We start from the raw sequence: 87,835 nt of genomic DNA, 5'->3' as shown, positions 1-87,835 counted from the left end.
CCCCGATCTTCGACCTCGTCGACTACGGCGTGGTCGGCGACCTCTTCGACGTCGTCCCCGCCCTCACCGAAGAGGTCAACACCCGCAAGGGCTGAGCCTGTTCGGGGTACGGCCCGGCCGCGCGGCGTTCACACGCCGGGCCGCACCCCGGGGGGCCCGGGGTGCGGCGATAACCTCGCGATCATGACTCCGCCGAACAGCGACACCAGCGGTACCACCACAGACCAGGCCCCCGCCGACCCCGCCGCCACCGACGACATGCTCGCCAGTCAGCCCATCGGCTACTGGAGCGGTCTGGCCCATGACACGGTGACCCGGCATCTGCGTGACGTGCTGGCCCGGATCGACGTCACGCAGCCGCAGTACTGGGTACTCAACCGGGTCAACAGCGGTGCCACAAAGCCGAGTCGCGAAGAAGTGGTCGGCCAGCTGACCCCGATCGCGGACGGACCGTACGACATCGCGCGTGTCGTCGACCAGTTGCTGCACCGCGGCTGGCTCGAGGCCGACGACGAGCAGCGCCTGCGCCTCACCGACACGGGTGAGGCGGCCAGGGCCCGACTGCGCGAGATGATGACCGAGCTGCGCGCCGTGGTCCACAAGGGCATCAGCGACGAGGAGTACGTGGCCGCGCTCAAGGTACTGCGTGCCATCATCGCCAACGCGCAAAGTGCTTCCGCCTCCTGACGTGCCTTCACCGGGGGCGACGTAGAGCGGTGGCGAGGTCGTCGAGGTGTCGTGCGACCGGGCCCAGGGTCAGCAGTCCGCTGCCGGCTCCCGCCAACTCACCGGCTGCTGGGGCCAGTTCTGTGTGGGCGCGGCGCATCACCTCCCGGTCATCGACGGCGATCGCCGCACGCCCCGCCAGACACCACAGAGCTTCGAGCAAGAGGTCACGGGGCGGGTCCGGGATCAGACGCACCGCCTTCGCCGCCTCGTCGCGGCTCCCCTGGGACAGCAGCACGAGGGGGCGGGCCCAGGGTTCGTAGGGCCCCCAGTCCGTGCTGCCGTCCAGGTCTCGACTGATGTGTACGTCGGTGGAGGTCTGTCGCCCGCAGTGCAGGGACAGCAGGACGAGCGGCAGCAGTCCGCGCTCCAGGCCGGGCATGCCCGAGCCGTCCCATCGCGCCGCGGCCTCCCGGTAGGCGGCCTCGGCTGCCGGGATCCGGCCGGTCGCGGCGAGCCGCAGCGCCGCGTACCACTGGGTGAACACCCCTACCAGCGGCAGCTCATGACGCGCCGCCAGGAGATCCGCGGCCGCCGCGTGGCCGTCGGCGCCCGGGAAGTCGGCGAGCGCGCTGCGGGCCTGGAGACGGATGAGATGGCCGAGAACCTCGTAGGTGGCTAGCCCGTGCCGGGTGGACAGGGCGACGAGCTCGGCGCCGATCGCGTCCCGCCGCGCGGCGAGACCCGTGCGGTGGAAGGTCTGCATGAACAGCCCGTTGAGGGCGAACGCGAGGAGTCCGGGGTCCTCGGCGCGGCGGGCGATCTCCTCGGCCTGGCGGGCGGCCTGGGGCCCGCGCGCCGATCTGCTGCCGCGTGTCTCCAGGGCGATCGTGGCGAGCAGGCGGGCCCGCGCCGCCGGGTGCGTGTCGGGCCGGAGCGCGGACAGGGCGCGTTCGGCCGCCGCCACGACCTGCGTGGCCTGGCGCGGATCGTCGACACGGGTCCAGATCGCCGGGACGTCGTACGCGCCGATCACCCGGGCGGTGAGTTCCGCGTCGCCCAGTTCCTCCGCCGCCTCGATGGCCGCCACGCGGTGCTCGCGGGCCGCTTCGAGGCCGCCGCCTCCGGTCACCGCCAGGTTACGGAGCAGGCTCACCGTCGAGTCCAGCCTGGCGCGGGCGCCTGATGCCACCGTCCGGTCGTAGGCGGTGGCGGCCTGCGCCCACACTCGTTCCGCGGCGCCTTCGGCCCGGGGCGGCGTGGGGTCGAGGTGGCGCGCCTGGCCGAGGATGTCCGCTTCCAGTCGGCGCAGTGCGGGGCCGGGGTCCACGCCCAGCTGCTCGACCAGGAGCGCGCGGGCCCGGCGCAGGACCGCGAGCGCGTCGCCCTGGCGGCCGGTGCGGTAGAGCGCGAGGGCGAGGAGCCGCCAGGCGTCCTCGCGCCAGGGGTGCTCAGCCACGTGCGCGTCGAGATCGGGCACCGCGTCGGCGGCACGTCCCGAGCCGAGTCGTGCCTCGGCGCGGCGCTCGACCGCGTGCAGGCGCAGCTCGCCGAGGCGGGAGCGCTCGGCGCGGGCCCAGGGCTCCTCGGCGAACTCGGCGTAGGCCGGGCCACGCCACCGGCCGAGCGCCTCCTCCAGGCGGTCGAGGGCCTCCCGCGGCGGCAGGTTCGCGGCGTCGGTCACCGCCTGCTCGAAGCACCAGGCGTCCACCGTGCCATGCTCGGCGCGCAGGGCGTACCCCGGTCCCTCGGTGACGAGCAGCCGGGCGGGTGTGCGGGGTGGGCGCTCCGGTTCCAGGGCTCGGCGGAGCGCGGCGACGAAGGTGCGTACGGTCCCGATCGCGTCCTGGGGCGGGTCCACCCACAGGTCGTCGATCAGGCGGGCGACCGGGACGACACGGCGGCGGGCGACGATCAGCCGGGCGAGCACCGCGCGGTGCCGCGGCCCCTTCAGCGCGACGGCACTCCCCGCGCCGTCCCAGGCCGTCACCGGCCCGAGCACCCCGAACGTGACCCGCACGCCTGACCAGCCTTTCCGCCCGCTTCCGTCGGTATCTTCCCTGGTCACGGTAGCGCGCTCATCGGATGCTCATCGGCGCCCGGCAGGCTCGGCAGCATCTGATCCGCCACCGTGAAGGACGCGACCATGACCCCTGCCATCGAGAACTTCAGCTACCGGCGTGTGCCCGTCTCAGAGGGCGTCTGCCTGAACGTGGCCGTCGGCGGCTCGGGGCCGCCGCTGGTGCTGCTGCACGGCTTCCCGCAGACCCATCTGATGTGGCGGCACGTCGCCGCCGACCTCGCCGCGGAACACACGGTGATCTGCCCCGACCTGCGTGGATACGGGGCCAGCGACAAACCCGCGGAGACCGACGGCACCACGTACTCCAAGCGCACCATGGCGGCCGACGTCGTCGCCCTGGCCCGTGCGCTCGGCCACGACCGCTTCGCGCTGGCCGGGCACGACCGCGGCGCCTTGGTCGCCTTCCGGGCCGGGCTCGACCACCCCGGCGTGATCACACATCTGGCCTGCCTCGACGTGCTGCCCACGCTTGACATGTGGGACGTGATGCACGGCGTCACCGCCACCGTGGGCTTCCACCTCTACTTGATGGCCCAGCCCCCGGGCCTTCCCGAGCAGTTGATCGCCGCAGCCCCCGACGCGTTCTTCGGCCACTTCCTCGACCTCTGGACGAACGACCCGCGGGCGATCCCCGCCGACGTACGCGCCGCCTATCTGGACGCCTGCCGCGCGGCGGTGCCCTCGATCGTGGCCGACTACCGCGCTTCCGCCAGTATCGACGTGGACCACGACCGCGCCGACCGGGACACCGGCAGCACGCTGCGGATGCCGGTCACCGTGCTCCAGCAGGACTGGGGCGCCGCGCTCGGCTTCGACGCGGCGGCGCTGTGGCGCGCCTGGGCACCGGACCTGCGGCACTCCTCGGTCACCTGTGGCCACTTCATGGCGGAGGAAGCGCCCGCCGAGATCGCCGGGGCGCTTCGGGACCTCCTCACGCGCTGAGTCCTTGTCTCGCGCCGGCCGGGCGACAGCCGCGTTCAGCTCACCAACCGTGCGGAGGCGGCTGACGTCCGGTAAGCCGGACAGAAGGCCGTGCGCGCCTCCCCTCTGCCACCGGGTGCGTATGCTCACCGACTCGGCCCGGATATCTGTTCGCGGATTTCTGTTATCTCCGTACGCTCACGCGATCTCCCAGGTGTAGGGCGACAACGTGCCGACGAAGAAAGCGAGTGAGGCAGTCCATGATCGGTGAACACGATCCTCTGGTGACGGCGGCGCAGACCGGGGACCAGCGGGCGCAGGACGAGCTGGTGGCCGGATACCTGCCGCTGGTCTACAACATCGTCGGGCGGGCGCTCGACGGCCATGCCGACGTCGACGACGTCGTGCAGGAGACCATGCTGCGCGCACTCGCCGGCCTCGCGACGCTCCGCGATCCGGCGAGTTTCCGGTCCTGGCTGGTGGCCATCGCCATGAACGAGATCCGCAGGCACTGGCAGCAGCGCGCCTCCGGCCACAAGAGCCCGGACCCGCTTCACGAGGCGCACGACATCGCGGACCCGGGCGCCGACTTCGTCGACCTCACGATCATCCGTCTCGGTCTGGTGGGGCAGCGCAGGGAGGTGGCCGAGGCCACCCGGTGGCTGGACACCGACGACCGGGCGCTTCTTTCGCTGTGGTGGCTGGAGGTCTCCGGGGAGCTGACCCGGTCGGAGGTCGCCGCCGCGATGGAGCTGCCGACGCAGCACGCCGCGGTCCGGGTCCAGCGGATGAAGACGCAGCTGGAGACGGCCCGGATCGTGGTCCGCGCGCTGGCCGCGGCGCCTCGGTGCCCGTATCTGGCAGAGGTGGTGGCCCCGTGGGACGGCACGCCTTCCGCCCTCTGGCGCAAGCGCCTGGCCCGGCATGTCCGTGACTGCCCGATGTGCTCGGGTCACGGCGCGGGGCTTGTGCTCGCCGAGCGCCTGCTGGTGGGCCTCGCCCTGGTGCCACTGTCCGCCGCGCTCGCCGCCCCCGGCGCGATACGCGCGGTGAGCGCGGCCGACGCGCACCACCTGACGGCCGGCTCACCGCACATATCGCCCGGCGCGCACTCCACCGGCGCCGGCACGTACGAGATATCCGGCTCCCGGAGCGCCCAGGCGAGACACGCGGCCAAGCGCCACCGGACGCCGCGCAAGGGCCGGACCGTGGCCGCCGGGGTCGCCGTGCTCGTGGTCGCGACCGGGGTCATCTACTCGGCCACGCGCCCCTCGGGCGACGAGAAGACCGATGCCGAGCCCCTGACCGCGTCGCAGCCCTCCTCCTCGGCGGCCCCGTCCACCACGGCGGCCACGCCCAGCAAATCCGCCTCCGCCTCCCCCAGCCGGACGCGGAAGGCCTCCCCCAAGCCCACGCCGAAGAAGACCAAGGCGCCGAAGCCGAAGGCGACCACCCCGAAGCCCACCCGCACCAGCAGCGCCCCACAGGCCCCACAGGCCCCGCAGGCACCGGCAGGCAACTCGTACGGCGCGGAGGTCACCCGGCTCGCCAACGCCGAGCGCGCCAAAAGCGGCTGTGGCCCGCTGACGCTCAACAGCAAGCTGAACGACGCGGCGCAGGGCCACTCCGACGACATGGCGGAGCGCGACTTCTTCGACCACACGAACCCCGACGGCAAGGACCCCGGCGACCGGACCACGGCCGCCGGCTACAAGTGGACCACCTACGGCGAGAACATCGCCGCGGGCCAGCGCACCCCGGCCGCCGTGATGGACTCCTGGATGAACAGTTCCGGCCACCGCGCCAACATCCTCAACTGCTCCTTCAAGGAGATCGGCGTCGGCTACCGCCAGGGCGGCGGCGGCCCCTGGTGGACGCAGAACTTCGGCGCGCGGTGACCATGGCCCACGGGCGGCGGTCGCGGGGTTCGACGGGCGCGGGCGCCTTCGTTCCCATAGCGTGAATCCCAAGCGTGAATCCCACAGGAGAACGCCGGAACTGGAGGCCCTCGCGATGGCTGCGCACCCGAAAGGCACGCCCTGCTGGGCGGACGCGATATTCCCCGACGTGGAGGCCGCGAAGAGCTTCTACGGCGAACTGCTCGGCTGGACGTTCGACGCCGGTTCGGAGGAGTTCGGCGGCTACACCCAGGCACGCTCGGACGGCAAGGCCGTGGCCGCGGTCATGCCGCAGACGCAGGGCATGGAAGGGCCCGCCGCCTGGAACCTCTACTTCGCGTCGCCCGACGCCGCCGCGACCGCCGCGAAGATCCGTGACAACGGCGGGACCCTCGCCGTGGAGCCGATGCGAGTCGGCGAGTTCGGCACCATGGTGACGGCCCAGGAGCCCAGCGGCGCGTACTTCAGCGTCTGGCAGCCCGGCACGCACCAGGGCTTCGAGAAGGTCGGCGAGGCGGGCGCGTACTGCTGGGCGGAGCTGACCACGCGGGACCCCGCGGCGGCGGACGCGTTCCTGCCCTCCGTCTTCCCCTTCGAGGTGCGGAGGATGGACGTCGACGACGTCGACTTCAGCGTCTTCCAGGTGGACGGTCAGCCGGTGCTCGGCCGGCTCAAGATGACCGAGGACTTCCCGGCGGAGGCGCCGCCGTTCGTCAACGTGCACTTTGCCGTGGACAACTGTGACGCCGCGATCGTCACCATCACCAAGCTGGGCGGCCAGCTGCTCTTCGGCCCGATGGACAGCCCCTTCGGCCGCTTCGCCACGGTCGCCGACCAGCAGGGCGCCACTTTCAGCATCATCGACCTGACGACCACGGAGGGCGAGATGCCCTCGTTCAGCTAGGAGCCCGGCAGCCAGGGAGCCCCGCAGTCAGGGAGCCCGTAGCTACGGCGCCCGCGTGAACGCACGGCGGTAGGACCGCGGAGGCACGCCCCGGCGGCGTACGAACTGCTCGCGCAGGACGGCCGCACTGCCGTAGCCGACCCGGTGGGCGATCTCCTCCACCGGCAGGTCCGTGGTCTCCAGGAGCTCCTCGGCGCTGCTCAGCCGCAGGTTGACCAGCCAGGCGTGCGGGGTCGTGCCGGTCGCCGCGGTGAAGCGGCGCGCGAAGGAGCGCCTGCTCATCAAAGCCCGGCGGGCCAACTCCGCGACGGGCAGCGGCTCGTGCAGATGCGCGCGGGCCCAGTCGAGCGCCTCGGCGAGACGGTCGTCCCGGCAGTCCTCCGGTACGGGGGCGGCCAGGTACTGGGCCTGGCCGCCGTCGCGGTGGGAGGGCAGGACCAGGTCCCGGGCGATGGTGTTGGCCGTCGCCGCGCCGTACTCCCGTCTGAGCAGATGCAGGCTGAGGTCGAAGCCCGCCGCCGCTCCCGCGCCCGTGACGACCTGCCCTTCGTCGATGTACAGGGCCTCGGCCTCGACGGTGACGTCCGGGTATCGCCCCGCGAGGAGCCCCGCGAAACGCCAGTGGGTGGTGGCGCGCCGACCGTCGAGCAGCCCCGCCGCGGCCAGGGCGAACGCACCGACGCAGTGCCCCGCGACCAGGGCACCTCGCGCGTGGGCCGCGGTGAGCGCATCGAGCACGGCGGGCGCGGGCGGCGTACGGAAGTCGGCCCAGGGCAGGGCGATCACGAGGTCGGCGGCGGCGAGCCGGTCAAGGCCGTGCTCCACGGTGATCGGCACCCCCGCGTCGGTGCGGACCTGTCCCGGCCGGTCGGTGCACAGGCCGAAGTCGAAGCGGGGCAGTCCCGGGCCCCGCTCGTCGAACACCTCGGAGACGATGCCGGCGCCGAGGATGCCGACGCCCGGCGGGGCGTAGGCGGCGATGGACACGAAAGGCGGCATACGGAAGTGTGGCACGTTTCCTGCGATCAGTGGCAGATGGGCCACTCGTTGCCGGGCCGCCGGCCCGGAAGACTCATCGGCATGACCAACGCAACGACAGACGCCATGACAGACGCGACGGCAGACGCACCGCTCGGCCGCAGCGCCGTATTCACGATCCTGACCACCGGCTACACGGGCTCCACCGGCCCCGGAGTCGCCGCCACCGTCTCCTATGTCCACGACGGCGACCGGCACGTCATCGTCGACCCGGGCATGGTGGCGAGCCGGGACCGGATCCTGGGCCCCCTCGCCGAGTTGGGCCTTGGCCCCGACGACATCACGGACGTGGTGCTCAGCCACCACCACCCGGACAACACCATGAACGTGGGCCTGTTCGGCCGGGCCCGGGTCCATGACCACAAGGCGATCTACGAGAACGACCAGTGGACCGACCGGGACGCCGAGGGCCATGAACTCACCCCGTCCCTGCGGCTGATCCGCACTCCGGGACACAGCCGCGAGGACATCACGCTGCTCGCGGGCACCACCGAGGGCACCATCGCGTTCGTGGGCGACCTGTGGTGGCGGCCGAACGGCCCGGTGGACGACCCGGTGTCCCCGGACCGTGTGACGCTGCGTACGTCACGGCTGCGCGTCCTTGCCGCCGCGGATGTGATCGTGCCGGGCCACGGTGGCCCGTTCAAGGCTGACGAGACGGCGCCGGTCTAAAGCCTTCCGACGGATCTCCGCGGTGTGCTCACAACCGCCGCCAGCGCGCGGAGGCGAAGGAGAAGACGCCGAAGAGGATGAGCCCGGCCGCGACGGCGGCCAGCAGCCACGGGCCCGCGGGGGTGTGCGCGAAGCTGCGGAGGGTCGCGTCCACACCCTTGGCCTCGTCGGGGTCGAACTGGACGGCCGCCGTCACGATGAAGACGCCCGCGAGGGCGAACACGGCGCCGCGTGCGACACCGCCGGTCACGCCCAGGGCCGTGACGACCTGGCGGTTGCGGCCCTTGAGGGAGCCGAGGTCCAGCTGCCGCAGGAAGCGGCGCATCATCGCCCGTACGGCGAGCACGACCCCGACGCCGATCAGGACGCAGCCCCCGGCGCCCACCAGGTAGCGGCCGTAGGGGAGTTCCAGCGCGGACTTCGTCCAGTCCTGCGACTTGGCGTCGCCGCTGGAACCCTGGCTTCCGCCGGCCGCGTACATGGCGGTCGCCCAGCAGACGAAGGCGTAGAAGACCGCCCTGCCGCCGTCGAGCGCCCGGGACGCCGTCTTGTGGCGGGGCCCCCGCCTCCCCACCGCGCGGGCGCCCCGCCACAGAGCCATGCAACCGAACCCGACGACCAGCGCCCACAACATCACGTCGCCGAACGGCTGCTCGCGGACCTGGGCCAACGCGCCCTGACGATCGGCCTGTTCGCCGCCGCTGCCGAGAGCGATGCGAAGGGCCAGCGCACCGATGAGGACGTAGACGACACCCCGTGCGACGAACCCCGCACGGCCTGCCGCTGTCAGCGATTCGTTCTCCGCCGAGCGGCGGACCAAAGGCTTCTTGGTCCAGCCTCGTTTGTGCACTCGAGACAGCGTCATCGTGTCCTCCCAGGACCGTGGGCGCGCGGTGCGCGCCCGGTCACCGAGTGCCCCCGTCAGCGGCTGACCATGCCTGGCAGTCCTTGGCGCCGGGACGTCAACCGAGGCCGGTGAGCAGGAAGCCGGCCACCAGCAGGCCGAAGCTCAGCGGCGCGAACACCAGGAACGACAGCAGGGGTACCCAGCCGATGAGCCTCTCCGGGATGGTGCGTCCCGCCTTGAGGCGACCGTGCGAACGACGCACCTGCGTACGCAGGTCGAGGCGTTCGGCGGCCCGGTCCGACACGACGACGCCGGCGCCCGGCGGCCTGCTCAGCAGCGCCTCGCGCACCAGGGCGTCGACCGTCTCGTCGCTGCCCGCGAGCTTGTCGAGGACGATCCGCACGCCGTGGGCGTCGGTGAGGATCAGCCGGTCGTCGGTCCGGATCTCGCCAGGCACCTCCAGGAGGCCGACTTTCGTGAGCCGCGTGAGGTCGATGGTGTGCCGCCCGGTCAGGGTGCGGGCGGACAGCAGGTCACCGTCGTGCGGGCGCGCGCGCCATCCCATGTGGGCGTAGCAGGCCACCAGGGCGGCGATGAAGAGCGAGACCAGGTTGAGGAAGAGGAATCCGTCGTCGATCAGCCCGGCCCGGATCAGCGGCACGGGCACCACGAACAGCACGGGCGGCGCCAGGAGGACGACGGCGTCGGTGACGTACCGCGCGGTTCGCCCCTGCCCGGCGGTCACCTCCGCACGCCCGGCGGAGTCGGCTGTGGTCCCACGCGTGTTGATCGTCACGGCGGTGACGTTATCGCGTACGGATCATCGGTCGCCAAGCGCCTCAGAGCGGCGTTCCGCCGGTCCTTGACCTCGGTGAAGCGCTGATGTGAGGGCATCCCACGGCTCCCGGAACGAAGTCCGTGCCCATCTCCTCCGCCATCGCGGCAAAGAACTTCCGGCCGTCCGCGGACTGCCGGGAGGTGGTCCACGCGTAGCCGGGCCAGGGGTCCGTGGCGCGGTGGAGGGCCTCGCGGCCCAGGCCCATGCCCTGCCAGGGGCCCGCGATCGCGATGGTGTTGACGTGGGCGGCGGCGCACGGGTGGCACACCTGGTAGTCGAGGTGCCCGATGTCCCGGCCGTCGGCGTCGAGGAGGGTGATGACCTGGCAGCCCGCCGCCACCGCCGCCGGGGCGCATCGGTAGGTGACCGCCTGCGGGCAGGGACGAGGCGGCCTTCGGAACTTCACCGCGGTGCGGCCCTCACGCGGGCCGCCGGGTGGCGACGGATGGCTTCGTCGGCGCGGGACATTGCCAGCACACTAGCCATAGGGAACGACCCCCGTATATCCCCGTACGGGTGGCTTTTCCTGCCAGGAGGGGCGCATCGGGCGGGCCGGGAGGCGCGCGCGGGTGTGGCTCCGCGGTGCGGTTCCTCGACGGCGCCCCCGGCCAGGCACCGCGGGGGCGGGGGGCGCGTCGCGTCATACGTCCCTTCGGCGCAGGCGCCACCCGGCCGCCGCCAGGAGCAGCAGGGTGTAGGTGGCGACCAGGCCCAGCGAGGGCCAGGCGCCGAGGCTGCCGACGGCCTCCGGGCTCGCGTCCGAGGTCTGCGTGAGCTTCTCGAGGGCTGCCGTGGGCGTCGCCCCCGTGACCCAGCGCTGGAGGTCGCCGAGCAGCGGGCCGAACAGGGACGGCAGGAGCAGGACGCCGACCACCGTGACGACGGCTCCGGCCGAGTGCTTCAGGAGGGTGCCGACCGCGAGACCGATGAGGCCGACGAGCGCGAAGAGCCCGGCGATGCCGAGCAGCGCGGGCATCGCTTCCCCTTGGGCGTACCTGCCGTCCTCCAGGACCGCGCCGCCGATGAGATAGGCCGCCGTGCAGGAGGCGAGCCCTGTGGCGTACAGCAGGCCGGCCAGCAGCGTCGCCTTGGCGGCGAGCACCCGGCCGCGGCGCGGTACCGCGGTGAGGGTGGCGGTGATGGTGCCGCTCGCGTACTCGCCGCACATGGTCAGCGCGCCCACCGTGCCCGCGACCATCAGCGAGACGACGCTGAGGGTGAGGCTGCCGCCGAGCACCGTGTCGTCGGGCTGCAGACTGCCGCTCAGCCCGACGAACACCGCGCCGACGACGGTCAGCAGACCGGCCGTGAGGAGGGTCCAGCGTGTGGAGCGCAGGCCCGCGAACTTGGTCCACTCGAAGGCGATGGCCTCGCGGAAACCGGGAGGGGACGGGGTCATGGACTCTGTCGTCGTCATCGTGCCGGTTCCTTTTCCTCGGCTTCGTACGTCGTCGTCGCCGTGCCCCGGTACTCCACCGAGGTTCGCGTCATGTCGGTGTAGACCTCCTCCAAGGAGGAGAAGACCGGGGTGAGTTCGTGGATGGCCAGGCCTTGCGTGCGGGCCAGCTCGCCGATCTCGGCGGGCCTCAGGCCACCGACGCGCCAGCCGCCACGCGCGTCCAGGCATACGGAGGCGCCCGCCGTCTCCAGCAGGGCCCGCATGCGCTGCGCCTCGGAGTCGGGCGTACGCAGCAGGGTGGCGCCCTGGGAGTTGGTCTCGATGAAGTCCCTCATGTCCGTGTCCGCGAGGAGCTGCCCGCGGCCGATCACGATCAGGTGATCGGCGGTCAGTTCCATCTCGCTCATGAGGTGGCTGGAGAGGAACACCGTCCTCCCTTCCGCCGCAAGGGACTTGAGCAGATCGCGGATCCAGCGGATGCCCTCGGTGTCCAGGCCGTTCACCGGCTCGTCGAGGATGAGTACGCCGGGGTCGCCGAGCAGGGCGGCCGCGATGCCCAGACGCTGGCCCATGCCCAGGGAGAGCCCTTTGGCCCGCCGTCCCGCGACATCCGTGAGGCCCACCGCTTCGAGTACCTCGTCGGCCCGGCTTCGGCGGATGCCGTTGCTGCGGGCCAGGCCGAGCAGGTGCCGGCGCGTGGTGCGTCCGCCGTGCACCGACCTGGCGTCCAGGAGGGAGCCGACCTCGCGCAGAGGTGCGGTGAGGCGGTCGTAGCGCCGCCCGTTGACCGTGACCGTGCCGCCGCTCGGCGCGTCGAGGCCGAGGATCATGCGCATGGTGGTCGACTTTCCGGCGCCGTTCGGGCCGAGGAAGCCGGTCACGCGGCCGGGGCGGACGGTGAAGGTGAGCCGGTCGACCGCCGCCTTGTCGCCGTACCGTTTGGTGAGTTCGCGTGCTTCGATCATGCCGTCGACGCTACGGAAGGCGGGCGCCGCCGACATCTGCCGACGGGAGTCGGTGGCTACTCCCCGGGGAGTAGCCACCGCGGGGTCACCAGACCGGTGGCCGCCGGATCATGCTTCACCCGCGCGCACCAGGCCGGTCTCGTAGGCGAGCACCACCAACTGCGCCCTGTCCCGCGCCCCGAGCTTGGTCATCGCCCGGCTGACGTGTGTCTTCGCGGTGAGCGGCGACATCAGGAGCCGTGCGCCGATCTCGTCGTTCGACAGTCCGCGGCCGACCAGCGCGAGCACTTCGCGCTCCCGGTCGGTCAGCGGATCGAGGAGTCGCAGTGCCTGCGCCTCGGGCGCCTTGAGGCGGGCGAACTCCTCGATCACCCGGCGCGTGACCCCGGGCGCCAGGAGGCTCTGCCCGGCGGCGACGGTGCGGATCGCGGTGCGCAGGTCGTCCGGTTCGATGTCCTTGAGCAGGAAGCCCGCGGCTCCCGCGCGCAGCGCGTCGAAGACGTACTCGTCGGCCTCGAACGTGGTGAGGACCAGGACGCGTACGGCGTCCAGGGCGCGGTCGGCGACGATGCGGCGGGTGGCTTCGAGGCCGTCGGCCCGCGGCATGCGGATGTCCATCAGGACGATGTCGGGGCGGGTGGCGCGGGTCAGCTCCACAGCCGCGATGCCGTCCGCCGCCTCGCCGACCACGGCGAAGTCTTCGGTGAGGTCGAGCAGGGCTCGAAACCCGGCGCGGACGACGGTCTGATCGTCGACCACCAACACCCGAATCCGCTCACTCATCCCGCGCCTCCCTCCGATGGCACAGCCCCTCCCTGAACGGAGAGCACCGGCTCTCCCCCGACGCAAAGCGTCACTCCTTCGGCGACGGGAAGCAACGCCCGCACCAAGCGACCCGCCACCGGGTGACGGGGAGCAGTACCCGCACCCCAAGACCGCCGCCCACCGCGACACCCCACTCGCGCATGCCGACCCGAACCCCGACCACCTCCACCCCACCCCGGCCGCTCACACCCCTCCCCCCGCGACGGGAAGCAGCGCCCGCACCCGCCACCCGCCACCCCGCACCGGGCCCGCATCGAGGTCGCCGCCCATCGTGGTGGCCCGCTCGCGCATGCCGATCAGGCCGTAGCCCTCGCCCTCCCCCTCCCTCTCCCTCTCCGCCTCGGCGGTCGACCGCCCGTCGTCGGTGATCTCCACCGCCAGGCGGTCGTCCGCCACCGCCACCGATACCGCCACGTGCCGGGCCTCCGCATGCTTGATCACGTTGGTCAGGGCCTCCTGGACGATGCGGTACGCCGCCAACTCCACCAGCTGCGGCAGCTCCCGGCCACCGGTGTCGGCGTGCAGGGACACCCGCAGCCCGGTGCCCCGCACCCCCTCCACCAGCTCGTCCAGCTGTGCGAGGCGGGGAGCCGGGTCGGCGGAGGCCGTCCGCCGACCCTCGCGCAGCACCCCCACGGTGGTCCGCAGCTCGCGCACGGCTTCCTTGCCCGAGGTCCGCACCTGTCTCATCGCCGTCCGTGCCACCTCGGGTCTGCTGTCGAGCGCGTCCAGGGCGAGGCCCGCCTGCACGGTCATCGCCGACACGGTGTGGGCGACCACGTCGTGCAGTTCGCGCGCGATGCGCACCCTCTCCTGGTCGACCTTGCGCCGCGCCTCTCGCTCCCGGTCGGCCTCGGCGCGTTCGGCCCGGTCGGCGTACTCCTGCAGCAACTCCCGGCGCCCGCGCACCACTTCACCGAGCAGCAGCGGCACGAGGGGCCAGAGCATCTCCAGGAGCGGGGCGCCCTGGGGCTGCGCCACGTCTTTGCCCGCGATGACCGACACGACCCCCGACACCAGGGCGGCGACCACGGCGGTACGCAGCGTGCGACGCCGCCCGCCCCGCACGGCAAGGGCGTACAGCGCGACCATCACCGGCAGATTGAGCAGCTCCCCGATGTGCCCGTAGAGCGCCCAGCCCGCGCAGGCCGCCCCGGTGACTACGGTGACGGCGACCGGCCACCGGCTGCGCACCAGGAGAGCGGCGACGGACACGGCGAACAGCAGCCACGTCAGCCAGTCGGCCTGCCGGTGGCCGGGACCGTTGACCGCCGCGTCCAGGCCCGTGAGCAGCGCGACGACCGACGCCACTGCCAGGTCGGTGAGGTGCGGGGACAGGGGCCGTGGGAGGCGCCGCTGCCGGGGGCGGGAGGCGGTGGTCACGGAACTCACGATAGGAGCCGTGCGCGCGGAGTGCGTACGACACAGGAAGTAGCCCCGAGACGTACCCCTGCACAGACCCCGAGGCTTCTCCCAGCCGCGACCCCCATCTAACCCTGAGATGTGTCAGGAACCACGGAAGAGGCAAGGGCAGCGGGCCCCTCGGCCGTGTCCGAGCAGGCCCTCGGCGCCTCCGGCTGCGCGGCCTGCCGGAGGCCTTCGGCGTACACCGACCGCGAATCGTCCAGGGCGTGCGTCGAGGCACTCGTCGACGCCGGCCGCCACAGCAGGTGACCTACCAGCCCGTCGGCAATCTCTGCCCGCCCTCCAGAGGGCGGGGACCTTCATCCGCCTCGGCCTCAACAGCCGCTCTCGGTGCCCTGTACCTGTGCTGCACCTGTGGTGGACCCACCGCCGCCCGGCTCGACCAGCCGGTCGGCATCGATCGTCGACCCCTCCGCCTCTGCGGCGTCGCCCCGACCGCGCCGCAGATCCAGCGCCCCGAGAGCTGCCCGCTCCACCGCCAGCAGCAGTGCCAGCGCGATGGCGGTCACCAGGCCCCACCCCACGTCGGGGAGCCACAGCAGCGCCAAGGGCAGCGTGCCGCCGAGGGTCGAGGGCAGCCACCACAGGAGTGCCGCGACGGCCAGGGCGGTGGTGACCGACACGAGGGTGGTCACGGTGATCCTGCGCCGGGAGCGGGCGCGGAGTGCCGCGCGGCGGCCGGGCCTGCGGCGCAGGAGTGGGGCCGCCACTGCCAGCAGCAGCACTCCCGCGAGGGCGGCCACGGCCCAGGGCAGGGCGACGGCGAAACGGTCTACGGGCGTGGTGCGGGCATCCGTGCCCGAAAGGAGCTGCGCCGCCCCGAAGGCCGCGTCGGCGAACTCCTTGGCCCGCAGCTGGTGGTAGGCGTTCTGCAGGACGATCACGGCGCGGTCGCTGTCGGGCAGCATGACCAGCATCGCCTGGTGGCCGGGGAGCGCCCCGTCGTGCCAGATCATCCGTTCGCCCGTGCCCTTGAGCGTGCCGACCGACCAGCCGAGGCCATAGCGGTCGGTACTGCTCTTCACGTGGCCGCGCTGGGTGTAGGCGATCCCCTTCGCGGACAGCACCCGGTGTCCGTGCAGGTCGCCGCCGCCCAGTTCGGCGAGGGTGAAGCGGGCCAAGTCCTTTACGCTGCCGCCCACATGTCCGTACGGAACACCCGAGGTGTCATAGGGCGCGTCGAACGGGACGGCGTTGCCGAACACGGAGCGGTGACCGGGGGCCACCCGCTCGCGCGCGAAGTCCCGCTCGGTGGCGACGGCGTGCTCCATGCCGAGCGGGTCCAGGATCTTCTCGTGCAGGTAGGCGCCGAACGGCCGTCCGGACACCTCTTCGACCAGCGCACCGAGAACGGCGTACCCGGCACTCGAGTAGGCGAAGGAGCGGCCGGGCCGGTCGGCGGGTTCGACAGCCGCCAGATCGCGGGCCGCGCCGGCGAGAGCGCCCGGCGCGTTGTCATAACGGTCCCCGATCTCTGTGGATGCGGAGGTGGGGATGCCGCTGGTGTGGGTGAGCAGATGCCGGACGGTGACGCGGTCGGAGACGTCCCGGTCGGCGAGCTTGAACCATGGCAGATACGTGCGCACCGGCGAGTCGAGATCCACCCGCCCCGTCTCCACTTGCTGCATCACCGCCAGGCCGGTGACCGGCTTGGACAGTGATCCCCACAGGAAGGGGGTGTCGGGCGTGACCGCCCGGCCCCGGCCGTCCTCGCCGAAGCCCCGCTGGTGCACGACCCGGCCGTCCTCGATCACGGCGAGGGCGGCACCGGGCGTGCCCGTGGCGGCGAGCCGCCCGCGGACGAACGCGTCCACCTGCGACCAGTCCCCCACGTCGGCGGCCATGCCGCGCGAGAGGGCACCGCCCCTCGATCCCGCGTCCCCGACCGCCGAAGCGGGTGGGGCTGAGCCCGCCATCAAGCCCGCGACGAGCGCCACGCCCGTCACCTGCCTTAAGCGCGCGCCCCATTGGCGCCCTTCGGCCTTCACTGCCCTTGCCATGTCCGTGGCCACCCTTGGTTTACGTCCGACCGTTTTTACCATATGAGCATATGGTAAAAACCTTACGCAAGGGCTGCGACGGCTACCCTGGCGGCATGCCGAAGGTCGTCGATCACCAAGCCAGGCGCATCCAGGTCGCCGACGCCGTACAGAAATTGGTCACCGAAGAAGGGCTCGACCGGGTCACCGTGGCGCGGACCGCCGCGACGGCAGGATTCTCCGTCGGTCACGTGCAGCACTACTTCCCGACCAAGGACGAGATGCTGCTGTTCACGCACGAACGCGTCGTCCACAAGGTCCTCGACCGGGTCTCCGCCCTGGGGGAACGCGCCACGCGACAGAAACTCCCCATCCGTGACGTGGTCGTCGAAGGGCTGGGCGAATGGCTCCCGGTCGATCCGCGCCGCCGCTCGGCGCACCGCGTGGTGCTCGCCTTCCTCGGCCGCACCGTCGACAACCCACGCCTGGCCGGCTCCCACGCCGAGACGGGCCGGCTCATCCGCTCGATGCTCGCCACCGCCGTCCACAACGGCAAGGAGTGCGGCGAGGTCCCGGACGCCACCGACCCGGACCTCGCCGCACTCGAACTTCACTGTCTGACCGAAGGTCTGGCCCTCCAGCTCGGGTCCGAACCCGACGCCACCGGTTCCCGGGCCGCGCTCGATCTCCTCGCCGCACGCGTCCGGGCCGTCTTCCCCGGGCGCTGCCGCCAGTACGGCTGACCCTCGGCCGGCGTCAGTCGGTCAGTGTGCCGCAGGGCCCGCGTTCAGCAGGGCCTGCGCCACTCGTCCAGGTTCAGCTTCTTGCGCATGGACGACAGGCCGAGGCGCCGGGACTGGGCGCAGAACCTCTCGTTCGGCACCGCGTACTCGACGTGCAGTACCGCCTTGCCCGCCTTGACGAAGGGCGTGAGCGACGCGCACTCGTCGTACTGTGCGCACTCCTCGTTGACGGCGAAGTCGAAGTCCCGCACCAGACGCGGGATCTGCGGGAGGTCGCTCTTCAGGCCGACGGACAGGCCGCGGTCGTGGGCGAGGCGGGCGACCATGCGGTTGAAGGCCAGTTGGTGGCGCGCGGTCAGGGGGAAGCCCGTACGGTTGAGGTAGCCGTCGAGCAGGTCCGGCTCGACCGCGTCAAAACCCTTGCGGCGGCACATGTCGAAGCGCTTCGCGAGGAGCGGACGCAGCACGTCCAGGCGCCGGATGTCGAGCCAGCGCTCGCCCTTCCATCCGTTGGCGCGGCCGAGTACGGATGCGGGGTAGTCGTCGCTGTCGGGGCGGAAGGACTCCCAGGCACCGGCGTTGATGTAGCAGATGACGCGACGCCCGTCGCGGTGCAGCCGGGCCACGTCGGACGCGCGGTTCTCGAACCCGTCGATGTCGTAGACGGGGACGTCCACGCGCGGGTCGACGCGCCCGTCGAGCTGCCACTGCCAGGTGGTGCCGGGCCTCGGCCGCCACCGGTCCTGGGCGTCGCCGCCCCCGCCGCCCCGCTCCGCCGACGAACACCCGGCGAGCAGCAGGACGGCGACGAGGAGCGGGCCGAGCCACGTGCGGTGCCTCACGACGCACTACCGGCCGCGGGCAGCGGCGGCGGCTGCGTCCAGGGGTTGGGCCCGGCACCGGGCACCGCGCAGTGCACCCCCGCGCCCCGCTGCACGGCGGTGCGCCCCGCGAGGCGGGCCAGCGCGGGCGGGACTCCGTAGACGAGGTGGCAGAACTGCTCAGGGGGGTGCTTGGCCGTCCAGGACGGGGCGGCGAAGGAACGCAGATACGTCGTCCAGTGCCCCTCGAACGTGACGAGCAGGTCGGCGGCGCGGGCATAGCCGGGCGCCGGATGCACGCCCGGGTTGAGGACCACCGTGCCCGCGCCCCGCTCCCGCGCCGAGCGGACCATGCGCCGGCAGTGCCGCAATTCGCGGCGGCCGGACGCGACCTGGTCGAAGAAGCAGCCGTCGACGCCGTACCAGGCGCGGTACCTGTCCAGGTCGTCGGTGACTGCGGCGAGCGGCCGGTCCCCGTACGCCGTGTCCACGTACCCGAGCACCCGTACCCCCGCCTCGCGCAGGGCTCGCGAGGCGGCGGTGAAGGCGGGGTCGGGGGCCGTGCCCGGGCCGTCGGCGGCGTTCAGGACGACGCCGTACAGCTGAGGCGCCGCCGCCACGAGCGCCTGCCAGGCCGCGGGGTCCGCGGCCGGGTGGACGTACAGCGGCACCAGCAGCGTCATCGCGGGTCCCCCGCGGCGGACGCCGACCGCGTGTGCGGCATCCCGTCGGCGGCCCACAGCGCGGTCACGGAATCCCGCAGGGAGTGCACCGGCGTCCAGCCCAGGTCCCGTTCCGCGGCGCCGATGTCGGCGCACTGCCAGGGCACGGCCACCGACCGGCCCACCTTGCCGAGCGTCTCCTCCACGCGCCCCGTGAAGCCCGCGGCGCCGACCAGACCGTGCACCAGGTCGCGCACCGGGACGGCCCTGCCGCTGCCGATGTTGAGCAGGCGCGGCAGCCGCGACGGCAGGGTCACCGCGAGTGCGACGGCATGCGTCACATCGCGTACGTCGACGAAGTCCCGGTAGGCGGACAGGTCGCCGACGTGGACCGTGGCATGCGGCGTCCGGGCCACCGCGCGGCCGAGCTCGGCGGTGAGCCGCCCCGGGAGTCCGGCCCGGGACGCCCCGGGGCCCACCGGGTTCGTGACCCGCAGCACGAGCGAGTCGAGCCGCGTGTCGAGGACGGCCAGGGTGCCGGCCAGCTTGGTGGCTCCGTAGGGGGCGACCGGGCGGGCGCAGGCCTCCTCCGTCGTCCGCTCGCCGATGCCGGTCGGCCCGTACTCCGCCGCCGAACCGAGGTGCACCAGGCGCGCGTCGGGCACCGCCGACCGCATGGCCTCGCACAGGGCGGCGGGGCCACGGGAGTTGGCCTCGGCGAGGGCCAGCGCGCTGCCACCGACCGCGCCCACGCAGTTGACCACGGCGTCGGGCTCGGCCCGGGTCAGCTGCTCGGCCAGTGCGGCGGGCGTCATGTGGGCGAGGTCGACCCGGAGGTCGTCCGAGGGGGCACGGCCGCCGCGCAGCAGCCGCACGTCCGGCAGGGCGTGCAGCCGCTCGGCGATGTGCCGGCCCAGGTATCCGGTGGAGCCCAGGACGAGAATGCGCACGGCCTCCTCACGCTCCCTTGAGGAGCAGGGAGCGGTGCGTGGTGAACTCCGCGTTCGCCCGGTCGTAGTCGTCCGGGCGTCCGATGTCGAGCCAGTAGCCGTCGAACGCGTAGGCGTGCGGCGGGGTCTCGGTCTTCAGCAGGTCGAGGACCAGCTCGTCGAAGCCGAGCGGCAGGCCCGGCGTGTAGGAGGCGAGCGTGTCGCGCGACAGTCCGTACACCCCCATGGAGACGCGGTAGTCCACGCTCGGCTTCTCGGTGAAGGCGACCACACGATCCGACTCGGTGGTCAGCACCCCGAAGTCGATGCGTACCTGGCGTGCGTACGTGGCGATGGTCAGCGGCGCACCGGAGGTGCTGTGGCTGTTCAGGACGTCCGCGTAGTCGAGGTCGGTGAGGATGTCGCCGTTCATCACGAGGAAGTGCTCGGGCAGCCGGTCCATCATCGTCAGGAGGGGGCCCATGGTGCCGAGCGGGCTGTCCTCCGTGGAGTAGCCGACGCGCAGCCCCCAGCGGGCGCCGTTGCCGACGTAGGCGCGGATGATGTGGCCCAGGTGGCCGATCGCGATGGTGCAGCTGGTGAATCCGGCGCTCGCCAGCTGACGCAGGACGATCTCCAGGATGGCGTGCTGGTCGCCGATCGGGACCAGCGGCTTGGGCAGCGTGGTGGTGTACGGCCGGAGCCGGACGCCCTTTCCTCCGGCAAGAATCACTGCGTGCATGGTTGTCTCCCCTGTGAGTGACCAAAAGTGGTCAAGCGGCTGGATGCGCATGGCTGTTGACGGGCCGTCAAAGTCGCGCGGAGGGGCGGCTCAGATGTTGTAGATGTCGGTCTTGTAGCGGGCCAGATTGGCCGGGTCGCGGAAGAACTCGACGGTGCGGGCAAGGCCCTGCTCCAGGTCGTGTCCGGGCGCCCAGCCGGTGGCCGCGCGCAGCCGGCTCGCGTCGGCGACCAGGCGCATCACCTCGGAGGCCGCGGGCCGGATGCGCTGTTCGTCCTCGCGCACGTCGAGGTCGGCTTCCATCACCTTGCCGATGAGCCGCACCAGGTCACCGACGGAGATCTCACCGCCGGTGCCCGCGTTGAAGGTGCGGCCCACGACGGCGTCCGCGGGCGCGGTGCCGACGGCGATGAAGGCCTGCGCGGTGTCCGCGACGAAGGTGAAGTCACGGGTGGGCCGCAGGTCGCCGAGAGTGATCTCCCTCGAACCGGAGGCCACTTGTCCGATGACGGTCGGGATCACGGCGCGCATGGACTGGCGCGGCCCGAAGGTGTTGAAGGGGCGCAGGGTGACCACGGGCGTCTCGAAGCTCGCGTGGTAGCTGTCGGCGAGCCGATCGCCGCCGGCCTTCGAAGCGGCGTACGGGGACTGGGTGTTGATGGGGTGGTCCTCGGTGATCGGCACGGTCTGCGCGGTGCCGTAGGTCTCGCTGGTGGAGGTGTGCACCAGGCGGGGTGTCTGAAGGTGGCGCACGGCTTCGAGGACGTTGAGCGTGCCGGTCACGTTCGTGTCCACGTAGCTGTGCGGGGCCTGGTAGGAGTACGGGATCGCGATGAGGGCGGCCAGGTGGTAGACGGTCTCGGCGCCGGTGACCAGGCCACGGACGGAGCCCGGGTCGCGTACGTCACCGAGGACGATCTCGACCTCGGCGAGCACCTCGGGGGCGAGGGTCTCCAGCCAGCCGTAGGAGGAGAAGGAGTTGTACTGCGCCATCGCGCGGACCCGGTGGCCCGACGCGACAAGGGCCTCGGTGAGGTGCGAGCCGATGAAGCCTTCGGCTCCGGTGACGGCGACGAGGGGTGCTGCGGATGCCATGAGCGCTCCTGGTGCTGGGGACGGTGAGGAAGGTGGTGCGGCGGGCGGGGACAGGGCCCGGTGGGCGTGGCGCCGGACGGCGCGGGTCGGCTCAGGCGTGCGCCGTGGGCCTGCCCAAGTGGTGGACGGCGACGGCGAGGAGCGCCGACGCGGCGGCGGTACAGCCGATGAGTTGTGCGGTGGGCGTCGAGACGGTGCCGGTGAGCGGCAGCGCCGTCACGATGGCGGCGGCGGCCAGGCAAGGCGCCGCGGACGGCCAGGCGACGCCGAACGCCTGGAGGAGCAGAGCGGTCCACAGCACGACCCCGAGCAGGAGGAGCCGGCCCGCGCTCGCGCCGACGAGTACGGCGCCCAGGGCGAGCGGCACGAGATAGGCCGCGGCGCACACGACGAGCGCACGTGTGGAGCGCAGCCTGAAGCCTCTGGGAGTGGTGGAGGCGTGCAGGGCGGCCACGGCGAGCCCGCGATAGCGGTAGAGGAGCCACTCGGCGGGGCCCATGCTGAGCGTCAGCACGATGACGGCGTACGGCTCCTGGCTCCCCGCCACCGCGGTCAGCGCACCGGCCGCGAGGCCGAACAGGCCGTACGGAACCGAGTGCGCCAGGCCAGGTGCAGGGCCCGGCGCCGGGGGTGTCCGAAGCGCCGAGCGCAGTGCGTGCCCCGCGGCGGCCGTCGTGAGCAGGACGGTGAGCAACGGCAGTCCGACGCGCAGGAGTTCCGGCGGTTGCCACCACGGCGTGACGGCCGCGGCCGTCACGACCGGGAGGAGCGCCGCGGCAAGGATCTTCTCGTGGCCGAGCACGAGCAGCAGCCCGGCCGCGGCGAGATAACAGGACTGCCCGACGGCGAACAGCGCGGCGGCCCCCGGGCCCGCGACCAGCAGGCCGGCGAGCGACGCGGCCACGAAGCCGAGCGGCGCGCCGACCAGCAGGGTGCGCCCCGCCTCGTGCCGCCCCGTCGCGAGCCTGCTGTAGGCGCGGTGGCTCAGCGCCTGGGACCAGGCCCAGGACACCAGGGCCGCGGCTATGAGCCCGTGCAGCCCGGAGGCCGACCCCCAAGCGCCCTGCGCCAGTACGTATGCCGTACCGGGGAGCGCGAAGAGGAGCCCGCGCAGGGCGCAGCGCAGGTGGTCGGGGCGCCAGGGGTCGGGCGGCACAGGCGGCTTCGGATGGCTGCGCGGTACCCGCCTGAAGACGGCGTCGGCCAGCGAGAACAGATCGGGGTGCCCATAGGTCTCCTGGATCCTGTCGCCGGTCAGGCCCTGCGACTCCAGGAGCGCGGCGACTTCGTAGGCGTGCACGGCCGCGCCCGCGTCGTCGGCGAGTTCGGCGGCGAGGCGGTCCACGGGGTCGTCGACCCTGGCGGCCCGCAGCCCGACGCCGGGCCGCGGGCGGGGCCGGTCGTCGTAGGCGCCGGTGCGGGGCGGACGCGCCAGGCGCAGGGCGAGGGTGTCGTCCGCGCCCGAGGCGTCGCCTTGGTCCGCGCGACCGGCGTGCCTGCCGCGGGGTCTGAGAGGGAGGGGGCCGCTCATCCCGCCACCTCGCCCGGGGCCGAGGCGTGCTGACCGATGGACTCCGGCTGACGCTGGCCCTGTTGAGCGGTGCCGGCCAACTCCTCGTATATGGAACGGAACGCGTCGACCGTCTGGCGGAGCGTGAACTGCTCGATCACCCGAAGCCGGGCCGCCTCACCCATCGCGGCGCGGCGCGCGGGGTCGCGGAGCAGTTCGACGACGGCCCGCGCCATGGCCTCCGGCGCGCGCGGCGGCACCACGAGTCCGGTGGGGCCCACGGCCTCGCGCACCCCGCCGACATCCGTGGAGACCGTGGCCCGCCCGCAGGACATGGCCTCGATCAGGGTGAACGGAAAGCCCTCGCTGATGCTGGACAGCATCACCACGTTGCCCGCCGAGTAGGCGTCCTTGATGTGCTCGACGCGGCCCTCGAAGACCACCGCGTCACCGTGGCCGAGCTCGGCGGCAAGGGCTTGGCAGCGCTCGCGGTAGGCCTCGCCGCCGCGCGGGGTGCCGCCGAACAGGCGCAGCCTGGCGTCCGGGATCTCCTGCCTGACCAGGGCGAAGCTGCGGATCAGGGTCTCCAGGTCCTTGATCGGGTCGACCCGGCCCGCCCAGCTCAGGGTGGGGGTCAGCGGTTCGGGGCCCGCGGGCGGGAAGGCCTCGGGGTCCACGCCGTTGTAGACGGTGCGGATGAGGGCGGGCTCCGCGCCGCCGCGCTCCTCCCAGAGGCGGTTGTAGCGGTTGCCCGGGGTGATCAGGGAGGCCTGGCGGTACGTTTCCTCGGCGAGCAGCCGGAAGAACCCGAGCAGCACGGCCTTGACGGGCCAGCTGTACGGTCCCGTGCGGTAGCCGAGGTAGCGCTCGCGCAGGTACACGCCGTGCTCGGTCAACAGCAGGGGAACACCGTGGAGTTGGCGTCCCACCAGGCCCGGCATGGCCGCGATGCCGCCGCTCACCGCGTGTGCGACGCCGCTCTCGGGAGGCCGGGCGGCGAGCGGACGCAGCGTGTGTTCGAGCAGTCCGGTGGCGGTGACCGCGTCATGCAGCGTCGGCCGCGCCTCGGCGCTCGCGCGCCCGGGGGCGTTCCACACGGAGCTCAGGACGTGCACCGCGCGGTCGGTGCGCAGCGCGGGGGCCAGGGCGCCGTCGCGGGCGTGCCGGGCGAGGTCGTGGAGTGCGGGGGCGAAGCCGTCCTCGGCGGCAGGGTCGAGCAGCGCGGTGAGGAACTGTTCGTAGGCGCCGAAGAGTTGACGTCCGCGGCGGCCACGCGGGGCGCGTCCGGCGGGGGTCGGGCCCCACATGGGCAGGCAGACGGGCTCCTCGACGTGTGGCGGCAGCTCCCAGGCGAGGCTCTCGCGGCCGGTGCCGGTGACGGCGAGCACGCCGAAGTCGATGTCGGGCATCCCGCGGACGAGCTGGTCGCACCAGACGCTGACGCCACCGTGGCTGTGCGGGTAGGTGCCTTCGGTCAGCAGGGTGACGCGGGGCCGTGCGGGGTGGCGCGAAGAAGCGGGGAAGGGTGCCGGTATCGGCACGGGTGAGGGCGAGTCGGGCATGGTTGAGGCTCCGCGGGTGAGATACGAACGCGAGGGAGCCGACGGCAGCGCCCGCCCCGGGTGGGCCGGAGTAGGCGCGTTCCGTGAACGGCGGCATGCGGGTCGTACGGGCGCGGGGGGATGGTGGTGCGGTGTGGCCCCTGGCCGGGGGCCGTACGGGGTGGCGGGGGCGGGCGGCGTCTGCCGTGGGCCCGGTGACCGGCCGGGAGGGGCCGTCCGGTCACCGAGTGCGACCGTCGGGTCAGCGCCGGTCGGGCAGTGCGCTTGGCGTCCGGCCGTCGGTGCCGGGCTTCACGTACCTGGTGGCGCCGGGCGGGACGGGCAGCTTCTTGGCCGCCTTCACGATGTCGTGCTCCTCGGCCGCCGCCTTGCCCGGCGCGGGCGTGGACGGCAGGTTGAGCGTGACGCGGCTCTGGAGGAGGGCCGGGGACACCCAGCCGGAGGCTCTTCCCGCGTACGCGGTCCCGAACGGGTCGGTGCCTAGGAGGAGTTGCCGCACGGTGCCGGTGGGCATGGTGGCGCGGGCGGCCACGCCGGACGGGGCCTGGACGGTCACCGTGCCGCCGATCCGGTAGGCGGTGACGCGGCCCGCCTTGACGGCCGTGTCCCAGGCCGTGCGGGAGCGCAGTTCGCCTCCGATGTCGGCCATCCGCAGGTTGACCACGGGGGCGTTGTCCGCGAACAGCGCTTTGTACGCGTCGAGGACGGAGCCGAGCACGGGGTACGCGATGCGGTCCTCGGCGAGGTTCGACTGGTGGATGAAGTGCGGCCGGGGGTCGTTCGCCAGGACGTGCCCCATCGCTATCGTCGACTCCACCGGCACGATGTGGTCCTGGTAGCCGGTGGCGGGGTCGAGGGGGCGGTCCAGGCAGGTGGCGACGGAGGAGTTCTCACAGACACCGCTGCCGCCGTCCGCCTTGCGGGTGTAGATCCAGTTGTACTCGTCGATCTGCTCGCTGGTGCGGCCCGCGTTGTAGAAGACGTTCATCGGGAAGCGCGGCACGGTCAGGGCCGAGCCCACCGGGCGCTGTCCCCGGTCCCGGGAGTTGTCCGAGCCGAGCCAGGTCACACCGTTGTCCCGCAGGGCCGTGCTCAGGTTCGGGTTGTCGTCCGGCTGTTGGGGAAGGACCTTGAGCCCCGAGTGCTCGCCGGTCACCAACTCGTCGTTGTCGAGCGGCAGTCCGGCGCGCTGCCCCCAGTTGCGGTTGTCGGATATCTGTTGGGAGATCTCCTGACGCGAGACGTAGCGCGTGCTGCCGTCCGCGTTCTTCGCGCAGGTCCACGGCACGGCGCTGACGTCCTGGACGCAGCCGAGGAAGGGGTGGTTGTAGGTGTGGTTGATCCAGCGGTGCTCGCCCCGGTCGGCGATCAACCGGTCCGCCAGGGGGTCCGCGCCGCCGTTCTCCTCGCGGAAGAGTTCGCTGCCACCGCCGTTGTAGGCCATGTCGAGCGGGAACTTGCGGCCCTTGGACCACTGGGCCGCGTAGGCCGCGTCGTCCGCGGTCATGCGGATCGGGTCGGGTGTGCCCTGGCCCGGCGGGCAGTCGACGTCGCCCGGGGTGCAGTTGAGCTCGCTGTCCCAGCGGTCGTCGGCCCCGAAGACGTCGTCGACGTGCACGGCGAAGTAGTTGCGGGACGAGCCGAGCTGCACGCCCTGGGTCATCCAGTCCACGATGCCGCGGGCGAGGAGCCGGAACTGCTGCTGGTGCTGGTTGTAGACGAAGGTCACCACCAGCTCGCGCCGCCCGTCGTGGCGGTACTCGCCCACGAGTGAGCCGCGCCCCGAGGCGCCGGGGATCGGCGCGTCGACGTAACTCGTGAAGTCGGCGCCGGGCGCGGGCTTGGACAGGAAGCCGTAACTCTCGTTCGTGCCGGGAGCGTTGTCCTCGAAGGGCACCTGCCCGGCGAGGTAGCCGAAGGGTCCGCTCTTGCCCGACGCGGTCACCTCGGCCCGCACGCCGTCGAGCGAGCCACTGAACTCCGGTGTTTGCAGGCCCGCTTCGGGCCTGGCGTACGTGTAGGCGTCGACCTGCGGGATGGCGTAGGTCTGCTCGTAGGCGGCCAGGGCGGCCATCTCGGCCGTTTCGGTGCCGAACGGGTTGTCGTTGGGCAGCACGACGGCCTGGAACTTGGCGCGCGCCCTGCCGTCGACGGTGTCTGCGAGGAACGCGGCGTTGATCACCGGCCGCCCGCTCTGCCGCAGGTCGACGGTTGTGTACGGCGTGCCCTGGCCGTCGAGTTCGGCGGTGATCGCGGCGGTGGCGGGGCCTCCGTCGGTCACCACGAGGATGCGTAGGTCGATGCGTGGCAGCTCGGCCGCCGCTGCCGGAGTTCCGGGCAGCGAGAGCGCGAGAAGCAGAGCGGCGGCGCCGAGAGCCGCCGCTCGTGCGGTGTGATTCATGCGGTGCGTGGTCCCCTCCACGGTCGGACCGAGGGATGTCTCCACCCCCGTGGCCCGCCCCCCGATGACACGCCCACACGTCGCAGTGTGTGTCCGTGTCGCTCTGACGCGTCACATAGTGCGGCCCACCTGTGGGGTCTGTGCGGATTCTGTGAAACCTGGCGGAAAAAAGATGGCGAACCTCTGGGGGTACGAAATGAGCGGCATGTGGCGGGAGATGACTTGGCGGAGCCGGGCGCTTCGGGGCTCCGTGGCAGCTCAGGGGGGTCGCAGGTCCCCGAGCGCGTACAAGTGCCGAACACGCCGCGCCGGTTCCCGGCCCGCTCGGCGGGCACCGGAATCGGTGTCGCGCCGAACCGTGGCGAATCAGCCAAACGATCGAGCCCCGCATCTCAGTGCCTTCCACCGGGAAGCGCGTTCTGACCTGCGCAGCAAGCGCGTTCCATGAACATTCGGGGGCGCAATTCAGGGCGCGTTCGGGGGCGTGCAGGGGGCGCTCTTGCATTCTCGGCGCCCCCTGTGGAGGTGCTCAGGGTGGAGGCGCTCGCCCGTCGGCACCCGTCAGTGGGATCCCGCGTCCGGTATCCAGGAGCCGTGGATCATCGCCGGGACGCGGCGCGGGAGACGTACGGTCGCGACCGGCGGGACGGAGAGGTCGGAGGCGTCGAGGACGAGCAGCTTGGACGCGTCGGCGTTGAGATCGCTGACGACGGTCAGCAGGTAGCCGGCGTCCTCGTCGGTGGCGCCGTCGGCCCGCACGAAGACGGCCTCGCTGGGGAGTTGCCCGTTGCCGAAGGGCAGCAGCCGGCGACTTCCGGTGCGCCGGTCGTACTTGACCAGGGCGTGATTGCCGATTCCCAGGTCGTCGGGGAACGACAGGGCGTACTGGTAGCGGTGTTCGCGGCCGGTGAGGGCTTCGTTGATGGTCGGGAACTCCACGGTGAGGTCGTCGATCTGCTCCTCCCGCACCCGCCCCGCCGCCAGGTCGACCGTCCAACGCCTGGTGCGTGAGCCGGAGGTGGGCTCGGCGCCACGGTCGGGCGCTCCGACCCACCAGTTCCAGGAGCGCTGCCAGGCGCCGCGGCCGACGCTCGGGCCCTCGATGACGATCCGGCCGAGGGCGTCCTCGTACGCGTTGGCGAAGTGCATCGCGTACCCCTGCTCGATGCCGAACCAGCGGACCTTCGCCGCGCCGTCCGCCCCACGCGGCATGACACCGATCCGGGACTCCTGGGCATCGCTCCAGGCGTAGGGGATGCCCGAGTGCTCCGCCGCGTCGAAGGTGACGCTGCCCTCCAGGAACACGACGTAGTGCTCGGTGATGACGAAGTCGTGCTTGAGCGCGGCGCTCGCGCCCAGAACCTCCTGGCTCCGCAGGACCTCACCGCCCGGCGAGGAGACATGGTGGATCAGGTAGGGCGGGAAGGGCGAGGAGGCGAAGAAGTGGAGCTCGCCGGTGACCGGGTCCTCCTTGGGGTGGGCGGTCATCGCGGAGGTCAGCTTGCCGCCCCAGTCGAAGGCTCCGACGGTCTCCAGTTCCGCCGTCAGCTCGAAGGGGAGCGCGGACTCGCACAGGGCGAGCAGCCGGCCGCCGTGCTCGATGACGTGCGTGCCCGCGGTGGAGGCGGTCAGGTCGGGTCCGCGCTCGGTCATGTAGGGGGCGCCGTCCAGGGCCGGTGTGCGGACCCACCGGTTGCGGTACCACTCGGCGCGGCCGTCCCGCAGCCGGATGCCGTGCACCATGCCGCTGCCCTTGAACCAGTGGGTGGGGGTGATGCCGGGCTTGGGGTTGTGGCTGTTGCGGATCAGCCTGCCGGTCAACTCGGGCGGCAGAGTGCCTTCGACGGCCAGGCCGGTGGCGGCGATCTCGTCGGCGACCGGGGTGTAGTGGCCGGTCAGGTAGGGCTTGTTCATCGCGACTTCCTCTTCTGCTTTTCACCTATGTGTGGTCGACCACTCACAAGCCGCCCCGGAAAAAGGCGCGACCCGGACCGCAAGGCGGGCCCGCATCGCGCCGGACGGCACGCGGCCGCTTTCAGTAGTGCCGGATACCGGCGGTGAGGGTGCGCGTCCACGGGGCGTCGACCGCCGCGGCATCGATGGACGACACCAGATGGCACAGCATGCCCACCGCGAAGAACTCCTGGATCTGCGTCTCACTCGCCCCGGAGGCCCCCCGCACGTACTCCACGAGGCGCGCGTATCCCGCTCGGACCGCGTCCCGCACGGCGGGCTCCGAAACCGCTGCGGCCTGGGCGTGGATCTGGACGAGCAGGAGGTCGTTGTCGCTGATCAGACGGGCGTACGCATCACCCATCGCGGAGAGCACCACTTCGGGCGAGGTGCCGGAAGCCGCGGCCGCTCCCCCTTCCAGGCTCTCCCTGACGCGCACGAAGCAGCGCTCGACGACCGCGACAAACAGGCTCTCCTTGTTGGGAAAGAGCCGGTACACGTACGCCTGGGAGATGCCGGCCGCCTTCGCCACGGCCGTGGTCGTGGTGCCGAAGTATCCGCGCTCCGCGAAGGCTCCGATCGCGGTGCGCAGGACTGTCTCGCGACGCTCCTCCGCGGTGGAGAGCTGACGTCGGGGCTCGATCTTCATGTGAGTACTCAATCACTCACACCCTTGTCGGTCAAGGCTCGGCGCTCCTCAGAGCCCGTTGGGCCGGCCAGGCCGGGGCGGCCCTTCACCCCACTCGATGAGGGGGTCGAGCAATCCACAAGGACCTCGGTTCCGGATACCTCATGTGATGACAGAGCGAGAAGAACGGCGACGACCTGCCGGTTGGTGGCGCGTGTGGGCGGGCGGCCTGAGCGGCACGCTGGCGGGGTTCGCCGCGCTCGCAGTCGCGGAGCTGGTGTCCGCGGCGGTGCGGCCCGAGGCCGGCCCGGTGGTGGCGGTCGGTGGCGCGGCGATCGACCGGACTCCCGCGTCCGTCAAGGACTGGGCGATCAAGGAGTTCGGCACGGACGACAAACTCGTCCTGCAGGCGGGCATCCTCGCGGTACTGGCCCTGCTCGCGCTGGCGCTGGGGCTTCTCTCCCTGCGCCACCGCCTTCTCGGCACGGCGGGAGTGCTGCTCTTCGGGGTGACCGGTGCGTGGGCGGCCACCAGTCGCCCCGATTCCACCGGCATCACCGACGCGCTGCCCTCCGTGGCGGGGTCTTTCGTCGGTGCCGCGCTGCTGTACTGGTTGGCGGGCCGCCTCACTCTTCGCGCCGCACGTGCGACCTCTGAGCCGACGTCGGCGCCGGTCGAGGCCGATCGGCCGCAGTGGGACCGGCGGGGGTTCATCATCGCGGCCACCGCCGCTGCCGCCGCGTCAGCCGGCGCGGGCGTGCTCGGACGGTCGCTGAACGCCGCGGGCGGCCAGGACGCCGTCGCCTCACGCAACCAGGTCGAACTGCCGGCCCCGGCGTCGGCCGCGAAGCCGGTGCCCGACGGCGCCCGGCTCCGGGTGCCCGGCGTCAGTCCGTTCGTGACGCCCGGCAAGGACTTCTACCGGGTGGACACCGCGCTCGTGGTCCCGAAGGTGAACGCCGGCACCTGGCGCCTGCGCATCCACGGCAAGGGCGTCGGCCGGCCGACGACGTTCACCTTCGACGACCTGCTGCGGCGGGAGCTGATCGAACGTGACATCACCCTGACCTGCGTGTCGAACGAGGTCGGCGGCCCCTACGTGGGCAACGCCCGATGGATCGGCGTGCGCCTCGCGGACCTGTTGGCGGAGTGCGGGGTCCAACCCCCGTCGAGGGGCGGTCCCGCGGACCAACTGGTGGCCCGGTCGGTGGACGGCATGACCATCGGCACCCCGGTCGACGAAGTGATGGACGGCCGCGACGCGACGCTCGCCCTCGGCATGAACGGCGAGCCGCTGCCGTTCGTGCACGGTTTCCCCGTACGCATGCTGGTCCCCGGCCTCTACGGCTATGTGTCAGCCTGCAAGTGGATCAAGGACATCGAACTGACCACGTTCGACGACTACGACCCCTACTGGGTGCGGCGCGACTGGGCCCGCAGGGCACCCGTCAAGACCCAGTCCCGCATCGACACCCCGAAGCCCTTCGCCCGGCCGAGGGCGGGCACCGTGATGGTCGCCGGGGTCGCGTGGGCCCAGCATCGAGGCGTCGACAAGGTCGAGTTGCGCGTGGACGACGGCCCGTGGCGGCAGGCCGAGCTGGCCGCCGAGGACACCCGGGACACCTGGCGGCAGTGGTCCTACCCGTGGAGGGCGACCTCCGGGAACCACACGCTCACGGTGCGGGCGACCGACCGCACGGGCGAGGTCCAGACCGCGAAGCGCACCCGCACGATCCCCGACGGGGCCAGCGGCCGACACTCGGTGGTGGTCGACGTCGACTGACCCGTCGGGGTCGTCGCCCTCTGGTGTGCGGTGCTGCCGACGGCCCTTGGGGCATGCCCACGGGCGATCCCTCCCGCGCTGCAGCCGTAAGGCGGGCAAGGGAGCCTGCCGGTGCTGCGACTGCGATCCTCCGGTGCGGGCGCGCCTGACGGACGGTGAGAGGCTGGGCGAGGTCGGCTCGTGCCCCGGACGCCAGGCGTACCGGACCGAGCCGACGTGCGGCCACCGACAGTCGAGGAGTCCCTGTGCCCTTTCACGACGGCCACCGCCCGGCGCTGGTACTGAGCAGACCGGCCGAGAAGCCGCGTGCCGCCGTGCTTCTGCTGCACGGCGGCCAAGAACACGGGACCGACGCGCCCCCGTTGTGGAATCTGCCGGGCGCGCGGCTGCGTCTCTTCGAGGGCGCTGTCCGTCGGTCCACGTCACACGGCGCGGTGCTGATGGGGCGAGTGCGCTATCGCGTCCGGGGCTGGAACGGAGAACACGAGGACGCGGCGCGGGATGCCCGCCGGGCCCTGCGTGAGCTGGAACTGCTCGCCGGTGACGTGCCGACCGTCCTGGTGGGGCATTCGATGGGGGCCCGCGCCGCACTGCGCGCCGCCGGAAATCCACTGGTGCGAGGGGTGATCGGCCTGGCCCCTTGGTGCCCCGCCGGGGAGCCGGTGGCGCACCTGCGCGGTCGTCGCGTGGTGCTGCTGCACGGCGACAAGGACCGTACGACCGATCCGAGAGACTCCCGGGACTTCGCGTCGCGGGCCGCAGCCGCGGGCGCCGAGGCGGCCACGGTAGTGATGCACGGCAGCGATCACGCCATGCTCAGGAGCGCTCCCGCATGGCATGCCCTGACGGCGAGGACGGTGGCCGGGTTTCTGGGCCTCGCCGAGCTGCCCGCCGTGATCGCCGACCGGCTTCCCCCCGCCAACAGGGCCTCGTGACAAGCAGCGTGGCGTTCTTGACGTCGCCCCACGCCCGAAGAGACGACATGTCCGTGCGGTGCGAGGGCTTGAGGCCTCGACGAGCGCGTGTCTGCCATGAGACGACCATTGGCGGTAGCGTGGCAGGGGATCCCCTCACACCGTCCTCAAGGCAGCGAACCTCCGGCGTACGGCCGCCGGGGCCCTGGCGGTGTGTCCACGGAAGGGAGAGGCGGCATGACCGCCATGTCCGAGAGGCAGCGCGAGGAACGGCTGGCGTCCGCGTTCGTGAATCTCGCTGCCCCCTTGGTGCGTGAGGTCAGCGTGCCCGATGCCCTGCACACGCTGACCCAGCGCTGTGTGGATCTGCTGGACGTGTCGGCGGCCGGGGTCATGCTGGACGTTCCGCAGGGCCAGGTCGTGGAAGTGGTGGGCTCCGACGAGCACACCCGCTCGCTGGAACTGTTCGGCCTCGAATGGGACGAGGGTCCGCTCCTGGACTGCCGTCGCTCCCAGGCACACGTGGGCGAGTTCCGGCTGGACGCCGAGCCCGCCTGTACACGGTGGCCCCGGTTCACGCCGCGCGCCCTGCTGCTCGGCTTCACCTCGGTCGCGACGGTCCCGCTGCGCCACCAGGACACGGTGGTCGGCGCCCTGAGCCTCCTCCGCGACCGGCCGAAGCCGCTGGACGACACCCAACTGTGCCTGGCCCAGGCGCTGGCGGACACCGCCACCGTCTGCGTCATCGGCCAACAAGCGCTGCACGAGCAGCGGAAGCAGATCGCGCAGCTGCAGGACGCCCTGGAGTCCCGGATCATCATCGAGCAGGCCAAGGGGTTCCTCGCCAGCTCCCGCGGATGCAGCGCGGACCAGGCCTTCATCCGTATGCGGACGTACGCCCGCAACCGACGGCTCAAGCTCTCCGACGTGGCCCGCCAGGTTCTGAACGGCGGCGTCGCCGACACCTTGCGCAGCCCCGACCGCTGAACCCAGCGCCGCCGGAAGACCGCCGTACCGCCCTCGCGGGGCCCGCGGGGCGGCCGCCCGGTGGGTCCGATTACCGTGGCCGGATGCCCGAACGTATCGATGAGGACGAGCGAGTCACCGCCGCCTGGCGGCAGTTGACCGACTGGCTGCGCGTGCACGCCCCCGTGTCGTGGGCCTCCCTGCTGCCTCCTGCCACGGACGACGAGATACATGCCGCCGATGCCCTGTTGCAGCAAGACCTGGGATACGGGCTGCCCGCGGAGCTGGTCGCTCTGTGGCGGCTGTGCGGTGGTGTGGAGCACCAGTACATCGAGGAGAACGAGGACGAGGGTGAGGTCGGCTCCGGGGCGTTCCTGCCGCACGGGGTACTGCTCGCACCGGCCCAGGCGGTGTGGCCGCGGCTTCCCATGGGCGGTCAGCGCGACTACTGGGACGGAGCTCAAGTCGTTCCGTGGCTCACCGGGGATCAAGCCGGGCCCGAGTACGGGGAGTACGTGTCCACGGCCGGTGTCGGACACTGGTCGACGATGACCGGGCCAGAGGTGTACGAGCCGCGCCATCCCTCGTTGGCCGCGTACCTGGAGACCGTCCACCGCGCCCTGACCACGGGGCCGGCCGACCTGATGGGTTCCGACGTCCCCGGCATCGTGTGGGGCTGCCTGGTCTGGGACGACCTGGACGACCCGCGTCTCGACGACGCCCTCGAGCACTGGACGCCCGTCCACTCATGACACGGGCCCGTGGTGGTGCGGGCGGTGGCGATGACGCCGCGGTGCGGTCCGAGTCGGCTTGTAGTGCGTAGGCACCAGGACGGCTGAGGGCCTGGTCCGGGCGCACCAGGCCAGGACGGCCGCGGGGGACGATGCCCCCAGGGGCACCGGAGGGAAGTGTGGGAGGCGCGCGAGATCCCGCGCATTTCCCTTGCCCGACGGTGTCTGGAGTGATCAGCAGGTGGCGACTGTACGAAGAGGACCTCTCCCCTCCCGGGGCCGAGTCGCGGAAGGCGTTGGGCCCGCTGGACGAGCGCGGGTGAGAAGGATGCCCTCATCCGGGCCCGCGGACTCCCCGGCCCCCGTCGGGTGGCCGGCGATCGGTGCCCTCGGCATCTTGGCGCTGGCCCTCGGCACCCTGCAGTCAGTGGTGGAGCCCGCGCTGCCGCTGCTGCAACGTGAGTTGGGGGTCAGTCCTGCCGAAGGGGCCTTGATAGGCAACGCACTACTCGTGACCGGTGCGGTCATCACACCCATCGCGGGCAAACTCGGTGACCGCTACGGCGGGAAGCGGGTGCTGGTCCGGCTGATGGCCGTGGTGTCGGTGGGCGGTCTGCTGGCCGGCCTGGCGCCGAACCTGCCGGTGTTGTTGGCCGGTCAGGTGTTGCAGGGCGTGATGGTGGGAGCGCTGCCCCTCTCCTTCATCCTGGTGCGCAAGCACCTCACAACGGGAGAGTCGCAGGCGGCGATCGGGCTGGTCGTCGCGTTGTTCACGGGCGGCAGCATGGTGGGAATGCTGTTTGCCGGGCCGATCGCGGAGGGGCTGTCCTGGCAGTGGATGTTCATGCTGCCGACGATCGCGATCATGGCGACGACGTTGGTCGTGACTCGGGTGATGCCGCACGATCCGCCGATCCGATCGGACAGCGCAGTCGACTGGCCCGGCACGATCCTGCTGAGCGGCACGTTGCTCGCGTTCATGCTCGGGCTGGTGACGGTGACGAGGGACGGCGGCGTGCCGCCCTTCGCGGTCGGTGCCATCGCGGTGGTCGTGGTCGCCCTCGCGACCGGATGGGTCTCCGTCGAGCGCCGGGCAGCCTCGCCGATGGTCGATCTGCGCATGCTGGCGAAGCCCGCGATGTGGAGCGCGTGCGTGCTCACCTTCGTCATCACCGCCAGTTCCGGGATGGTGCTCTTTCTCCTCCCGCAGCTGTTCGCGGTACCGGCCGACGAGTACGGCTTCGGAGCCGGCACCACCGACATCGGGCTGTTCCTGCTGCCCGGCGCCATCGCCGGGGCGGTCAGCGATTCGGTGGGCGGGCTCGCGGCGCGGCGTTTCGGTCCGCGAGCCGTGGTCATCGTGGGCGCCGTCGTCACCGCGGCCACGATGATCGCCCTGGCGGCGCTGCACACCGCCGAGTGGCAGCTCGTCCTCGCGAAGGTGCTGACCGCGTTCGCCGCGGGCGTCGGCACCACGGCGTTGCTCGCCGGCACCGCCACCACCATCGAGACCAAGGACATCGGCATCGCCACCAGCCTGCTCGTGGTCACTCGCGTGATCGGCGTCGCCCTGGGCGCACAGATCGCCGGCGCGATCCTCGACGCCGGGGCCGAGCCGGGGACGGGCAGGCCGGCCGAGTCGGCCTTCGTCACAGGATTCGCCGTGGCCGGCCTGGTCGCCGCGTTGTCCCTGCTCGTTGTCCGCATCACGAAGAAGGGAGCCCAGGCATGACATCTACCGGTCTGTCGACGGACAGCGGTGCTGCCGCGAAGCGCAACGTCCTGATCTCCGGGGCCAGTATCGCCGGACCCGCGCTGGCGTACTGGCTGCACCGGTCCGGATGCGCGGTCACGGTGGTGGAGAAAGCAGACGCACCGCGCTACGGCGGTTATCCGATCGACGTCCGCGGAACCGCGACAGAGGTGGTCCGGCGGATGGGGTTGCTGCCGCGGTTGAAGGACGCGCACATCGACTCGCGTCGCGTCACCTTTCTCGACGCCGAGGGCGGTGAAGTGGCCTCGCTCGCCCCGCACGCCGTCGCGGGCGGTGTCGCGGGACAGGACCTGGAGGTGCGTCGAGGGGATCTGGCCGCGGCCCTCCACACGCTGGTCCGTGACGACGTGGAATTCCTGTTCGGCGACTCCATCGACACCTTCGACGAGTCCGCTTCAGGGGTCGACGTCACGTTCCGCGGTGGGCAACGGCGTACGTTCGATCTGGTGGTCGGCGCCGACGGCACGCACTCACACACCCGCACGTCCCTGTTCGGCCCCGAAGAACAGTTCCACCGCTATCTCGGCTACTGCTTCGCCATCTTCACCATGCCGAACACCCTCGGGCTCTCCCACGAGGTCAAGATGTGGAGCACCCCGGGTAAAGCAGCGGCTCTCTACGCCGTCGGGGAAAGCGACGAGCTGCACGCCTTCTTGAACTTCCACCGCCCAGAGCCACCGTTCGACGTCCTTCACAACCCGGACGCCCAGCGGGACTTGGTCGCCACGGTCTTCGCGGGCGCTGGATGGGAGGTCCCCGGCATGGTCGACGCCATGCGCCACGCGGATGACCTGTTCTTCGACACGGCCGGTCAGATCCGCATGCCTCGTTGGTCCAGCGGCCGCGTCGCGCTCGTCGGGGACGCCGCGTACGCACCCTCGTTCCTCACCGGGCAGGGCTCGAGCCTTGCACTGGTCGGTGCCTACATGCTCGCCAACGCCCTGGCCACGAACCGGGACCACACCGCGGCCTTCGCCGCCTACGAACGCGATGTCCGCGAGTTCGTCCACAGGAACCAGGCACTGGCCGACCACGGTGCGGCCACGCTCTTCCCCACCACGGCGCGGGCCCTGGAGCAACGCGACACCAGGCTGCGTGACCTCGTCACCCTGCCCTCCGCGCCGGCACGGCCGGCCCACTCGGCGCTCGCGCTCCCCGAGTTCGCCACGGTGCCGATGCCGTGACCTCGTACTCCAGCCGGACATCGCCCTTCCGCCGATCAACGGCCCGTGCCGCCATCGGGGGCGGCACGGGCCAGGCCCGTCCGGTAGGCGATGACGACGAGTTGGGCCCGGTCCCGGGCGTCCAGCTTCGTCATGGCGCGCTGTACGTGGGCGCGGACGGTGAAGGGGCTGAGGAACGTCCGCTCGGCGATCTCCTGGTTGGACAGGCCGGTCGCGACCAAGGCCACCATCTCGCGTTCGCGCGGGGTGAGCACGGCGAGCTGTTCGGGGCGGTGCGGCGTGGCGTCGTCCGGTGTGGCCAGGAATCGGGCGACCAAGGAGCGGGTCGCCGCGGGGGACAGCAGGGTGTCGCCGTCGGCGATCGTACGCACGGCGTCCGCCAGGTCCTCTGCCCCGATCCCCTTGCCGATGAAGCCGCCGGCCCCCGCGCGCAGCGCCTGGGCGACGTACTCGTCGGTCTCGTACGTGGTGAGGATCAGGATGCGGCTGGCCCGCAGCTCCGGGTCCGCGCAGATCTCCGACGTGGCGGTCAGACCGTCCACCTCGGGCATACGGATGTCCATGACGACCACGTCCGGGCGCAGCTCCCGGGTGAGTCTCACCGCCTCCCTGCCGTCGCCGGCCTCGCCGATCACGGTGATGTCGTCGGCACTGTCGAGAAGCATGCGGAAGGCGCCGCGGAGCAGCGCCTGATCGTCCGCGAGCAGCACCCTGAGCGTCACAGCGCGTCCCCTGCCTCTGCGCCGCCCGTCCGTCCGTCGTCCGTCGCTCTGTCGGCCATGCGTCCCTCATCGGTGGTTGTCGCCCCGTCAGTGCTCCGCGTCGTGTCCTTGACGGGCGGGAGGGGCAGCTGGGCGGAGACCAGGAAGCCGCCCTCCGGGCGTCTGCCCGCGGAGAGGTGCCCCCCGACCGCGGTGGCACGTTCACGCATCCCGATCAGGCCGTAACCGGGCTGCCGGTCCGGCAGGAAGGGCCCCCTCGGTCCCGGGGCCGCGGTCGGCACCGTACGGGCGCCCCCTCCGTCGTCGGCGACGGAGACGGTCAGGCGATCGCGGTCCCAGGCGAGGTGGACCCGGGCGCCACCCGTACCGGCGTGCTTGGTCACGTTGGTCAGGGCCTCCTGGACGATGCGGTACGCGGTGAGGTCCGCTCCCGGCGGCAGCGGCCTGGCCGCGCCCTCCTGGTGCAGCGAAACCTCCAGGCCCGCGCGGCGGAAGGAATCGAGGAGCGCGGGAAGCCGGGACAGCCCGGGCGCCGGTTCGGCGGGCGCGGGCGTGTCCCCGGACTGACGCAGCAGACCGACCGTGGCCCGCAGGTCGTCGAGCGCGTCGGCGGTGGTTGCGACGAGTTCCTCCAGGCTCTTGCGGGTCTGCTCGGGGCGGGCGTCGAAGAAGTGGGCGGCGACCGTGGCCTGCGCGTTGGCCAGGGTGATCTGATGGGCCACCAGATCGTGCAGTTCCCGGGCGATGCGCACCCGTTCCTCGGCGACTCTCCGGCGCGCCTCGCTGTCCCGGCTCTCCTCCGCCCGCCGGGCCCGCTCCTCCACGGCCGCCAGGTAAGCCCTCCGGTTGCGCACCGAGTGCCCGAGTACGCCGGCGACCAGCGGGAACACCGCCACCACCACCATCCTGCTCGCGTCCTTCCACGAGGAGTCCCCGGACAAGGCGATGGAGGCGACGACCGCCGCGGAAGTGAGCAACACCGCGCCCGCCGCGCGCCGTTCGGTGCGCGCGGCGAGCGCGTACGAGTAGGCGGCGATCACCGCGGGGGCCATGGTGAGCGGGGTGAGCAGGAGGCCCAGGGGCGGCACCAGCACGCCGACCGCGGTCGTGGCCGCCAGGGCGGCCAGGGGTGCCCGGTGCCGCACCGGCAGCACGGCACAGGACGCCACGGCGATGAGGTAGGCGGTGGCAGGCGGCGCCGACAGCGTGTCGTCGACCTGTATCACCCCGCCGAGCAGGCAGAGCGCGAACGCCGTCGCCGTGATCGCGGCCTCCCGCCACCACGCGCCGCGTGGCCGCGGATCACCGACTCCCTCTTTCGCCATGCCGGCTCAGTCCCGGCCGACGGGGGGCCGGGGCACCGCTGCGTCGGGCCCGGCGGCGGGGGCATGCCGGCTCAGGGCTTCACCCTCGACATCGACGTTCGGCAGCACACGGTTCAGGATACGAGGCAGCCACCAGGCCCGGTGGCCGAGCAGTGCGAGGACCGCGGGTGCGATCGCCATCCGGACCACGAAAGCGTCGAAGGCGACGGCGGCGGCCAGACCGACGCCCATCGTCTGGATGGTCGGGCTGCTCACCCCGATGAACCCGGCGAACACGCTGATCATGATGATCGCCGCCGCGGCCACGACCCGCCCGCTGTGCCGGAACCCGTTGACGATCGCCTCGTCGGGAGACGCGCCATGGACGTAGGCCTCCCGCATGCGGGTGAGGAGGAAGACCTCGTAGTCCATGGCGAGGCCGAAGACTATTCCGATGATGAGGATGGGCATCAGCGACATGACCGGTCCGGTCTGCTCGATGCCGACCAGGTCCGCCGCCCAGCCCCACTGGAAGACGGCGACGAGGACGCCGAAGGCGGCACCCACCGACAGCAGGAAGCCGAGCGCGGCCTTGACCGGGACCAGGACCGAGCGGAAGACCACCGTCAGCAGGAGCACCGCCAGGCCGATGACCACGCTCAGATAGGGAATGAGGGCGTCGGACATGGCTTCGGAGATGTCGATGTTCATCGCGGTCGTGCCGGTCACCAGGACGGCGGCGCCCGTGCCTGCCTCGACGCCCGGGACGGCGCCCCGGATCGCGTGGACGAGGTCCTTGGTCTCGCCGCTGTTCGGCGCGGTGTCGGGGACGGCCGTGAGGACGGCCGTGTCCTCGGCCCGGCCGAGAACCGGATCACCGACCGACGCGACCCCGTCCACTTCCCGTACGGTCTTGGCCACCAGCTCCGCGGTGGAGCGGGCGTCCCCGGATTCCGAGGCGTCCACGACCACGGTCAACGGGCCGTTGAAGCCGGGGCCGAAGCCTTCCGACAGCAAATCGTAGGCGCGGCGTTGAGTGGTCTCCACCGACTTGGACTCGTCACCGGGCAGGCCGAGTTCGAGGGTGAGCGCCGGTAGGGCGACGGCGCCGAGACCGAGTACGGCGGTCACCAGCACGGCCCCGGGCCTGCGCAGCACGAACCGCGCCCAGCGGGTGCCGAGCCCGGGCCGGCCGGCCGCGGTGGGCACCCGGTGCGGGTGCTCGCTTCCCGGCCGGGTGGCCTTGCGTGCGGAACGGGACAGTACCCGTCGGCCGAAGAAGCCGAACAGGGCGGGCACCAGGGTCAGCGCGACCAGTACGGCGAGGGCCACGGCGCCCGCGCCGCCCATGCCCATCTTGGTGAGTTCGGGGATTCCGACGACTCCAAGGCCGACCAGGGCGATGAAGACGGTGGTGCCGGCGAAGACGACGGCGGACCCGGCCGTGCCCACGGCCCGGCCCGCGGCCTCCTCCGGCTCGCTGCCCCGGGCGCGTTCGTCGCGGAAGCGGGAGGTGATGAAGAGTGCGTAGTCGATGCCGACCGCGAGCCCCAGCATCAGCGCCAGGATGGCGACGGTGGACGTCAGGCCCAGCGGAACGGCCAGCGCGGAGACCAGGCCGAAGGCGATGGCCACGCCCACGAAGGCGGTCAGCAGCGACAACCCGGCCGCGATGAGCGACCCGAGGGCGATGACCAGCACCACCGCCGCCACCCCCACGCCGATGATCTCCGTCGTACCGCCCGGCTCCTCCTCCGCGTCCAGGGCCGAGCCGCCGATCTCCACGGTCAGCCCCGCGTCCCTGGCCCGGTCCGCGGCGTCCTCGAGGGCGCTCTTCGTCGGCTCGGTCAGGTCGACGGCGTCCGCGGTGTAGGTGATCGTGGAGTAGGCGATGGTGCCGTCCTCGCTGACGGCTCCGGTCTCGTAGGGGTCGGTGGTGGACGCGACCTGATCGCCACCGTCCAGCGAGCCGAGCGTGTCCTCGACGGCCGCCTTGTGCTCCGTGGCCGTCACCCGCTGCCCGTCCGGGGCCTGGAACACCAAGCGGGCCTCGGCACCCTGGGAGTTGGCCTGGGGGAAGCGCTCGTCGAGCAGGTCGAACGCCTTCTGTGACTCGGTGCCGGGCATGGAGAGGTCTTCTTCCTCCCCGGCCGGTGCCATGGCGGCGGCGGCGACGGCCAGCAGCAGGACGCCCAGCCACAGACCGCCCACGAGCCGGCGCCGCCGGAAGGCCCACCGTCCGATCCGGTAAAGAAAAGTTGCCACCTGCTGATCACTCCAGACACCGTCGGGCAAGGGAATGCGCGGGATCTCGCGCGCTTCCCACACTTGCCTTTGGCGCCCCCGGCGGGCATCGTCCCCCGCAGCCGTCCTGGCCTGGTGCGCTTGGACCAGTCCCTCGCTCGTCCTGGTGCCTACGCACTACAAGTAGCCGCTCCCTGTACGAGGAGCCGCTCCCCGCTCCGATAGGGCTGCCCGATGAACCGTTCCGCCGCCGACCGACTCCTCGACGTCCTGGGCGCCTTCGACCAGGCGCATCCTGCCCTGCCCCTCACCCAGCTCGCCCAGCGCGCCGACCTGCCGCTGGCCACAGCGCACCGGCTCGTCGGCGCGCTGACGCGGTGGGGCGCCCTGGAACGGGACGACGCCGGGCTGTATCACGTGGGGCTGCGCCTGTGGGAGGTCGCCGCGCTCGCCCCGCGCGGCCTCGGGCTGCGGCAGGCGGCGCTGCCCTTCTTGGAGGACCTGTACGAGGCCACGCACGAGAACGTTCATCTCGCCGTGCGCGACGGCCTGGAGGTCATCTACATCGAGCGGCTCTCCGGACGTTCCGCGGTGGGCGTCCACTCGCAGGTCGGCGCACGCTGGCCACTGCACGCCACCGGAGTGGGACTTGTCCTGCTCGCCCATGGGGATCTCGACCTCCAGACGCGGTATCCCACCGACGCCCTGGCCGCGTTCACGCCGTACACGGTGACCGATCCGGACCGGCTGCGGCGGATACTGGCCGACGTGCGGCGCGGTGGGGTCGCGGTGAGTGACCGTCAGATCACCGACGACGCACTGTCGGTGGCCGCACCGGTGCGCGGGCCGCGCGGGGACGTGGTCGCCGCGGTCTCGGTCGTCGTACCGGTGACGGGCGCGCGGACACCTGCGCTGATTCCGGCGGTCCAATTGGCCGGGCGCGGCATTTCCCGTGCCCTGGGATGGCAACCCGTCTCGTCCGAGCCTCCGGCTTCCGCCTGACGGAAGTCGCGTTGTGCGGGTGTGGGCCAGGTCACCACTCTGTTCCACGACGCGGAGCGACGGCGCTACGCGCAGTGACAGGAGGGACGCCTGCCATGACCGACCACACCGCTTTCGCCCGTGACCAGTGGTACGTCGCCGCTTGGTCCTCCGAGGTCGGCCGCGAACTCCTCGGGCGCACCGTCCTCGGAGAGCCGCTGGCTCTCTACCGCACTCAGGCGGGGGAACCGGTCGTCCTCGCCGACCGCTGTGTGCACCGCCGCTACCCGCTCTCGGCGAGCGGTCTCGACGGTGACCGGGTGGTGTGCGGATACCACGGGTTCACCTACGACACGACCGGGACGTGCGTGTACGTGCCCGGGCAGAAACGCGTTCCGCGTACGGCGCGGGTGAGTTCCTACCCCGTCGCCGAGGTCGACGGGATGGTGTGGGTGTGGATCGGCGACCCGGAACTCGCCGACGCCGACAGGATTCCGCGCGCCCCGCATCTGGCCGAGGACGGCTGGGTGACCGTGCAAGGGATGGAGCCGATCGACGCCGACTACGGCCTCCTGGTCGACAACCTGATGGACCTCTCCCACGAGACGTATCTGCACGGCGGCTACATCGGCACCCCGGAGGTGGCCGAGACACCGATCACCACGGAGGTCGACGAGGCTGCCGGGATCGTACGGGTCTCGCGGCACATGACCGACGCCGAGTGCCCGCCCTTCTATGCCCGCTCCACCGGCATCGAGGGCCGCATTCGCCGGTTGCAGGACATCGAGTACCACGCGCCCTGCCTCTATCTGCTGCACAGCCGCATCAGCCCGTCGGGGGCCGAATCCCCGGTGTTCCGTACGGAGATCACGTATGCCATCACGCCGTCGGCGCCGGGCAAGGTCTACGACTTCTGGGCGGTCTCCCGGGACTTCGCCGTCGATGACGACGAAGTGACCGTCTTCCTGCGGGACTTCAACCACACAGTCGTCATGCAGGACGTGGACGCGCTCAACCTGCTGCAGCGCTCTTTGGACACCGAACCCGCCGGCTACCAGGAACTGAGCATCAACATCGACACCGGCGGCCTGGCCGCCCGCCGCATCCTCGCCAAGCTGGCCGCGGGATGAGCGGCGACATCTTCCGCGTCGACTGGCTCCCCGGCACCGATCTCCTCGACGGCTCCTGCCACTGCGGCGCGCGCCACACGTGCCAGGATCCCGTCGCCATGTGGGAGTGGATGCTCGCCCACCCCGATCACCCCGACCACCCCGCCACAACCGAGGAGGACCACACATCGTGAGCGAGCCGCTCGATCTCGTCGTCGCCGAACGCCGCCAGGAGACCGCCGACATCGTGTCCCTGGTCCTGCGCCGCTCCGACGGTGCGCCGCTGCCCGCGTGGGAGCCGGGCGCCCACGTTGATCTCATCCTGTCCGACAGCCTTGAGCGACAGTACTCACTGTGCGGCGGCGACGCCCGCTCATGGCGGATCGCCGTGCTGCGGGAGCAGGAGGGGCGCGGCGGATCCGCTCATGTGCACCGCGAGCTGGGGGTTGGCAGCCGGCTGCACGTCCGGGGGCCTCGCAACCGCTTCCGTCTCGAGCCGGCGCCCTCGTACCGGTTCGTGGCGGGTGGCATCGGCATCACCCCGATCCTGCCGATGCTGAAGGCCGCCACGTCGAAGGCCGCCACCGGCGATTGGTCGCTCTACTACGGTGGCCGCTCGCGGCAATCGATGGCGTTCACCGAGGAGTTGGCGGCCGACCACCCCGCCGACCGGATCCGGCTCTGTGAGGGCCCGCTCGACCTGCCGGAGTTCCTGTCCGGTCTGCGGCCGGGAGAACTCGTCTACGCCTGCGGTCCGGAATCCCTGCTCACCGCCGTCGCGGCCATCGTGCCGCCCGAGGCCCTGCGCACCGAACGCTTCAGCGCGCCGCAGGCCGGCACCACCGGGAACACCGTCGGCAACACCGCCGGGAACACGCCTTTCGAAGTCGAACTCGCCCGCTCCGGCCGTACGTTGACGGTCGCCGCCGACCAGTCCATCCTCGCCACCTTGCAGAGGGCCGGGGTCGAGGTTCTCTACTCCTGCACCGAGGGCACCTGCGGCACATGCGAGACGGACGTGCTGTCCGGGAAGGTCGACCACCGCGACAGCGTGCTCACCCCACAGGAGCGGGCCTGCGGCGACACGCTCATGGTGTGCGTGTCACGGGCGAAGGAGGGACGGCTCACGCTGGACCTGTGACGGGCGCGGGTCGGGGTGTGGGTCAGGTGACCAGCCCCTGGCGGTAGGCGTAGACGACGGCCTGGACGCGGTCACGGAGGCCGAGTTTGGTGAGGATGCGGGACACGAAGGTCTTGACGGTCTCCCGGCTGATCAGGAGCACCGCGGCGATCTCGGTGTTGGACAGGCCGTCCGCGATCAGCCGCAGCACCTCCAGCTCCCGGGGGGTGAGCGGGAGATCCCGCGCCGAGCCGTCCTCGGCGGGCCTGATCCGGGTGGCGTACCTGCCCACCAGCCGGCGTGTCACCTCGGGGTCCAGCAGCGCCGCGCCGGTGGCCACGGTCCGGATGCCGTGCAGCAGCCGGTCCGGCGGCGCGTCCTTGAGCAGGAAACCGCTGGCTCCCGCGCGCAGCGCCTCATAGACGTACTCGTCCAGGTTGAACGTCGTCACTACGAGCACCTTGACGGGACGGGGCACTGAGGCGCCGGCCAGCAGGCGGGTGGCTTCGATGCCGTCGAGCCCCGGCATGCGGATGTCCATCACCACGACGTCCGGGCGCAGCCGTCCGACGAGGTCGATGGCGCTCTGCCCGTCTCCGCACTCGCCCGTCACCTCCAGGTCGGGCTGGGCGCCGATGATCGTCACGAGGCCGGTGCGGACCAACACCTGGTCGTCACAGACCAGGACCCGGAGCGGCGCTGCCCCGCCGGACGTCGTCCCGCCGTTGTCGCCGACCACGACCGGATGCTCGGCGCGCACGAACGGCTGACCCGTGTTCACGACGGGCTCCCCGAAGGGATGCGTGCGCGTACGACGAACCCGCCGCCCGTGCTCGTGCCCGCGCTGAACTCGCCGCCCAGGACGTCCACCCGCTCCCGCAGACCGGCCAGGCCTCGCCCGCTGCCGCCGGGGGACACCGTCCGCGGCCCGAGCGCGTCGGTGCTGACCTCCACGGTTATCTCCTTCTCGCCGTGGCGGACCCGGACCGAGGTGTGGATGCCGTGGGCGTACTTGAGGGCGTTCGTCAGGGCCTCCTGCACCACCCGGTAAGCCACCAGGTCGGCACTGCCGGTCGACTCCGCCGGGCTGCCCTCCTCGGTGAACTCCACCGGCTGCCCCGCCCGGCGCGTCTGGTCCACCAGTGTGCCGACCCGCCCGAAGTGCGGCGCTCCGACCTCCGCCGTTCCTGTGTCACGCACGGTACCGCGCCCGGTGCCGTGGTCGGGATTGAGCAGGTCGAGCAGGTGCCGCAGGTCGCTGATGGCCTGCCGGCCGGTGTCCGACACGGCACTCAAGGTCTGGTCGAGGCGCTCGGGCGCGGCGGTCAGGTAACGGGCCGCCTCGGCCTGCACGACCATCGCCGTCACATGGTGGGTGACCACGTCGTGCAACTCGCGAGCGATACGCGTGCGTTCGGCGGTGCGGCTCTCCTCGGCGACGTGGCGCCGACGCTCGGCCTCCGCGAGCCGGACGGAGCGCAACCAGGTTCCCACGCCCCACACCAGGGCCGTCGCCGCGTAGAACAGCACGAACTCGCCCGCCGGTTCGCCCGATCCGACCCGGGACAGAGCGACGGCCAGCGGCACGTACGCCACCGAGAGGACCAGCGCGGTGACGCGCCGGTGGCGTTCCAGCCGGGACCCGGCGCCCAGCAGCGCGAGGGCTAGGCCGGTGCCCGCCAGTGAGTGGTAGCCGCGCAGTTGGTCGGCGGCGAAGCCCAGCGACACCAGGGCCAGACAGGCCGCGGGCCATTTTCGGCACACCATCAGGGGCAGGCACTGCAGCGCGATGGCCACGACCGCCAGCACGTCGAAGGAGCGGCCCGGCACGCCGCCGAGCTGCGTGCCGTGGTTCTGCATCGACGGTACGAAGGACGCGGCCATCATCAGCGGGCCGAGCGGGAGGTACCAGGCCGTCACATCGAACCGGTGCCACCCGCCCGGCCGTTGGCGCAGCCGGGCTCGGGCGGCTTTCCGGAGTTCGATCACCGGACGAGCGTAATGGGGGCGGCGACCCGGTCGGCACGTCGGCGGGGCACCAGGCGGCCGCGCCGGTGGGCCAGCCACATGAACGCGATCGTCACCAGCACGCCGAACAGCACCGAGTACACGCTCCCCTCCGGACCGAAGTCGCCCCCGGTGAGCAGCACCGGGCCCGACGTCGCGGAGTCAAGCAGGCCCTGCGGGGTGTCGTTGCCCGAGACTTCGGTGCTGAAGACGCCGGACGCGGCGAAGTTCCAGCCGAAGTGCACGCCGATCGGCACCCACAGCCTGCGGGTGGCGACGTAGGCGGCGGTGAGCATGCCGCCGGCCTCGATGGCGATGGCGAGCGCCCCCACCAGGCTGGCGTCCGGGTTGAACAGGTGCGACGCACCGAACACGAGCGCGGTGAGCGTCAGCGCGATCCAGGTGCCGGTGCGTTCCTCTACGAACCGGAACAGTACGCCGCGGTACAGCAGTTCCTCCGTCACGGCCGCGGCGGCCATGAAGCCGAACAGCCCTGCCGCGCCCGACGGCGACGCCAGGCCGTCGACCTCGTAGTACCCGGCGGCGAAGAGATTCACGACGACGGCGCTGAACATCGCGACACCGATCAGGAGTCCTCGTCCGAGCGCGGGGGCGGCACCCTCTCGGGACACCTCCGTGGACGGGCGGCGCTCGGTGCGGCGTACCACCCACCCGTAGGCGACCACCGCGAGTACGGCGGCCAGGGTGCCGACGGCCAGTTGCAGCCACGGGCTGTCCTCCACCGCGCCGACGCACTGACCGCCGATGAGGGAGACCGCCAGGACGGTCAGCAGCTGCCAGACGAACCTCATGTGTACTCGACTCCTCAAGAACCGTCCCCGCACCGGCCGGCAGCAGGACGACCGGCACGGTGATTCCAAGGCCCGCAGGCCATGGCTGAACGCTATGGAAACGGCGATCCGGAATCGTCACCCCCGGGAGCGCACTTGCGTGTGGCTCACGTGGGGGACAACGCTCAGCGGTGCGCCGCCCTGTCGGCGCCGCGTCGGCACTTCACCGGCCGTCGGGTTCGTGCAGTTCTGCCGCGACGCGCAGGGCGGCCTGCCTGAGCCAGATGTGGGTGGAGTCGTGGGTGTGGAGGGGATGCCACCACAGGGCTTCCCGCAGTGGCACGGCTTCGTAGGGCGGCGGCATCAGGCGCACGGCGGACAGGTTCTGCATCAGCTTGGCCAGGCGCTTCTGCACCAGGGCGATCCGGTTGGTACCGGCCACCATGAAGGGCAACATGGCGAAGCTGTCGACGGAGACTTCGACGCGGGGTTCGATGCCGAGCATCGCCAGTTGCCGTACGGCGGGCGCGTCGTACGTGCGCTGGTAGGTGACCCAGGGCAGCTCGGCCAGTTGGGCCCGGGTCAGGTGGTCGCCCACCTCGGTGTTGGACTCCGCCACCAGGAAGGCCCACTCGTCACGGAAGAGGTCGGTGCGGGGCATGTCACCGACCACGCCGTGGGGCATCAGCAGGCCGTCGGTGGTACTCAGCAGGACGCCGAGGTCTTCCACCACGGTCGTCGGTGTCTGGGTGAAGCGGAGCCTGACGTGGGGAGCCTCGGCGTGCACGAGACGGCCGAGCGCGGAGCCGAAGACGGCCACGGCGTAGTCGGAGGCGACCAGGGTGAAGGTTCGGCTCTCGGTGGCCGGATCGAAGTCGGCCTGACTGCTGAACAGGCGCTCCATGAGGTCGCAGGCGGTCGCGGTGCGCTCCAGCAGTACCTGCCCGAGGGCGGTGAGCTCATAGTGCCCGCCGGTGCGGGCCAGCAGGTCGTCGCCGAAGTGGCGGCGCAGCCGGGACAGTGCCGCGCTCATCGCGGGCTGGGACAGACCCACGCGCTGGCCGGCGCGGGTGACGTTGCGTTCCTCCAGGAGGGCGCGCAGGGCGACGACGAGATTGAGATCGAGGCTGGAAAGGTTCACGGAGTCTTCTTCGGGCGCGAGACCAGGAGTATTTGTCCGGTGGATAAAGCATATCCATAGAATCGATTTCCCTGATCAGGGATGTGGGGGCCAGATTAGTCACACCGCAATCAGGAGGACATGCTCGTGAAACCCGAAGCCGCCCCCGCGCTTTTCTCCGGCCTCTACGCCCTGGGGTCCCTCTCAGCCGCTGACCAGGACGCGTTTCCCGCGCTGATCCGGCGTGACGGCTCCGTGGTGGATCTGCGCCGTGCTCTCGACGACGCAACGCTGACGATGCTCGGCGTCATGGAGGACTGGGACCGCCTGTCCGCCACCTTCGCCGAACTGGCCGACCGCCCCGCCGGTGACAGCCCGTTCGTGGACGCGTTCCAGGTGCACGCGCCGATCGCCCCACGCCAGGTGCTGCAGTCCGGCGCCAACTACCGCCGGCACGTCATCGATCTGCATGTGGCCCACCGGGACGGCTCGGACGGGCTGAGCGCGGAAGAAGCACGCGCCGAGGCCGCCGAGATCATGGACCGGCGTGCCACCGAGGACCTGCCGTACGTCTTCATCGGACTGCCGAGCTCGATCACCGGCCCGTACGACGACGTCGTACTGCCCCGCTGGGCCGAGAAGCCCGACTGGGAGCTGGAGTTGGCGGCCGTCATCGGCCGGCCCGCGTTCCAGGTCCCGGTGGAGCAGGCGCTGGACCACGTGGCCGGCTATACGATCGCCAACGACCTCACCGACCGCGCCACCGTGTTCCGCCGCGACATGCCCCAGATCGGCACCGACTGGCTCCGCAGCAAGAACGCTCCCGGCTTCACCCCTCTGGGGCCCTGGATCGTTCCGGCGCAGTCCATCGCGTCGCCGGACGATCTCCAGGTCACGCTCGAGCTGAACGGCGAGACCATGCAGGACGAGTCGACCAAGGACATGATCTTCTCGGTCGCGCGCCTCGTCTCGTACATCTCCCAGAACGTGCGGCTGCTTCCCGGCGACCTGGTGCTGACCGGCAGCCCGGCAGGCAACGGCATGCACTGGGGCCGGCTGCTGCGCGACGGCGACGTGATGGACGCGACCATCACCGGTCTCGGCGCCCAGCGCACGCGATGCGTGGCCGAGGTGACGGCATGACGCTGGACCGTCCCGACCGTCTCGACCCGGAAGGCGCCGTCGCCGAGGCCGCCAAGGCCTACTCGAACTGGGGACGCTGGGGCGCGGACGACCGCCTGGGGACCCTGAACTTCCTCACCCGGGCCAAGCGCGTCCAGGGCGCGGCGCTCGTCCGCCGCGGTGTGTCCTTCTCGCTGGCCCAGCCCTTTGACATGAACGGCCCCCAGCGGGGCTGGCGTCGGCGCACGAACCCGGTGCACACCATGCTGGACACCGGTGCGGACGCCGCGCTGGGCACACAAGGTCTGCCGCACGGGATCGGTGGCGCGGACGATGTGGTGGCGATGCCGTTGCAGTGCTCCACCCAGTGGGACGGTCTGGGCCACATCTTCGACCACGGCAAGGCGTGGAACGGGCGCGACGCCGCGACCACGGTCACCTCCGACGGTGACCTCGTCACCGGTATCGAGCACATGGCCGCGCACATCGCCGGACGCGGCGTGCTGCTGGACGTGGGACGCGCGATCGGAGGCGCGGTCGGTGAACTCCCCGACGGGACCGCCATCACCGCCGACCACCTCGAAGAAACGGCGCGCGCTCAGGGGGTGCGTGTGGAGCGGGGTGACATCGTGCTCGTACGCACCGGTCAGCTGGCCCGGGTACGACGCGACGGCTGGGGCGAGTACGCCGGGGGGCCCGCCCCCGGGCTTTCCTTCACCACGGCCGGATGGCTGCACGGCAGCGAGATCGCCGCGATCGCCACGGACACCTGGGGGTTCGAGGTACGCCCGAACGAGTTCGAGGCCGCCTTCCAGCCCCTGCACCAGGTCGTCATCCCCAACATGGGCCTGCTCGTCGGTGAGATGTGGGACCTGGAGGCCCTGGCCGAGGACTGCGCCGACGACGGCGTCTACGAGTTCTTCCTGGCCGCGCCACCGCTGCCGATCACGGGAGCGGTCGGCTCCCCGATCAATCCGCTCGCCGTCAAGTAATCACCGGGACGAAGGAGTTCCTCATGGCCCTCTCTCGCAATGTCCTCGTGATCGGAGGCGGCGCGGCCGGTAACGCCCTGACGATCCTGCTGCGCCGGGCAGGCATCGCGGTCGACCTCGTCGAGGCGAAACAGGACTGGAACGCCACCGCCGGGTCCGGCATCACGCTGCAGGGCAACGCCCTGCGGGTGCTGCGCGATCTGGGTGTGTGGGAGCAGATCAGGGCGTCCGGCTACGGTTTCGGCTCGGTCGGCATCACCGCGCCGGACGGGACCGTGCTGCACGTCCAGGACGACCTGCGTACCGGCGGCGACGACTTGCCCGCCACCGTGGGCATGCAGCGCCCCCAGCTGCAGCAGATCCTCATGGACGCGGTCCGCGCCAGTGGCGCCACCGTCCGTCTGGGCAGTACCGCGACGATCGTCGAGCAGGATGACACTGGTGTGACGGTGCGGTTGACCGACGGCGAGGAGGCCAGGTACGACCTCGTCGTGGCTGCCGACGGCCTGGGCTCCGTCACGCGAGCGGCGATCGGCATCAGCGACAAGCCCGCGCCCACGGGCATGGCCATCTGGCGGGTGGCCGCACCGCGTCCCAAGGGCATGACACGCACCGACCTCGCGTACGGCGGGCCCGCCTACATCGCCGGTTACTGTCCCACCAGCGAGGACACGCTCTACGCGTACGTCGTGGAGGCCAACCGGGACCGGGCGACGATCTCGCCCGAAAGTTACGCCGACGAGATGGTCCGCCTGGCCTCGGCCTACGGCGGCTACTGGCCCGAGATCACCAAGACCATCACCGATCCCGCGCAGGTCAACTACACGTGGTTCGACCAGATGCTGGTGGAGGGCTCCTGGCACCGCGGTCGTGTCGTGCTCATCGGCGACGCCGCGCACTGCTGCCCACCGACTCTCGCCCAGGGCGCGGCGATGTCCCTTGAGGACGCCGTGGTCCTGTCCGAGCTCCTGACCGGCAGCGGCACCTGGGACGACACGCTGCTGAACGCTTACTACGAGCGGCGCATCGGGCGCGTGCGGGCAGTCGTCGAAGCGTCCGTACAGCTGGGCCAGTGGCAGCTCGACCAGGTCCGCGACGCCGATGTTCCCGGCCTGATGGTCCGCACCATGTCCCAGTTGCGGGAGCGCCCGTGACACACACCGTCGATGTCCACGCCCACCTGCTGCTGCCCGAGGTGGAGCAACTCGTCGCCGGGCAACCGGGACTTGAGGAGGCCAAGGCGCTGGACGCGCGCCGCAACGGGCCTGCCGCGCTCAAGGTGAGCGGCGAGATGATCAGGGAGCGCTTCGCGCGGCTGACCGATGTCCAGGCCCGGCTGCGGGCCATGGACGAACAACAAGTGGACATCCAGCTGATCAGCGCTTCCCCTTCGCACTACCACTACTGGGCCGACGAGGAGCTGGCGGAGAAGGTGTTCCGTCTGGCGCACGAGGCCGTCGCCGCGCACTGTGCGGCCGCTCCGACGCGGCTGCGCGGCCTGGGTCTGGTGCCGTTGCAGCATCCTCAGCTGGCCGTAGCGGCGCTGGACCACGCGCTGGAGGCGGGGCTGCTGGGGGTGGAGATCTCCAGCCATGCTCCCGGGCGCGAGCTGTCCGACCCCGCCCTTGAGCCTTTGTGGGCGCGGGCCGAGCAGACCGGGGCGCTGCTGTTCCTGCACCCCTTCGGCTGCACGCTGGATGAGCGCCTGGACCAGTGGTATCTGTCCAACTCGGTGGGGCAGCCCGCCGAGAACGCGGTCGCCCTGTCGCACCTGATCTTCTCCGGCGTCCTCGACCGTCACCCGGACCTGCGCGTCATCGCGGCGCACGGCGGCGGCTACCTGCCGACCCACATGGGCCGCGCCGACCACGCCTGGCAGGCCCGCTCGGACGCGGCCGTCAACTGCGAGCAGCTGCCCAGCAGTTACCTGAAGCGCCTGTACTTCGACTCCCTCGTCCACGACCCGCACGTACTGCGCGAACTCGTGCGCGTCGCGGGCGCCGACCGAGTCCTGCTCGGCTCCGACTTCCCCTTCGACATGGGCTCCTCGGACCCGCTCGGAGCACTGCGCGCCGCCCGCCTGGACGACGCCGACTTCGAAGCCGTCCGAGGTGCCACCGCCAGAGCGCTGCTCGATCTCTCCTGAAGGAGGACCACCATGACTTCACGCCTGCTGACCCACCTGCGGCACGTCGACCTCGCCGTGCCCGACTACGACAAGCAGCTCGACTTCTACTCCGGTGTGTGGGGCCTGACCAAGGTCGAAGAGGACTCAGGCATCTCGTTCCTGGCCGCCGAGGGCTCGCCCGAGCAGTACGTGGTGCGGCTGCGCAAGGCCGAGGAGAAGCGCCTGGACCTGGTCTCCTACGGCGCCGCGTCGGCGGCGGACGTCGACGCCCTGGCCGAGCAACTGATCGCCGGTGACGTGCAGTTGATATCCCGGCCGGGATCGGTCGACACCCCCGGCGGCGGCTACGGTTTCCGGTTCTTCGATGTCGACGGCCGCACCATCGAGGTGTCCGCCGACGTCGCGGTACGCAAGCACCGCAAGATCGAGGAGAAGGAGGCCATCCCGGTCAAGCTCTCCCACGTCGTCCTCAACTCCCCCGATCTGGACCGCACGCGCCAGTGGTACGAGCAGCACCTGGGCTTTCGTCTGTCGGACACGCTGTCGTCGCCGCACATGGGCGAGGTCATGCACTTCATGCGGATCTCCAACCAGCACCACTCCATGGCCCTGGCGAAGGGCCCGCACACCGCCCTGCACCACGTCTCCTTCGAGATGCGCGGCCTGGACGAGTACATGCGCGGCTCGGGCCGCGTGATGCGAGCCGGGTTCCAGAAGATCTGGGGTCCTGGCCGGCACATGGCCGGTGACAACACCTTCACGTACTTCCTCGACCCGCACGGCAACACCGTGGAGTACACCACCGAACTGGAGCTCCTGGACGAGGACACCTGGCACCCGCACGTCTACGACTTCTCCCGGCCCGAGGTCACCGACCAGTGGGGCACCGCCAATCCGATGAACGAACTCGTCGCCAAGGAGTCGTTCAACGACGTCGACCGCGGCGTGTTCATCGCTCCGCCGGTCTGACCGATCCGACTCCCGGGAGCGCGCCCGCTCCACCGGTGCCGTGCTCGGCGCCGGCGCGCTCTCGGGCCCCTGTGGAGGAAGCTGCCTCTCATGCGTTTTGTCACCTATCGACACCACCAGTCCGAGCGGGTCGCCGTCCTCGAAGCGGGCGGCACCTTGTTCCCGCTGCCTGGTGTGCGGTCCCTGACCGACGTCATCGCCGCCGGCGGCGGCCTTCGTGCCCTGCTCGAACTGGGCGCTCAGGCCCTGGATGTGCCGCCTGGCCCGACCGTGGGCGAGGTCCGTCTGCTGGCGCCGTTCCAGCCCGCGTCCCTGCGCGACTTCGTGACCTTCGAGGAACACGTCGAGGGCGTGCGCCGCTCCGTCAGCGGGGTCAGCGGCGTTCCCGAGCAGTGGTACGAGGCGCCGACGTTCTACTTCAGCAACCCCCACGCGGTGTACGGCCCCGCCGACGCCGTCCCCGTGCCGCCGGGCTCCTCCGCCCTGGACTTCGAACTGGAGGTGGCCGCCGTCATCGGCCGTGAAGGGCGTGACCTCACGCCCGAGCAGGCCCGCGAGCACATCATCGGCTACACGATCCTCAACGACTGGTCCGCCCGCGACCTGCAGTCCGCCGAGATGAACGTCGGCCTGGGGCCCTGCAAGGGCAAGGACACCGCCAACAGCATCGGCCCGTGCCTGGTCACCGCCGATGAGCTGGAGCCCCACCGCGACAGCGAGGGGTTCCTGCGGCTGGCCCTGACCGCGGAGGTCAACGGCGAGGTCGTCGGCCGCGATCTGCTGTCCAACATGAGCTGGACGTTCGAGGAGATGACCGCCTACGCCTCACGCGGCACCCGCGTCGTGCCCGGCGACCTCCTCGGCTCCGGCACCTGCGGAAACGGCGGCTGCCTCGCCGAACTGTGGGGCGTGCGCGGCGAGCAGACTCCCCCACCGCTCAAGCCCGGCGACACCGTCACGCTCACCGTCGAGGGCATCGGCACCCTGTCCGTGCCCGTGGTGCCCGGCGTCGCCCCCGTGCCGCTTCCCGCGGGCCGACGCCGCCTTCGGGAGCGGCCATGAACGTGTGAGGGAGGCGTGATACCTCACCTCAGGAGCCCGACCTAATCTTCATCGGTTTCGCGCTTCGATGAGGTATCTCTGCCTCATGTCCCAGCTCACCGAACTGCTCCCCGTCGAGGCCATTCGCCTCGACGCCCCCGCGCCCGACTGGCAGGGCGCCATCCGTGCCGCCGGCGACCTGCTGGTCTCGAACGGCGTCAGCACCGACGCGTACACCCAGGAGATGCTCCGCACGGTCGAGGAGAACGGGCCGTACATCGTCGTCGCGCCCGGCTTCGCCTTCGCCCACTCCCGGCCGTCGCCCGCCGTGCGTCACACCGGCATGTCCTGGGTTCGGCTGGTCGAGCCCGTCCCCTTCCATCACGAGACGAACGACCCGGTCCGCCTCGTCGTCGCCCTCGCCGCGACGGACGCCTCCGCGCACACCCAGGCGATGGGCGCACTCGCCCGGCTGCTCGCAGACTCCGAGACGGTGCAGGCCCTCGACCAGGCGCCGACCCCCGAGGCGGTGCGGCAGATCCTCATGAGGGCCGAGGAGCCCACCGAGGCCACGGGGTCCGCGGCGACCGCAGCGACCGCAGCGACCGCAGCGACTGCCGAGCCCACGGCCGCCAAGACGGCACGCGATTCCGGCGGTACGCACAAGATCCTCACCGTCTGCGGCAACGGTGTCGGAACGAGCCTGTTCCTCAAGTCGACGCTCGACAAGGTGCTCGACCGGTGGAAGTGGTCCCGCTACGTCGACACCGAGGCGACCGACACCATCTCCGCCAAGGGCAAGGCATCGGAGGCCGTCGCCATCCTGACCTCCCGCGAGATCGCCAGGGCCCTGGGCGACGTGGGCGTTCCGGTGCGGGTGATCGAGGACTTCACCAGCGCCAAGGAGGTGGACGCCGCGCTGCGCGACCTGTACGACGTCTGACCCCCTGCATCCCCTGCGCCCCGTGCTCCCCCGCCCCGCCCCCGCCCCGCCGAACCACCAGGAAATCCCGGGAACCCCATGAACGTCCTCGTCGACATCGCGAAGTTCATCGTCAACGAAATCCTCAGCGTCCCCGCCTATCTCATCGGCATCATCACCGCCGTTGGTCTCATCGCTCTCAAGAAGTCGACCGGTCAGGTCGTCGGCGGCGCCATCAAGGCGACCCTCGGCTTCCTGCTGATCGGCGCGGGCGCGACCCTTGTCACCGCCTCCCTCGAACCGCTCGGCGAGATGATCACCGGCTCCACCGGCTCGCACGGCGTCATCCCCACCAACGAGGCCATCGTCGGCATCGCCCAGGCCGAGTACGGCTCGCGGGTGGCGTGGCTGATGATCCTCGGGTTCCTCATCAGCCTGCTCCTGGCGCGCTTCACACCGCTCTCGTACGTGTTCCTGACCGGCCATCACATGCTGTTCATGGCGACCTTGCTGACGATGGTCCTCGCCACGGCAGGGGTCACCTCCTGGGTCGTGGTGGTGGTCGGCGGTGTGCTGCTCGGCATCATGCTGGTCGCGATGCCGGCCTTCGCGCACCCCTGGACCAAACGCGTCACCGGCAACAACACCGTCGCCGTGGGGCACTTCGGCGCGGCCGGCTACATCGTCTCCGGCGCGACCGGACAAGCCATCGGCAAGAAGAGCCGCTCCACGGAGGAGATGGACCTCCCCGAGGGCCTGCGCTTCCTGCGCGACTCGATGGTGGCGACGGCCCTGTCCATGGTCCTCATCTACATGATCATGGCCATTGTGTTCCTGGCCAAGGCCGGCAGGGCGGAAGCGTTCCAGGCGTTCTCGTCGGGGAAGGGAGACGCCGGCTCGACCGGCATCGGCAACTACCTGATGGCCTCCCTCGGCCAGGGCCTCCAGTTCGGCATCGCCGTCGCCGTCATCCTCTTCGGCGTCCGCACGATCCTCGGCGAGCTTGTCCCCGCTTTCCAGGGCATCGCGCAGAAGGTCGTGCCCGGTGCCATCCCCGCCCTGGACGCTCCCATCGTCTTCCCCTACGCGCAGAACGCCGTCCTCGTCGGCTTCCTCTGCTCCTTCACCGGTGGACTCGTGACCCTGGGACTGCTTGCCGGCGTCTTCAACCCGGCGTTCGGCACGGCCCTCGTCCTGCCGGGCCTGGTCCCGCACTTCTTCACCGGTGGCGCGGCGGGCGTCTTCGGCAACGCGACGGGCGGCCGCCGCGGCGCCGCCGTCGGCGCGTTCCTCAACGGCGTCCTGATCACCCTCCTGCCGGCGTTCCTGCTCGGGGTGCTCGGCTCGTTCGGCTCGGCCAACACCACGTTCGGGGACGCCGACTTCGGCTGGTTCGGCTTGATCATCGGCAACGCCGCGAAGGCGGGATCAGTGGCCGGCATCGTCCTCATGCTGCTGATCGGCCTGGCCGTCCTCGTCGCCGCGATCGTCTGGCAGAAGAAGGCCGTCGACACCGGCTGGGACCCGGGGGCCGGCCGCGACAAGCTGCTGCCGCGGCAGGCGGGGGAATCCCTCGGGACCCAGGAGACCTCGACCCCGGCCACGCCCCGGGCGTACGCGAAGATCGTCCCACCGGCAGGTGCGCCCAAGCCGCCCCCGCCGGAGGACTAGCAGGGCTGGACACGGCCGCCTCGCCGAGCACCTCGCCGACCAGGGACCCGGCGACGGCGGCCCGTTCACAGCCCGGACCACTGAGCGGCGCCTCGGGCGCGCCTCGCGTGTCAGCCGGTCGCCGTCGCCGCGACCCCGGCATTGGTGATGAGCATGTCCAGAAGCGAGAGCAGCGCACCGCGCGCGTCGTCTCGGGAGCGGGCATCGAGCATGCGAATGGGTGTGTTCGGGTCACGCAGATGCAGCGCCGCCCTGATCTCCTCGTCGGTGTAGGGCTGTTCGCCATGGAAGCAGTTCGCGGCGACCACGAACGGAAGCCCGCGGTTCTCGAAGAAGTCGACGGCCGGGAAACTGCGGTCGAGACGTCGTGTGTCGACGAGGACGATCGCCCCGAGCGCCCCGTTCAGCAGGTCGTCCCACATGAACCAGAAGCGCTCCTGGCCAGGCGTGCCGAACAGATAGAGCACGACCTGTGCGTCGGTGAGGGTGATGCGGCCGAAGTCCATCGCGACGGTGGTGGCCGTCTTGGACTCGATGCCGTCGAGGTCATCGACGCCGACGCCCGCGCTGGTCAACCGCTCCTCGGTGCGCAACGGCTCGATCTCGGAGACCGTCTCGACCAGGGTCGTCTTGCCGACGCCGAACCCCCCAGCGATGAGGATCTTGACGGGGGCTGCTTCCTGGGCAGGGGCAGGGGTGTCATATCCGGGCAAGGTTGTCCCTGATTCTCATGAGCAGGTGGACATTGGTGGTCTCGGTCTCTTCCAGGGGCGGCCGGTGCTCGATCAGCCCCCGATCGGCGAGTTCGCCGAGCAGCAGCGTCATGGGAGTGAGGCGGATGCGCATGCGCGCCGCGATCTCGGCGACCGCCCGGCCGCCCGGAGGCGCGCACATCGCGAGGATGGCCTGCCACTCGCTGGGCAGACCGGCATGGCCGTCCGCGACGGCCACCGCCGTGATCGTGGTGTCCATGGTGAGGGCGGTGTGTGCGGCCGCCGTACGCCCATCGGTCAGCGCGTACAGCCGCGTCCGGCGGTGGCCTCCCTCTCGCGGGCCGGGCTCGTCCGCCATTACGACGGCTGCGCCTGGCCGCGGTCAGGCGTGCTCAGCCACTCACCGAGCGCCTGGGCGGTGCGCACGGCTTCACCGCCCAGCTCCCCGAGCCGCGCCTTGCGCGAGGTCACCACGATGAGCGTGCTGCCCTCCCCGCACCCGACGATGCAGAGGTAGCAGTCGTCCATCTCGACCAGCTGGCGGATCACCCGGCCGCCGTCGACCTCCCGGGAGATCGCCTTCATCGTGGAAGCGATGCCGGAGGACGCGGCGGCGATGCGCTCGGCCTGGTCCCGTTCCAGCTCGTACGAGCTGAGCTTGATCCCGTCGTTGGACAGGAGTACGGCTCCCTGGATGCCGGCGATCCTGCTCAGGTTGTTGTCCAGGACGCTGTAGATCATGTCGTTCGGTGTCGTCGTCATGGCTGATCCTGTCGGAGTTCTGCTTCCACTGTCTGAGTCCCGTGTTCGTAGTCCGCCCAGGCGTCGGCCACTTCTTCGGGTGTCTCCGCGTCCTGATCCGCGGCGGTCGCCGGTGCCCGTGTCGGCGCGCGGAGCTGCTCGGCGATGTGAGCCTGCGGGATCCGCTCGGGGAGGGCCGGCTTCGCGTCACCGCCCCGTGCCACGGAAGGCGCCGCCGGCTTGCTCTCCGCGGGTCGCTCGGGCGAGCGCTGCGGCGTCCCAGGGCCGGCCGACCCGGTCTTCGCGTGCAGGACCAGCTCGGGCTTGCGCTCGTCGAGCGGGCCCGGTGCCGGGGCGGGCGCCGCCGCCGCACGCGGTGCTTCCCTTCCGGCCGGGGCCGGTTCGGTCGGCACGAGGAGTTCCCCGGGAAGGATCACCACGGCCGACGTCCCCCCGTACACCGAGCGGCGCAGCGTCACTGTGGCCCCGAGCTGTTCGGCGATGTGGCCGACCACGAAGAGCCCGAGCCGGTGCGCGTTCTGTGCCAGGACGGAGTACGGCGGGGCCGACCGCAGACGCCCGTTCATCTCCTCGTAGGTCGCGGCGGTCACCCGGGGCCCGCGGTCCTCGATGTCGACCAACAGCCCGTCTGTCACCAGTTCGGCACGGACGACCACCTTCGACTGCGGCGGGGAGAACCGGGTGGCGTTGTCGAGGAGCTCCGCCAGGAGGTGGCTGACCTCGCTGATCACCCGCGGTACCACGCTGATCTCGTCCAGGGCCTGGCGCTCGATCCGCCGGAAGTCCTCGACTTCCGCGGCGGCTTCGCGCAGCAGGTCGGCGACGCGCATGGGCTCGGTGTGCGGATCGGGGATCTCCCCGCCCGCCAGGATGAGCAGGTTCTCGATCTGCCGCCGCATGCCCACCGTCAACTGGTCGGATCGCATCAACCGGGCGAGGAGCTCCTCGTCGTGACCGAAGTCGTCCTGCAGTTCGTCGGTGAGGGTCAACTGGCGGCTGACCAGGTTTCCGGTGCGCGAGGCGATGCCCGCGGCGAACATGCCGAAGCCCTGACGCTCGGCCGCGAGCCGCGCATGCCCGTCGACGGATACGGAGACGACCCGGGCGAACGCGTCGCTGATACGTCCGACCTCGTCCTGGTCTCCGCTCACCGCGGGCAGCGCATCGTCGTCGACGGGCTGCCCGCGCTGGAGCCGGGCCACGACATCCGGCAGTGTGTCCTCGGCCACGGCCACCGTGCGTTGGTGCAGACCGCGCAGGCGGCGGAGCACGGAGCGCGTGGTGAGCACGATGACGGCCGCGACGGCGAGGACGGCTGCGCCGTTTCCGACGATCAGCCAGATGACCTCGTTCTCCAGCTGCGTGGCCTTGTCGTCGGCGCGCACGAGCAGTGCTCTCCCCTGTTTCGCGTCGAGTGCGGCGACGCGCGCCGCGAACTTGTCATACGCGCCGCGCCAGGCGTCGGCCTCCTTGGGCAGCGTGATGCCGGACGCGGTGTTCTGGTGGTCGGAGATGACCGCGTCCTCGATGCGGACCTTCGTCTTCCAGCCGTCCGAGGCGAAGACCTGGTCGTAGGCGGCTCTGTCCTCGGCCGTCAGATAGGGCGCGACCCACTCGTCGTACTGGTAGCGCTGAGATCCGACGGAGTTGACGAATTCGGCGAACGCGGAGGGGCTCAGACGCCTGGACGGCCCGGCCAGGGCGAGAATGGTGGTCTCGCGTGCCACCATCTCGGACACCGTGAACACCGTGACGACTACGCCGCTCTCCTGGATGAGCTCGGCGTCTTCCGCATGGCTGAACTCGTTCTGGTACACCCGGATGATGCGGTCGACGAGGTCGGAGTAGTAGCCGATCGTCCGATCCGCTCCCCCGCTGCGAGCGTCCGCGCGCTTTCTGTACGCGGCCAGGTCCGTGAGGCCGTCCTTCAGCTCGGCGACGTAATGTTCGCCCTCGCGCCCGTTCGCCGCCAGAGCTCCGTCCGCCGACCGGCGGAACTCGTCCGCGGCCCGGTCCGTGGCCGCGCGCCGCTCGCGCAGCTCTCTCTCGGACACGGAGCCGCCCGCCCACCGTGTGGCGGTCATCGTCCGCTCGGCCTGCACTCTGGTCATCAGCCCGGTCAGGGGCACGTCGATCCGCTCAGCAACTGCCACGTCAGCGCGCAGATGCTCCGACTGGTGCTTCAGCCGTTGTGCGGTCATGACCACTTGGGTGCTCATCGCCAGAATAGGGATGACTGCCAGCCAGATGAGCAGCGTACGCAGGCGCAGGGTACGCCGCCGACGAGTCGGCGAATGCTCTCGTGCGCCTTCGGGTTCTATGGGAGACATCGGTCCTCGGGGAGCGGGAAAACAGTGGGGACGGCTCAACAGCCGCGACCGGACGCAGCCCTGGGTTCAGGGCTGGGGGAAGTCCGGTCCGGCTGTGACGCGATGTGGGGGTGCCGATCATAACCAGCCACACCGGAGAAACGGCGGGGTAGCTTCCGTTGATCACGTGTGGTAAGGGCGACGGAGAAGTCGCGCACCGGGCGCTGGCGTTCGCCTGGCGCTTGGGCACAGGAGAGCTCGCACAGACAGGGCGACCCGCTCGCCCCAACGTACCCCTACTCCCTGAAGCTCAAGAGGAACAAGCGTTCCTGGAACGGCACTTGGCGAACTGTGAGTGCGCATCTCCCACCGAGTCGGCAGCAGGCCGACGCTTCTGAGACCGCGGTGACGACGAGGCTCGGCGACGGCTGTGCCGTCGGCTGCCTGCGCACCTGAGCGACAACTCCCTTCACGAACCCCACACGTGGGCGTAAGGATGCGGACGGGACCCGCCGAATAGCTCCATGTCCCTTCCCGTCAGAGCGTTCTCGCGGGCTTGAGTGGGAGGCGCGTGGCCAGGGCGGCGGCTGTCCGCGCGAAGGGTGTGGCCATGATCTCGGCGACGCTGGTGCGACCGGCGAGGTAGGCGTCGAGGTGGCGCCATGCCGGAGGCAGGCGGGTCAGTGCTGTGTGGACGAGACCGGGGTTGCGGGCGAAGAGGTTCATCAGCGAACGGCTGGCGCGCATCTCTCCGCCGAGGATGTCGTCGACCTGCCGTCCGTAGTGGCCGGCGACTGCGCTTGCTTTCTCTTCAGCGGCGGTGACGAGGTGGGCGGCGGCGCGACCCGCGAGGTCTCCTGAACGCAGGGCGTAGGAGATGCCTTCTCGTGACCAGTGGTCGACGAGAGCCGCGGCGTCACCGGCGACCAGTACGCGACCGCGGGCGAGTGGAGAGTCGGGGCGGCGGCACCGGGTGAGGTGGCCGGTGTCGTGCAGGGGCCGGGGGCCGAGAAGTCCCTGACGTTCGAGGAAGTCTTCCTTGTAGGCGCGCAGGGCGGCAGGGTTGCCACGGGCGGCCACCACTCCGGCGGTGCAGACATCGCCCTTGGGGAAGACCCAGCCGAAGGAGCCCGGCAGCGGTCCCCACTCCATGAGGGCACGGCCTCGCCAGCGGTCGGCTGTCCTGCCGTCGACCGGTACCTCGGCCTCCAGGGCGAGGTCGACCTGTGCGCACTGCACTCCTACGTACCGGGAGACTCTGCTGGCGCTGCCGTCGGCGCCGACGACGGCTCGGGCACGGAGAGTGTCGCCGCGGTTGGTTTTCACGGTCACCGTCGCGCCCTGTTGTTCCAGGGTGGTCAGCGTGGTGCTGTCGCGGACCTCCGCGCCTGATACGGCGGCGGCCTCGGTCAGTGCCGCGTCGAGCTCGCTGCGGTAGACCATGGCGCATGTCGGGGAACTGGAGTCGAGGGTGCGTTCTCTTCGGCCGTTGAGGGTGAACGTGAACTGGCCGGCCGTGTCGTGGACGTTCAGGGGCAGACCGGGAGGAAGGGCGGCGAGGGACGCTCCGATGAGTCCGCCGCCGCAGGTCTTGTACCGGGGGATGGCGGCGCGTTCCAGCAGCAGTGTCTCGCAGCCGTTCTCGGCGGCGACGCGGGCGGCGGTGGCGCCGGCCGGCCCGGCTCCGACGACGATCACGTCCCAGACGGCAGGTGCGCGGGCAGGGGTGGAGGGAGGGAGCATGCGGTGACCACCTAGGGGTTGGAGGAGGCGGACGGATGGGTGCTGCCAGCCGGGTGCGGCTGAGCAGTGCGGTGTCGGCCAGGGTTCCGCCCGTCGCGGTGTCCGGGTGCCGAGAAGCACCCACCGGACAGCGCCCCTGGACGGGCGGGGCCGTGGTGGAAGCCGGTCTAGGTGGCGGTGGGTTCTGTCCCGGAAGCGGCGTCGTCGGGTCCTTGTCCGGGGTGGAGGCGGCCCAGGAGGTAGCGAGTGAGAGCGGATGCCGTCGGGTGGGTCCACATCACGGTGGTGGGGATGTCCAGGGCCAGTTCGCGCTGCAGGCGGTTGCGCAGGGCGATGGCCATGAGCGAGTCGAGGCCGAGCGTGACCAGGGACGTGTTGGCATCGAACCGGTCCGTACCCAGCCGCAGAACCGCGGCGATGTGACCGAGGACCTCGGGCTGCAGCAACTGCTGGTGCTGCTGAGGGCTGTCCGTCTCCCGCAGGGCTTCCAACAGGACGCTCCGCGTACCGGCGGGATCCGAGCCCGCCGCCGGGGCGGCCAGTTCGGCGAAGAAGGCGGTGCGTGCGGTGGCTGGATAGGACTCCAGCCACCGGGGCAGGTCGACCGGCGTATAAGCGGTGCGGTCGCGGTCGTGGGAAAGGATCCGTTCCAGAGCGGCGATGCCCTCCCCGGGCGTGATCATGGCGTAGCCGCGGTCCTCCATCCCGGCGCCGCGGCCGACCTCCGCCCACGGCCCCCAGTTGACGCAGACAGCCGGCAGGCCCTGGGCCCGACGCCAGGAGGTGAATTCGTCCAGCCAGGCGTTGGCGGCCGCGTAGGCGCCCTGTCCGGGGTTGCCCAGGAGGGAGGCGGCGGACGAGAAGGTGACCCACCAGTCCAGGTCCTGACCGGCTACGGCGTGGTGGAGCAGCCAGGCTCCGGTCGCCTTGGGGCGCCAGACTCTCTCCAGGAGAGCGGAGGAGAGGTTGGCGACGGTGGCGTCCTCGACGACGGCCGCCGCGTGGACGACGCCGCGCAGTCGGTGGCCCGTGCCCAGGGCGGCCGTCACGAGCGAGTCGGCGACACCCGGCTCGGCGAGGTCCCCGCTCACGGCCTCGACGCGGGTGCCGAAGTCCTCGGTGATGGCGTCGAGGGCGGTGCGGGTGGCCGCCGTGGGGCTGCTTCGGGAGATGAGCACCACAGCTGCGGCCCCACGTTCGGCCAGCCACCGGGCGACCAGGAGTCCCAGTCCGCCGAGCCCGCCCGTGACCAGGTAGCTCCCGTCGGGCCGGACGACGGGGACGTCCTCGGGGCGTACGGGCAAGGTGTCGGTGCCCGAGGCGGGCCAGGCCAGGAGGAGTTTGCCCGTGTGCCGGGCGGAGGCCATGGTGTGGAACACCGACGCCGCCTCGGCGACGGGGTGCTCGGTGACGGGCAGCGGCGGCAGGGTGCCTTCCGTGAGCATGACGGTGAGTTCGCGGTAGCCCTCGGCGAGCAGGTCCGGGTCCTGTTGCATCATCATCAGCACGTCGACGCCGGTGAAGGTAACGTTGTGGCGGAAAGGCAGCAGCCCCAGCCGGGTGTTGGCGTAGATGTCCCGCTTGCCGAGTTCGACGAACCGGCCCCGGTGCGCGAGCAGACCGAGGCCGGCGGACTGCGCAGGGCCTGTGAGGGAGTTGAGTACGACGTCGACGCCGCGACCCCCGGTGAGGTCGCGCACCTGGTCGGCGAAGTCCAGGGAGCGGGAGTCCATCACGTGCGGGACGCCCAGGCCGCGCAGGTAGGTCCGCTTGGCATCGCTGCCCGCGGTGGCCAGGACCTCCGCGCCGCAGGCTCGCGCGAGGGACAGTGCGGCCAGGCCGGTGCCACCGCTGGCCGAGTGGATGAGCACCTTCTCTCCCGGCCGGAGCCGGGCCAGGTGCCGCAGGGCATACCAGGCGGTCAGGTACGCGCAGGGCAGGGCGGCGGCGTCCTGTGTGGTCATCGCGTCCGGCACCGGCAGGAGGCAGTCGGCGCGGACGGTGGCGAAGGAGGACATGAGCGCGGACTGGGATTCGTCCACGAACATGGCGGCCACGCGGTCGCCCTCCCGCACCTGCCGGACGCCGTCTCCGACGGCGGTGATGACGCCTGCGCCGTCGAAGGCACAAGGGGCCGGGCGCTCCTCGCCGGTGCTGAAGCTCTGGTAGACGCCCATGGCCTGGAGGACGTTGATGAAGTTGACGCTGGTGGCGTCCACCCGGATCTCGACCTCGCCGGGTCCGGGCAGACGGCGGGACTGGGCCACGAGCTCGAAGGAATCCAGGTCGCCGGGGCGGGTGAGGTGCAGGGCCACTCGGTCGCGCCCGTGGACGACCGTGCTGTGGCGGCGCTCCCGCTCGTCCAGCGGGGTGTTGCGCAGGCGCGCCAAGTGACGGGTCCCGTTCCGGTAGGCGACCTCATCCTGCTCGTCGGGGCAGGCCAGCAGTTCTGCGGCCACTTCCGTGACGGGCGTTCGCGGATCGAGGTCCAGGACGCCGGGGCGCAGTTCGGGGTGCTCGTAGCTCAGTACCCGCACGAGCCCGCGCAGACCGGCCTGCGCCAGATCAGGCCTGTCCTCGGGCGTGACCTGCTGCGCGGCGTGGGTGACGGTCCACAGGCGCGGCGGCACCCCACTGCCGGTGCTCTGCGCGAGTGCGCGGGCCGTCTCCACCAGGCGGGCGACCTGTTCCCGAGCTCGGCGGTCGGGTGTCACGCCGTCGGGCCGGGTGCCGGACGCGGGCAAATACACCACTGCCCGCGGGGCCGGTGCGTCGGGCTCGGACGGCGTCACCGCCGCGGTACCGCTCTCCGGGGTGTCATCAGCGGCGAGCGTCCGGATGTCCGCGTCGGCGCCTCGCTCCTTGAGGGCTTCACTCAGCTCCCTCGCGTACGGCTCGCGCCCGGCTTCCGCGAGGAGGGTCCAGCTGCCGGGCGCCGTGTCCGTCGACGGGCGCTCCGCGGGCTCCCATGACGTCTGGAGCAGGCGGTTGGCGAAGCGCTCCTGTGCGCTCTCGGCGGGTACGTGGCGAAACTCTACGCCGGTCGCGTCCGCAGCCACCGACCCGTCGTCGGCCCACAGCCGGAAGTCCGCCGTGTACCGGTCACCCTCCACCAGCCGGAGGGTGACCAGGCAGTAGCCGCTGAGCGGAACCGTCCCGTACAGCCGCAGCACTTCCACGCCCCGGGGCAGGATGCCGCCGACGGGCACACTGCCGGTGCGCAGTACGGCGCCCGCGACCGCCTGAAGGCACGTGTCCAGCACGATGGGATGGCAGTGAAGCGCCGGTGCGCCGGCCCGGCCCTCGTCGGGCACCCGAAGGCGCGCCAGAAGGCGGGCGCCCGCGCGGCCGGCCGGTGCCCCGTCCGTGTACAGGGCCTGCAGGCCGAGGAAGGGCGGGCCGTGGCGCACGCCGCGTTCCTCACGCATCTGCCGGTAGACGTCCGCGGTGTCCACGGCGTGCGGGAACTCCGCGAGCAGCCGCTGTGGGTCACAGCCCTCAGGCACGGGTTCGCCTTCGGGCGTGAGGTGCAGGGCTGCCTGGGCGTGCTGGACGGAAGTACCGTCGGCAGCCGTGCTGACCACCCGCCAGCGGGCGGCGTCCGGGCCGGACGTTTCGGCGGTGGCGGTGACTGACGTGCCGTCAGGCGACGGCAGCAGCAAGCGCTGCAGGTCGATGCCGGTGACGCACAGGCGTTCCGGGCCGGCGGTGTACAGGTCGGCGGCGGCGGCGACGGCCATCTCGCACAGGGCGGCACCGGGCACCACGGCGATGTCGTTGACGCGGTGCGCGTCCAGCCAGGGCAGTGTCGTGGGGGTGACACGGGTCTGCCACAAGTGGCGGCCCTCGCCGTCGGGATCCGCGGTGTGCGGTCCGGTGAGCGGGTGCGCGGAGGGGCCACAGTGGGCCACGGCCGACTGCCGCAGCGGGGAGGGGTCGACGACGTACCGCGTGCGCTCCCAGGTGGTCGTCGGTACGTCGACGAGGGCGCCGACGCCGTAGCGCTCTGCCCAGTCCAGCGGATGGCCCGCGCAGTGCAGTGCTCCCACATGGGTGTGGAACGCCAGCGCGTCGTCGGTGTCGCGCAGCAGGGAGGGCACGACCGCGGTGCCGGCGTGGCCGTGCGCGGTGAGCGTGGCCTGCACCGGGTGCATCAGCACGGGGTGGGGTCCGATCTCGACGAACAGCCGGTGCCCGTCCTCGGCTGCGGCCCGCACCGCGTCGGTGAAGCGCACCACCTGGCGGAGGTTGTCCGACCAGTAGCCGGCGTCGAAGACGCCGTGCTCGCGCGGGTCGTCGGTCACGGTGCTGTAGAAGGCCGTTTCCGGCGGCCTGCCGACGACGTCGGCGAGCGCGTCGGCGAGGTCGGGCAGGATGGGGTCCATGTGGGCGGTGTGGGAGGCGACGTCCACCTCGATCACGCGGACGCCCACACCGCGGGCGTCCCACTCCTCGGCGAGGCGGCGGATGCGGTCGGCGTCCCCGCCGACGACGGTGTTCTCCGGCGACGCGACGACCGCGACACTCACACCTTGCACGTCCTGTTCCGCCAGCAGACGTTCGACCTCGGCGCGTCCCAGCGCGACCGAAGCCATCAGGCCCTGCCCGGCGGTCCGCAGGATCAGCCGGGAGCGGCGGCAGATGACCCGTGCCCCGTCCCGGACGCTCAGTGCTCCCGCGGTCACCGCGGCGGCGACCTCCCCCATGGAGTGGCCGATCACGGCCGCGGGTTCGACACCGTGGGAGCGCCACATCGCCGCCAGAGCCAACTGGATGGCGAAGATCACTGGCTGAACCCGGTCGAACCCCCGCACCACCTCGGGGTGGTTCAGGGTCTGACGCAGGGAGAAGCCGGACTCCTCAGCCACGAGCGGTTCGAGTTCGTCGATGACCCGGGTGAACTCCGCGTGCTTGTCCAGGAGTTGCTGACACATGCCCGCCCACTGCGATCCGTGTCCCGAGAAGACCCACACCACGCCCTCTCCGGCGCCCGGCACCGCCCTGCCTGTCGCCGTCCCTGCGGAGAGCGCACCCCCGGCCGCCAATTCCTCCAGTCGCGCCACCAGTTCCGGCCGGCCGACAGCGGCCACGGCGGCTCGTTCCCGGGCGGGTGAGCGCCGCACGGCCAGCGTGTGCGCCACGTCGCCCAACGGAGTCCGCGCGCCCTCACCCCGCAGCCACTCGGCCAGCCGCCCGGCCGCGCTCCTCAGGGCCGCGGGCGTACCGGCGGAGAGCGGAAACACGCGCAGGGCTTCGTCGTCCCGGGCCAGGCCTCGCTCCGCCGCGCCGTCCTGGGCCGGACCGGAGTCACCGGACACGATCGGCCGGGTCACGCGCCGGGCCGGGGAGACAACGGGAGGCTGCTCCAGCACGACATGCGCATTGGTGCCGCTGATGCCGAAGGACGACACCGCGGCCAGTCGGGCACCGTTCCGCACCGGCCACTCGGTCGAGTCGGTGGGTACGAACAGCCGGGTACCACTGGGGTCGATCTGCGGATTCCAGCTGCTGAAGTGCAGACTGGCCGGCACCATGCCGTGCTGGAGGGACGCGACGGCCTTCAGCAGACCCGCCACGCCCGACACCGGTTCGGTGTGGCCGATGTTCGTTTTCACCGAGCCAAGCGCGCACCGGTCGCGGCCCTTGCCGTAGACCGCGGCCACCGCGGCGAACTCGATCGGGTCGCCCACCGCCGTGCCCGGACCGTGCGCCTCCACCATCCCGATGTCACCGGCCTCGACGCCCGAGCGCTCCAGCGCCAGGCGGTACAGATCGATCTGTGCCGGCTCCGAGGGCGCGCTCAGCCGCGTACCCCGGCCGTTCTGGTTGACCGCTGTGCCACGCACCACCGCGAGCACCCGGTCCTGGTCCCGTACCGCGTCCGACAAGCGCTTGAGTACGACCACGCCGCAGCCCTCTCCGCGGACGTAACCGTCGGCGTCGGCGTCGAAGGCGTGACAACGCCCGGTCGGGGAGAACACGCCCCACAGCGCGGGGGCGATGACCCCCTCGGGCCCGAGGGACAGCATGGCCGCCCCGGCCAGGGCGACGTCCGTCTCGCCGGCCCGCAGGCTCTGGCAGGCGGTGTGCACAGCGACCAGGCCGGACGCGCAGGCGCTCTCCACGACGACCTGCGGGCCCTTCAGGTTCAGCATGAACCCCACGCGTCCGGGTCCGATGCTGTCGAAACCGGTGTACATCGCATAGGCGTTGACCTCTTCCAGAGGCCGCTGCACGCGCAGCATGTAGTCCTTCTGATAAATACCGAAGAACATTCCCGTGGGCGTACCGGAAAGCCGTTGGGCGGGGATTCCCGCGTGTTCGATGGCCTCCCAGGTCACTTCGGACAGCAACCGGTGTTCCGGATCCACCCACGGCGCTTCCTGTGGGTTGATTCCGAAGAACTCCGGCTCGTAGGCGTAGACGTCGTCGTCCAAGAAGCAGCCGTAACGCAGCCGGTCCGCGACCTGAGCGGGGAGACCGGCCAGTTCGGCCTTCCCCCACCGCTCTTCCGGCACCTCCCGCACCGTCTCTCTGCGCGCCATCAAGAGACGCCACAGCGAGGTCAGGGAAGTGACCCGGCCCGGGAACCGGCACGCGGCCCCGACCATCGCGATCGGCTCGTCCTGATCCCTGCCGGGCTGTTCGATGCCGGGATGCGCGTGCATGGGCGGTCCGTCCTTCATCACGAGGAAGCTGGGAGGCAGTCGGGTTCCGGCCCGCTCACCGCCACGCCCTGGGATCGAACTCACAAGGCATTACCATTTCGGCACTTGGCAGGGCGGTGCGCCAAGGGCGTACAGGCTGTGGGCGGTAGCGCACTGTCGAGCGCCAATGCCTCAATGCGTTCAATTCAGCCGCCAAGGTGACCTCTTGAGCGGTCGGTCAGCGTCCTCCTGTCAGTCCCATCCGATAGGGAGACTTCGAGTCAGGACCATCGAATAACTGATTGTCCGATGAGATAGCTAGCCTTTTCACCTGTTAGATGGGTTTCCATTCAGGAACCCGTCCGGAAGGTGTGTCGGGTGCCAGCCTGGAGTGGCAGTACCTGCGCTCTACGGGAAGGGTCATCCGTGGTCGATTCTCTGGTCGCTGCCGAGTTGCCCCCCTACTTCTGTCCACTGGAGTCCCGCTGCCACCCCCGCGCCGTGTCGATCGAGCGGCGGGCCCTGGAATGGGTCCGCGCGTGCGGTATGTGCGTGACCGAAGACGAATACCGGCGGACCGCCGCTTCACGGAGCGTCGATTTCTACGGTCGGTTCGCTCCCGGGGCGGACGACGACCGCCTCTTGGCCGCGTCGCTGTGGGTCTACTGGGGTTTCGCCTTCGATGACGCCCGATGCGACAACGGACCACTGAGCAGGCGGCCCTCCGAGTTCAACGCGGTAGCCGGGCGTGTGCAACGAGCGCTGGAGGCGCCGACGGCCCACGACGACGGCGAGCGCTACACACCGCCGTTGCAGGACATCGCCACCCGCTTCCGCTCCCTGGGCACCTCGACGCAGTTCCACCGTTTCGCCGCGGCACACCGGGCATGGCTGGCGGGCGTGTGCTGGCAGGTCGGGAATTACACCCGTGGGCACATGCCGCGGCTGGACGAATACCTCGCCATGAGGCTGCTGTCCTCCGGCGGCGAACCGACGTTCGCCATGCTGGAATTGGCCACCGGTGTCCAGGTGGAGGCAGCGGAGATGCACCGACCCGCGGTGCGGGCCCTGACGGAGATGGCCATCGCCGTCGCAGCCCTCGACAACGACCGGCATTCGCTGCGCAAAGAGCACGCCAACGGCCAGGACATGAACGTCTACCGCGCTCTGACGCAAGGAACGGACATGACCTTGGCGGAGGCCGTCGGAGCGGCGACCAGCATGCGCGACCGCATTCTGACGCGCTTCCTTGAGCTTCAGGAGCAAGTACGGAAGTGGGCGAGTACGGAGCTGCGGTCCTACCTGCTCGGCTTGTGCCACGGCATCCGAGGGAATATCGAATGGGGGCTGCACGTGCCGCGCTATGTCGGTTCGGACGCGGGCCCCGCGCCTGCGGATGAAGCACCGCCGAGGTGGTCGGACGTGCCTGCGCACAGCGGCAGTGGCCCGGTGCCCATACCCTCCGTCGCCTGGTGGTGGGACGACCTTGCCTGACCCGGCAGCCGTGAGGCAGCCGCCCGGGCCGGCGGCGGCGCGAAACAGCCTTCCGGCGGGCGCTGGGTGCCGACGACGGAGCGGAACGCGGGGCAGGCCGAGGACGGCGCAGACCCGGACCACCCGTACCCCGAGGGATCAGGCAGCCGACGGCCGAGCGCCCCCTCCCCTCCTCGCAGGTGATGGCGCCCTCTCGTTCAGGCGCACCGAGACAAAGGATGTGAACGCATGACTTCCCTGTCCACGGTTCACGACGAACGCATCGACGACGTGATCGACCGTTGTCGCCATCTGGTCCATCCGGCGCTGCGGTCCGTCACGGACCGGCTCCATCCGCGGACCGGCCTGATGACGCGCTACTCCTTCGGATGGTGCGACGCGGACGGAGAATTCCACGCTGATGTCCGCGAAGGAACGGGCAAGGGAATTCGGCAAGTTCTGGCGGTCCTGGCCGCGGAGGCCGTCGGCGGCCGCGGCCAGGACGCCGTGCCGGCCGCGGTGACGGCGGAACTCGTACACGCCTTCAGCCTCGTGCACGACGACGTCATGGACCACGACGAACGGCGCCGGCACCGCCCCACCCTGTGGAAGACGTACGGCATCGGACCCGCTGTCCTGGCCGGTGACGTCCTGCTCACCCTCGCGATAGAGACCGCGGCCCACTCCACGGGGGAGCACGCCCCGCAGGCGCTGACTCTGCTGTGTGGCTGCCTGCGCGCACTGATGCACGGACAGACCGAGGACCTGGACTTCGAAGATCGCCCCTGGCGCGGCCCCGGCGCCGTGACCGCCGCGGAGTACCGGGCGATGGCGGTGAACAAGACAGGCGCTCTGCTCGGTATGTCCGCCGCGATGGGCGCGCTGCTCGCCGGTGGCAGCCCGCGACACGTCGAAGCTTTCGACACAGCCGGCCGCGAGGTGGGTCTGGCCTTTCAGATCATGGACGACGTCCTGGGAATCTGGGGCGACCCCGCCCGGACAGGAAAGCCCGTCGGCAGCGACCTGCGTCGGCGCAAGAAGACGCTACCCGTGCTCAGAGCCCTGGAGCGGGACGGTCCCGCGGCACGACGGCTGGCCGAGCTGCTCGCTGGTCCGGACGCCCTGACGAACACACAGGTGGCTCGGGCGACCGAGCTGATCGAGGACGGAGGCGGCCGCGCTCTCGTCACCGGAGAGGGACATGCCGCACTGCGGCGCGCGCGGGAAACGCTGGCGTCCTTGCCTCTTCACCCCCGCGCCGGAGCGGAACTGACTGCTCTCGCGCACTACTTGATCGAACGATCCCACTGAGTACGCCCGGTGCAAGCCCGGCCCCCGCTCTCCCCCGGCCGATATTACTTTCCTCGGATAATAAATCCAGAGGAAAGTGATCCGGCCCGCGAAAAATTAATCGCCGCTCCCTCCGGAATTTATCAGGACACAGTAGGGAATCCTTATCGCAACACCCGTCCAATCGACCCGAAGGCCCGCATGTACGCCCGGGTCTCGGCCGAAAAAAGGGAGTGTCATGGCCGACATCGAACAGATCGACATCGAAGTGCTGACCGGTGATGAACCGGACGCAGGCACGGACGCCCTGGTCTATCTGGGCCTGGGAGGGCGCGAATTCCTGCTCGACAACTACGACGAGGACGATTTCCGCCGCGGAGACAGGAACAACTTCAGGCTGGGGCGTGACAGCACGGTCACGCACCCGTCGGAGAACGACCCGTCGGCACCGCGGCTGACGCTCGACGACGTGACCCGCCACCCGGTGTACCTGCGACTCAACGCGCAGGTCGAGAGCGACCACTGGCTGCTGGACAACGTCTGGGTCACCGTTCGCACCGACGAGCGGGATCTCCGGTACGGCCGCTTCGCGCTCGACGGCTCGGGAAGTGACCACTCCATCTGGCTCGGTATCCGTGCCGGACTCGTCCTCCACCTGGAAGACGAGCGATAAACCACCTGCACCCAATAGGGCCGTCACCGAAAATCGATCGGCACCTCGGAAGAACTCCGAAAGGAAAAACGAATGGGTAAAAGCACCAGCGACACCTTCAGAGACCTCCTCGGTGGCCTCACGGACGACCTCAAAGAGGCATTCGATGACATCATCGACTACGACGAACTCGAAAGGCGCAGGGGTGGGCGACGACGAAGGAGGGATGAACACTGGCGGCAACGCGAGAACGACGGCCGTTGGCACGACCGGGACCACGATCACTGGCGCCAGCGCGAGGACGACGGCCGATGGTACGACCACGATCACTGGCGGCCACGCGAGGACGACGGCCGTTGGCACGACCGGGACCGCGATCGCTGGAGGGGCCGGGAAGGTGGCCGTCGATCCGTCGAGGACGACGGTTACGACTCCAGGGACCGTTCCCCCCGGGCCGCGGCAGCCACTGACTTCCCCCGTCAGAGCCGGCGCGACGAGAGGGCCGAGCAGGACGACCTCGCAGGAACCGTTCAGGCCCTGCGCTCCGAACTGTCCGACGTCGTCGAAGCGTTGCGGGAGGCGTCGGCCGCACGTGGCTCCGTGAGGGGTCAGGAGTCGAGGCGGACGTGACGTCCTGGCGTTGCCGGTAATCAGCTGCTGTCTATCGTCGAGGCGGTCCCATGGTGAGCAGCGGCCGTCTGAGCCAGGTGTCCCGTGTGTTCAGGCGGCTCGCGGCCGAGGAACTGTCCCGCTCCGTGCGCAACGGCCGTCCCGGGAGGCCGGGGACCTTCGACGGGCGGGCACAGCAGAGATCGGAGCGCGCTCAGAGTGTCCGCAGGGCGTTCGAGCAGCTCGGCCCCTTCTACATGAAGGTCGGTCAGATTCTCTCCACCCGCCCCGACATCGTGCCGGATTACGTGATTCCGGAGCTGGAGAAACTGCATGACAACGCGTGCGTACTGCCCTTCTCCGAGCTCCAGCCGGTGCTGCGTGAGGAGCTCGGCGCCAACTGGGCCAGGGAACTGAGGGACATCGACACCCAGCAACCCCTGGGTGCGGCATCCCTGGCCCAGGTCTACCGTGCCACCCTGGCCGACGGGCGACCCGCCGTGGTGAAGATTCAGCGTCCTGGAGTGCGGGAGACGGTCGTCCAGGACATGGCGATCCTGCGCCGGGGGGCCCGCCTGACCGGACGGCTGGCCCCCCGGTTCACCGCCGTGGTCGACGTAGAGGCCATGCTCGAAGTCCTCTTCGAGGCGATGAGACCCGAACTGGACTTCACCACAGAGGCACGCAACATGCGGCGAGCCGCCGAGCTCACCGCGTCTTTCAAGCACCTCGCGGTTCCGGAGGTGCTCCTCGCCACCCCGCGGGTTCTGGTGCAGAGTCTGGCGCCGGGCCGGTCCATCCGCCATGCCGACCAGGACGCCTTCTCCACGCACGAACGGATGGGCATCGGGGAGGACCTGCTGGCGTTCGTGTTTCGCGGCTTCTTCGTAGACCGCTTCTTCCACGCCGATCTCCATCCCGGGAACGTCTTCGTCGCCCCCGGGGAGAAGGCGACCCTGATCGACTGGGGCATGGTGGGGCGCACCGACCGGCGGACCGGCATGCTGCTCATGCTGATCCTCCTCACCCTGGCTCAGAACGACGGTCATGGGCTGGCCAAAGCGTGGGTGGAGCTGGGGCATGCCACGCCCTGGGCGAAGCTCGGTGCCTTCTCCTCCGACATGGCGGCCCTGGTGCCGCAGATCGCCGACGCCCCCCTCGAAGAGCTCAACTTCGGCCTGACCCTCACTCGCGTCCTGACGTGCTCCACCAAGCGGGGCATCAGGACCAGCCCCACGGTCGCCGTCCTCGGCAAGGCGTTCGCCAACGTCGAGGGGTCGGTGCGCTACCTGGCGCCGGAACTCTCCCTCATCGAGGTTTTCAAGGGGGAGATGCAGAACGCCATGCTGTCCCTGGCTGCCGAGACCGTCTCGAAGGAACAGATGGCCCGGACCGCCCTGGAGCTGATGCTCGGCATCGGCGCGGTGACCGACCAGGTGAGCGGTCTCGCGCGCGGTAGGCACTCCGCCAACCCCGCAGAGGGGTGACCCCGAGCGCCGGCGACCGGTGTGCCGGTGATGCTGACGGCTGTCCGCCGGGGCCCGGGGACGTGCTCTCCCGGGCCCCGGCGGAGTGCGATGCGCCTACAGCGCGGGGTAGGCGTTCTTCATGAGCTCCTGGAACTGGGCGGAGAACCAGTGGCCGGACAACGGCGCGTTGGGCAGCGCCCCGGACATGTTGTTGTTGTTGCGCGGGTTACCGGTGTACGTCGGGTCGCACATGCGGTCGAAGCCCTTGCCCTCGTCGTTGTCGATGGCGGTGCTCGAGCCGTCGGACTCACCCGGCGGCTTCATCCACACGTACGCGTCGATGCCGGTGGCCGGGTTGGCCTGCGGCCGCTCGCCGAGGCCGGCGCCGGACTGGTTGCACCAGTTGCCGAGGTGGATGCGTCGGTCGTAGCGTCCGCCGTTCACGTACGTGTCGACGTCCGTGGTGGCCCCGGGACCGGCAGGCCGAGCCGTGCCGCCCCAGCCGTTGCGGGAGGTGTCGATCAGCATGCCGAGGTTCTGGTCGAAGCCGAGCGAGACCAGCTTGGTGCGCATGGCCTGGGCGTACGACAGCTCGTCCGTGTAGCGGTTCCAGTCGACCCACTTGGACTCGCGCACCGACTTGCCCGCGACGGAGTCGCCGATGGCGAAGTTGTTCTCCTTGAGTGCGCTGTAGTTGGCCGTGTTCACGATGAAGCCGTGGACGTCGGACAGTTTCGCGCCGTTACCGGAGGCGGTCGACTTGAACAACTCGGCGGAGGCACCGAAGTTGTCGTCCCAGCCGAGCCAGCCGTGGTGGCCCGCGTCGATATAGTTGTAGACGTTCTTGATGTCACCGAGCTTGTCCAGGGCGTAGCCGACGCCCTTCTGGTAGTTGCCGTTGGCCTTCATCACGTCACAGTTGGGCGTGGCCGTGGGCCGGCCGGAGACGTTGGTGATGAGGTTGGGCAGCGAGTCGATCTCGATGGTGGTGACGATGCGCAGAGCCGCGTACTTGGGGTCGGCGAGGATCGTGGCGATCGGGTCGATGAAGTCCGTCTTGTACTTGTCGATCTCCGTCGGGCCGAGCTCACCATTGGAGGCCAGAGCGGCACAGTCACGGCCCGGCAGGTCGTACACGACGAGTTGGACGACTTGTTCGCCGCTGCCCTTCTGGGTGAGGGCCGCGTCGAGGTGGTCGCGCAGGCCCATGCCGTCGCCCACGCCGTTGATGGCGGCGATGCGGTCGAGCCAGACGCCGGTGGGTTGGCTCGCGATGCGGCTGCCGCCGGGTTCGGCCTTGGCCTTCGCGGCCCACTCCGGATTCACGTACACCTTGGCGCCGGCGTACGGATTGTCGACGCGCCCGGACGGATCACCCGGATCGCCTGGGTCTCCCGGGTCGGTGTCCTCGTTGCAGGTGACGCCGTTCAGCTTGAAGGTGGTGGGCATGGCGTTGCTGCCGCTGTAGGTGGCGTTGAAGCCGAAGGAGGCGGAGGCGCCGGTGCCGAGGGCGCCGTTGTAGGAGGCGTTCTTGGCGGTGACGGCGCTGCCGGACTGGGAGATGTCGGCGTTCCAGCCGTTGGTCACCTTCTGGTTGCCCGCGTAGGACCAGGTGAGGTCCCAACTGTTCACCGCGGCGCCGTTGTTGGTGACGGTGACGGCGGTGGTGAAGCCGCTGCCCCACTGGTTCTGCACCTTGTAGTCGACGCTGCAGGCGGCGGCCGTCGCCCCTATGTCGTCGGGCACCGCGACGGCGGTGCCGGCACAGGCGGCGCCGGTGAGGGCGAGGGTGGTGAGCACGGCGGTGCCGGCTCGGGATCTGATACGGCTCATGGTGTGCGAGGTCCCTTTCGTCATACGGATGGGGTGAGCGGGGTCGGGGGGTGAAGGGTGGTCATCCGTTCACGGTGCGCAGGTGATCGCGCAGGCCGATCCCGAATGCGGTCGGTGTGCCGTCGTACGAGCTGATCAGGGACGGCCCGGAGGAGCAGTCCCAGGTGTTCCAGGTCCAGCCGAGGTACGACAGCTTCCGGTCGTCGAACCACTTCATGACGCGGTCGACGAACGCGTGCGAGCAGGTGTTTTCGCCGATCTCGCCTGCCACCAGCGGCACTTGGGCCGCGACGGGCGCGAGTGTGGAGTCCCAGCAGCTCTCGGTGGAGCAGGTGTTGAAGTTGTAGACGTGCCAGGCCGCGGCGAGATTGCCGGCCGGGTCGGAGGGCCGGTGGGCGAGCCACTGGCCGAGGTCGTTGGAGTAGGCGAGGCCGCCCGCGAGGATCACGTTCTTGGCGCCCGTGGCACGGACCGAGTCGACGAGGTCCTGCATGCCGGCGACTTCGTAGCCGATGCCGGGGCAGCTGCCCCCGTCCTTCCAACAGGCCCACGCGGCTGAGAGGTTGGAGGTGGCGCGGTCCGGATACGGCTCGTTGAAGAGGTCGAAGACGACCGTCGGATCGTCCTTGTAGGTGCTCGCGACCGAGGACCAGAAACCGGGTGCGTACCGGGCGTCCGGCATCGGCTTCTGACAGGTGGCGTGGATGTCGGAGCAGCCCGCCGAGTTCCCGGTGTACTGGCCGTACGACCAGTGCATCTCCAGGATCGGCGTCATGCCGTGGGCCTTGACCTTGGTGACCAACTCCTTGATGGCGGACTGGTAGTTGAGGCCCGCGTACTCGGGCTTGATGTTGTCGAGGCCGAGCCAGCACTCCTCGTTGAGGGGGATCCGGACAGCGTTGGCTTTCCAGTCGGCGATGGCCGCGACGGACGCGTCGTCGACCGGACCGTCGAAGATCCCGTGGCCCTGTACGCACATGAACTCGGCGCCGGAGCGGTTCACGCCGAGGATCCGTCGGGTGGCCCCGGATCCATCGACGAGCTTGTTCCCGGAGACCTTGAGGGCCGGGGCTTCACCCTCGCCACCCGGATCCGTGGGGTCGGTCGGGTCCGTCGGGTCGGTCGGATCGGTGATGTCGGTGTTGCAAGTCGTGCCGTTCAGCTTGAAGGCTGTCGGCACGGTGTTGGCGCCGGACCGCGATCCGATGAACCCGGCGGAGACGCTTCCGCCGGAGGGAAGCGCACCGTTCCAGGACTCGTTGGTCGCGGTCACGGCCGTCCCGGCCTGGGACCACTTCGCGGCCCAGCCCTGAGTGACCTTCTGTCCGTCGGCGAAGGCGAAGGACAGGCTCCAACCATCCTTGGCCGCACCGTTGTTGGTGACCTTCACGGCGGCCTGGAAGCCGCTGCCCCACTGCCCGGTGACGGAGTACTCCACCGAGCAGGCGGGGGCAGCTGCGGACGCGGCGTCGGTCAGGGGGACGAGCGTGGCCGTCGAGACGACGCACGCCAGCAGGGTTGCTTGTAACGCATGACGCGGGAGGTGCCGCATGAGCGACTCCTTGCAGCTCGGGCGCGATCGGCACAAGGCCGGCGCGTCGACTGATGGAACCGCTCCCACTGGTTGCTGGTGGACTGTAGAGAAAGAATTGCCGTCAAGCAACAGAGGAGTTCCCAATCTCCACTGTCGAATTAATTCGACTCTTCAAGCCTCTTGCCCTTTATTTCCGCCGTCCCCATCCTTGGGAGCGCTCCCACTGGTTCACAGTTTGTGACGTCCGCATCACAACCCCACCTCTCGCTCCGTGATCCGCAAGGAGGAACCAGGGCATGCCACAAAGACCGGTCCCGGCAGCTGTGGACAACCGTCGTGGACGACTGTCGCGGCCACCGCGGCACTTGCGCCTGCCAAAAATGTCGTCCATGCAGCTCACGAGCGTGTTCGACGGTGCGGCAGGATGAGCTTTCGTGTTGCTTCGTCGCGTCTACCTGACCGTCATCGAGCACGCCACCCGCCGCGTCAGGATCCTCGGCACCACCGCCCACCCACCGCGGCCTGAATCAGCCAAGCCGCCCGCAACCTGGCCATGGACCTGGCAGACGCCGAAGCCACCGGCACATGCTTCGTCATACGACAGCGGACTTGCATGACCTGCAATATGCACTCAATCTTGTTCGCCCCAGTGCGCTTTGGAATGCGAGGAACGACGTTCGCTGCGCTTCGTCCACCCACTTGTCGTGATCAGCCTTGATCTGCGCATGGGCGATTTCGAGGGCCGTTCGGTGAGCGGCTTCAGTCTGTTGCAAGGCCGTCCGGTGCGCTGCCTCGGCGGTATCCATCACGGCCCGGTGGGCAAGTTGTGCTTGCTCGACGGCGGCCTGCTGCGCGGTGGGCTGGGAGAACAGGACGAAGCGGTTGCCGCGCGGGGCGAGCAGGCGGACGAAGGCCAGGCCATCAGGTTTGGAGGGCGGGCCGTGCTCAACGCGGGCTCCCGCGCCGGTGGCGGCGACCGTGGCGGCCACGTCGGTGACCAGGGTCGACAGCATCATGTAATCGCCGCGCCTCCGTGCTGAGCTGTGGTGCACAGTCCGCCCGCGCGCCACTGACCGCCGGTGAAGATGCCGAAGTACGGCTTGCCCCAGCCGTTTCGCCCTTCTCGAAGCGCCAGCCGAACGCCTTGCTGTAGACGACTGCGGGCAACTTCCACCGGCTCAACGCGGCCGAATCCGATTAGCACAGCTGCACACCCCTTGGCGTGATGCAACACGCCGGGCGAGCCTCGTGGGGGCGGTGAGACAATGACCCACGGTCCCGGCACGAGGGAGCAAAAAGGGGCGACGCGGGTGAAGGGCGCAAACGAGCATCGGAAATCGGCCGGCGCACGGCTGACGATTCTTCAAAGTACCGCTGTCGACGCCCGGTCCCTCACGTTGACCCTCACCGGCGAACTCGACTCCGGCACCGTCGCCGAGCTCTGCGAGATCACCGCCCAGGCTCTGGCTCGCGGCCAACACCACCTGGTGCTGGACCTCTCTCAGATCACCTGGTGCGACAACGCGAGCCTCCACACCATCCTCGGCATCCGCCATGCCGTCCACCACGCCGGGGGCAGCCTCACCCTGGCCAATCCCGCCACCCCGGTCCTCCACGCCCTGGATGGCAGCGCCCTGCGGCACGTCCTGCCCTTGACCGAGACAGAAGGCCAACTGCCCGTAGCCCAACGGGTTCCCGAAGAACCAGGTCCGACCGACGACCACCGGCACACCTGACTCGACCCTACGGTCGGTGGTCAGTGCAGGCCCGGTCCGGCATTGCTGTCCCGCTTCGCGTCCGACGCATCGGACAGGCCCTGCTCGCGCATGCGCTGCGCCGCTCAGCGGCAGGCTTCCGTACGGCGCGCGTCACGACCCTGCTTTCGCCTGGGTTCGGGCGATCTCCTTGAGGGCCACCCGTGCGGCTGGCGTTCCAGCAGGCGTCTGCCAGAAGGGGTGCCCCACGACGCGGCGGGAGAGTTCCAGCAGGCGACGACGTGCGGCGGTCTGCGCTCCGGCTGGGGCGACGGCCAGTTCGTCGTAGGTGAGGTACCAGGCGGTCTGATCCTTCAGAAGGTCAGTGGGGAAGCGGTCACGGTCCATGCCTCCGAATAGACCACATGTTCGATTTCTAGCGCAAAGGCGCAGCCATCCCGGCGCTCCGCACCCAAAGACAGATCATCCACGCCCCTCTGAATTCAGGCATTCGTGTACTGTCGTGGTGTGCTGACTGTTGCTCCCGACATCGAGGTGCTGGCCCGATTCGGCCGCGCGCTCGCCGACCCGATCCGCTGCCGCATCCTGCTCGCTCTGCGGGACGCGCCCGCCTACCCCGCCGAGCTCGCCGACGCGCTCGGCATCTCCCGCACCCGGCTGTCCAATCACCTCGCCTGCCTGCGCGACTGCGGCCTGGTCGTCACCGTGCCCGACGGTCGCCGCACCCGCTACGAGCTGGCCGACCCCCGCCTCGGCCACGCTCTGGACGACCTGCGCACCGCCGTGGTGGCCGTCGAGAGTGACCGCACCTGCGTCGACGCCGCCGAGAAGGGCTGCTGCTGACCACGACCGCCGAGAGGTCGACGTCCTTTGGGCCTCCCCGGCTCGCCGCGACGGGCTCACCTGCCGCATACGTCTGCTGGTCGCCGCGACCATCACCTACACCTCATCGAGGCGATCGTCGCCACTACGGCCGGCACCCTCGCTCCCTCCAGCCCTGATCGGCTTCGGCCTGGTCACTGTCATCGAGGTCTCCTCCGCTGCCGCGGTCGCCTGTCAGTTCTCGGCCCGTGAGCATCGTCATCGCCGTCATCGCCATCGCCATCGCCATCACGGAAGGCCGTGACGCCTGGCAGGGCAAAGGCTGCTGCGCACCCGGCAAAGCCCGACGGCGACTGGCCAACGTCGCCGAAAGCCTTCGGGGCGACGCCAGACCGGGCCATCCGGGAGAGAGGTCAGAAGCTTTTACTCGGCCGGGGCTCGGATGTGAGCAGAGTGCGCAGGTCGATGACACGGTAGCCGCGGGCGTTGAATGCTTTGAGGATGCGGGGCAGGGCCTGAGCGTCGATCACCTCGGTGCGGCCCTGTGATGCCCCGACGTGCATCTGTAGGACCGCTCCCGGACGCAGAGCGTCCAGTGCCCTGTCCACTGCACGGTCCACCGTCATGCCGCCGTCGGTCCCCTTCCATCCGTTGGTGTCGGTGGTGAACTCGATGTCCGCGAACCCGAGGGCGTTGACCTCCCCGATGTGAGCGGGACTGGTCTCGCTGTACGGGAACCGGAAGAACGGCGTCATCGCGCGGCCTGCCCCGCTCGCGGCCGCGCGAAGGGCGCGGTCCGCCGCCACCACTTCGTGCTGTCGTCCGGCCTTGGTCAGGTCCTTGAAGTGGGGGTGGCTGTAGGAGTGGTTACCCAGCCCGTGGCCCGCTGCCGCGATCTTCCTCACCACAGCGGGGTGGCGGTCGGCGAAGTCGCCGGTCAGGAAGAACGTAGCGGGTGTGCGACGGCGGGCGAGCTCACCGAGGATGCTGTCGAGGCCGGCATCGTTCCAGGCCGCGTTGAACGTCACGGCGATCACACGCTCGCGCGTACGGATCACCCGGTTCTCCGAACCGAACAACGCCCGCAGTCCCTTGCCGTCCACGGTCGCCGCCGGGTGCATCGCGACGGCCTCAGTCGGCTGGGTCACTGGACCCTGCGCGAGAGTCCACATCAGGACAGCGCACACGGGACCTGCTCTGAGCAGGCGCCTAGCAAGAGGGCGGCGGTTCGTGATCACAGAAAGTGAGGGCATGCTCCAGCCATCGGCCGACCGAGCCCCACCCTTGAGTACCTACCGCTCATACCTGCCGACGGCTCGGCCCGGGTTCGCGGATTCACCTGGCGTGCCTTGCGGACGGGATCCGCGCCTCGGCGCCGCGGCTCGGTGACCAGCTTGCCGAACTGCCGCGGGCTGAGCCCGGCGAACGGGGCTTTCCAAAACGGCTCGTACGCCGCCGTGATCACACCAGACACAGCGAGACCATCTCAACCGCCGGCCATTCGCGGTGCCTCTCGTGTCTGGTTTCGCGCGCTTCCAACAGCAGCGCTCGTCTGCTTACTTCAACAGCGGTGGCCCGTGTACCAGGAGTGGGGCAGAGGAAACGGCTTTGCGCCCTGTGTGATCGGCGTGGATGCTGGCTCGCCGGAGGTACTGAAGGTGATCAAGGTTGTGTTGAAGTTGTCAGCCCGCGATTTGGTGCATGCGGACTTGGCGTCGTGCGGGTGGGCAGGGTCTGACCACCATCTGGCGAGCGTCGCCAAGCAGTTGGAACGTGCCCGGACCGGCGAGGTCGACTACCTCGCGGTCTGCCCTGCAACTGACATCCCTGTGGCGAAGGGCGGCGTCGACTACCAGGTCAAGGAGGGTGTCGGCACTTTGTGGCAGCTGGCAGTCCACCCCGCATTGCAGGCGTGCGGGATCGGCACGTTCCTTGTTGCAGCCGCAGAACTGCGGATCAGGAACCGCGGTCTGCGGCAGGCCGAGCTCGCTGTGGAGGAGAGCAACCCGCGGGCACGTGGGCTGTACGAAAGGCTGGGCTATATCCCGTACGGTCGTCAGCCGGACTCGTGGGACGAGCAAGCCCCCGATGGATCGTTGCGCCGCTACGAGACGATGTGCACGTTGATGCGGAAAGAACTCACATAGGCCCGGTCACCTTCGCGGGAACGCAACGGCGTTCCAGCATTTCTACAGCATGCTGCGCGGCGCCCCGGAGGGAATGCCACCGGCGAGGCGGCGTGAGGGCTTGGCGGCCGAAGCCCGGCCTCATCGTTCCCGATGTGAGACTGGAGGCATGTTCCTACAGTTACTCACTGCGGCCGGCGTGCTCGCCGTGCTGACCATGGTGCCCGGGCCGGACATGGCCGTTGTGACGAAGCGGGCCATTTCTGCCGGATGGCGGGACGGGCTGCGGACGGTCGGAGGCATCACCGGAGGGTTGCTGCTCTGGGGTGTTCTCACGGTCGTGGGCCTCGCCGCGGTGCTGGCCGCTTCCGCAGCCGCCTACACCGTGGTCAAGCTGGCCGGTGCCGCCTACCTGGTCTTTCTGGGCGTCCAGGCACTGATTCAAAGCCGACGCGGCCGGGCGCAAACTGCGGACACGCTCCCTGCCGCACCCGTAGGCAGCCCCTGGCGGACCGGCCTGGTCAGCAACGTCTTCAACCCCAAGATCGCCGTCTTCTACACCGGCCTGCTGCCGACACTGGCTCCCTCCGGGCTGCCCCCGCACGCCGGTATGGCCCTGCTGGTCCTCATCCACGCGCTGCTGACCGCCGTATGGCTCGGCAGCTACGTGATGCTCCTGGCCAAGGCCCGCGCGTTCTTCCAGCAGCCTTCCGTGCGCCGGTCCATGGATCGGATCATGGGCATTGTCCTGATCGGGTTCGGCCTCAAGGTCGCTACAACGCAGCCGTGACCATCAGCGACGCCGGGCGCCGGGCGCGAGCAGGCTGGTGACGTAGCGGTGGTTCTCCGGCTTCCTTTGCCGGGACTTGCCATCAGCATCAGCAGGGACGCGCCTTGCTCACCGAGGTGGGTGGGAAGGGATCGACGCCCGGGCACTGGAGTCGGTGACAACAACCATGCTTTCCGCGCTGTGGGTGACAAGTAGCGCGCCGACTCGGTGACAACTACGGTGCTTCACCGCACCGAAGCCGCTTCGCGCTGACATTGCTGAAGTTGGCGGTGAGCGCCCCTTCCCCTGGTCAACCGGCGCGGAGACAAGGGGAAGCAACCCCGGGAAGTGATCCTGTCCCCCGGGCAGCCCGCCGGCCGTGGCCGTCCGGTGGTGGACCGGCCGCAGGGGTCCGACACTTCTTCCGCTGGCGGTATGTCACCTTCCAGGAAGCCACCGCCTCCATGTCGGGCACTGCTGCGGCCGGTTCGCGCGCAGGCCCGGCCCTGACACTGGGCCTCGGTGGCCTGGTAGCGGCAGGGCTCGGTGCCGGTCTGGATCAGGGCTCTGCGCGCCGGAATGGGCCTCCTTGGCCCGTGCCGTAAAAGTCTCGAACAACGGCGATTGCCAATGTCCGCATACGCACAGATACCCCGGACCCGTCACCGGACCAAGGCGGATCAAGGAGGCCCGATGGATTTCAGAAGCACAGCGGCACAGCGGCACAGCCGTACAGCTAGGGATCGACGGGAAGCCCGTCGCGGTGGAGAACGGCATGGCGATCGTGGGCAAGTACGCCGAAGCCGTCCGCCGGCGGCTGAGCGGACAGCCCCATCACGGCGGAGGACGGCGTCATTCGGGCGCCGCCGCTTCGGGGGTCAGTGGGTCGGGGGCGTCCTGACGTGTGCGGTAGCCGTTGTGGAAGACGGTGGTGTAGGCGTCGTCGCCCAGAGCCTGCCGGGCCTGCTCCTCGCAGGCCCGGCGGGTGGCGATCCACTCCGAGACGCCGATCTGCGGTGCGCCGAGGGTGTCCCACACCTGCTGGGCGAGGCCGAGCAGGTGCGCGGTCCGCCGGGCATCCGAGGCCGCGGCCGCGGCGGCGGCGGCGGCGAGGACGTCCAGGGCGACGGCCATCCCGAGCGAGTCGTCGAGGCGGCGCTTGGCGAGCCACGAGGCCCGCCCGTGTTCGAACGCGGCCTCCACCCGGCCGCGGGCCAGATCGGCGCGCGCACACATGTAGTCGGCGAAGGCGCGCGCCCACTGCTCGCCGTGCCGGTCGCAGTCGGCCCGGACGTGGTCCAGTACGGCGACGGCCTCGTCGATGCGGCCCTCGCCGATGTACACCAGGCTGCGTACGAACCCGGCCGAGTGCGTGGGTTGAGCCATCGGGCTGCACCGGTGCCGGTCCAGGACTGCCTGGGACAGGGTGGCGGCGCGTGCGTGGTCGCCGAGCATCACCGCCTCGATCGACGCGAGGGTGTCGGCACGGACGGCCGTCGCGGCGCAGCCGAACCGGGCGGCCGTCGAAGCGATTTCGGTGACCCGTGCGCCGATCGCCTTCGGCTCTCCCAGCGTGACGAGCACCATGCCCTCGGCCCACAGTGCCTTACCGCGCTCCGGACTCGGCACGCGGTCCGCGGCGAGGGCCTGCGCCAGGTAGTACTGGCCCTCCCCCGGGAACCCGCAGGCGTGCCAGAAGAACCAGAGGTTGCCGGCCAGCTCCAGTGCGGTGTGTCCCTCCGGCCGCAGGAGGCTCAGGTCCAGGGCGGCGCGCAGGTTGGTGTACTCCGCGGCCGTACGCGCGTACCAGGTGAGCTGCTCCGGGCCGAGCCACTCGGAGTCCGCCTGCCGGGCGAACGCACGGTAGTAGGCCAGGTGCCGGTCGCACAAAGGTTCCTCCTCGCCCAGTTCGCGCAGCCAGTGCGCGCCGTACTCCCGTACGGTGTCCAGCATCCGGAATCGCTCCGAACCCCCCGTATCCGGCAGCCAGTTGACGACGGAGTTGTCCACGAGCACGCCGAGCAGTCCGGGGATGTCGTCCTCGGGCAGGTGCTCGTCGGCGCAGACCGCCACGGCCGCCTCGGTGTCGAAGGACCCGGCGAAGACCGAGAGCCGTGCCCACAGCAGCCGTTCGGCCGGCGTGCACAGCTCGTGGCTCCAGCCGATCGTGGTGCGCAGCGCCCGATGCCGGGGCGGCACCTCCGTGCCGGGGCGCGAGCGGGAGGCCGGGGGCGGGTCGCCATCCGGCGCCCCGTCGGTGTCGCGCAGGACACCGAAGCGGTCCGGCAGCCGCTGCACCAATTCGTCGACGGGCATCTGGCCAAGGCGGGCGGCGGCGAGTTCGATGGCCAGGGGCAGCCCTTCGAGGAGCTGGGAGAGGCGTACGACATCTGCCGCGTCGGCGGCGGACACGGTGAAGCCGGGCACGGTCTCGGCGGCCCGTTCGACCAGCAGTGTCACGGCGTCGGAGTCGTCCATGTCCTCCTGGCCCCGCGGCACCGGCAGGGGCTCCAGGGTGAGCACCTCCTCCGCCATGAGGCCGAGGCGGCGGCGACTGGTGATCATGATCTGCAGTTTCGGAGCGGCCCGCAGCAGCGCCTCGGCGGCCATCACGCACGCGTCGGTCAGGTGCCCGCAGGTGTCGAGCACGAGCAGCAGTTCCCGGTCGGCCAGATAGCCGGCCACCACGTCGAGCATGGGCCGGGTGGACTGGTCGGCCAGGGGCAGCGCCTCCGCGATCGAGTGGGCCAGCAGCGCGCCCTCCCTCAGACCGGTCAGCTCCACCCACCACACACCGTCCGCGAAACGGGGCCGCAGTCCGGCGGCCGCCCGCCGGGCGAGCCGGCTCTTGCCCACGCCGCCCACCCCGGTCACCGTGACCAGCCGGGACCGGCCGCACAGCCGTTCCAGCTGCCGCAGTTCGAGGCTGCGGCCGACCATGCTGGTGGTCTCCGACGGCAGGTTTCCCGGCCGCCGCTCAGTCGGCTCCATCGATGTGCCTTTCCGGCCACGGGAACGTGAGCTGCTCACGGACAACGGTCATAGGCATCGGTCCCGGATGACAGGGGGATCGTGAATCCTGCCCCCGTCACCCGTGGGCGTCGCGCAACGCGGTTCGCACATGATCAGGGCGAGGTCGTCCTGGAGCGAGCCGCCTGCGTGAGTGGTCGCCAGGGAGAGCAGGGCGTCGAGGCACTCCTGCAGAAGGGGCAGGCACGCGGCCTCCCTGACCCGGTCGTCCAGGGGCAGCATCGTCCCGTGTGCGTCGCGTGCCTCGCTCAGGCCGTCGGTGTGGAGCAACAGCCGTTCACCGACGCCCAGCCGCGCGCGTTGCAGCTGGGGGCGGGGGCCGAGCCCCAGCGGAGCCGATGGCCGACTCGGTGCCAGCGGTTCGGCTCGCAGGCCGATGCGCAGCGGGGCCGGATGCCCGCAGTTCACCAGCCTCACCTCGCCCGGCGCGAACTCGGCGAGCAACACGGTGACGAAGTCCTCCGGTCCGAGATCCCCCCTGATCCGGGCGTCGAGATGGGCGGCCAGGTCCACCAGCGAGGGCATGCCGCAGGCGCCCTCACGGAACGCGCCCACCGTGGCCGCGCACAGCACGGCGGCCTCCGGCCCGTGACCCCGCACATCCCCGATCAACACGCGTGGTCCGTAAGGAGTGTGGGCCAGGTCGTACAGATCACCGCCGAGGCCGAACTCCGAGACGGAGCGGTACAGGGAGGAGAAGCCGACCCCGCCGACCTCCGCAGCCAGTGGACGCAGCACCGCGTCCTGCGAGCGCTGTGCGACACGGACCAGCGCGGCTTCCCGATCGACGCGACGGCGCGCGCCGTGGACGACCGCGCCTCCGCCGATGACCAGGACGAGGCAGTCGAAGACCACAGCGGCCGGGGAGGGTTCACCGCCGTGCCTGTCGGCGACGGACAACGCGACAGACCACGTGACGCACAGCGCGACGGACCAGATCACGACCCCTGTGGTGGCCTTCAGCCCCTTGTGGGCACTGACCAGAACGGGGCCGATGAGCAGCAGACCGGGCGTCAGCCGCCACTCGGTGACGGCGACGTGAGCCGTCAGGACTCCGCCGGCCGTCAGGGCTCCCCCGACGAGGAAGACCCGAACCTGCGGAGCCCACCGCCCCCCGCGCCCTTTCCGCCGAGCAGCGATAGCTTCCGCCCCCCTCGCCCCCTCACGTTCTGTGAGCGGGATAGCCCCGATCACCCCCACGGCCGCAGGCGTTGGCCGCAGATGCCGCGAAATGACAG

The 87,835-nt window shown here is 70.8% G+C and carries 73 protein-coding genes and 2 pseudogenes; 34 read left to right on the top strand and 41 right to left on the bottom strand.

The window, feature by feature from the left end; genetic code table 11:
- Positions 1–183 precede the first annotated feature (183 nt).
- Positions 184–687: a MarR family winged helix-turn-helix transcriptional regulator gene (locus AB0I94_RS23710; RefSeq protein ID WP_363311611.1), complete on the top strand. Its 504-nt coding sequence runs from the start codon at positions 184–186 to the stop codon at positions 685–687.
- A gap of 7 nt (positions 688–694) precedes the next feature.
- Here the strand turns inward: AB0I94_RS23710 and AB0I94_RS23705 are convergent, their stop codons facing one another.
- Positions 695–2,686, bottom strand: a complete 1,992-nt coding sequence (locus AB0I94_RS23705; RefSeq protein WP_363311621.1) for a BTAD domain-containing putative transcriptional regulator — start codon at positions 2,684–2,686, stop codon at positions 695–697.
- 126 nt (positions 2,687–2,812) lie between these two features.
- On the opposite strand from AB0I94_RS23705, the gene AB0I94_RS23700 reads away from it, so the two are divergent.
- The 3 genes from AB0I94_RS23700 to AB0I94_RS23690 all read left to right on the top strand — a co-directional run bounded on the left by AB0I94_RS23700 (position 2,813) and on the right by AB0I94_RS23690 (position 6,472).
- A complete protein-coding gene (locus AB0I94_RS23700; protein WP_363311610.1) occupies positions 2,813–3,691 on the top strand; it encodes an alpha/beta hydrolase in 879 nt (292 codons plus the stop codon).
- A 239-nt stretch (positions 3,692–3,930) separates the two neighbouring features.
- Positions 3,931–5,568: a sigma-70 family RNA polymerase sigma factor gene (locus tag AB0I94_RS23695; RefSeq protein WP_363311609.1), complete on the top strand. Its 1,638-nt coding sequence runs from the start codon at positions 3,931–3,933 to the stop codon at positions 5,566–5,568.
- A gap of 115 nt (positions 5,569–5,683) precedes the next feature.
- Entirely contained in the window at positions 5,684–6,472 is a 789-nt protein-coding gene (locus AB0I94_RS23690; protein ID WP_363311608.1) for a VOC family protein, read from the top strand.
- 42 nt (positions 6,473–6,514) lie between these two features.
- Here AB0I94_RS23690 and AB0I94_RS23685 read toward each other — a convergent pair whose 3' ends face one another.
- Entirely contained in the window at positions 6,515–7,471 is a 957-nt protein-coding gene (locus AB0I94_RS23685; RefSeq protein WP_363311607.1) for a helix-turn-helix domain-containing protein, read from the bottom strand.
- Positions 7,472–7,552: 81 nt separating this feature from the next.
- Here AB0I94_RS23685 and AB0I94_RS23680 point away from each other — a divergent pair, with 81 nt between their 5' ends.
- A complete protein-coding gene (locus tag AB0I94_RS23680) occupies positions 7,553–8,182 on the top strand; it encodes an MBL fold metallo-hydrolase (RefSeq protein ID WP_363311606.1) in 630 nt (209 codons plus the stop codon).
- Positions 8,183–8,210: 28 nt separating this feature from the next.
- Here the strand turns inward: AB0I94_RS23680 and AB0I94_RS23675 are convergent, their stop codons facing one another.
- The 8 genes from AB0I94_RS23675 to AB0I94_RS23640 form a co-directional block, all read right to left on the bottom strand.
- Positions 8,211–9,047, bottom strand: coding sequence for a DUF1206 domain-containing protein (locus AB0I94_RS23675; protein ID WP_363311605.1), 837 nt, complete (start codon positions 9,045–9,047; stop codon positions 8,211–8,213).
- Between the two features lie 97 nt (positions 9,048–9,144).
- Positions 9,145–9,825, bottom strand: coding sequence for a hypothetical protein (locus AB0I94_RS23670; RefSeq protein ID WP_363311604.1), 681 nt, complete (start codon positions 9,823–9,825; stop codon positions 9,145–9,147).
- A gap of 43 nt (positions 9,826–9,868) precedes the next feature.
- The gene (locus tag AB0I94_RS23665; protein WP_363311603.1) at positions 9,869–10,273 is read right to left on the bottom strand and encodes an N-acetyltransferase; all 405 of its coding nucleotides are present in this window, start codon (positions 10,271–10,273) and stop codon (positions 9,869–9,871) included.
- 234 nt (positions 10,274–10,507) lie between these two features.
- Entirely contained in the window at positions 10,508–11,284 is a 777-nt protein-coding gene (locus AB0I94_RS23660) for an ABC transporter permease (protein ID WP_363311602.1), read from the bottom strand.
- A complete protein-coding gene (locus AB0I94_RS23655; protein ID WP_363311601.1) occupies positions 11,281–12,231 on the bottom strand; it encodes an ATP-binding cassette domain-containing protein in 951 nt (316 codons plus the stop codon). Before AB0I94_RS23655 ends, AB0I94_RS23660 begins: the two co-directional genes overlap by 4 nt.
- Before the next feature lie 108 nt (positions 12,232–12,339).
- On the bottom strand, positions 12,340–13,014 hold the full coding sequence (locus tag AB0I94_RS23650; RefSeq protein ID WP_363311600.1) for a response regulator transcription factor: 675 nt from the start codon (positions 13,012–13,014) through the stop codon (positions 12,340–12,342).
- Positions 13,015–13,239: 225 nt separating this feature from the next.
- Positions 13,240–14,439 carry a sensor histidine kinase gene (locus AB0I94_RS23645; protein WP_363311599.1) on the bottom strand — a complete coding sequence of 400 codons (1,200 nt, stop codon included), beginning with the start codon at positions 14,437–14,439 and terminating at the stop codon, positions 13,240–13,242.
- Between the two features lie 356 nt (positions 14,440–14,795).
- Positions 14,796–16,418, bottom strand: a complete 1,623-nt coding sequence (locus tag AB0I94_RS23640) for a serine hydrolase domain-containing protein (RefSeq protein ID WP_363311598.1) — start codon at positions 16,416–16,418, stop codon at positions 14,796–14,798.
- 158 nt (positions 16,419–16,576) lie between these two features.
- Between AB0I94_RS23640 and AB0I94_RS23635 the strand changes: the two genes are divergently transcribed.
- Complete coding sequence (locus AB0I94_RS23635) at positions 16,577–17,203, top strand: TetR/AcrR family transcriptional regulator (protein ID WP_363311597.1); 627 nt, start codon at positions 16,577–16,579, stop codon at positions 17,201–17,203.
- 44 nt (positions 17,204–17,247) lie between these two features.
- On the opposite strand, the gene AB0I94_RS23630 is transcribed toward AB0I94_RS23635, so the two are convergent.
- From AB0I94_RS23630 to AB0I94_RS23585, 10 genes are all read right to left on the bottom strand, one after another.
- Positions 17,248–18,045 (bottom strand): endo alpha-1,4 polygalactosaminidase, encoded by a 798-nt coding sequence (locus tag AB0I94_RS23630; protein ID WP_363311596.1) that lies wholly within the window; start codon positions 18,043–18,045, stop codon positions 17,248–17,250.
- Positions 18,042–18,707, bottom strand: coding sequence for a spherulation-specific family 4 protein (locus tag AB0I94_RS23625; protein WP_363311594.1), 666 nt, complete (start codon positions 18,705–18,707; stop codon positions 18,042–18,044). The genes AB0I94_RS23630 and AB0I94_RS23625 overlap by 4 nt, the downstream gene beginning before the upstream one ends.
- Complete coding sequence (locus AB0I94_RS23620) at positions 18,704–19,636, bottom strand: NAD(P)-dependent oxidoreductase (protein ID WP_363311593.1); 933 nt, start codon at positions 19,634–19,636, stop codon at positions 18,704–18,706. Before AB0I94_RS23620 ends, AB0I94_RS23625 begins: the two co-directional genes overlap by 4 nt.
- Positions 19,637–19,643: 7 nt before the next feature.
- On the bottom strand, positions 19,644–20,357 hold the full coding sequence (locus AB0I94_RS23615) for a nucleotidyltransferase family protein (RefSeq protein WP_363311592.1): 714 nt from the start codon (positions 20,355–20,357) through the stop codon (positions 19,644–19,646).
- A gap of 90 nt (positions 20,358–20,447) precedes the next feature.
- The gene (locus AB0I94_RS23610; RefSeq protein WP_363311591.1) at positions 20,448–21,452 is read right to left on the bottom strand and encodes a GDP-mannose 4,6-dehydratase; all 1,005 of its coding nucleotides are present in this window, start codon (positions 21,450–21,452) and stop codon (positions 20,448–20,450) included.
- Between the two features lie 91 nt (positions 21,453–21,543).
- Positions 21,544–22,983: a hypothetical protein gene (locus AB0I94_RS23605; RefSeq protein WP_363311590.1), complete on the bottom strand. Its 1,440-nt coding sequence runs from the start codon at positions 22,981–22,983 to the stop codon at positions 21,544–21,546.
- Positions 22,980–24,524, bottom strand: a complete 1,545-nt coding sequence (gene pelF, locus AB0I94_RS23600) for a GT4 family glycosyltransferase PelF (protein WP_363311589.1) — start codon at positions 24,522–24,524, stop codon at positions 22,980–22,982. The genes AB0I94_RS23605 and pelF overlap by 4 nt, the downstream gene beginning before the upstream one ends.
- Before the next feature lie 241 nt (positions 24,525–24,765).
- Entirely contained in the window at positions 24,766–26,925 is a 2,160-nt protein-coding gene (locus AB0I94_RS23595) for a hypothetical protein (protein ID WP_363311588.1), read from the bottom strand.
- A 561-nt stretch (positions 26,926–27,486) separates the two neighbouring features.
- Positions 27,487–28,839: a carotenoid oxygenase family protein gene (locus AB0I94_RS23590; RefSeq protein WP_363311587.1), complete on the bottom strand. Its 1,353-nt coding sequence runs from the start codon at positions 28,837–28,839 to the stop codon at positions 27,487–27,489.
- 121 nt (positions 28,840–28,960) lie between these two features.
- Positions 28,961–29,527, bottom strand: a complete 567-nt coding sequence (locus tag AB0I94_RS23585) for a TetR/AcrR family transcriptional regulator (RefSeq protein WP_363311586.1) — start codon at positions 29,525–29,527, stop codon at positions 28,961–28,963.
- Positions 29,528–29,675: 148 nt separating this feature from the next.
- On the opposite strand from AB0I94_RS23585, the gene AB0I94_RS23580 reads away from it, so the two are divergent.
- The 6 genes from AB0I94_RS23580 to AB0I94_RS23555 all read left to right on the top strand — a co-directional run bounded on the left by AB0I94_RS23580 (position 29,676) and on the right by AB0I94_RS23555 (position 36,858).
- A complete protein-coding gene (locus tag AB0I94_RS23580; RefSeq protein WP_363311585.1) occupies positions 29,676–31,289 on the top strand; it encodes a molybdopterin-dependent oxidoreductase in 1,614 nt (537 codons plus the stop codon).
- Positions 31,290–31,534: 245 nt separating this feature from the next.
- Positions 31,535–32,224 carry an alpha/beta fold hydrolase gene (locus AB0I94_RS23575; protein WP_363311584.1) on the top strand — a complete coding sequence of 230 codons (690 nt, stop codon included), beginning with the start codon at positions 31,535–31,537 and terminating at the stop codon, positions 32,222–32,224.
- Between the two features lie 216 nt (positions 32,225–32,440).
- Positions 32,441–33,190, top strand: coding sequence for a GAF and ANTAR domain-containing protein (locus tag AB0I94_RS23570; RefSeq protein ID WP_363311583.1), 750 nt, complete (start codon positions 32,441–32,443; stop codon positions 33,188–33,190).
- An 83-nt stretch (positions 33,191–33,273) separates the two neighbouring features.
- Complete coding sequence (locus AB0I94_RS23565; RefSeq protein ID WP_363311582.1) at positions 33,274–33,921, top strand: SMI1/KNR4 family protein; 648 nt, start codon at positions 33,274–33,276, stop codon at positions 33,919–33,921.
- Between the two features lie 376 nt (positions 33,922–34,297).
- Positions 34,298–35,632: an MFS transporter gene (locus AB0I94_RS23560; RefSeq protein WP_363311581.1), complete on the top strand. Its 1,335-nt coding sequence runs from the start codon at positions 34,298–34,300 to the stop codon at positions 35,630–35,632.
- Entirely contained in the window at positions 35,629–36,858 is a 1,230-nt protein-coding gene (locus AB0I94_RS23555) for an FAD-dependent monooxygenase (RefSeq protein ID WP_363311580.1), read from the top strand. Before AB0I94_RS23560 ends, AB0I94_RS23555 begins: the two co-directional genes overlap by 4 nt.
- A 35-nt stretch (positions 36,859–36,893) precedes the next feature.
- On the opposite strand, the gene AB0I94_RS23550 is transcribed toward AB0I94_RS23555, so the two are convergent.
- The 3 genes from AB0I94_RS23550 to AB0I94_RS23540 are packed head-to-tail and all read right to left on the bottom strand — an operon-like array spanning position 36,894 to position 41,149.
- The gene (locus AB0I94_RS23550; protein ID WP_363311579.1) at positions 36,894–37,580 is read right to left on the bottom strand and encodes a response regulator transcription factor; all 687 of its coding nucleotides are present in this window, start codon (positions 37,578–37,580) and stop codon (positions 36,894–36,896) included.
- Complete coding sequence (locus AB0I94_RS23545) at positions 37,577–38,905, bottom strand: sensor histidine kinase (RefSeq protein ID WP_363311578.1); 1,329 nt, start codon at positions 38,903–38,905, stop codon at positions 37,577–37,579. The genes AB0I94_RS23550 and AB0I94_RS23545 overlap by 4 nt, the downstream gene beginning before the upstream one ends.
- 6 nt (positions 38,906–38,911) lie before the next feature.
- Entirely contained in the window at positions 38,912–41,149 is a 2,238-nt protein-coding gene (locus AB0I94_RS23540) for an MMPL family transporter (RefSeq protein WP_363311577.1), read from the bottom strand.
- Positions 41,150–41,362: 213 nt separating this feature from the next.
- Here AB0I94_RS23540 and AB0I94_RS23535 point away from each other — a divergent pair, with 213 nt between their 5' ends.
- From AB0I94_RS23535 to AB0I94_RS23520, 4 genes are all read left to right on the top strand, one after another.
- Positions 41,363–42,130, top strand: a complete 768-nt coding sequence (locus AB0I94_RS23535) for an IclR family transcriptional regulator (protein ID WP_363311576.1) — start codon at positions 41,363–41,365, stop codon at positions 42,128–42,130.
- Between the two features lie 95 nt (positions 42,131–42,225).
- Entirely contained in the window at positions 42,226–43,239 is a 1,014-nt protein-coding gene (locus AB0I94_RS23530; RefSeq protein ID WP_363311575.1) for an aromatic ring-hydroxylating dioxygenase subunit alpha, read from the top strand.
- A complete protein-coding gene (locus tag AB0I94_RS23525; protein WP_363311574.1) occupies positions 43,236–43,412 on the top strand; it encodes a hypothetical protein in 177 nt (58 codons plus the stop codon). The genes AB0I94_RS23530 and AB0I94_RS23525 overlap by 4 nt, the downstream gene beginning before the upstream one ends.
- Complete coding sequence (locus AB0I94_RS23520) at positions 43,409–44,359, top strand: PDR/VanB family oxidoreductase (RefSeq protein WP_363311573.1); 951 nt, start codon at positions 43,409–43,411, stop codon at positions 44,357–44,359. Before AB0I94_RS23525 ends, AB0I94_RS23520 begins: the two co-directional genes overlap by 4 nt.
- 22 nt (positions 44,360–44,381) lie before the next feature.
- Here the strand turns inward: AB0I94_RS23520 and AB0I94_RS23515 are convergent, their stop codons facing one another.
- The 4 genes from AB0I94_RS23515 to AB0I94_RS23500 all read right to left on the bottom strand — a co-directional run bounded on the left by AB0I94_RS23515 (position 44,382) and on the right by AB0I94_RS23500 (position 48,277).
- Positions 44,382–45,077: a response regulator transcription factor gene (locus AB0I94_RS23515; RefSeq protein ID WP_363311620.1), complete on the bottom strand. Its 696-nt coding sequence runs from the start codon at positions 45,075–45,077 to the stop codon at positions 44,382–44,384.
- Between the two features lie 38 nt (positions 45,078–45,115).
- Entirely contained in the window at positions 45,116–46,225 is a 1,110-nt protein-coding gene (locus tag AB0I94_RS23510) for a histidine kinase (protein WP_363311618.1), read from the bottom strand.
- Positions 46,226–46,323: 98 nt separating this feature from the next.
- Positions 46,324–47,157 (bottom strand): CPBP family intramembrane glutamic endopeptidase, encoded by an 834-nt coding sequence (locus AB0I94_RS23505; RefSeq protein WP_363311572.1) that lies wholly within the window; start codon positions 47,155–47,157, stop codon positions 46,324–46,326.
- 202 nt (positions 47,158–47,359) lie between these two features.
- Positions 47,360–48,277: a LysR family transcriptional regulator gene (locus tag AB0I94_RS23500; RefSeq protein ID WP_363311571.1), complete on the bottom strand. Its 918-nt coding sequence runs from the start codon at positions 48,275–48,277 to the stop codon at positions 47,360–47,362.
- 120 nt (positions 48,278–48,397) lie between these two features.
- On the opposite strand from AB0I94_RS23500, the gene AB0I94_RS23495 reads away from it, so the two are divergent.
- The 8 genes from AB0I94_RS23495 to AB0I94_RS23460 all read left to right on the top strand — a co-directional run bounded on the left by AB0I94_RS23495 (position 48,398) and on the right by AB0I94_RS23460 (position 57,101).
- Positions 48,398–49,399 (top strand): fumarylacetoacetate hydrolase family protein, encoded by a 1,002-nt coding sequence (locus AB0I94_RS23495; protein WP_363311570.1) that lies wholly within the window; start codon positions 48,398–48,400, stop codon positions 49,397–49,399.
- Positions 49,396–50,370, top strand: coding sequence for a cyclase family protein (locus tag AB0I94_RS23490; protein ID WP_363311569.1), 975 nt, complete (start codon positions 49,396–49,398; stop codon positions 50,368–50,370). The genes AB0I94_RS23495 and AB0I94_RS23490 overlap by 4 nt, the downstream gene beginning before the upstream one ends.
- Before the next feature lie 23 nt (positions 50,371–50,393).
- Positions 50,394–51,524: an FAD-dependent oxidoreductase gene (locus AB0I94_RS23485; protein WP_363311568.1), complete on the top strand. Its 1,131-nt coding sequence runs from the start codon at positions 50,394–50,396 to the stop codon at positions 51,522–51,524.
- Positions 51,521–52,516 carry an amidohydrolase family protein gene (locus tag AB0I94_RS23480; protein WP_363311566.1) on the top strand — a complete coding sequence of 332 codons (996 nt, stop codon included), beginning with the start codon at positions 51,521–51,523 and terminating at the stop codon, positions 52,514–52,516. The genes AB0I94_RS23485 and AB0I94_RS23480 overlap by 4 nt, the downstream gene beginning before the upstream one ends.
- 12 nt (positions 52,517–52,528) lie before the next feature.
- Complete coding sequence (locus AB0I94_RS23475; RefSeq protein ID WP_363311565.1) at positions 52,529–53,467, top strand: VOC family protein; 939 nt, start codon at positions 52,529–52,531, stop codon at positions 53,465–53,467.
- Positions 53,468–53,557: 90 nt separating this feature from the next.
- Positions 53,558–54,529 carry a fumarylacetoacetate hydrolase family protein gene (locus AB0I94_RS23470; RefSeq protein WP_363311564.1) on the top strand — a complete coding sequence of 324 codons (972 nt, stop codon included), beginning with the start codon at positions 53,558–53,560 and terminating at the stop codon, positions 54,527–54,529.
- Positions 54,530–54,614: 85 nt separating this feature from the next.
- Positions 54,615–55,451: a PTS sugar transporter subunit IIA gene (locus AB0I94_RS23465; RefSeq protein WP_363311563.1), complete on the top strand. Its 837-nt coding sequence runs from the start codon at positions 54,615–54,617 to the stop codon at positions 55,449–55,451.
- A 78-nt stretch (positions 55,452–55,529) separates the two neighbouring features.
- Positions 55,530–57,101 (top strand): PTS ascorbate transporter subunit IIC, encoded by a 1,572-nt coding sequence (locus AB0I94_RS23460; RefSeq protein WP_363311562.1) that lies wholly within the window; start codon positions 55,530–55,532, stop codon positions 57,099–57,101.
- A gap of 110 nt (positions 57,102–57,211) precedes the next feature.
- Here AB0I94_RS23460 and AB0I94_RS23455 read toward each other — a convergent pair whose 3' ends face one another.
- From AB0I94_RS23455 to AB0I94_RS23430, 6 genes are all read right to left on the bottom strand, one after another.
- Entirely contained in the window at positions 57,212–57,814 is a 603-nt protein-coding gene (locus AB0I94_RS23455) for an ATP/GTP-binding protein (protein WP_363311561.1), read from the bottom strand.
- Entirely contained in the window at positions 57,801–58,172 is a 372-nt protein-coding gene (locus tag AB0I94_RS23450) for a DUF742 domain-containing protein (RefSeq protein ID WP_363311560.1), read from the bottom strand. Before AB0I94_RS23450 ends, AB0I94_RS23455 begins: the two co-directional genes overlap by 14 nt.
- Positions 58,172–58,576 carry a roadblock/LC7 domain-containing protein gene (locus AB0I94_RS23445; protein WP_363311559.1) on the bottom strand — a complete coding sequence of 135 codons (405 nt, stop codon included), beginning with the start codon at positions 58,574–58,576 and terminating at the stop codon, positions 58,172–58,174. Before AB0I94_RS23445 ends, AB0I94_RS23450 begins: the two co-directional genes overlap by 1 nt.
- A complete protein-coding gene (locus tag AB0I94_RS23440; protein WP_363311558.1) occupies positions 58,573–60,795 on the bottom strand; it encodes a sensor histidine kinase in 2,223 nt (740 codons plus the stop codon). Before AB0I94_RS23440 ends, AB0I94_RS23445 begins: the two co-directional genes overlap by 4 nt.
- Positions 60,796–61,422: 627 nt before the next feature.
- A complete protein-coding gene (locus AB0I94_RS23435; protein ID WP_363311557.1) occupies positions 61,423–62,628 on the bottom strand; it encodes a geranylgeranyl reductase family protein in 1,206 nt (401 codons plus the stop codon).
- 167 nt (positions 62,629–62,795) lie between these two features.
- Positions 62,796–69,296 (bottom strand): type I polyketide synthase, encoded by a 6,501-nt coding sequence (locus tag AB0I94_RS23430; RefSeq protein ID WP_363311556.1) that lies wholly within the window; start codon positions 69,294–69,296, stop codon positions 62,796–62,798.
- A 480-nt stretch (positions 69,297–69,776) separates the two neighbouring features.
- Here AB0I94_RS23430 and AB0I94_RS23425 point away from each other — a divergent pair, with 480 nt between their 5' ends.
- The 5 genes from AB0I94_RS23425 to AB0I94_RS23405 all read left to right on the top strand — a co-directional run bounded on the left by AB0I94_RS23425 (position 69,777) and on the right by AB0I94_RS23405 (position 74,786).
- A complete protein-coding gene (locus AB0I94_RS23425; protein ID WP_363311555.1) occupies positions 69,777–70,769 on the top strand; it encodes a hypothetical protein in 993 nt (330 codons plus the stop codon).
- A gap of 228 nt (positions 70,770–70,997) precedes the next feature.
- Complete coding sequence (locus tag AB0I94_RS23420) at positions 70,998–72,059, top strand: polyprenyl synthetase family protein (RefSeq protein WP_363311554.1); 1,062 nt, start codon at positions 70,998–71,000, stop codon at positions 72,057–72,059.
- Positions 72,060–72,276: 217 nt separating this feature from the next.
- Positions 72,277–72,711: a hypothetical protein gene (locus AB0I94_RS23415; RefSeq protein WP_363311553.1), complete on the top strand. Its 435-nt coding sequence runs from the start codon at positions 72,277–72,279 to the stop codon at positions 72,709–72,711.
- 72 nt (positions 72,712–72,783) lie between these two features.
- Positions 72,784–73,320, top strand: coding sequence for a hypothetical protein (locus AB0I94_RS23410; RefSeq protein WP_363311551.1), 537 nt, complete (start codon positions 72,784–72,786; stop codon positions 73,318–73,320).
- Between the two features lie 50 nt (positions 73,321–73,370).
- On the top strand, positions 73,371–74,786 hold the full coding sequence (locus AB0I94_RS23405) for an AarF/UbiB family protein (protein WP_363311550.1): 1,416 nt from the start codon (positions 73,371–73,373) through the stop codon (positions 74,784–74,786).
- Positions 74,787–74,882: 96 nt separating this feature from the next.
- On the opposite strand, the gene AB0I94_RS23400 is transcribed toward AB0I94_RS23405, so the two are convergent.
- The 3 genes from AB0I94_RS23400 to AB0I94_RS23390 all read right to left on the bottom strand — a co-directional run bounded on the left by AB0I94_RS23400 (position 74,883) and on the right by AB0I94_RS23390 (position 79,151).
- On the bottom strand, positions 74,883–76,601 hold the full coding sequence (locus tag AB0I94_RS23400) for a glycoside hydrolase family 6 protein (RefSeq protein ID WP_363311549.1): 1,719 nt from the start codon (positions 76,599–76,601) through the stop codon (positions 74,883–74,885).
- A 61-nt stretch (positions 76,602–76,662) separates the two neighbouring features.
- The gene (locus AB0I94_RS23395) at positions 76,663–78,153 is read right to left on the bottom strand and encodes a cellulose binding domain-containing protein (RefSeq protein WP_363311548.1); all 1,491 of its coding nucleotides are present in this window, start codon (positions 78,151–78,153) and stop codon (positions 76,663–76,665) included.
- Between the two features lie 575 nt (positions 78,154–78,728).
- Entirely contained in the window at positions 78,729–79,151 is a 423-nt protein-coding gene (locus tag AB0I94_RS23390) for a hypothetical protein (RefSeq protein WP_363311547.1), read from the bottom strand.
- A gap of 294 nt (positions 79,152–79,445) precedes the next feature.
- On the opposite strand from AB0I94_RS23390, the gene AB0I94_RS23385 reads away from it, so the two are divergent.
- On the top strand, positions 79,446–79,871 hold the full coding sequence (locus AB0I94_RS23385) for an STAS domain-containing protein (RefSeq protein WP_363311546.1): 426 nt from the start codon (positions 79,446–79,448) through the stop codon (positions 79,869–79,871).
- Positions 79,872–80,003: 132 nt separating this feature from the next.
- Here the strand turns inward: AB0I94_RS23385 and AB0I94_RS23380 are convergent, their stop codons facing one another.
- Positions 80,004–80,237: a hypothetical protein gene (locus AB0I94_RS23380; RefSeq protein ID WP_363311544.1), complete on the bottom strand. Its 234-nt coding sequence runs from the start codon at positions 80,235–80,237 to the stop codon at positions 80,004–80,006.
- Positions 80,238–80,357: 120 nt separating this feature from the next.
- Between AB0I94_RS23380 and AB0I94_RS23375 the strand changes: the two genes are divergently transcribed.
- Both AB0I94_RS23375 and AB0I94_RS23370 read left to right on the top strand, forming a co-directional pair.
- The gene (locus AB0I94_RS23375; RefSeq protein WP_363311543.1) at positions 80,358–80,693 is read left to right on the top strand and encodes a metalloregulator ArsR/SmtB family transcription factor; all 336 of its coding nucleotides are present in this window, start codon (positions 80,358–80,360) and stop codon (positions 80,691–80,693) included.
- Between the two features lie 67 nt (positions 80,694–80,760).
- Positions 80,761–80,928 (top strand): annotated as a pseudogene (locus AB0I94_RS23370) (cation transporter); the annotation flags it as partial.
- 157 nt (positions 80,929–81,085) lie between these two features.
- Here the strand turns inward: AB0I94_RS23370 and AB0I94_RS23365 are convergent.
- Together AB0I94_RS23365 and AB0I94_RS23360 are read right to left on the bottom strand one after the other, a co-directional pair.
- Positions 81,086–81,820 carry a polysaccharide deacetylase family protein gene (locus AB0I94_RS23365; protein WP_363311542.1) on the bottom strand — a complete coding sequence of 245 codons (735 nt, stop codon included), beginning with the start codon at positions 81,818–81,820 and terminating at the stop codon, positions 81,086–81,088.
- Between the two features lie 194 nt (positions 81,821–82,014).
- A pseudogene (locus AB0I94_RS23360) lies at positions 82,015–82,146 on the bottom strand (IS5/IS1182 family transposase); the annotation flags it as partial.
- A gap of 184 nt (positions 82,147–82,330) precedes the next feature.
- Here AB0I94_RS23360 and AB0I94_RS23355 point away from each other — a divergent pair.
- Both AB0I94_RS23355 and AB0I94_RS23350 read left to right on the top strand, forming a co-directional pair.
- Positions 82,331–82,819 (top strand): N-acetyltransferase, encoded by a 489-nt coding sequence (locus AB0I94_RS23355; protein ID WP_363311617.1) that lies wholly within the window; start codon positions 82,331–82,333, stop codon positions 82,817–82,819.
- A gap of 148 nt (positions 82,820–82,967) precedes the next feature.
- Entirely contained in the window at positions 82,968–83,588 is a 621-nt protein-coding gene (locus AB0I94_RS23350; RefSeq protein WP_363311540.1) for a LysE family translocator, read from the top strand.
- Between the two features lie 831 nt (positions 83,589–84,419).
- Here AB0I94_RS23350 and AB0I94_RS23345 read toward each other — a convergent pair.
- Together AB0I94_RS23345 and AB0I94_RS23340 are read right to left on the bottom strand one after the other, a co-directional pair.
- Positions 84,420–86,558 carry an NB-ARC domain-containing protein gene (locus AB0I94_RS23345; protein WP_363311539.1) on the bottom strand — a complete coding sequence of 713 codons (2,139 nt, stop codon included), beginning with the start codon at positions 86,556–86,558 and terminating at the stop codon, positions 84,420–84,422.
- 48 nt (positions 86,559–86,606) lie between these two features.
- Positions 86,607–87,539: a PP2C family protein-serine/threonine phosphatase gene (locus AB0I94_RS23340; protein ID WP_363311538.1), complete on the bottom strand. Its 933-nt coding sequence runs from the start codon at positions 87,537–87,539 to the stop codon at positions 86,607–86,609.
- Between the last annotated feature and the right edge of the window lie 296 nt (positions 87,540–87,835).

Source organism: Streptomyces sp. NPDC050147 (assembly GCF_040660195.1).
In the GTDB taxonomy this organism is placed as follows: Bacteria; Actinomycetota; Actinomycetes; order Streptomycetales; family Streptomycetaceae; genus Streptomyces.
This window is presented reverse-complemented; position numbering and strand designations above follow the sequence as displayed.

What these genes read in the sequence shown, in the direction of transcription:
- AB0I94_RS23710 (WP_363311611.1), top strand. Translation starts at nt 184, where the DNA reads ATGACTCCGCCGAACAGCGACACCAGCGGTACCACCACAGACCAGGCC.
- AB0I94_RS23700 (WP_363311610.1), top strand. Translation starts at nt 2,813, where the DNA reads ATGACCCCTGCCATCGAGAACTTCAGCTACCGGCGTGTGCCCGTCTCA.
- AB0I94_RS23695 (WP_363311609.1), top strand. Translation starts at nt 3,931, where the DNA reads ATGATCGGTGAACACGATCCTCTGGTGACGGCGGCGCAGACCGGGGAC.
- AB0I94_RS23690 (WP_363311608.1), top strand. Translation starts at nt 5,684, where the DNA reads ATGGCTGCGCACCCGAAAGGCACGCCCTGCTGGGCGGACGCGATATTC.
- AB0I94_RS23685 (WP_363311607.1), bottom strand. Translation starts at nt 7,471, where the DNA reads ATGCCGCCTTTCGTGTCCATCGCCGCCTACGCCCCGCCGGGCGTCGGC.
- AB0I94_RS23680 (WP_363311606.1), top strand. Translation starts at nt 7,553, where the DNA reads ATGACCAACGCAACGACAGACGCCATGACAGACGCGACGGCAGACGCA.
- AB0I94_RS23675 (WP_363311605.1), bottom strand. Translation starts at nt 9,047, where the DNA reads ATGACGCTGTCTCGAGTGCACAAACGAGGCTGGACCAAGAAGCCTTTG.
- AB0I94_RS23660 (WP_363311602.1), bottom strand. Translation starts at nt 11,284, where the DNA reads ATGACGACGACAGAGTCCATGACCCCGTCCCCTCCCGGTTTCCGCGAG.
- AB0I94_RS23655 (WP_363311601.1), bottom strand. Translation starts at nt 12,231, where the DNA reads ATGATCGAAGCACGCGAACTCACCAAACGGTACGGCGACAAGGCGGCG.
- AB0I94_RS23650 (WP_363311600.1), bottom strand. Translation starts at nt 13,014, where the DNA reads ATGAGTGAGCGGATTCGGGTGTTGGTGGTCGACGATCAGACCGTCGTC.
- AB0I94_RS23635 (WP_363311597.1), top strand. Translation starts at nt 16,577, where the DNA reads ATGCCGAAGGTCGTCGATCACCAAGCCAGGCGCATCCAGGTCGCCGAC.
- AB0I94_RS23625 (WP_363311594.1), bottom strand. Translation starts at nt 18,707, where the DNA reads ATGACGCTGCTGGTGCCGCTGTACGTCCACCCGGCCGCGGACCCCGCG.
- AB0I94_RS23615 (WP_363311592.1), bottom strand. Translation starts at nt 20,357, where the DNA reads ATGCACGCAGTGATTCTTGCCGGAGGAAAGGGCGTCCGGCTCCGGCCG.
- AB0I94_RS23610 (WP_363311591.1), bottom strand. Translation starts at nt 21,452, where the DNA reads ATGGCATCCGCAGCACCCCTCGTCGCCGTCACCGGAGCCGAAGGCTTC.
- AB0I94_RS23605 (WP_363311590.1), bottom strand. Translation starts at nt 22,983, where the DNA reads ATGAGCGGCCCCCTCCCTCTCAGACCCCGCGGCAGGCACGCCGGTCGC.
- pelF (WP_363311589.1), bottom strand. Translation starts at nt 24,524, where the DNA reads ATGCCCGACTCGCCCTCACCCGTGCCGATACCGGCACCCTTCCCCGCT.
- AB0I94_RS23595 (WP_363311588.1), bottom strand. Translation starts at nt 26,925, where the DNA reads ATGAATCACACCGCACGAGCGGCGGCTCTCGGCGCCGCCGCTCTGCTT.
- AB0I94_RS23590 (WP_363311587.1), bottom strand. Translation starts at nt 28,839, where the DNA reads ATGAACAAGCCCTACCTGACCGGCCACTACACCCCGGTCGCCGACGAG.
- AB0I94_RS23585 (WP_363311586.1), bottom strand. Translation starts at nt 29,527, where the DNA reads ATGAAGATCGAGCCCCGACGTCAGCTCTCCACCGCGGAGGAGCGTCGC.
- AB0I94_RS23580 (WP_363311585.1), top strand. Translation starts at nt 29,676, where the DNA reads ATGACAGAGCGAGAAGAACGGCGACGACCTGCCGGTTGGTGGCGCGTG.
- AB0I94_RS23570 (WP_363311583.1), top strand. Translation starts at nt 32,441, where the DNA reads ATGACCGCCATGTCCGAGAGGCAGCGCGAGGAACGGCTGGCGTCCGCG.
- AB0I94_RS23565 (WP_363311582.1), top strand. Translation starts at nt 33,274, where the DNA reads ATGCCCGAACGTATCGATGAGGACGAGCGAGTCACCGCCGCCTGGCGG.
- AB0I94_RS23555 (WP_363311580.1), top strand. Translation starts at nt 35,629, where the DNA reads ATGACATCTACCGGTCTGTCGACGGACAGCGGTGCTGCCGCGAAGCGC.
- AB0I94_RS23545 (WP_363311578.1), bottom strand. Translation starts at nt 38,905, where the DNA reads ATGGCGAAAGAGGGAGTCGGTGATCCGCGGCCACGCGGCGCGTGGTGG.
- AB0I94_RS23535 (WP_363311576.1), top strand. Translation starts at nt 41,363, where the DNA reads ATGAACCGTTCCGCCGCCGACCGACTCCTCGACGTCCTGGGCGCCTTC.
- AB0I94_RS23530 (WP_363311575.1), top strand. Translation starts at nt 42,226, where the DNA reads ATGACCGACCACACCGCTTTCGCCCGTGACCAGTGGTACGTCGCCGCT.
- AB0I94_RS23525 (WP_363311574.1), top strand. Translation starts at nt 43,236, where the DNA reads ATGAGCGGCGACATCTTCCGCGTCGACTGGCTCCCCGGCACCGATCTC.
- AB0I94_RS23510 (WP_363311618.1), bottom strand. Translation starts at nt 46,225, where the DNA reads ATGATGGCCGCGTCCTTCGTACCGTCGATGCAGAACCACGGCACGCAG.
- AB0I94_RS23505 (WP_363311572.1), bottom strand. Translation starts at nt 47,157, where the DNA reads ATGAGGTTCGTCTGGCAGCTGCTGACCGTCCTGGCGGTCTCCCTCATC.
- AB0I94_RS23495 (WP_363311570.1), top strand. Translation starts at nt 48,398, where the DNA reads ATGCTCGTGAAACCCGAAGCCGCCCCCGCGCTTTTCTCCGGCCTCTAC.
- AB0I94_RS23490 (WP_363311569.1), top strand. Translation starts at nt 49,396, where the DNA reads ATGACGCTGGACCGTCCCGACCGTCTCGACCCGGAAGGCGCCGTCGCC.
- AB0I94_RS23485 (WP_363311568.1), top strand. Translation starts at nt 50,394, where the DNA reads ATGGCCCTCTCTCGCAATGTCCTCGTGATCGGAGGCGGCGCGGCCGGT.
- AB0I94_RS23475 (WP_363311565.1), top strand. Translation starts at nt 52,529, where the DNA reads ATGACTTCACGCCTGCTGACCCACCTGCGGCACGTCGACCTCGCCGTG.
- AB0I94_RS23470 (WP_363311564.1), top strand. Translation starts at nt 53,558, where the DNA reads ATGCGTTTTGTCACCTATCGACACCACCAGTCCGAGCGGGTCGCCGTC.
- AB0I94_RS23465 (WP_363311563.1), top strand. Translation starts at nt 54,615, where the DNA reads ATGTCCCAGCTCACCGAACTGCTCCCCGTCGAGGCCATTCGCCTCGAC.
- AB0I94_RS23460 (WP_363311562.1), top strand. Translation starts at nt 55,530, where the DNA reads ATGAACGTCCTCGTCGACATCGCGAAGTTCATCGTCAACGAAATCCTC.
- AB0I94_RS23450 (WP_363311560.1), bottom strand. Translation starts at nt 58,172, where the DNA reads ATGGCGGACGAGCCCGGCCCGCGAGAGGGAGGCCACCGCCGGACGCGG.
- AB0I94_RS23445 (WP_363311559.1), bottom strand. Translation starts at nt 58,576, where the DNA reads ATGACGACGACACCGAACGACATGATCTACAGCGTCCTGGACAACAAC.
- AB0I94_RS23440 (WP_363311558.1), bottom strand. Translation starts at nt 60,795, where the DNA reads ATGAGCACCCAAGTGGTCATGACCGCACAACGGCTGAAGCACCAGTCG.
- AB0I94_RS23435 (WP_363311557.1), bottom strand. Translation starts at nt 62,628, where the DNA reads ATGCTCCCTCCCTCCACCCCTGCCCGCGCACCTGCCGTCTGGGACGTG.
- AB0I94_RS23430 (WP_363311556.1), bottom strand. Translation starts at nt 69,296, where the DNA reads ATGCACGCGCATCCCGGCATCGAACAGCCCGGCAGGGATCAGGACGAG.
- AB0I94_RS23420 (WP_363311554.1), top strand. Translation starts at nt 70,998, where the DNA reads ATGACTTCCCTGTCCACGGTTCACGACGAACGCATCGACGACGTGATC.
- AB0I94_RS23415 (WP_363311553.1), top strand. Translation starts at nt 72,277, where the DNA reads ATGGCCGACATCGAACAGATCGACATCGAAGTGCTGACCGGTGATGAA.
- AB0I94_RS23410 (WP_363311551.1), top strand. Translation starts at nt 72,784, where the DNA reads ATGGGTAAAAGCACCAGCGACACCTTCAGAGACCTCCTCGGTGGCCTC.
- AB0I94_RS23405 (WP_363311550.1), top strand. Translation starts at nt 73,371, where the DNA reads ATGGTGAGCAGCGGCCGTCTGAGCCAGGTGTCCCGTGTGTTCAGGCGG.
- AB0I94_RS23400 (WP_363311549.1), bottom strand. Translation starts at nt 76,601, where the DNA reads ATGAGCCGTATCAGATCCCGAGCCGGCACCGCCGTGCTCACCACCCTC.
- AB0I94_RS23395 (WP_363311548.1), bottom strand. Translation starts at nt 78,153, where the DNA reads ATGCGGCACCTCCCGCGTCATGCGTTACAAGCAACCCTGCTGGCGTGC.
- AB0I94_RS23390 (WP_363311547.1), bottom strand. Translation starts at nt 79,151, where the DNA reads ATGATGCTGTCGACCCTGGTCACCGACGTGGCCGCCACGGTCGCCGCC.
- AB0I94_RS23380 (WP_363311544.1), bottom strand. Translation starts at nt 80,237, where the DNA reads ATGGACCGTGACCGCTTCCCCACTGACCTTCTGAAGGATCAGACCGCC.
- AB0I94_RS23350 (WP_363311540.1), top strand. Translation starts at nt 82,968, where the DNA reads ATGTTCCTACAGTTACTCACTGCGGCCGGCGTGCTCGCCGTGCTGACC.
- AB0I94_RS23345 (WP_363311539.1), bottom strand. Translation starts at nt 86,558, where the DNA reads ATGGAGCCGACTGAGCGGCGGCCGGGAAACCTGCCGTCGGAGACCACC.